Raw genomic sequence first — 112,787 nt, 5'->3', positions numbered from 1 at the left:
TCGACACCATCACGGTGCGTCCGCCGCCGAGCAGCTCCGGCGTGATGTAGAAGCCGAGGCAGAGCACGAACACCATGGTGCAGCCGGCGAGCACGCCCGGCAGCGACAGCGGCAGGAAGACGCGCATGAAGGTCAGCGACGGGCTCGCGCCCAGGCTGGCGCCGGCCTGCATGAGATCGTTCGGGATCTTCTGCATGGTGGCGTAAAGCGGCAGCACCATGAAGGGCAGCAGGATATGCACGGTCGCGACCACCGTGCCGAACGTGTTGTGGACCAGCGCGAGCGGCTCCGAGATCACATCCATATAGCGCAGGAACTGGTTGATCACGCCGGTGCGCTGCAGCAGCGCCAGCCAGGCATAGGCACGGACCAGAACGGACGTCCAGAACGGCAGCACGACCAGCGACAGGATGAGGATGCTCCACCCCTTCGGCACCGAATTGGCGAGATAGGCCACGGGATAGCCGAGCAGCAGCGCGATTCCAGTGACCGCGAGGCTGATCTCGAAGGTCAGCGCAAAGCTGCGCCAGTAGACGTCCTCGGTGAAGACGCGACGATAGTTCTCCAGCGTGAAGCCGTCATCGTAGATCGACTGCCAGGCGAGCCAGCCAACCGGCAGCACGATCAGAGCCAGGATCACCAGCAGCGCCGGCGACACCAATGCCAGCATCAGGCCGTGCTCGCGGCGCTGATGTTTTTGGGAGGGATCTGGCAAGGATGTCGTCAGCATTCGCTCGCTCATCTCGGGTGCTGCACCTCTCCCGCTTGCGGGAGAGGTCGGATCGCGAGAGCGATCCGGGTGAGGGTTCTGTCCTCTTGGGGAGCGATCATTGCGGAGACACCCTCTCCCCAGCCCTCCCCCGCAAGCGGGGGAGGGAGCGCACCGTCAGCTCTGGCACGACTTGCGCTCATCGCGACTCCGCTACTTCTGCATGAACGACGCCCAGCGCTTCTCGGCGGCCTCGCCGGCCGGCGAGGACCACCACGCATAGGACATCAGCGCCTGCTTGGCCGCATTGGCCGGTTCGCTCGGCAATTGCGCGGCGCGCTCGGGCTTGATCACGCCCGTCTCGAACGCCTTGGGATTGCCCGGACCGTAGTCGATGTGCAGCGGCAGATTGGCCTGGTGCACGGGATCGACGGCTTCGTTGAGGAACTTCACCGCGGTTTCGAGATTCGGCGCGCCCTTGAGGATGCACAGCGAGGTGCTCTGCAAAATGCCCTGGTTGTAGGTGAAGGCGACCTTGGCGCCCTCCTTGGCGACCGCGCTGACGCGGCCGTTCCAGGCCATCTCCATGTCGACCTCACCGTCGTTGAGCAGCTGTGCCGACTGCGCACCAGATGTCCACCACACCGTGATGTGCGGCTTGATCTCTTCCAGCTTCCTGAAGGCGCGGTCGACGTCGAGCGGGTAGAGCTTGTCCGGCGCGACGCCGTCGGCCATCAGCGCGGCCTCGAGCGTCGCGAACGGGTGGTTGCGCAGCGCGCGGCGGCCGGGAAATTTCTTCACGTCCCAGAAATCGGCCCAGCTGTTCGGCGCGTCCTTCGGGAAGGTCTTCTGGCTGTAGGACAGCACGCTGGAATAGAACTCGTAGGACACCGAATAGGGACTGCGATAGGCCTCCGGCATCGCCGCGCCGTTTGGAATCTTCGAGAAGTCGAGCTTCTCGATCAGCCCCTGCTCGCCGCCGCGCAGGCAGTTGCCGGTCGGGGTGTCGACGACGTCCCAGATCGGCTTGCCGCTGCCGACCTGCGTCTTGATCGCCGGCCAGGCGTCGGGAATGGAGTCCTGGTTGATGGTGATGCCGAGCTTCTTGGCGGAGGGATCGAGGATCGCCACCGTCTGCGCCTGCTGATAGGCGCCGCCTTGCGAGACGAAGGTGATCTGCTCGGCGGCATCCGCCGCGCTGGTCAATCCAATTGCGCCCAGCAGCGCGCAGCCCAATCCAAATTTCTGCTTCATCGTCATCCTCGCCTCCTCCATCGCCAAAGAGATCTCACTGACCGATCGCATCGAGAAACTGGTACCAGCCGGCGACCATGCGCACGGCGGGCTCACGCAGCGGATAGAACGGAATCGCTTTCATGCGCCGCGCATCGAGCAGGCCGACGTCAGGCGTCTCCCCCCGTACGAAGGCGGCCAGATACCGGCCCATCAGGCTCGACATCGCAACGCCGGCGCCGTTGTAGCCGACCGAGAACAGCGTGCGGTCGTCGAGCCGGCCGATATGCGGCACCGAATCCAGCGTCATCGCGACGAGGCCCGACCATTTGTAGGCGAGCGGGACATCGGCGAGGTCGGGAAAGATGCCGACCATCGCCTTGCGCAAGGCGTCGAACGCGGCCTGCGAATCCTGCTTGCCGAAGGCCCCGCGGCCGCCAAAGATCACGCGGTTGTCGACCATGCGGAACCAGCGCATCATGCGCTTGGTCTCGGTGTGGGTGCGCCCCGTCGGCATCAGCTTTCCCGCAAGATTGCCGGGAAGCCGCTCGGTCGCGACCATGGCGCTGCGGAACGGGATCAGCGTGCGTTGCAGATGTGCGGTCGCGCCGGTCAGATCCGAATAGCTGTTGGTGGCGATGATCGCCTGCTTGGCGCGCACAACGCCTCGCGGCGTCTCGGCGACGATGCCGTCCTTGTCGCGCCGAAGCTTGACGACCGGCGACTCCTGGAAGATCGGAACGCCGCGGCGCGCGACGCCATCGGCAAGGCCGCGCAGATAGTTGAGCGGATGGATGCCGCCGGAGCCGGGATTGAGCACGCCGCCGACGAAGATGTCGGAACCGGTCTCCTCGCGCACGCCGCTCTTGTCGAGGATGCGGACCTCGGCCGAGCCCATCTCGCGCGTCATCCAGTTGGCCTCGTCGATCGCGGCCTTCAGCGTGGTCTCGTTATGCGCGGCCTTGACCTGGCCGGTGCGGGTGAGGTTCGCGCTGGTGATGCCGAACTCGGAGACGAGCTCCTCGACCATGTCGGTCGATTCATGCGCGATCTCGTACATGCGCCGCGCCATGGCGCGGCCGTGCACGGCGTCGATCTCGCGGAACGAGAGGCGGAATTTCGCGGTGATCACGCCACCATTGCGCCCGCTCGCGCCCCAGCCGGGGCGGTTGGCCTCGAGCACGACGGGGCTGAGCCCGCTCTTGGCGATGTGGTGCGCGGCGGAGAGGCCGGTGTAGCCGGCTCCGATGATCACCACATCGGCCTGTTGCTCGCCCGACAGCACGGGATAGTCGCGCGCCGGATCCGCCGTGGCTTCCCACAGCGAATTGACCGATGGCAGCGCGCTCCAGTCCCGTGTCATGCCGCCGCTCATCCGTTACGCCGCCGGGCCGATCGCGGCGTCGGCAAGCGCCTTCAGGGTCGGGAAATGGAAGTCCGGCTTGGTCAGCGTCTCCACCGCCGGCGTGCCGCCGAAACCGGCGATGCCCTGGCGGCGCTCGATCCAGCACACCTTGTAGCCGAGTTTTCGCGCGATCCCGATGTCATGGTACTGGCTCTGCGCGACGTGCAGGATGTCGGACTGCTTGTAACCGAAGGCAGACTGGCGCCCCTTGTTGTAGGCGAAGAATTCCGGGTTCGGTTTTGCAACGCCAGTGTCGTCGGCGCAGACGGTGTCGTCGAAGGGATTGCCGAGCGCATGTGCGTAGCACGACAACGCGACGCGGTCGGCATTGGTCATCGCGACCAGGCGGAATTTCGTACGCAGGCGCTTGAGCGCTTCGACGGAATCGGAGAACGGGCCCCAGCGCAGCACAGCGAGCTGGAACACGTCGCAGGAGGCATCGTCAGCGGGCAGCCCAAGCTCCTGCGCGAGGTAGCGATAGACGTGGAACATGACCTCGCTCGAGCGCTCGTAATGCTTGTCGCGGCCGCGCTTGTAGGATTCGAAAATCTTGTCGTCGCTGAGCTCGGCCGGCGTCTTGCCCGAGATCTTGCGCACCGCGGAGAGCACGCCGGTCTCGAAATCGATCAAGGTGCCGACGACGTCGAAGGTGAGGACCTTGAAATTGCTGAACGCGGCTTGGGTCGACATATCAGTTTCTTCTCTCGGGTTGGATGAGGCTGAAGTTCAGTCCCCCACCCTGGGGACGACAATGGTGTCCTCGGGGTGGAGCGTGACGGTGAGGCTGCCGCCGAGCGGCGGAATGCGGTGATACGCCTGGTGGTAGCTCGGCTGGCGCAGGCTGAGCGCGATGCCATCGGCGAGCGCGAGGAAAATGCGCAGGCTCTCGCCCTGGTAGACGATGTCGGTGACGGTCCCGGTCAGGCGGTTGCAGGCGGCATCCTGCGCGCCGTCGTCGATCAACAGCTTTTCGCTGTGCACGGCCAGCATCAGGGCATCGCCATCGGGAATGGCGCGCGCACTGCGCAGCAAGGCATTGCCGAGCGCGACGCTGGAGGCATCGACCCGGCGGACCGGCAGCATCGTCGCTTCGCCGATGAAGCTGGCGACGAAGGAATCGGCGGGATGATCGTGCAGCCGCGCCGGCTCGTCGATCTGGATCAGCCGGCCGTCCTTCATGACGGCGACGCGGTCGCTCATGGTCAGCGCCTCGCGCTGGTCGTGGGTGACGTAGATGATGGTGGCACCGATGCGCTTGTGCAGCGCGCGCAGCTCGATCTGCATGGATTCGCGGAGCTGCTTGTCGAGCGCGGAGAGCGGCTCGTCCATCAGGATCAGGCGCGGCTCGAAGATCATGGCGCGTGCGAGGGCCACGCGCTGGCGCTGGCCGCCGGAGAGCTGCGCGATGCCGCGCTCCTCATAGCCGGCAAGGCCAACCATAGCGAGCGCCGCGCGCACCTTGTCGGGCCAGCTCGCTTTCGGCAGGCGCCGCGCGCGCAGGGGAAAGGCGACGTTCTCGCCGACGCTCATATGGGGGAACAGCGCGTAGTTCTGGAAGACGACGCCGATGTCGCGCTTGTGCGGCGGCATCCAGGTGACGTCGCGGCCACCGAAGAGAATTGTGCCCGACGTCGGAAGGATGAAGCCGCCCAAAATGCCGAGCAGCGTGGTCTTGCCGGAGCCGGAGGGGCCGAGCAGCGAGACGAATTCACCGGCGCCGACATTGAGCGAAACGTCGTCGAGGGCGCGAACGGCGCCATAGGCCTTGCTGGCGGACCTGATCTCGACGCTTTCCGCTCGCTTGTCCAACGATCGTCCTCGCCATGTCCCTTCGCTGGCATGCCTCACTGCACGCCATAAGCTTGCTTTATAGACAGGGGTCTGGAGCACTCGTGGTTGCAGCGTGCGCTGCAACCAAACTTCTCCGGAAGCCTCTGTGTTTAGGCTGTCATGCCAATGACACCAGACTTGGCAAAACTCGGCAATTGCCAAATTCTCACCGCGCTCATAACATGACGTTATGCCCGAGCTCCGCCGCATGCTGCCGTCCAGCAACGCCCTGTTCGTCTTCGACGCAGCGGCGCGCAATGGCAGCTTCACCGCGGCGGCCGCCGAATTGAACGTGACGCAGCCGGCGGTGAGCCGGATGCTCGGCCAGTTCGAGGAGCATCTCGGCGTTCGCCTGTTCGATCGCAAGGCCGGCCGCGCGGTGCTCACCGAGGAAGGCGAGCTGCTCTATCGCCGCGTGCTCGAAGGCTTCCGCAGCATCGAGAGCGGGCTCGTCGAGATCGAGCGGCGGCGCAAGGGCACAGAGACGGTGACGCTGTCGGTCTCCTCCGCCTTCACCACGCATTGGCTGATGCCGCGCATCGACAAGCTGCAGAAGCAGTTTCCGCAAGTCGATCTACGCTTCCAGCTCATCTCCGGCGCGCTGCGCGGGCCGGTGGAGAATGTCGATCTCGGCATGCGCTTCCGCGATCGCGAAGAGCCGTCGTCCGGCGGCACGCTGATCATGAAGGAAGTGATGCTGCCGATGTGCAGCCCCGGCTATCTCGGCGAAACCGATCCGACCGAGGGCAACACCATCATCCGCCTCGCCGAAACGCCGGGCGATTGGGCCGCGGATTACGCCTCGCTCCTCACCGGGCGCCGCGGCGCGGCCAAGGCGCTCAGCTTCACCGATTATGCCGTCGTGGTGCAGGCCGCCCTACTCGGCCAGGGCATCGCGCTCGGCTGGCTGACGGTCGCCTCGCACTGGCTGCTCACCGGCGCGCTGGTGCCGGCCTCCGACACGCTCACCACCACGCGCCGCATCTGTGAATTCTTGCCGCCGCGCAACCGCTTGATGCGCCCGATCGCCGCCGAGATCCGCGACTGGATCATCGCGCAGATGCACAGCGAGATCGCCGCGATCGACCGGCTCTATCCGAAGCTCGGCGCGATGGAGGCGTGTTACTAAGTGAAGCTGTGGTGCTCCCTCTCCCCGTTCTTACGGGGAGAGGGTCGGGGTGAGGGGCTGCTTCCGCAGTCACGGTGAGAGTTGGACTCGCGGAGAGTCCCCCTCACCCGGAATTCAAGCTGCGCTCGAATTCCGGCCTCTCCCCGCGAGCGGGGAGAGGCGAAGCGCCTCTACCGATGCTCGATCGCCCTGATCGCACCGCGGAGCTCGGCGAGGCCGCGGAGGCGGCCGATCGCGGTGTAGCCGGGATTGGTGCGCTTGGTGGTGGCGAGATCGTCCAGCATGCGGTGGCCGTGATCGGGCCGGAACACGATTCGCTTGTCCTGCGCGCGCCGCGCGTTCTCCTTCAGCAGCGCCTTGAGCACCGCGATCATGTCGACGTCGCCGTCGAGATGATCGGACTCGTAGAACGACAGGCCATCGGCCTCACGCTTGGTCGCACGCAGATGGGCAAACGCGATGCGCGGGCCGAAGCGTTCGGCCATTTCAGGCAGATTGTTTTCGGCACGCACGCCGAGCGAGCCCGTGCACAGGCAGATGCCGTTCGCCTTCGACGGCACGGCATCGAACAGCGCCTGATAGTCGTCGGCGCTGGATGCGATGCGCGGCAGACCGAACAGCGGCCGCGGCGGATCGTCCGGATGCAGCGTCAGGGACACGCCGAGCTGCTCGGCGACCGGCGCGACACGCGCGAGGAACTCGGCGAGGTGTTGCCGCAGGATTTTTGGCGTGATGTCGCGATAGGTTTCCAGCCGGTCGCGGAATTGCGGGATCGTCATCGGCTCGGTGGTCGAGCCCGGCAGCGCGCTGGCGATGACCATGACGAGATAGTCGATGTCGGCCTGGCTCATCTTGTCGAACAGCGCCTTCGCGCGCGCCTGCTGCTCGGGCGAATATTCCTGCGCGGCGGCCGGGCGCTTCAGGATGTGCAGCTCGAACGCGGCAAAGCGGTCCTGGTCGAAACGCATGGCGCGGGCGCCGTTCGGCAGCTCCCATTCGAGGTCGGTGCGGCACCAGTCGACCACAGGCATGAAATTGTAGCAGATGATCTTGATGCCGCTGGCGGCGACGGCCTCCAGGCTGGCGATCCAGGCCTCGATCGACTTCGTCGCCTTTCCGCCCAGACGCTTGACGTCGTCGGGGATCGGAATCGATTCCACCACCGACCAGGTCAGCTTTGAGCGGCCGGGCTGGCCGTTCTCGATGAAATTCTTGCGCTCTTCGACCGCCTTGCGCGTCCAGGCCTCCCCGATCGGCACCTGATGCAGCGCCGAGACGATATCGCTCGCCCCGGCCTGCCTGACGTCATCGAGCGAGACCGGATCATCGGGCCCGTACCAGCGCCATCCCTCGAGCATCATGCGCGTTCTCCAATCAGTTCGCGGTCAGCACGACCTTGACGCTCTGCGAGCGGTCGAGCGCCAGCCGCAGCGCGTCAGGCGCGGTCGACAGCGGCCGCTCGGCGGTCACCAGCGACAGCACGTCGACGCTGCCGTTGCCGATCAGTTCCACCGCGGTCATGAACTCGAAGCCGAAACGGAACGAACCGCGCAGGTCGATCTCCTTGGCCATCACCGCGTTCGACGGCGTCGGGATCTGGCCGCCGGGCAAATTGCCGATCTGCACCACCACACCGCCGCGCCTGACGATGCCGATCGCGCTCGCAAGGCCCGCGGCCGTGCCAGAGACTTCGAAGGCGACGTCATAGGGACGTGCAGCGGCCTGCGCCTTCAAGCCCTCCTCGCCGGCAGCGACATTCTCGACGTGCGAGGCGCCGAGCTTGGTCGCAAAGGCCAGCGGCGCCGGCGCGATGTCGGCGACCGTGACGTCGGCCATGCCGGCGCGGTGTGCGGCGAGCATGGTCAGGAGCCCGATCGGGCCGGCACCGAAGATGATGCCGCGCTTGCCCTCGATGTTGCCGGCGCGTGCGACCGCGTGCAGGCAGACCGCAAGCGGCTCGGCCAGCGCCGCGGCCTGGTACGAGACGTGATCCGGAATCTTCACGCACTGCGCCGGGATCGCGTCGAAGTATTTGGCGAAGCCGCCCTGCATGTGCGGCGTCTTCGAGGCCGAGCCCATGAAGTAGATGTTCTCGCACAGGTTGGGCCGGCCCTCGCGGCAGGCGACGCAATGGCCGCACCAGCGCGACGGGTTGACGGCAACGCGGTCGCCGACCTTCAGATTGGCGGCAGAGCCGGAAATCTCCACGACCTCGCCCGAGATCTCGTGGCCGAGCACCAGCGGCGACTTCACCACGAAATCGCCGGTGCGGGCATGTCGGAAGTAGTGCATGTCCGAGCCGCAGATGCCGCCGGCGCCGAAGCGGATGCGCACCATGCCGTCGGCGAGGTTGTCGAGCGGATGCTCGATCATGCGCAGGTCTTCGGGGCCGAACAGGGTTGCGGCGAGAGCAGTCGAGGTCATTTGGAGAGTCCCATGTATTTAGGCAGCCAGAGGGTCAGTTCGGGAATGTAGGTGATCGCGATCAGCGCGAGCATCAGCGGCACCAGCCAGGGCAGGATCGCCACCGTCGTGCGCTCGACCGAGAGCTTTGCGACGCGGGCGAGCACGAACAGCACCATGCCGAGCGGCGGATGCAACAGACCGATCATCAGGTTCAGCGTCATGATCAGACCGAAATGGATCGGATCGATGCCGAGCTTGAGCACGATCGGCAGCAGGATCGGCACCAGGATGGTGATCGCCGCCGTGGTGTCGATGAAGCAGCCGACGAACAGGATCAGCACGTTGGCGAGCGCCAGGAACACCCATTTGTTATGGGTGATGCTGAGCATCCAGTCTGAGAGCATCTGGGCGGCCTGCGACACCGTCAGCAGCCAGGCGAAGATCGAGGCTGCGGTGACGATGAACAGCACCGAGGCCGTGGTCTCGATGGTATCGAAGGTCGCCTTCGCCACCGTCTTCAGCGTCATGGTGCGGTAACGGATGAGGCCGAGGAACAGCGACCAGATCACGGCCGCGACCGCGGCTTCCGTCGGCGTGAACCAGCCGAGCGTCATGCCGCCGATCAGGATCACCGGCGCCATCAGCGCCATCACCGCGGAGAAGTCGAAGTACCAGTCGATAATGAGCAGCGTGCCGAGACCAATGACGACGGCCATGTTGACCGACATGCCGGCCAGCACCATCAGCCAGATCGCCATCGGGAAAGCGAGCACGATGGCAATCTCGAGGCCGGCCGATCCGAGCTGCGGCCAGGAGAACGGCGTATCGCTGCCCCATTTGTTCTTGTGCGCGAAATAAGTGACGGTCGCCATCATCAGCAGCGTCATGACGATGCCGGGTATGACGCCGCCCAGGAACAGCGCGCCGATCGAGACGTTCGCCATCATGCCGTAGATCACGAAGGGCAGCGACGGCGGGATGATGGGCCCAAGCGTCGCGGAGGCCGCGGTGACGCCGACCGAGAACTCGGTGGAGTAGCCGTGGTCCTTCATCGCCTTGATCTCGATGGTGCCGAGGCCGGCAGCGTCCGCGATCGCGGTGCCGGACATGCCGGAGAAGATCACCGAGCCGATGATGTTGACGTGGCCGAGGCCGCCGCGCATCCAGCCGACCAGCGCGACCGCGAATTTGTAGATGCGCCCGGTCACGCCGGCGATGTTCATGAGGTTACCGGCCAGGATGAAGAACGGTACGGCGAGCAGCGGAAAGCTCTCGACGCCGGCGATCATCCGCTGTGCCAGCGTGACGTCGGGCGTCACGCCGCTGACCAGGATGTAGAGCAGCGACGACGCGGCCATGGCAATCGCCACGGGGACGCCGAGCAGCATCAGGACGAGGAAGCCTCCAAGCAACAGCAGCATGAGATTATCCTTCAAAACCGTCGTAGGCGCCGGGACGCTCGAGGATCGAATAGCCCTGTCGCAGATGTTGCAGCGCGACCTGCAACGAGCGTACGAACATCAGCACGAAGCCGGCCAGCACGGCGTAATAGACGTAATCCTTGGGAAGATTGATCGTGGTCATGGACTCGTCGCCGATGATCTGGATGTAGACCCAGACCAGCTTGATGGCGTAGCCGAAGAAGGCGATCCGGATCAGGTCGATCACTGTAGACAGCGCGCGCGCCACGCGATGCGGCAGATAGCGGTAGATCAGGTCGACCTGGATGTGCCGCGACAGTCGCACGCACATCGAGGAGCCGATGAAGACCACGCCGATCAGACAGTAGGTCGCGATCTCCTCGGTCCAGGCATAGCTGTCGTTGAGGACGTAGCGGGTGAAGAACTGGAGGAAGACGGCGAGCGTCATCACCCAGAAGATCGCCAGCGCCACCCAATCCTCGAAAGCGTAGATGCCGAAATCGACCTTCGGCGCCGCCTCCTCCTCGAAGGTATGGGCGATCTCGTCCGCGGTGATCTGCCGGTGTATTTCGGCGGTCGACATGGGATTACCTCTCTCCAAATCGTCGTTCCGGGGCGACGCGTCAGCGTCGAACCCGGAACCTCGAGATCCCGGGTTCGGTCCTGCGGACCGCCCCGGGATGACCTTCGGTCACTTCACCGCCTGAATCCGTTCCCAATCGGCCTTGCGATAGCCGAAGGTCTCGAACGCGACGTTCTTCAGCACGGTGTCGCGGAACTCGTTCTTGTCGACCTCGGTCACGGTCAGGCCCTTCTCCTTGAAGAAGGCGACCAGCTTGGCTTCGTTCTGCTTGATCTCCGCGGTCGCCTTGGCAGCGGCCTCCTGCGCGACGTCGGTGAAGATCTTCTTGTCCTCGTCGCTGAGCTTCTTCCAGAGCGCGCCCGCCACCACCGTGTTGAGGTGGTCGACGATGTGGCCGGTCAGCACGATGTGCTTCTGCACCTCGTAGAACTTCTTGGCCTCGATCGTGGTCAGCGGATTCTCCTGCGCCTCGACGGTGCCGTTCTGCAGCGCGAGATAGACTTCGGCGAAGGCGATCGGCGCGGTGTTGGCGCCGCAGGCGCGCGGCATTGCGAGATACGCCGGCACGTCGGGCACGCGCATCTTCAGGCCCTTGAGATCGGCGCAGCTCTTGATCGGCTTGTTCGACGAGGTCTGGCGCACGCCGTAATAGGTCACCGCGACGATGTGGTGGCCGCTCTTGTCCTCATAGCCCTTGGCGAGCTCCTTGAAGATGTCGCTCTTGGTGTAGGCGAGCAGATGATCGGCATCGCGGAAGGTGTAGGGATAATAGGTCACGCCGATCGGCGCAAAACTCTTAGCCGCAAAGCTCGAGCCGGAGATGATGATGTCGACGGAACCGAGCGAGAGGCCCTGGTTGATGTCGGCCTCCTTGCCGAGCTGCGAGGCCGGATAGACGTCGACCGTGTAGCGCCCGTTGGTGCGCTTGCCGATCTCCTGCGCAGCCCAGACCGAAGCGGTGTGGAACGGCTCCGAGGTCTCGTAGACATGGGCCCATTTGAGCTTGGTCTGCGCCATGCCGGCATGGGTCGTGGCAAACATCGCCGCGGCGGAGACCGCGAGCATCATCGTCATCTTCTTCAACACTGACTTTTCCTCCATCGTTCAAGTCTGCTTCTTGTTCGCCCGCCCCCTAAACGGATGCGGGCCGCCCAATCTCATCGCCGCCGCGCACTGCCGCTCGCAGCCTGCTTCTTCTTCGAAGCCGGTTTCGGCTTCGATGGCTTTACCGGCGCTCGCACCGTACGGCTGCGACCCGAAATCGGTCCTGCCGCGCTCTCGGCGCCAAAGTTCTGTGCAAAGCGTTCCTGGGACCGCGCCAGATGATCGCGCATCGCCTTGCGTGCGGCGTCCGGATCATGCGCCGCGATGGCGTCGCGCACGGCGCGATGCTCGTCGAGCGCGGTGCGCCACGTGCCCGGGCTCTCGAAATAATGCGCAAGCTTCGCGAAATAGGGATTGAGACGCTGGTCGAACAGCTCGCCGACCACGCGCACCAGAACGGCATTGCCGAGACTTCCGGCGATCGCGACATGGAACGCGCGATCGTGCACCATCGAGGCTTCGCCGGGATGCTCGACATTCTCCATCGCGACAAGCGAGGCGTCGATGCGGGCCAGATCGTCTTTGGTCGCGACGCGCGCGGCCTGCTCGGCGATGGCGCTTTCCAGGAATTCGCGGGCACGCAACAGCTCGAACGGCCCCTCGATGACAGCAGCGGGTGCAGGCGCCGCAACGGCGGCAGGCTCGATCACATAGATGCCGGACCCGACGCGGATGCGGACGCGGCCTTCGACCTCGAGCGCGATCAGGGCTTCGCGCACCGTCGGCCGCGATACCTTGAGCTGCTCGGCGAGCTCGCGCTCGGTCGGCAAGCGGCTGCCGACCGCGTACTCGCCGCTGTCGATCAGGCTTCGCAATTGATCGGCGACCTGGCGATAGAGCCGTCTCGCCTCCACAGCTTCCAGCGGCACGCTGGTCCTCCCCGAAGGGTCGCGGGGGTCGTCCGCCCCGGCCCGCCAATTTTTGGAAAATTGGTCTTACCAATTGACCGGAGCATTGACCGAGGACGGGCGCCATGTCAAGCAGCGGCAAAGCAATGGGGAGACGTCCTATGCGGCTTAATTCAGAGCGTCTTGGCCGCGCCAATCTCGACCGGCTGCCACCTGGCATCCGCCGTCCGGCCTATGACCGTTCGCGCGTCACGCCCGGCATCGTGCATCTCGGCCTCGGGGCCTTTCATCGCGCGCATCAGGCCGTCGTCATCGACGATTGCCTTGCCAGCGGCAGCATGTCCTGGGGCATCATCGGCGCGAGCCTGCGCAGCCCGGATACGCGCGACGCCCTCGCCCCGCAGGATCATCTCTATACTGTTGCCGTACGCGCCGCCGAAGGCACCGAGCACCGCGTCATTGGTGCCCTGCTCGACAGCGTCGTCGCGCGCGAGAAGCCGGCAGCGCTGGTCGAGCGGATGGCCGATCCCGCCATCCGCATCGTCTCGCTCACCGTCACCGAGAAGGGCTATTGCCACACGCCGCAGACCGGCGATCTCGACGAGCGGCATCCCGACGTCGTGCACGACCTCAACAATTTTGACGCGCCGCGCTCGGCGCCCGGCTTCATCGTGGCTGCGCTGGCGCGCCGGCGTGCGCAGGGACTTTCGCCCTTCACCGTGCTGTGCTGCGACAACCTCGCCGCCAACGGCCACACCGTGCAGCGGATCGTGACGCAGTTCGCCGCGCTCCGCTCCAAGGATCTCGGCAAGTGGATCGCGGATGCGGCCGCCTTTCCCTGCACCATGGTCGATCGCATCGTGCCGGAAACGACGGATGCCGACCGCGATGCGGTCTCGAACGCGCTCGGCTTTCGCGACGCCTGGCCGGTCATGACCGAGCCGTTCACGCAATGGGTGGTGGAGGATCGCTTCACCGCGGGCCGGCCCGATCTTGCCGCCGCAGGCGTAGAGCTCGTCACCGACGTCAAGCCGTTCGAGCTGATGAAGCTGCGGCTGCTCAACGCCAGCCATTCCGCGCTCGCCTATCTCGGCTATCTCGGCGGCTACGAGACCATCGCCGACACCATGCGGGATCCGCACTTCGCGCGCCTCGCCGCGCGGGTGATGGAAGAGGCCGCGGTGACGCTGACGATGCCTGCAGGGACGGACCTCGCCGCCTATCGCGCCTCGCTGCTCAAGCGCTTCGCCAACCCGGCGCTGCATCATCGCACCTGGCAGATCGCCATGGACGGCTCGCAAAAGCTGCCGCAGCGCCTGCTCGGTGCGATGCAGGATCGCCTCGCCAGGAACCTGCCGATCGCAACCCACGCGCTCGCGGTCGCCGGATGGATGCGCTACGTCACCGCAACAGACGAGCAGGGCCGCGCCATCGACGTGCGCGATCCCCTTGCCGCCGAGTTCGCAGGCCTGGCGCGCGAGGCCGGTCCCGTGGCCGAACGGCTCGCGCCGGCCCTGCTCGGGGTCGACAAGGTGTTCGGACCGCTGGGCACTGAGCCGCGCCTGCGCGAGGCCGTCACCGCGGCGCTCGGCCGTCTCTATCAGGACGGCGCGCGGCGGGCGGTGGAGACGCTCGTTTCGGCCTGATCACAAAGCAGGCAGCGGCGTCCTCAATGCTGCACTGCGGTCAAAATCGAACGTAAAATCAAACGCAAGTCGCGCTTGATTTTTGCCTGTCATTGCCGCACCCGAGAGGCATGGCAAAGGACAGCAAGGTCATCGCCGCGAACGCGGCCTTCTATGCCGCCTTCTCCAGCGGCGACTTCGCCGGCATGGAACGGATGTGGGCGGACGACGACGGCATTTCCTGCATCCATCCCGGCTGGCCGGCCATCATCGGGCGCGCCACGGTGATCGGAAGCTGGCGCGACATCCTGCAGAACCCGCAGCGGCCGCAGATCGTCTGTGCCGAACCGCAGGCGATCGTCGACGGCGACAGCGCGCGCGTGCTCTGCATCGAGATCGTCGACGGCACCGCTTTGGCCGCTGCCAACCATTTTCGGCGCGTCGGCGACGGCTGGCGCCTGGTGCATCACCAGTCGAGCCCGATCGCCCAGATTGTCGAGCAGGCTGAGGACGATAGAACGAGCCGCCGCGTCCACTGAAGAGGGCGAACACGCGGGCGTGATGTACTGTGCATGGGGTTGTTTTCCGACTTTTTTGTTAGCGGCCTCATCCAAGCCCCGACAGATCCTCCAGCACGACCCGCGCCGCGCTGAAGTCGTCATCCCCAAAGAACATGCTGCGGGTGATGAGAACGGGAACTCCGGCGCGCGAGGCCGCGATCAGCCCGTTGGCGGAATCCTCGATCGCGAGACAGTCGACCGCGTCGAGTTTCAGCCGCGCCAGGATTTCGAGATAGACGTCGGGTGCCGGCTTTTTCTGCCGCACGTCATCGCCGGCAACGATCGCATCGAAATCCGTCACCCAGTGCGTCCCCAGCGCCTGTGACAGCAGCGCATCGATGTTGCCATGCGAAGTGGTGGTCGCGATCGCGAGCTGCTGGCCGCGCGCCTTCGCCGCAGCGAGCAGATCCGCCACGCCCGGCCGCAACGGACAGCAGCCGGTCTCGATCAGCTCGGCATAATGCGCGGTCTTGATGCGGTGAAGCTCGGCGATGTCCACATCCGACAAAGGCGGGGCGCTTCCCAGCCTTGCGTGGTAGGCGCGCATGCGCTCCTTGCCGCCCGTCACACGCAGCAGGTCCTTGTAGACGGCGCGGTCCCAATGCCAGCCGAGACCCTGGCGGACGAAGGCATGATTGAAGGCCTGCCGATGCAGCTCCTCGGTCTCTGCCAGCGTGCCGTCGACATCGAAGATCAGCGCGGCCGCGTGCCGGATCAGCTCCGCGGCACCCGGTGGCGCCAGGGTGACCGCGTCTGCCTGCATGATCCCTCCCTTGACGATGACGGGCGACCATCGCCTGCACTGGCGGCCGAGACAAATCGCAATATCTTTTGCCGGACCCAAAAATCTCTTATGAGCGACTGGCGCGCAGCTGGCGCGACGGGAACTCCGACCTGCACGGGAGACGCATGCGGCTGTTCATCCTCGGCCTCGGCTACAGTGCCCGGCATTTCGCCCGCAAGTTCGGCGGCAGCTTCTCGCATGTCGCCGGCACCGTGCGCGATCCCGGAGAGCGAAACGACCTCGCCGGCATCGAGGTGCACGCCTTTTCCGGCGATGCTCCCACCCGCGAGACGCCCGAACTGGTCCGCAGCGCCGATGTCCTTCTCATATCGATCCCGCCCGGCACCACCAGCGATCCCGCCATCGCGGCGTTCGGCGACGTGCTGGCGGCCGGCCGCCGCAAGGTGGTCGTCTATCTCTCCACCATCGGCGTCTACGGCGATCACGCCGGTGGATGGGTCGACGAGACCACGCCGCCGCAGGCAACGCTCGAGCGCACACGCATGCGGGTCGCAGCCGAACAGGCCTGGACCGACTTGACACACGGCGATGCCGCGATCCTGCGGCTCGCCGGCATCTATGGTCCCGGCCGCAACGCGCTGGTGACGCTGCGAACTGGCACGGCCCGGCGCATCATCAAGCCGGGGCAGGTCTTCAACCGCATCCACGTCGATGACATTGCGAGCGCGATCATGGCCGCCATTCAACACGGGAGCGGCGGCACCTGGAACGTCTGCGACGACGAGCCCGCGCCGCCGCAGGACGTGATCGCCTATGCCGCGCAGCTCATGGGCGTTGCGCCGCCGCCGGAAGAAGCGTTCGAGACCGCCGAGATGTCGGCAATGGCGCGCAGCTTCTATGCCAGCAGCGCCCGTGTCTCCAACGCGAAACTGAAGCGCGAGCTCGGCGTCACGCTGGCTTATCCAACCTATCGCCAGGCCCTGGATGCACTGTGGCGCGCAGGCGAAGGCCGATAGGTTCCGACATCTGCGGCGCCTCCCAGACATGCGCTGCCCGCGCTTGACTTCGCTCCAGCGCGGTCCTGATCTAGCCATCGAGCGAGCCACCGCACAACGAGCTCGCCTGGGAGGATAGAATGAACAAGACGATCGCCATGATCGCGGCGGCGGCTGCCGCCATCACGCTCGGTTCAGCGCGCGCCGCGCCGCTGCCCGAAACCAATCCGGATGACGCCGGTCTCTCGAAGCAGGGTCTTGCGCGGCTCGACAGTTTCTTCGCACGCGAGATCGCGGCCAAGCGCGTCCCCGGCGCGGTCGTTGCGATCGCGCGGGACGGCAAGCTCGTGCACTACAAGGCCTACGGCATGCTCGATCCGGACAAGGGCACGCCGATGCCGGTTGATGCGATCTTCGCACTGGCCTCGATGACCAAGCCGATGGCGGCGGTCGCCGGCCTGACGCTGATGGAAAAGGGCCAGTTGCCGCTTCAGGCTAGGCTGTCCGATTACTATCCCGGCTTTGCCGACATGAAGGTCGGCGTGCCCCAGAGCGACGGCTCGCTCAAGCTCGAGCCGCAGGCCTCGCCGATCTTCATCCACGATCTCTATCGGCATACGTCCGGATTGATGTATGGCGGCCGCCCGGATTCATCGAGCCCGGTGGCGCGGCAATATCCCGATGGCATCGCGCCCGCGATCGAGGGCGACACCCAGGCCTTTATCGACCGCATCGCAAAACTGCCGCTGGCGCATCAGCCCTCGACGGAGTTCGAATACGGTTTTTCGATCGACGTGCTTGGCGCCGTGGTCGAGAAGGTGAGCGAGCAGAAGCTCGGCGACTATCTCGCCGCCAATGTCTGGCAGCCGCTCGGCATGAAGGACGCGACCTTCCACCCGACCAACGCGCAGCGCCCTCGCCTCGCCCGCCCGTTCGCCAACGATCCGCTGACCGGCAAGCCGCAGGCCATCAAGCTGCTCGACACGCCGACAAAATTCGATTGCGGCGGCGCCTGCTCATTCGCGACGGTCGGCGATTACATCCGCTTCGGGCAGATGCTTCTCAACGGCGGCGAGCTCGACGGCCAGCGCATCCTCGGCCCGAAGACCGTGCATCACATGACGACCAATCACCTCGGCCCCGAGATCAAGAACAACGTGGCGAACATCGAGCCGCATCGCGGCGGCTTCGGCTTTGGCCTTTCGGTCGCGGTTCGCACCAGCGAGGGCCTGTCGTCGGTCCCCGGCAATCCCGGCGAGTTCACCTGGAACGGCGCCTACGGGACGCAGTTCTTCTGCGATCCGAAGGAGCGCCTCGTCGTCGTGGTGGGCACGGCCGCGCCGGGAGAGCTCAGGAAATATTATCGCGAGCAGGTCCAGGACATCGTCTACGGCGCGATGACGGAGTGACCGCGTCTCGATAAAGAAGGGGCGGCCACTCGGGCCGCCCTTAAAAGTCGCTGTCAGCTCAACACGCCGTACTTCTTGAACCAGGCCTCGGCCTGCTTCCACGCATCGTCCGCCGCGTCCCTGCGGTAGCTGCCGCGATAGTCGGCGTGGAAGCCGTGCGGCGCATCGGGATAGATCTTGAACTCGGCCGTCTTTTTGTTCTGTTCGAGCGCAGCCTTGAGCTGCTCGACCTGGGCGACGGGAATGCCGGTATCGGCGCCGCCGTAGAGGCCGAGCACCGGCGCCTTCATCTCCGGAGCGAGCTGCATCGGGCTCTTCGGCCACAGCGGATTGGCGGGGTCAACCACCGTCCCGTAGAAGGCGACACCGGCCTTGAGCGTGCCGCTATGGGCGGCATATTCCCAGACGGTGCGCCCGCCGCGGCAGAAGCCGATGATGCCGGGCTTTGCCGTGTCGCCGCCCTGCGATCCCGCCCATGCAGCCACCGCGTCAAGGTCGGACAGCAACTCGGCATCCGGCTTGGAGTTGACGATCGGCAACAGGTCCTTGACCTCGGTGACCCTCGTCAGATCGACGCCTTTGCGGAAGTAATAGTCGGGCGCAATGGCAAAGGCGCCGAGCTTGGCGAGGCGCCGCGTCACGTCCTTGATGTATTCGTGCAGGCCGAAAATCTCCATCGCCACGATGATCACCGGCGCCTTGGTGTTGCCGGCCGGGCGGGCGAAATAGGCAGGCATCTCCTCGGAGCCGACCTTGATCCTGGCATCGCCGGCCTGAAGGCCGCTGGTATCCGTCGTGATGATGTCAGCACGGACCGGACCGGCCGCGAGCGTGTAGCCAGCGGCGACGGCCGCGGTGGCGCTCATGAATCCGCGGCGCGAGAGCGGAGCGACTTTCGTCAGCCCGACGACGTCGGATGTCATGGTGGTTTCAAAGCTCATCGGTCTTTCCCTTCCTACTTCCCATGCTGATGCCCCTGGGGCGCCGCATTCGCCAATAGTTGCCGGACAAACGCAAGTCACCAGCCTGCGAGCACCGGGCCGGCCCCTTCGTCGACGCGAGAACCGCTGAAGGATTAGGCGCCACCCAACCAGATCAGGCCTCCGCCGCGGGCTGATCGTGTGCGGGCTTTAACCGCGTAGCCACACTGCGGCGCAACATCCATTAACCCAAAATTGTTGTTCTCCCGCCCCGCTCCACGCGGTCAGAAGCTGCAGATCCGCCGCCGCTTCACGCAATTCGAAACGCTCCGCCGCAACAAATGGGCTCCACAGTGACGGCAACGACACATCATGTTGCCCGGATGCTGCGCGCCATCGGATTCCGCCGCGTGAAGCACAATCATTTGACTGAAATTTTCCGAAGAGTTGAGCCGTGTGATTCACCCGAACTTTCTTCGTGACGCTCTAGTTCCACGGCCGGAAGTTCCATCTCCGGCAACGGAGAAGCGTCCTCCCAAGGCGCGCTCAGCCGTCCGGCCAGGGACGAAGGATCGCCCGAGAGCTTCATTGTCGTCCACCCAGATTGCGCTCCCCAAAGGCTCAATTGAATAAAGCTTGATCCGATCCGGAATTGAAATGAACTTGGCTCGTGAATCGATTGAACTGGTGGAGCAGGTCGCACGGATCCTGTGGTTCGAAGGCACCAAGCACGGCTTGCGCGATCGCGAGTGGATGGCGCTGCGCTTCCTCTCCCGCGCCAACCGGTTTTCCCGCACACCCTCGGCGCTCGCGAGTTACGTCGGCACCACGCGCGGTACCGCCTCGTTCATCATCGGCGAGCTCGAACGGCTCGGATATATCGAACGAAAGCGCTCGGCCAAGGACAAGCGGTCGGTGATGCTGAGCGTCACGCAGCAGGGCAAGAAGTTCCTGGCGCGCGACCCCGTCAACGTTCTCGTCGACGCAATCGGCGTGCTCGACGATGAGGCCAAGATCCGCTTTCGCGACGCGCTCCGCCACGTGCTGGATCAGTCCGATGCGGCCGAGCAGCGGCACCATACCGACGTCTGCAAGCGCTGCATCTTCCTCCGGGAAGATCGTACCAGCGCGGACGGCAAGACGACGGTCGAGTTCTCCTGCCGCCTGTTTCGCGCACCGATCGCGGAGCCCGAAGTCGATCTGCTCTGCACCAGCTTCGAGCACCACCGCCAGTAGACGGCGAGCGCCGATCAGGGCGTAGCCTTGCGCGACGAATAGATGACGCCGCCGCTGGTTTCCACCACCAGGCGTCCGTTCTCGCTCCGGATCTCCTCGATACGGCCGAGGCCGGGCACCTGCTGTCCCAGCACGGCTTCGATGACGCCGTTCGGACTTTGCAGGATCGCGATCCCCTCATAGGCCTGACGCACCGACCAGCCCTTGACCAGCTTTCGCGGCGCCGCCGTGCGTTCCGAGGCAGGCACCGAACCCGTGAATTCCGGCGCGGCGACCGAAGCCATCATCGGCATCGTCTGCGAGGGCGGCTGCGAAGCGACGGTCGCCGGCGCCGGAGCCTGGGCTTGCGCCTGGGCGAGCTTGTCGAGCTTCACCGTCGAGGACGAGCTCACCCGTTCGATGCGGTCGAGGTTCTCGGCGAACCTGCCGAAGCGGTCATTGGTTGCCTTGCTGGATTGATCGACCGCGGTCCGCAGGCCATCGAGATTTTCGGACACGCCCGACACCTGCTTGCGCAGCTGGGCGACCGTCTCGCGCAGATTCCTGATCTCGGCATTGGCCGCGACATTGTTCTGGGCGGGCTGCGTGGTGAGATAGGCGATCACGCCGGTGCAGGCGCAGACCACCAGGATGGCGGCGACCGCCAATGTCGCAAGCGGCGCCACCCAGGTCGGACGGGGGGGCGGCGGCTTGGCCACGATGACGGCCGGCTTGATCACGGCCGGCGCCGGCTTGGGTATCGCCATCTTGTCGAGGCGCGCCTTGGCGCGAATGCGCTTCAGTCCCTCGAGCGCCTCTTTCGCCAGGGTTTCGTCGTTTGCCGCAGCCGACATGCGCTTTGCACTTGCTGCGGGCCTGGCCGCCTGCGTCGGATTTGGCTTGGGTGCTTCCGGAGCCGGCTTCGCCGCCGCGGCAACATCGGCGGTTGCACCAGGACGAGCTTGTCCATCGGACAACATGTGAAAATGCTCCGTTCGCTTCGATCTATCGAACGCCGAATTTATTCGTCGAAGCTTGCCTGAAACGTGCGCATCGAAAACTTTTCAGCACGCGCGACGCGACGTCGAATGAGTCGAAAGCGTCACGCACGTGGCGAGAGTGCGACTCGAAAGACACACACTCGCCAAGATTTCGCCAAGCTGGAGTCGCCGCGCCACACATGAGTCGAATTGTCGCATGTGGAAACCCGGTGGATAGAGTCAATCCCGGGTTGAAAACCCCTCCATCTGCGTGACCCACAGCACCACCCAAAACAGCTGTGATTATGCAGGGATGCGGAACTATAGACCCAACACGATGCAAAACTAGTTCGGAATCCAAATCAACTGGTGTGATTGGATATATCAAGAAACAACTCGCAACAAACCAACAGCATCAAACACGCATAGCAACCGCTTTGTTACGCGTGCTTGATCGGAAATCGGCAATTGTTACGGTCCTACTCAAGTGATTCTCGCCAGTTGGCGAGGAGATCGGCAAAGTTCAGTAGCGTTCGGACGCAATAGGCAACTTGGCGCAACTGTACTAGGTCGCTGTCTCAATCCGCCCCGCGAGGTGATCCGTAAGACACCCGCCGGGCCTCACGCAGTAAGCGTTCAGTATCGAGTCGAAGTAACAGGCCCGCGGAAAACGCAGGCACTGAATGCGTAGGGCTGCCCGCGAATATCGAAACCATAACAACGGTTCGCGGGATGGAAATATCGTCAAACAGCATGGTCGCCGAGCCGGTGCATCACACACAACCAGCCGGCCGCGACAAGTGCGAAACAGGGGCGAAAGACTGATGTATATTATCGTTGATGATCGCGAGAGCGTCACGAACAGCTACGTTGGAGGGCTCGTTCGCGAAGGCGTATCGTCGATCGGCTTCTCCTCCGGAGAATTCTGGGACTGGCTGCAATCTGCGAGTGAATCGGACCTGGCAGCGGTCGACGCCTTCCTCCTCGGGGATTGCGATGCCCGCGGAAGCCTGCCGCGGGCGATGCGCAAGCGCTCCTCGGCGCCCATCATCGCCATGAGCGGCCAGAAGATGCTCAAGAACACGCTGGAGCTGTTCGAAGCGGGTGTCGACGACGTCGTGCACGTGCCGATTCATCTCCGCGAGATCCTTGCCCGAACGGCCGCAATCGCGCGCCGCCGGGTCGGCGAGCTGCCGAGGCCCTGCGAGACCAGGATCCAGGTCTTCTTCAACGGGCGTGACCCGGAGATCGCGGGCCACGCCCTCACCCTGCCGCGCCGCGAACTGCGCATTCTCGAATATATGGTCAGCAACCACGGCAAGTGGATCACCAAGACGCAGATCTTCAACGCGGTCTACGGCATCTTCGAGTCCACCTTCGACGAGAGCGTGATCGAGAGCCACGTCAGCAAGCTGCGCAAGAAGCTCCGCGACCGCCTCGGCTTCGATGCGATCGTGGCCCGCCGCTACGTCGGATACCGCCTCAACATCCCGGCCGGCGAGACCCTCGACGTGCCGATGCAGGAGCTCGACGAGGTCGCCATTCTCCTCAACAGGGCGCATGCCGCTCCGGCGGCGTATCCGGCCGGAAACTGACGCGGCAGGGCACTGCCACGAAACCGACAACGGCCTCCGCGGAGCCTCTTCGCGGAGGCCGTTGCATTTTCAGGAGCCGAGAGCGCGGAACGGAGGCCTTGCACCGCGGGCGCAGCCGGGCGCAACGAGATGAGAATGGCGCCTCAGGATCTCATGCGGAGTAATGCTTCCGGGAAGCCGCGTCACGCCGGTCCGGTGAAGCCTACGGCTTCGACTGGAATTCTTCCTTGGAGACGTAGTTGAAGTCCTCGACCAGGACGTCCTGGACGACGTCGGCCTGCATCCGCTCGTTGACACGCTGCTTGATGGCCGTCGTGAGGATCGAGAGGTCGTAGCGGGCGAGCTTCCTGAAATCGAGGCGGTCGTCGGCGTAGATCCTGCGGAACGCCTCGTCGACGACGAACGGCTCCGGCGGAACGTTGAGCTGGTGCATGGTCCGCGCCTCCACGGTGTAGACGAAGCGCGCGACGATATAGCCCTGCACATTGCCGTTCTCGACCATGGGCACGCTCAGCGCCCGCGTCTTCTGGTACTGGAGTCCGTCGAGATAGGCGTCCTTTGCCGGCAAAAGGCTGCCATTTTCCTTCCAATAGGCCACGGCATAGCTCGTGCCCGCCGTGAGGATGCAGACCCAGAGCCCGGCCAGCACTACCCTGATCATTTTCCGTCCTGCGCTGTGCGACCGGTATAGGTCCCGTCCGACTCGGCGTCCTTGATGGCCTTGACGATGATCGACGCAACCTCGCGCACCGCATCGTAATGCATCTCGAGGACGGACCGGTTCCGCTCGAGCTTCTCGCGCAAGCGCTGGATCTCCTCGGTGACCTCGACCTCGCTGCCGAGATGCATCCGCGCCCGCATCAGGCGGACGAACTCCAGCATGCTGCGGCTCTTGCGGGCGCTGAAGTCGTCAAAATCGATCTTCTTGCCCGTCGTGAGCGCGACCGTCTCCTCCTCGACGATGTTTTCGAGCCGGCGGATCGCCGCCAGCAGGCCGCGCACCTCGTCCGATCTCGCCGCATCTGTGCCCTCGATCACCGCCTCGCCGCCGACATTGGGCAGCAGCACGGGCAACAGCGCATCGGGAGATGCTGCAGCAATCGTCATCGCCTCGGTGTCCACGACCGGCTGCTCCACCACCAGGGCTGCCGCGCCTTCTTGTGCCTGCATAGGAAATTCACCCCTCAACTTCTGTCACCCATTCCGGATCATCATCCGGCCTTCCCCGTTGCGTCCGGGCCCACCGGATTTGCTGCGGCGAGTTGCTTCGCAATGCCAATGCCCTTGCCCTTCGCGAGCTGGTTGCCGAGTTGCTCCGCAAGCATCGACTTCCAGACGCTGCCCGCGGTCCCCTTGCCGAACAGCTCCTCGGACTCCTTCGGCAGCATCGTTTCGACGAAGGTCTGAAGGATGAAGGCTTCGAACTTCCGGTAGACCTCGCCGGATGCCGGTGCCTTGATCACCTGCACCGGCGCCCCGTTCACCGTCCCCGACTGTGCTTCGGCGACCTTCGCCGCGGATTGATCGGCGGCCGCCGCGGCCTTGCCGACCTCGGCGTCCATCGTGGCGGCGAAATCGGCGTCCGACGATTTCAGCGCGTCGAGCTTCGCCGTCGCCGCGCGCTGCGTCACGGGATCGGCGGCCTCGAGGACGTCGAGGACGAGGTCGGGTGTCGCTGTCACGATCATGTCTTGTTCCGGCTGGCTGGCCGTGGCGTCCACGCGCGCACGGTAAGGCTTGTTCCCGTCATCTCCTCGAGCGATCGCTTTTCGGCGTCGCGAAGCTTCTCCGCGAGCGCCGTCTTGGCAACTTCCTCGAGCTGTTTCACGCGGCGGGTCTCGAGGCGAACCTGGTCGAGCTGCCGCGAGGCCTGCTCCTTCACGGCGCGCGCGCCGACGCTTGTCCTGTTGAGCCGCCGTGCGATCGACTCGCTCGACGATCCCGCCGGCGGCTTGCCCTCGTTCAGCGCGCCGACCAGCCATTCCTGCTCGTCCTGCAGGCTGCGCTCCTGCTGTCGCAGGTGCGCGAGCTGCCATTCGGACAGCCGCAGCTGGAGCTTTACCAGCGAGACCATCCGACCAAGCTTGTCCGCGCGCGACTTCATGTTGTCACTCCGCCAGCCACGAGGAGACGCCGAGAATGAACTGCGTCAAGAGCTCGTCGCTGGTGAGGTAGAGCAGCAGGAAGCCGCCGAACAGCACGAAGGGGACCGAGATGAAATAGACCGGAATCGCCGGGGTCAGCTTGTTGAGCAGGCCGACGGCCAGGTTGACGATGACGGAATAGACGATGAACGGGCTGGCGATCCGCAGCGTCAGCACGAACGCTTCGGAGAGGCGACCGACCAATTGGTCGAGCGCCATGCTGCCGCCGATCCTGCTGCCGGGGTGCCAGACGTCGTAGGAGTTCATCAGCCCGCGCAGCACCTGCCAGTGCTGGTCGGTCATGAAGAACAGCGTCGTGACCGATGCCATGATCAGCGGCACGAGGGCCGGCGCAGGATCGGTGTCGCCGATCGGCGTTCCCGGGATGTTGCTTAGCCCGATCGCGCTCGCCATCACGGTTGCCATGGTCTGGAGCGCGAGGAAGAACACGCGCCCGCCGAGTCCGATGACGCTGCCGACCAGAATCTCCGAGCCGATCAGGAGCGCGAGCGACAGCGGCGCCGCGTTGTCCGTCAGAGGTTTCAGCACCGCGATCAGGATCGGCGTCAGGGCGAACGTCGTGACCAGCGCGATGAACAGCCGGACCTGGGCCGGGACGTTGACGCTGGAATAGCCCGGCACGAACATCAGGCAGGCACCGATGCGGCAGAACACGATGAACGTGACCAGCACGCTGTCGGCGAGGCTGCTGATCACGATATGGCTCCGAGCGCACGGATCTCGGCGCTGCGCGCCACTTCGACATGCGACAGGATCGGCAGCGTCGGGAACACCCGTTCCAGGATCATCCGGACATAGGGACGGGCTTCGGGGGTCACCGCCAGCACCACGCTGGTGCCGTTCTCGGTGAACTTGCGGATCGCGGCGCTGGCTTCCGTCGCGAACTGCTCGATGAGACGCGGATCGGCGTCGAATTCGACGACGTCACCCTTGGCGTCGCGCTTCAGGCTCTGGTGGAAGGCGAGATCCCAGCGATTGCCGAGGCGGACCACGTTGAGCACGCCGTTGTCGGAGAGGTCGCCGCAGATCTGCTGGGCGAGGCGCGTGCGCACATGCTCTGCGACCTGCTCGGAGCGCCGCACATGCGGCGCGATCTCGGCGATCGCCTCGAGGATCAGATGCAGGTTGCGGATCGACACGCGCTCGGCCAGCAGGATCTTCAGGATCGCCAGCAGGCCGGAGTACGAGATCTGCGACGGGCAGAGATCCTCGACCAGGCGCTTGTATTCGGGGTCGAGCCGGTCGAGCAGCCCGCGCATGTCCTTGTAGGACAGGAGCTGGGCGAGGTTCGCCCTGAGCACTTCGCTCAGATGCGTGAGCAGCACCGACAGATTGTCGACCGGCTTGCAGCCCTGCCGCTTGACCTCGTCGGTGAAGGCTTCCGTCACCCACAGCGCCTTCATGCCGAAGGCGGGCTCGATCACCTCTTCGCCGGGCACGTCGGGCTTGCCGTCCTTGTCGACCAGCACCAGCACCTCTCCGAGCCTGAGCTCGCCGTGGGCGACGCGGGTGTCGTGGATGCGGATCTGGTATCCCTTCGGATTGATCGACAGATTGTCGGTGAGCTTGATCTCGGGAATCACGAAGCCGTACTGCTTGGCGAACTTCTTGCGGATCTTGGCGACGCGGTGGCCAAGCTCGGTGCGCGACCCGAGCATATGGACCGAGAGGTGGCCGCCGAGCGCCAGCTCGATCTCGGCCATCTTGAGCGATTCCTTGACCGATTCCTTGGCCTGGGCCTGCGCGCGCTCGTCGGCCTTGCGCGCATCTTCCTTTTGCTTCTCGGCCGCCTGCCGCTTGGGCAAGGTGTAGCCGACGAAGGCCATGACGCCGCCGAGCAGCACGAAAGGCGGCATCGGCAACCCCGGCATCAGCGCGAGCACGAACATCATCAGCGCTGCGGCCGACACCGCGCGGGGATAGCCGCCGAGCTGCCGGAGCACGGCCTGTTCCGCCGAGCCCCTGGTGCCGCCCTTGGAGACCAGCAGGCCCGCGGACAGCGAGACGATCAGCGCCGGCATCTGCGACACCAGACCGTCACCGACGGAGAGCTTGGTGTAGACGTCTGCAGCGCGCGACAGCGTGAGGCCGTGATGAGTGACGCCGATCACGATGCCGCCGAAGATGTTGATCGCGGTAATGAGCAGGCCGGCGATGGCGTCGCCGCGGACGAATTTCGAAGCACCGTCCATGGCGCCGAAGAACGCGCTTTCCTCTTCGAGCTCGCGGCGGCGGCGCTGGGCCTCCTTGTCGTCGATCAGACCCGCGGACAGGTCCGCGTCGATCGCCATCTGCTTGCCGGGGATGGCGTCCAGGGTGAAAACGGGCGCCGACCTCGGCGATACGGGTCGCGCCCTTGGTAATCACGACGAAATTCACCGTGACGAGGATCGCGAAGATGATCAGGCCGATGACGAAGTCGCCACCCATGACGAATTTGGAGAAGCCGGCGACGACATAGCCGGCGGCGTGCTCGCCCTCCCCGCCGCGCGACAGGATGAGGCGCGTGGTCGCGATGTTGAGCGCCAGGCGCAGGATGGTCGCGATCAGCAGCACGGTCGGGAAGGCCGAGAAATCCAGCGGCCGCTGGATCCACAGCGCGACCATCAGGATCAGCGCCGACAGCGCGATCGAGACGGCAAGGCCGAGATCGATCAGGATCGGCGGAATGGGCAGAAACAGGATCGTGAGCATGGTCACGATGCCGGCCGCAAAGAAGGCGTCCGCCCCGAAACGGCGGGGGCTGGGCAGGCTAGCAGCTAACGTATCGGCCATGGGTCACCGGCAGAGGGTCCGCCCCGTAATCTGCCGTGCAAAGCTTACGCGAGGGTGGTGGCCGCCCCGCGGCTCAGAAGCCCCGCTCGATATGCGAATAGACCATCTCGGTGAAGGTCGAGAGATGGGCGCCGATGAAGGAGCCGGAGACGGCGACAACCACGAGAATGACGATGATCTTCGGAACGAAGGTCAGCGTCACCTCCTGGATCTGGGTCAGGGCCTGCATCAGTGCGATGATGGTGCCGACCAGCATTGCCGCGCCGACGGCGGGCCCGGAGGCGACGATGATGGTCCAGATCGCCGCCTGGACGATATCGAGGGCGTCCCGCTCGTTCATGACTGGCTGATCGTGAGGCCGGGCCCGACGGCGACCTTCGTGCCGTCCTCGAGGGTCGCGATGGAACCGTCGCTGTTGATGGAGATCGACTTGACCTTGCCGGAGAAGGTCGCGCCGGTCGAGTCGGTGAAGCTGACGGTCTTTCCGATCAACCCGTCGGCTTGCGACAACGACTGCGAGGACAGCAGCGCATCCAGCTTCGTATTGGTCTGCATCGCCTGCTCGACCGTCGAGAGCTGGGCGAACTGGCTCATATATTCCGAGGTGTCCATCGGATTGGTTGGATCCTGATTCTTCATCTCGGCGACGAGGAGCTGAAGAAAGGTGTTGTAATCGACGCTGTTGCTCGACGTGGTCGTCGTGGAGCTGGTCGAACTGGACGACTTGCTGGTGCTGTCGGTCGCGCTGGTGACGTTCATATGGCCTCTCCGCTGTCAGGCAGCCTCGAATGGGGTTTCAGTGGTGAGGCCGGCCAGGATCGCCTGCTCCACCGGGAACAGCGCCCGGATCCGCTTGAGCGCCTCGAAGTAACGGGTCGCCCCGACCAGTTCGTCGACCGCGGCAAGCCCCTCCAGCATCTCGCGGCTTTCGCACACCGCGACCAGGGCCGCGTGGTGCTGCCCGTAGAGCGCCGAAGCGTCGCGGACGTCGGTCGGGTTCATCAGCATGAGCTGGACGATGAAATAGAGCTGCCGCATCGCCGTGGTGGCATCGGACGCCTGCATGACCTGCCCTTCGAGCAGGAACATCACGTCGTTGACGAGCTCGACGGATACCTTGCGGTCCACGCGCAGCACCGCGCCGTTGATGTAGATCCGTTCACCCGCCCGCAAGGATATCTTCATTAGAGCGCGTCTCGGATCAGGCGGTTGATTTCGATGAGCTGCGTGACGTCGTTCGACTTCTCCTCACGAAGGCGGTCGGCTTCCTTGACCACCCACAAGCCGATCGAGATGATCTCCGCGCGCAGCTTCTCGGGAAGCCCGTTTTCCGGATGCGAGAGATCCTCGATGAAGATCGTCCACAGCCGCCGCACATAGAGCAGGCTCTGGACGTGATCCTCGAAACTGGAGCGCCCCTTCTGGAGCCGCTCGAGGCGATCGATGCCGAGACTGAGCGCCTGCCGCTCGCGGCCTCTCGCCTCATAGCCGCTCTCGTCGACGACCGCTGCATAGGCTTCAAACGTCATCAGGACCACTCTGCGCAGGAAACGGAATAACAAGACAAGGGTCGTGAACCTCGAAAAACGGGCTCTGGTTCAGAGATAGTTGATGAGGCTGATCTTCTGGAGCTGTGAGGTCAGCGCCAGCGCCGTCTGGATCTGGGTCTGCAGGGTGTTGACCCGGACCGAAGCTTCCGTCGGATCGACCTTCTCCATACCGACGATCTGATTGTTTAGAATGTCCTGCTGCGTCTTGAGCTTGTCGGTTGCGGAGGTGATCCGCTGCTGGACCGTGCCGACGCTGCCGCCGAGCGTAGCGAGATCAGTGATTGCGGCACCCACGAGGCCGATGGCCTTGTCGACGACGACCTGGAACGTCTCTTGGCTGAGTTTCGCGTTCCCGAGATCCGCCATCATGGTGTAGGCCTCGGCGAGCTTGCGGAAGCCGGTCTGGTTGGCGCTGACGGACGTATCGGCGACCTCGGTCGTGGAGATGCGGCTTTGCATGACCTGGTCAGTAGCCGATGACCAGTTGTTGTTCCAGGCCGGGCTTGCGAACTCGGCATCGAAGGTGGTGTCGAGGAACGTCTGCATTTGAGCCGGGGTAATGCCGCTCACGCTGGCTGAGGATTGCGAGAAGCCGAAGGTCGCAAGGAAATCGGCGTCGACCTGGTTCTTGCTGGCCGAGCCCGTGGCGTAGGCCGTGATCGGCTGGTTCTGCGTGTTGATGCCCGAGAAGAGATACGAGCCGTTGTAGGAGACGTTCAGCGCGCCGATCAGATCCTGGAGGTTGGCGGACGCAGGCGGCAGGACGATCCGCCCGCCGTTGTCGGTACTGCGGGCCGCGATCAGGTCCTTGAGGAAGTCCGTTGCGGTCGTGCCGAGCTGGGTGATCCGGTTTTGCGTCACGTCGAGGCGTCCCGAGACGAGCTCGTTGGTATCGACGAGCTGATCGGCGAAGCTCCAGTCCGCCCGCAGGGTGAGGTCGCTTCCCGTCGCGGCACCAAGCTCGAGACCGACATCGTAGAAGCGGCCGGTGGTCGCCTCCGTCGACGCCTTGCTGAGCGCAGCCTGGTTGTTCGTGATCGAGGTCCTCAACGACGAAGACAGCATCAGGGTCGAGATGTAGTTCGCGCTCATCATGGCTTAGTTCCCCACGGCAGCCAGCAGGCTCTGCAACATTTCGTCGACGGTCGAGATGATCTTCGACGAGGCCGAATAGGTGCGCTCGACCTGAAGCATCAAGGACATCTCGTCGTCCATGTTGACGCCGCTGACGTTCGACAGCGCCGCGGTGCTGCGGTCGAGCAGCGTTTTCTGGTAGGTGACGTTCGAGTCCGCGGTCTTGCGCTGGTTTTCGATCCAGCTGGTCGACGACGACGCGAAGTCGATCAAGCTGCCGCTCGGCTTGCCTTGCGTGGTTGCATCGAACGGCTGCGACGCATCCATGCCACCGATGAGCTGCTGCAGCCGGGCCGAGTAGCCGCCGTTGCCGGCGGTGTTGTATCGATATGCAACGTTGCCGCTGATCGCGCCGTCGCGCAGCAGGTTCGGGTTGCCGCCCTGGGCCGGATCGACCGATGCCGCGACACTGATCAGGCCGGCAAGGCCGACCGAGACGGTGGCGCTCGCCGGCATCGCCGGCGCGCCGGGATAGGTGAAGAGACCGGGAACGTCGGGCAGCGCCGCGGCAGTCTGATCGCTCTCCCTGAAGGTGTTGATCAGGCCGCGCGCGATTTCGTCGAGCTGGCTCTGATAAGTGACGGTGTCCTGGTCACGCAGCTGAGCGAGACCCGCGAGCTTGCCCGACTTCAGCGGCATCACCGAATTGGCACCGGTTACCGGCACGCCGTCGATATAGACCGCATTGCCCGTGGTGCCGGGCGTATAGATGTTGGTCGCCGCGAAGCTGACCGTTCGCGCCGTCTTGTCGAACAGCACGACGCCGCTGTCGGTGTAGAGCGCAGCATCACCGTTGGCGCGGATCGACATCGAGACGCCGACCTCCTCCGAGAGCTTCGAGACGATGCTGTCGCGCTGGTCGAGATAGTCGGTGACGTCGTCACCGGCAATCGTTCCCCTTACGATCGCATTGTTGACCTTGTCGAACTGGGTCAGGAGCTGGTTGATGTTGGCGACCGAGGTCGCCATGTCGGCATCCGCGCCCTCGCGAACCGACTGCACGGTCTGGGTCGCCTGATTGAGCGCAGTCGCCATGTCCTTGGCGGACGTGACCGCCGCCTGCGCCAGCGTGGTGTTGTCCGGCGCGTTGGCATATTGCTGCAGCGCCTTCTTCAGCGCATTGAGCTGCGCCGTCGGCGACTGGTCGAGCTCCGTATCGTCGACCGTGGCAGTTGCGATCTTCTGAAGACCGTCATAGATCGCGCCCTGCTTGGCCGACGACGAGGTCGCGGTCAAGACGTTGTTGTAGAGACCCGAGCTGGCGGCGCGCTGGATCGCCGCCACATAGACGCCGGCTCCGGGAAGATTGTCCAGCACCGCGATCTTGCGCGAATAGCCGGCGGTGCTGGCACCGGCGATGTTGCGCGAGATCGTCGAGGACTGGATGCCCGACGCCATGAGTGAGGCGCGGGCGGAGTCGAGAGCGGCGGTAAGGGACATGATTTGCTCTTGCCCGGAACGGGCGCTGAAGAATTCAGCGCTTCAGGTTGACGACGACGTCGAGCAGGTCGGCGCCGGTCTGGAACGATTTCGAGTTGGCGGTGAAACCGCGCTGGGCCTCGATCATGCCGGTGAGCTCGTCCGCGAGGTCGACGTTGGAGTCTTCCAGGGCGCCGGACTGGATCGTGCCGAGGCCACCGGTGCCGGCATTCCCGGCCTGCGCGTTGCCGGAATTCATGTTGGTCGAATAGACGTTGCCTGGCTCGGGCGTCAGATTGTCGGGGCTCGCAACGTCGGCCAACATGATGGTGTAGAGCGTCATCTGCTGCCCGTTCTTGAGCACGGCTGTCACGTACCCGTTCTCGTCGACGTCGACCTTGTCGATGGCCGATGGAGCGCTGCCATTGACGGTCGCCTTGAAGCTAAAGTCGGTTCCGGTCTGCGTCATGTTCGACAGGTCCAGGGTCGTCGCCGCACCGCCGGGGACGGTGAAGGAGAGAGTCGTCGGGCTCGCCGCGGCCAGCGCGCCTTTGCCGGTTGCGGTCGTATCGAAGGTGAAAGTGGTGGCGGCGCCGACCGACGCACCTGTCGCGGAGTTGTAAGCCTGAATCTGCCAGGTGTCCGAGCCGGCGGCCGTCGCCGTGTGGGACATGTAGACGTCGAGCGTAACGGCCTGGCCGATATTGTTGTAGGCCACGATCGAGCTCTTCGACGAATATGACGCCGGTCCGGGCGGACCGGCGATCACAGCCGCTTTCGGATCCAGATTGCCGGTCGTGAGTGTCCCCGCCGTCGTCGGCACGGGCACTTGCGAAACCTGGGCAATGTTGACGATCTGCATGCCGGACAGGCTGTTCTGCGAGAAATTGGTCACCTTACCGGGCTGACCCAGAAGGTAGTAGCCGGCCGCGTTGACCAGATTGCCCTGGGCGTCCGGCACGAACGAGCCGGCGCGCGTCAGATATTGCTGCGTGTTGTTGGCGTTCGACACCACGAAGAAGCCGTTGCCCTGCACGGCCAGGTCCGTGGTCGACGTGGTGAACTGCGTATGTCCCGCGTCGCTGATGGCGTAGCGCACCGTCGTCTCGACGGCGCCGGAATCGTAATTGCCCGAACCGCTCTTCAGGATCAGCGAGGAGAATTCGGTCGAAGCCCGCTTGTAGCCGGTCGTGTTGACGTTCGCGATGTTGTCCGAGACCGTCGACAGCTTGTTGGACTGCGCAGACATGCCGGAAACGCCGGTGCGCATAACACCATACAGGCTCATGAATTGGGCTCCTTTGGTAGGTTGCAGCTACAATGAGGGTTCTTGCTTGCGCGGGGCTGATGGTCGGGAACCATGCACAACTTCCTGTTGTCAGGTCGTTTTCGGCTGACAGAACGAGCGCGCCTTGTCGGTCCAGGCCCCGAAGCCGCTCGAGACGAGATGAGCGACGATGTGACAGACATAGCGCTTCTGCGCCGGCTGGTTGTTGGGGCCCGCATTGTAGCGGGCGACCGCCATGGTCCAGCTGCCCTCGCGCTGCTTCAGCTCTTTCAGGAAGCGCGCGGCGTAGTCGACATTCCGGGCGGGATCGAACATCGCCCTCACCGACGTGAACTTGTCACCGTGGTAGTAGTGGTTGATCTGCATGCAGCCGAGGTCGATCAGCTTGATGCCCTTGGCTCGCATCGCCTCGAAATTCGCGATTGCGTCCTCCATGTCCTTGGCGAACACGGTCTGGCCGTCGGCGCCCAGCGCATAAGGATAGAGCGCGCCGCGCCGTCCGGTCTCGGTGAGCCCGACGGCGTAGAGAATGCCGAGCGGAATGCCGTGCTGCTGGGCTGCACGCGCCATCTCGCGCTCGCAGGGGCGCGCGCTGTCGGCGGCGGCCTGGGCAGCCCCGGCGTTACAGATAAACAGGGCCGCGACGAATCTGCGGCGCCACGTCCTGGTCATGACGCGTCTCCTGGTTGGACTGGCGCTCCTGCCGGGCCTGTCTCGTATCGCCGTCCGATTGTCCCGACGACGTGCTGGCGCCGTCGAACGTGCCTTGCGACTGTGAGGATGACTGCTGCTGGCCCGAGAGCTGCGGCTGCGACTGGGACTGGCCGGAGCCGCTCTGAAAACCATCGAGCGAGCCGTGCTGGACCGGAGCGACGTCGGCGACGTAACCGGCCGACTGCATCAGATCGCGGATCGAGTCGCGTTGCTGGTCCAGCATCTGGCTCGTGGCCTTGCGCTCGGCCGCGAGGTGGATCGAGACCTCCGAGCCGACCAGGCGGAGGCGCACGGTGACATTGCCGAGCGCCGGCGGCTCCAGGTTGACGGTCAGGATCTTGAGCGGCTGGTCCGGCGCATTGGTCTGGGACGTTGCGAGATCAGGGACTGCGGACGACGCCGTCGGCGCCGCGGATTCCTTCAGTTCCGCGACCACCGCATTGGCGACCTGTTGTGGTGCGTTGAACTGCGCCGGAGGCAGATGGGTCTCCTGCTGGACCACGGTGACCTTGGTGGCCTCGGGCAGTGTGTCCCGGGCCGAGGCCTTGACGGCGCGTTCGACATTGGCCGTGACGGGCTCGAAGCCTGACGGTGCGGGCAATGCCTTTGACGGAGCCTCGTTGTCCTGCTGCGCGGCTACTGCCACCTGCGAACGCACGCTGCTCGGGGCGGCAGCGGTCGGCGCGGGATCAGCGGCGGCGATCTTCGCCGTGCCCGTAGCCTGAACCTCGCGCTTCGACGTGGAGGAGCGCTCGTCGCGCGCGGACGCGTCCTTCCCGTCACCCGCCTGCGATTGCACCTGTGATTTCACGGCCGGCACGGCGGCGAGCTCCTGTCCGACGATCGCGGGCATGCTCGACCGGTCCGAAACATCCGCCTTCGCGGCAGCGTCGACCGGACTCTGCGTTTCCGACGATCGATCGGTCTTCTGGTCGGACGATTTGTGGCTGGACTTGACCTCGTCGGCGGCCTCGGTGCGATCGTCGACCGTGTCGTCCTTCCCGGTCGGATGCGCCAGGCGTGCGCGCAGCGTGCCAGCTTTCACGGTCGTGTCGCTGACCTCGTCGTTGAGTGCCCGCTTCGCCAGGTTCGAGACGGTGTGAAGCAGATCGTTGAACGACGAATCCGCCTGCGATTTGGTCCCCGCCGCTTTCGCCGAGCGCGACGTACCGCGCATGTTGAGGCTCTCGGCGAGACCCGAGAAGAGCTGTCCGGAGGTTCCGCTGAGTTTGGTCATGGGCGGCGGTCCTTGGCGAGGAGTTCGAGTTCGCCGAGCTGCTTCTGCGCGCGCGCGAGCGTCGCGGTCGATGATGCGAGATCGAGGCGCGCCGGCGCAGCCGGAGGCTTGTCGGCGGTGGCAGCGGGGCCGCTCGCGAATGGTTTGCGAATGTCGAGCGCGAGCTGCAACGTTGCATTCAGGAGCGCAACGTCGCGCTCGGGCAGCTTCGACCGGTCGAGCGCCTTCAGCTCGGCGAGACCGCCGTCATATTCGTCGGTGAGCGCCCGCGAGGCGCCGCGGAAGAAATGCGCACGCTCGCGCTCCACTGATGCATCGGCGCTGAGCGCCAGCGCGCGCTCGCCGGCCAGCCGGGTCACGGTCATCCGTCCACGCAGCATCGCGTTGCGCGCGATGACGAGGTAGAGCTTGATGCGGCTGGCGCGGTCGATCTGCTCCAGCAGGGTGACGATCCGTGCAAAGCGGCGCTCGTCGAGCGCCACGCTCGATTGCGTCAGGCCCGAGGAGAAGCGCTGCCAGAAATCGCCGGCATAGATCGAGTTGCGGTAATGGCGGATATAGGCCAGCGTCAGGAACTCGAACTTGTCGAAATCCTCGGCCTGCCCGACCAGCAGGATCTCACGCCGCAGCGCCGCCTCTTCCACCAGCGTGCCGGGCAGGAGCAGACGCGCATCGTCCAGCCGCTCGATCGCGAGCGATGCCTCGGTGCGAGCGAACAGCGCGCCCTGCACCAGCGCGACCTGTCCGCCCAGGCCCGACGGGAGCGTTCGCGGCTTGACGTCCTTGAGCAGCTCGCGCGCTTCGTCCTGACGACCCTCGACATAGGCGAGCGCGCCATCGAACAGCCGACCGTCGACGTTCATCTTGTCGCGCGGCAGCTTGCGGACCAGTTGCGGGGCGCCGCCGCTAAGCAGGTAGATGACGACGGCCTGGCCATTCTGCGGATTGCTCCACACATTCGCATCGGCGGCGAGAAACTTCTCGCCGATCTGCCGGATCAGCGCGATGTGGCTGCCATGCGCCGCGGTGTCGCCGTTGGCGATACCGTCCTGCACCGCCTGCAAGGCACGCACGAGTTCATACGGTTCGCTTGACGTCGAGGCAGGGACCGGCGCCGGATCGGCAAGCGCGGGCGCCGCCGTGGCCGGCAACACCATCAACAAGGCAGCGCAGAGAAGCGGCCTGATCACGTGCGCTTCTCCCGGATCAGGATCTCGATCCGGCGATTCTGCGCGGCTGCCGGGTCGCTGGGAAGCTTCGGCCGCCGGTCGGCATAACCTTCGACATGCTCGATTCGCAGTGCATCGACGCCGGAGCGGACCAGCATGTAATAGGCCATCTGCGCACGGGCGGTCGACAACCGCCAATTGTCGTAATTCTCCGACTTGTACGGCCGATTGTCGGTGTGGCCGCGGACGATGATCATGCCGGGGCGCTTCGCCAGCAGCGGCCCGATCTTGTCGATCACCCGGATGAGCTCGGGCCGCGGCTCGGCCGAGCCGACCGCGAACATGCCGAAGCTCGCATCGTCGGTCAGGCTGACCAGCAGGCCTTCCTCGACCTGACGCACCTCGGCGACCGGTCCCGCACCGGCCTTGATGTCCGACAGCGCATCCGCGATCGCGGACTGCAGCTGCTTGACGGTCGGCTGCTGTGTTTGCGCGGCATCGCGCGGTTCGGAATCCTTCTTCGCGTCGCTGGGGCGCGCCTGCGCGCCAGGCTGCGCGTTCGCCTGGACGCTGCCTTCGCGGGAGGACTGCGACGGCGCGGGCCCCGGCGGCAGCAGGGGCGACAGGCTCGCCGACGACGCATCCGCGTTCGGAGCGATGCTTCCGCCAGCATCATCCGCCTTGGCGCGGCGCGCCTGCGGCTCGCCCTGCCCCGCGCCGGACGCGTTGTCGCGCGCGGACGGATTGGGCTTCGGCTCGCTCTCGATGATGCGATCCGCGTCCTTCGATGCCTGCGGCGCCAGCTTCCAATAGCCGGGATCGAAGGGATCGCGGTAGGCGTCGCCGCCCTTGAGCCCGTCCTCTTCGGCTGACGTCAGCGAGCCGGCGCGGCGCTGGCCCGATGCCTCGTTCGCGTTGTTGGCGATCTCGGCAAGCGTCGCATAGGGATCGCGGAACAGGACCTTCTCCTCGTAGAACGGCGGCTTCTCGGCCGTCGGAGAGTCACCGCGGCGCTCCTCGCTCGGCCCACCCGGCTGACGCCGGCCCTCCTGGCCGTCGAACGTGGTCGGCTCCTTCTTGGTGAGATCCTTCAGACCTTTCGGCGCCGGCGCGTTCTCGGCGAGCTTGATCGGGTTGAAGTAGCTCGCGACCACCTGCTTCTGGTCCTGGTTGAGCGCGTTGAGCAGCCACATGACCAGGAAGAACGCCATCATCGCGGTCATGAAGTCCGCATAGGCAATCTTCCAGACGCCGCCATGATGCGCCTCCTCGGCGAAGGCGCTGCGCCGGCGGACGATCACGAGCTCCTGCTTGACCTCTTCCACCATGGCTGCTACCGGCGCGCTTCCTTCAGGCGCTCGCCCCAGGCTGTGATCTGCGTCTCGATCACGGTCTGGTCGGCGACGACGCGGACCTCGGAAGTCTCGGCGACCTCGTACTCAACTCCCGTGCGCCTGCTAGCCTCGAGCTGGGTCCTCACGAGGTCGAGCAGTTCGCTCGGGCCGGTGACTTTGAATACCGGCACCGGCGAATTGCCGGTCAGCGCCGCGATCTGCTCGACCAGCGATCCCACCGCCTTGTCGCGGACTGCATCGGCGAGGAAAGGCAGCAGGATGCGCGCGACGGAGCTCGCGATGTTGGTTTCGATCTCGCGGCAGGCCGCCTCGAAGCCGCCGATGATCGCGACCGCCTGCTGGTCGGACCACTTGGCCCGCTCCTCGCCGAGCCGGATCGCGCTGCGGACGCGCTCCTCGGCGACCCTGGCATCGCCCTCGGCAACGCCGGCGGCATGGCCGCGACGATAGGCATCGTCGAGAAGATTGACCGGCGGCGCTTCCGCCTCGGGCGCCGGAGGCGCCGGCTGAAACTGCGGCTGCGATTGAGGCTGACGCTGCGGCTGGGCCTGCGGTTGCAGCTCGCGCCGCGCCTCCTTCGGCCTCGTCAGCACGTCCTGGATCTTGGGTGGCGGAGGCGGCGGCGGCGACTTGATCCGGCCATTCGCGTCGAACTGCGTCAGGAGTTTTCCGATTGCCGCGTTCATGCCGCCTCCTCGCGTCGCATCCAGTCTTTAAGGATCGCTGCCGCTTGCGCCTGATCGAGCCTGACGATCTGCTCGAGCCGCTTCTGCGGTGTTCGCTGCATCTTGCCTTCGAGATCCTCGACGAGGTTGAGCTCGGGATCCTGGCTCTCGGTCAATGCAAGTGCCGCGGCGGCTTCGAGCTCGGCAGCCTCAGCCGCCTCGGTCTGCTCCTGCGCCGCACGATGGGTCAGAATGCCGTTGACCGCGGGCCGAAGCCCGAACCAGACCAGCATCGAAGCGACTGCCAGGATCGTCACCGCGTTGATGACGCTGCCGAGCTGCTTGTTGATCATCTCGACGAAGCTCATCGGCGGCACCGGCGCGAGATCGCGCGAACCCTCGATGAAGTCGACGGCCGTGACCTGGATCTGGTCGCCGCGGGCCTTGTCCAGCCCGCCGGCCGTCGCCGCGAGCTGGCTGATCTCGGCGAGCTTGCTGTCGATGACGGCCTGGTTGCTCTTGTCGCCGAGATCGGCGACCAGACGCGCGCGGTTGACCAGCACGGCGATGAAGAGCTTCTTGACCAGATAGCCGTCGCTCACGGTCGTCGTGGTCTTGGACGACACCTCGAAATTGGTGACGTCCTCGCGGCGGGTCTTGTCCTCGCTGGAGTTCTTGGTGCCGCCGGCGTTCACCTGCTGATCGGGCAGGTTCTGCTGCACCGTGGTCGGCTGCGAACGGTCGGCGTTCTGCGACGATTCCTTCTCGCGCACGTTCCGCACCGAACGCTCGGCGCGGCCCTCCGGATCGTAGACGGTCTCGTTGGTCTGCCGCTTGTCGGTGGAGAGCTGCGGAGCGACGCTGACCTCGAAATTGTCCAGGCCCAGATACGGCGTCAGCGCCTTGCGGATGTTCTCCTGCACCATCCCGCCGACCGTCTTCTGCAGGCTCGCCATCTTGGTCGGCGCGGCACTCGCCTCGTCCTCCTCGGCGAGCAGCATCGAGCCGTCGGCATCCAGCACCGTCACCTTGTCGCGGCTCATGCCGGGGATGGCCGCCGCGACCAGATGACGGATCGACTGTGCCGTGCGCGCCTCGATCGCGCCGTCGGTGCGCAGCACGACCGATGCCGAGGGCGGCTGCTGCGTCGCGCGGAACGAGCCGCGCACCGGCAGCACGATGTGCACCCGCGCCGCCTTCACGCCCTTCATCAGCTGGACGGTGCGCGCGATCTCGCCCTCAAGCGCGCGCAGCTTCGTCACTTCCTGCATGAACGAGGTCAGGCCGAGCGAGCCGATCTTGTCGAACAGCTCGTAACCGGAATTGGCGCTGGTCGGCAGCCCCTTCTCGGCGAGCAGCATCCGCGCCTGCATGGTCTGGCTCGGACGCACCGAGACGGCGTCACCGGCGGTATTGACGTCGAAGGCGATGTTCTGCTCGCGCAGCGCTGCGCCCATGCGCGTCACGTCTTCACGGGTGAGGCCGGTATAGAGCGTCTCGAACTCGGGCCGGCTCAGATAGTACGCGCCACCGACGACGGTGACGAGAACGGCAAAGCCGATCAACCCCAGGGCCATCAGCCGTCGTGGCCCAAGCTCCAGCAGATTGTTGAGCAGTTGCTGTATCTGCGCACGACTGAACAGCATGTGACCTCGTACCAATGCGAACGTAGAGGACACTCCGCTGCCAACCTTGTCTGAAGGTTGCGCGAGACAACGAATGTGTCGGTTCGCGGGTGAGGCGTGGTAAATTTACAAGAAATCGAGTGACGCTGCCGCGTGTATCGGCAACAGGCGCACAGCCGGACATATCGCGGCGCGATCGGCTGCGGCGCGTTGCTCGATAAACTGGCGTCAGGGGAGCGATTGCGGGCACATCTTGTGCCGTCATATCCGCCGGTCATGGCGGAGACCGTGCTCCCGAGGGAGCACGGTCGTTTTCGACGCCGCGGCTTAGCGGAACAGCGACAGGATGCTCTGGCTGTTCTGGTTGGCGATCGAGAGCGCCTGAACGCCGAGCTGCTGCTGGGTCTGAAGCGCCTGCAGGCGCGTCGATTCCGCGTTCATGTCGGCGTCGACGAGCTGGCCGATACCACGATCCACGGAGTCGATCAGGTTCTTGACGAATTCCGTGTTGGTCGCGATGCGGTTCTTGACGGCACCGAGATTGGCGGCGGCCGAGGCCACCGAGTTGATCGCAGCAGTGACCTGGTTGATGTAGCCGTCGAGCTTGGTCTGGTCAGTCGCCGAGTCGGTCAGCGTGCCGATGTTGATCGAGGCGACCGACGCGCCGGTCGAGCCGCCGACCACCGTATCCAGGATGCCGGTGGTGGATGAGCCGCCGGTGGTGTAGAGCGCGTAGGTGGCGGTCGTCACCGTGATGGAGCCGATGGTGGGCGTACCGCCGACACGCGAGTACGACGACACGAGGTTGAAGCTCGTCGGCGTGGCCGTGGACGACGAGGGCGTGATGTCGATGCTCAGCCAGTTGATGCCGTTGATCGTTGCCGAGCTGGCCTTGAGCTTCATATCCTGCTGGATCTGGGTGACTTCCGACTGGATCTTGGTCCGGTCGATACCGGCAGTCTTGGCTTCGACCAGCAGCGCCTGGAGCTTGGTCAGGCCGGAGTCCTTGTCGCCGATGACCGTGTTCAGAGCGGTGTATTCGGTGTCCACCATCGCGGCCGACAGACCGAGCGAGTCGGAGACCGCGGAGAGCGCGGCGTTGTCGGAGCGCATCGACGTCGCGATCGACCAATAGGCCGAGTTATCCGCGGCGGTCGAGACGCGCTGGCCGGTCGAGATCCGGTTCTGCGTGGTCGCGAGCTGCGAGCTGACGTTGCGGAGGGTCTGCAGCGCGGTCATTGCAGACGAGTTGGTAAGGAGGCTAGAACCCATTTTTGATGTCCCTTTGACGATTGAATTGAGTTTGGGGACATACCGGACTTGCACCGGTACGACAGGGCGGCGTCATGCCTTTGGGTCACGGAAATGCGTGTGAAGGACCCAACCTGTCGTAGCGGTGAGGCTACCTGCCGAAGCTTGTGCGAGGCTTGTGGCTCTGTGACTCGGTTACAACACCGAGCCCGAATCATGGCGTGGACGCAGCGTCACGCCAGACAAGAAAGGGCCGCGCTTCGCGAGAAGCGCGGCCCTCCTCCAGATGATCTGAAGTTTAGCGGAACAGCGACAGGATGCTCTGGCTGCTGTTGTTGGCGATCGAGAGCGCCTGCACGCCGAGCTGCTGCTGGACCTGGAGAGCCGCAAGGCGGGTGGACTCCTGGTTCATGTCGGCGTCTACGAGCTGGCCGATACCGCGATCCACGGAGTCCATCAGGGACTTGACGAATTCCGTGTTGGTCGCGATGCGGTTCTTGACGGCACCGAGATTGGCGGCGGCCGAGGCCACCGAGCCGATCGCAGCGGTGACCTGCGCAATATAGCCATCGAGCTTGGTCTGGTCAGCCGCCGAGTCGGTCAGCGTGCCGATGTTGATCGTGGCGATTGACGCGCCGGTCGAGCCACCGACCACCGTATCCAGGATGCCGGTGGTGGATGAGCCGCCGGTGGTGTAGAGCGCGTAGGTGGCGGTCGTCACCGTGATGGAGCCGATGGTGGGCGTACTTCCGACACGCGAGTACGACGACACGAGGCTGAAGCTCGTCGGCGTGGCCGTGGACGACGAGGGCGTGACGTCGATGCTCAGCCAGTTGATGCCGTTGATCGTTGCCGATTTGGCCGTCGACTGCATCTGCTGCTGGATCTGGGTGACGTCTGCCTGGATCTTGGAGCGGTCGATACCGGCGGTCTTGGCTTCGACCAGCAGCGCCTGGAGCTTGGTCAGGCCGGAGTCCTTGTCGCCGATGACCGTGTTCAGAGCGGTGTATTCGGTGTCGACGGTTGCGGCCGACAGACCGAGCGAGTCGGAGACCGCGGAGAGCGCCGCGTTGTCGGAGCGCATCGACGTCGCGATCGACCAGTAGGCAGCGTTGTCCGAAGCGGTCGACACGCGCTGGCCGGTGGAGATGCGGGTCTGCGTGGAGGCGAGCTGCGAGCTGACAGACCGCAGGGTCTGGAGCGCGGTCATGGCAGTCGAGTTCGTAAGCAGGCTTGACATTGCGAATGTCCCTTTATGTACGCGTTACATTTTCACGAGGGGACATACCGGACTTTCACCGGTACGGAGGGGCGGCATCATGCCTTTGGACTGATGTGGGTGGGGTCCAACCCGCCGTGCCGCATTGCTAGCACGCCGAATCTTGCGCCGAGATTAAGATCGGCTTGAATTTAGTAGCAATATCATATGGTTACCATTACCCTCCAGTAACCATAAGCCGGTACTTCTCGCTAACCATAACCCGCCCGCCGGCCGACGGTCGTTACGAGAACGACCGCACCAGGCCGGAGGCGAGCAGGTTCCAGCCGTCGATCAGCACGAAGAACAGCATCTTGAACGGCAGCGCGAGGATCGTCGGCGGCATCATCATCATGCCCATGGACATGGTCAGCGTCGCCACGATCATGTCGATCACGAGGAACGGCAGCATGATGAGGAAGCCGATCTCGAACGAGCGCCGGAGCTCGGAGATCATGAAGGCCGGAATGATCACGCGCAGATCGATGCGCTTGTCGTCGAACTTCTTGCGGAAGCTTTCGGCGGCGAGCGACTCGAAGGTCTGCAGATCCTTGTCGCGAACATGAGCCAGCATGAACTCGCGGAACGGATCGGTGATCTTAAGGTAGGCCTCTTCTTCCGAGATCTCGTTCTTCATGAGCGGCTGGACGCCGTTCTCCCAGGCGCGGTCGAAGGTCGGCGCCATCACGTAGAACGTCATGAACAGCGCGAGGCTGACCATCACCAGATTGGCCGGCGTGGTCTGAAGGCCGAGACCGGAGCGCAGGAACGACAGCGCCACCGCAAATCGCGTGAAGCTCGTCACCATGATGAGCAGCCCCGGCGCCACTGACAGCACCGTGATCAGCGCCATCAGCTGGATGATGCGCCCGCTGGTCGAGCCGTTGCCGGGCGGCAGCAGCGAGTTGAGGTCCGGGATCTGGGCGAGCGCCACTTCGGGCAGCACGGCCAGAAGCAACGCGAGCAGCAGGACTTTCACTCTCACTGGATCACCAACGTCTCTATGATCAATTCGCGGACCTTGCCGGACGAGCGGATATTGGCGCGCTCGGTCAGGTCGTCGCGCAGATGCTGGAGCCCGCGCGATCCCTCGAATTGCGTGACCGACGACGACCGCAGATAGGTCACGATGTCCTCGCTGATATGGGCGGCCAGGATGCCCGCATCCTCGTCGCTCATGCTCTCGGTCACCATGGAAGCTTCGACGCGAGCCCAGTTGTTGGCCGGCGCGGCGAGATTGGTCACGATCGGGGACAGTTTGCGAAGCCGGGCGCTGCCGGCGTAGCTCGACGCGATCGGCGGCTGCGTGGCGTTCTTCTTCGCGTCAGCGACGCGCTCGGCGGCCGCAAGCAGATGCAGGCCGGCAAGCGCGCCGGCACCGATCGCGACCAGGGTCAGCGCCAGGATGGCCGCAATCAGGCGCATGGCGTCCCCAGTCCTCGCGGCGCGGTCATGCCGCCACGAACCTCAGAACGGTGCCACGGTGTCATAGATCCGATGCCCCCATCCAGGCTGCTGCACGTCAGACAGGTTTCCGCGACCACCATAGGACACGCGCGCTTCCGCGATCTTGTCGTAGGAGATCGTGTTGGTCCGTGAAATATCGCGCGGACGCACGATGCCGCCGACATTGAGCACGCGCATCTCGGTGTTGACGCGGAATTCCTGCGAGCCGCTGATCATCATATTGCCGTTCGGCAACACGTCGGTGACGATGGCGGCGATGGACAGCTTGATGTCCTCGGTGCGATCGATCTGGCCGTTGCCCTTGATCTGTGTGTTGGTGCTGAGGTTGGCGCTGGTGGAGCCCTTGTCGCTCCATCCCGCGACGTCCATCAGCCAGTCCAGCCCGAACTTGATCTGCGAATCGCGCGAGCGGTCGGTCTTGTTGTCGAGCTTGGCCTTGTCCTGCATCGAGATGATCACCGTCACGACGTCGCCGGTGCGCCGCGCGCGGGGATCGCGATAGAGGTCGGTGCCGTCGTCCCAGGTCGAGCGGTAGCTGACGGGCGTGCGCACGCGTGGCGTCACCGGGATCGGCTCGGCCTGCGTCCTCAGGCCGCTGCCGACCGGCGACAATCGCGGACCGGTCAGGACCTCGGCCGGGTCGTTGACGCATCCGGCAAGCATCAAGAGCGACAGGATGAGGATCAGATTCTTCATCTATTTGGTCTTTCCGTCATCCACGCGGCGCATTCCGCCGAGCACGTCGGCAAGGTGCGCGGCGCGCGCCGTATCCATCTCGTTGAAAATTGCGCTCGAGCTCCTCGGGCTGAGCTTGGCAAGCACGGCTGCAGCGGTCTCGTCCGACATGCCGGCGATCTGGGTGGCGGCGGCATCCGGCTTCATCCGCGAATAGATCTCGACGACCTGCGCCTCGGCCTTCTTCAGGAAGTCGTCGCGCAGCGCCATCCACTTCTCGTATTCGGCGCGCTTGGCCTCGACCTCGGCGATCCGCTCGCGAAGCTGGGTCTCGGCCTTCTCCAGTTCCTTGATCTGCCAGGCGAGCCTCGCATCGACGGCGGGATCAGTCACGTTGCTGCAGAACAGGGCGACCTCGTTGTCGGCGGACACGGCGGCCTGCGGCGGCGCCGGCTTCGGCGGTGCCGTGACGCTGCCGGGCTTGGCCGGACGTGCGGGCGCAGGGGCTGGTGCGGGCGCCGGTACAGGCGTCTCCGAAGCCGGCACAGCGCCGGTGATGGCGGGCCCGCCATCCTCCGCCGCCCACGCCGTCGCCCGCATCGACGCATTGTCACCCGGGATCGGCATATGCGGCTTCTGCGGTCCGGGAGCGCGCGCGCGGGCGAAGGACAGCAGGTTGAGCGGCTTCGACGCCTTGGCTTCATCCAGTGCAAGCACGGGCGAAGTGCCCGCGAGCGCCACGGCCGCGACCAGCAGAAGGAGTTTGGCTTTGTGATCCAGCTTCAGCATCGGGCCGCGTGCGATTCTCGGTCGAGACTTGAGCATTGAGCGACCAAGCTTGCACGACGCTTATGCATCATTGGACGATGACGTCGGCCTGCAGCGCGCCGGCCGTCTTGATCGCCTGGAGAATGGCGATGATGCCCGATGGCTTGAGGCCGATCTGGTTCAATCCGCGAACCAGGCGCTGGAGGTCGACGCCGCTCAGGATGGCCACCTGCGATCCGGCCTCGTTGGCCTCGACCACGGTCTGGGGGACGACCACCGTCTGGCCCCGCGAGAACGGTGCCGGCTGCGACACCACGGGCATCTCCGTGACGCGGACCGTCAGATTGCCGTGCGTCACCGCAACCGTCGATATCCGCACATCCCTTCCGATCACCACCGTGCCGGTGCGCTCGTTGATCACCACCCGCGCCGGGGTATCAGGCTCGACGGTCAGCTCGCCGATCTCGGCGAGGAAGCGGACCGGACCGATGTAGCGCGGCTTCGACAAGACGATGGTGCGGTAGTCGCGCTCGAAGGCGATCTGCGCGCGATAGCGGCCGCCGGCATAGCGGTTGATGGCATCGAGGATGCGCGTTGCGGTGACGAAATCCGGGTTCTTGAGCTCCAGCACCAGGAATTCCATTTCATGGAGGCTTCCCTGCACCTCGCGCTCGACCAGCGCCCCGTTCGGAATGCGCCCGGCGGTCGGCGTGCCCTGGCTGACGTTCTGGGCCTGGCCGCCCACGCTGTAGCCGGCAACCGTGACCGCGCCTTGCGCCACCGCATAGACTGCGCCGTCCGCTGCGCGCAGCGACGTCATCACCAGCGTGCCGCCGAGCAGCGAGGTCGCATCGCCGAGCGACGACACCGTCACGTCCATCCGCTCGCCGGGCCCGATCGAGGGCGGCAGGTCTGCCGTCACCATCACGGCCGCGACGTTGCGCGTGCGTAGCGTGGTCGGGCGGGTCGGATTGGTGGTGCTCGTGGTCTCGTTCCTGACGTTGATGCCCATGTTCTCGAGCATCGATTGCAGGGACTGCTCCGTGAACGGGGCATTGCGGAGCGTGTCGCCGGTGCCGTTCAGGCCGATGACGAGGCCATAGCCGACGATCTGATTCTCACGCAGCCCCTTGATGTCCGCGATGTCCTTGATGCGGACGGCGGCCTGGGCGCTGGCGGCGCAAAGGACGAGGACGAGCGCAAGCAGGACTCTGGTCATGATCCGTCCACGACCTTGACGGTGCCGTCCGGCTGGACGACGCCCCTGATGATCACGCCGGTATCGGTGTTGCGCACCGGGATGAGCGCGCCGGCCGCGCCCGACTGCATTGCCGAGCCGTAAGTGACGATCGACAGGCCGCTGTCCTCGACGACGACCTTGACCATGGCGCCGCGGGCGACGGTCCAGGGATCTTCCACCGCATTGGTCGGGATCGGCTGGCCCGGCAGCAGCGCGCGCCGGGCCATGCGACCGACCAGGACCTGGCGTCCTTCGATGAACATCGCGACGCCGAGCAGGTTCGGCGCGAACGCGCGCTCGGTGATCATGTCGTCCCGGATCAGCTCGCCCGCCCGGATCGAGACCGCCGGCACGGGAAGCCGCTTCTCCTCGGCGACGGCGACGCGCGCCGAGGCGAGAACCAGCAGCACGGCGGCCAACCCGCGCACGATCAGGCCCACCCTGTTCAACATGGACACACCGGGACTAGCGAAGGCCCTTCGATACGGTCGAGGCCATTTCATCCGAGGCCTGGATGACCTTGGCGTTCATTTCATAGGCGCGCTGCGCCGAGATCAGCTCGGTGATTTCCTTGACGGGATCGACGTTGGAAGCCTCGAGATATTTCTGGTTGATCTTGCCGTAGCCGGCATCGCCCGGCAGCCCGACGACCGGCGTACCCGACGCCGTGGTCTCGCGATAGAGATTGCTGCCCAGCGGCTCGAGGCCCGCCTCGTTGGCGAAGTTGGCGAGGTTGAGCTGGCCGATCTGCCGCGGGTTCACTTCCGTGTCCAACTTGGCAAAGACTTGGCCGGTGGCGTTGACCGTGACCTCGACCGTTCCCTGCGGGATGGTGATTGCCGGATCCAGCAGATAGCCGTCGGTGGTGACGAGCTGACTGTTGGCATTGACGTTGAACGAACCCGCGCGGGTGTACTGCACCTCGTTGTTGGGGCCCAGCACCTGGAACCAGCCGCGACCGTTGATCGCAAGGTCGTAAGGGTTTCCGGTCTGCGTCAGCGCGCCCTGGATGTGCAGCTTGCGGATCGCCGCCGACTTGACGCCGAGGCCGAGATTGGCGCCCTCCGGGATCGGCGACGAGCCGTTGACGTTCGAAACGCCCTGCATACGATCCATCTGGTAGAACAGATCGGTGAATTCGGCGCGCGCCCGCTTGTACGACGTCGAATTGATGTTGGCGATGTTGTTCGCGATGACTTCGATATTGGTCTGCTGGGCATTCATGCCCGTGGCCGCAATGGCGAGCGATTTCACTTACGTCACTCCTCAGATCAAATCGACATCCGGACGACTTCCTGGTAGGCCTGCACGACCTTGTCGCGAACCGCGACCGCCGTCTGCAAGGCCTGCTCGGCCGACATCAACGCCTCCACGACCTTCCGCGTCGACTCTTTGCCCTGCATCGCCGAGATCGACGCCGCTTCGCCCGCCTTCAGCGTGCCGATTGCGTCCGTCGTCACCTGCTTCATCACCGACTCGAAGCCGACATCGTCACTGGTCTGGACCGGAGCCGTCGCAGCGGGCGAGATGGCCTGCGCCTCGGTGGCGCGGGACGCCGCCTGGCCTGCGGAAATCGCGGTGGATGAAATCGCCTCAAGCATTGTCAGCTCCTCAGAAGGTCGATGGTCATGCCCAGCATCGACCTCACCTGTTTCACGACCTGGAGATTGGCTTCATAGGATCGGTTGACTTCCCGCATGTCGGCCATCTCGATCATCATGTTGACGTTCGGCAGCTTGACGTAGCCAGCCTTGTCGGCGGCGGGATGCCCTGGATCGTACTCGACGCGGTACGGCGTGGTGTCGACGCCGATTTCCTTGACCTTTGCGAGCTGCGCGCCCGAGGCTCGGTCCATCGCGGCATCGAACGTGATGGTCTTGCGCTGATACGGATCGGCGCCGGCGGTGCGGCCGGTCGAGGTCGCGTTGGCGAGGTTTTCCGAGACGATGCGCATGCGCGTCGACTGCGCCTCGAGCCCGGAGCTCGCAACTGTCAGAGAGGCACTCAGTGCGTCCAGCATGTCAATTCACCTCAGGTCTTCACGCTCGACAGCATCATCCGGTGGAACGAGCGCACGACCGCCGAATTCATCGAGTAGTCGCGATTGACGTCGTTGCCCTTGATCATCTCTTGCTCGAGGCTGACGGAATTGCCGGAGTGCACCACCTCCCAGCTGTCCTTCTTGGCCGTCGCGCGCGTGTCGGTTTCGGCCGCAGACAGCTGCAGGTGTGACGGCGATGTCGTCGCAAGCCTGACCGGCATCGTGTCGAGCACCTTGTTGAACGGCTCGACGTCGCGCGCCTTGAAGCCCGGTGTATTGGCGTTGGCGACGTTGGTCGCGATGGTCGACTGGCGGAGCTCGAGGTACCGCGCCTGCGACGATGCCAGTTCGAAGAGATAAAGCGGTCCCACGACAGCCCCATTCTGGTCCATTCGGGAGAACCCTAGGGCGTTAAGCTTTCGTCAAGCTGTTGCGCGGAGCACCATCCTCGGAAATCTACTGAACCTTCTCGGGTCGCGGTGCCTGCTTCGACTGCAGGAAGTAGATGATCTCGGCGACCGGCCGGAAGAATTCCGCCGGAATCACCTGATCGACCTGAACCGCCTCGTAGAGCGCGCGCGCCAATGCCTTGTTCTCGATCACCGGGATCCGGTTCTGCTCGGCGACCTCGCGAATCTTGAGCGCGATCACGTCCATGCCCTTGGCCACCACCAGCGGCGCCGGGTTTTCTTCGCGCTTGTAGCGCAGTGCGATCGCAAAGTGCGTCGGGTTGGCGATCACCAGCGTCGCGCGCGCAGCGGAGGCGATCATCCGCTGCCGCGAGCGGTCGCGCGCCAGCGAGCGCAGGCGCGCCTTGACCAGCGGATCGCCCTCGGCCTGTTTGTGCTCGTCCTTGATCTCCTGCTTGGTCATGCGCAGCTCGCGCCGCCAGTGGAAGCGCGCCCAGGCGAGATCGATCGCGACCAGGACGATGGTCGCGATGCAGATGGCCGAGACGATCCGCATCGCGATGTTGAGGATCATCTCCGGCAGCGCAACCGGATCGGTGTACATCGCCTCGAAGGCCTTCGCTTCGGACGAGCGCAGCACGAAAGCGACGACGGCGCTCACCGAGCCGAGCTTGAACAGCGACTTGGCGAACTCGACGAGGCCCTGCGTTCCGAACAGCCGGCTCCAGCCGCCGATCGGGGAGATCCGCGACAGGTCGGGCGCGATACGCTGCAGCACCAGGCGCGGCGCATTTTGCAGCAGCGACGCAGCGAGTCCGAACACCACCAGGATGACGAGCAGCGGCACCAGGAATCGAAACGCCTGGAGCCCCACCACGGTGAGGAGGTTCTGAGCGTCGGCACCGGTGCCGAGGGGAAAGCCCTCGGGATCGTCGAGCAGACCCTTCAGCGTCGGCACCAATTGCTGCACGCCCTGGCCGATCAGGAATGCCTGGATCACCATCAGCGCGGCCATCGAGGCGAAGATGGATGCCTCCCGAGAGACCGGAATTTTGCCCTGTTCGAGCGAATCACGGACTTTCTTCTCGGTCGGCTCTTCTGTCTTGCTCTCCTGATCGGATGTTTCTGCCATGCCCGTTCAGCGGTCAGCGGAAGACCAGCTCATCCTCCTGGTCGGGGTTGAGCTCGATTTCACCCTTCTCCGCAAGGTCGAGTGCGAGGTCGGTGATCACGCGGCGCGCCTCCAGCACGTCGCGCTGGTTCGACGGCTCGCCCATCGCGAGCTCGGCTTCGACGACGCGACGGACGCGCGATGCGACCGAGGACAGGATCAGTTCGCGGAAGTGCCTGTCGGTGCCCTTCAGCGCGACCACGATGCGGTCGGTCGGCACCTGGTCGAAGATCATGGTGCGCGCCTTCGGCGCGAGGTTGATGACGTCGTCGAAGGTGAACAGCAGTTCCTTCAGCACCTCGGCCGACTTCGGTCGCTTCTCCGACAGGCTCTTCAGTATGTCCTCGATGTGACCGCGCTCCATCTTGTTGATGATGTCGGCGACACGGGCATAGGTGTCGGCGCCGAGGTTGCGGGCGAAGTTCAGCGTCAGATCTTCGTGCAGCGTCTTCTCGAGGACCTTCATCGCGTCGTCGACGATCGGCTTGAGGCTGAGCACACGCCGCATCAGCTCGTTGCGCAGGCTCGACGGCAGCTGGCTCATCACCTTGGCGGCGCAGGACGGCTTGACTTTGGACAGGATGAGCGCCGCGGTCTGCGGATGCTCCTTGGAGAGGTAGGTCGCCAGCGAATTTTCCGACACCGACGAGACGCGGTCCCACACCGACCGGCTCGAATTGCCGAGCAGGTCCGTCATGATCGCCGAAACCTGGTCGGCCGGAAGCACGTCGCCGAGCACGGCTTCCAGGCCACCGAGGGTGCCGAGAATGTTCGCGCCCATCGAGAACTGCTGGGCGAACTCCTCGACGATTCCCTCGAGCTCCTGCGCGGTGATCGGCCGCAGCTCCGCCGCCGCCTTGGTGACGATGCGGATCTCCTGCGGCTCGAACTGCTGAAGCACGCTCGCGGCCGCCTGCCGGCCCATCGCCAGCAGGAGCGCGGCGACCTTTTCCGTGCCGCCCAGCGTGGTAACGCCTCGCTGCTTGACGGGAGCGATGCCGACCGGTGCCGCCATGGTCAGGTATCACCCTGCCCCAGCGGCCCGACGATCTCCGTGAGCGAGACGCCGAAGCGGGAATTGTCCTCTTCGACCACGACCACCTCGCCGCGGGCGACGATGCGGCCGTTGACGACGACGTCGACGGGCTCCCCGACCCTGTGATCGAGCGGAACCACCGCGCCACGGCCGAGCTTCATCAGGTTCGCCACCGGAATGGTCGCCGAGCCGAGCACCACCTGCATGGTGACGGGAATGCGCAGGATGGCGTCGACATTGGCGAATTTGCCGGTCTCCTCAGCCGTGCGCTGGGCGATCTCCGCCAGCCGCTCCAGCGGGGACGTCTCGGCCTCTCCCGATGCAGATGCAGACTCATAATCGAAGGATTGCGCCATTTGGTATCGCCTTTTGGTATTTCCATTCCCGGAACGCCGCTGCGCTCCGATCGTCGTTGTCCCGCCGGTTCGGGCTTCAGTGCTTGTTCACGTCCGCGCCGCCGGCGGCCGCGGCAGATGCGAGCCCGCTTCTGGCATCGAGCGCCGCGATCGCCTCGTGAGCCTGGTCGATCTTCGCGCTGAGCACGTTGGCGAGCCGTCCGAGATTTGCAGTGGAGTCATGTGCCGCGGTGATGACCGTGTCGAAGGTGCCCGCCGTCTCGTGGACGATGGTCGAGAATTCGCCCTGATAGCTGCGCAACCGCGCCAGCTCGCGGTGCATCTTGGTCACCCGCATGCTGGTGAAGGCGAGCGCAATGAGCAGCACGGCATCAACGAGATAGGATATCATCGACGAACTCCCGCTTCTGATCCACGGGATCTGCCACCTGCATGGCATAATAGCCATCCAGCTGGCCGATCTGACACCAGAACAGCACCTGATTGTTGCTTTCGAGACGAGCCAGCGTGCGCGGCGTGGCTTCGAGCTCGAGCACCTGCCCGACCTGGAACTTCACGACGTCGCCGAGCGTCACCATCTTCTCGTCGAGCACCGCGCTCAACGTCACCTCGGTCCGATGGACCTCGCTCTCCATCTGCTCGCGCCAGCGCGGATCAGTCGCGCGGCCGTCGCTGACGACGACGTGAGCCAGCTTTTGCCGCAGCGGGTTGAGCGCGGAATGCGGGACGATGAGGAACATCTGACCGCCGCGATAGAGCGCCTGCACCATGATGTTCGCGCAGATCGACATGTTGCTACTACGCCCGATCGCCAGCGAGGCCATCGCAGTCTCGACCCGTTCGACTCGGAAGGTGACGTTGGATGTGCCGGCGAAGGCGGATTGCAGAGCCTTGGCGAACCGTTCGAACAGCGCCTGGACCAGCCGGATCTCGATGTTCGAGAAAGTACGCTCGACGTCGAGCGGCGGCTCGGCCCCGTCGGAGCCGAACATCGCCTCGACCATCGTGAACACGAAGTCGCGATCCAGCATGATGATGACACGCGAGTCCCACTGCTCGGCATAGAGCACGGCGGCGACCGCATTGCCCTCGTAGTCCTTGATGATGTCGCCGAGGGGGTCGTTGGTAATGCCGTTGACCGAGAAATAGCAGGGCGTTCCCGCCATCGGCTGGAGGCTGTCCGTGCACGATGCCGCCATGCGATCGAAGATCACATTGAGCATCGGCATGCGTTCGATGGAAATACCCGCCGCATCCAGCAGGTAGTTCGGCAGCTGCTTCCGCTGGTCGACCTCGACGTCTTCCATCGTCATGCGCGGGCCGCCTTCGGTTCAGCGTCGGTCGGGACGGCCTTGGGGCCTGCGATCGTCTCGTTCTCGACGACGTCGATCGAGGGACGTTCGTTGCTGGAGATCATCTTGCGGCCGTGCTCGACCGCGATCTGCGGCATGGCGCCGTTCATGAAGGCCAGCAGCGTCTGCTTGACGATGATGTAGGGCCGGCACCTCTTCTCGCGCGTCATCTTGATCTTGATCGCGAAGGGCGAAATGATGCCGTAAGACAGGAAGATGCCGGCGAAGGTGCCGACCAGGGCCGCACCGATGAAGCCGCCCAGCAGCTTCGGCGACTGGTCGAGCGCGCCCATCGCCTTGATGACGCCGAGCACCGCAGCGACGATGCCGAGGGCCGGCAGCGCCTCGGACACCGTCACCAGCGAATGGTAGGGCGCCAGCTTGCCCTTCACGATGGTGTGGATCTCCTCGTCCATCAGCGCTTCGATCTCGTGCGTGCGCGCGTTGCCCATGATGATGAGACGGACATAATCGCAGATGAACTGGAGCAGCGAGGGGTCGCCGAGCACGCTCGGGAACGCCTTGAAGATCTCGGAGGACGAGGGATCGTCGATGTGCGCTTCCACCTCGTTGCGGCCCTTGCCCCGCAACTCACGCATCAGAGCGTGCAGCGCCCCGAGCAGGTCGAGGTAATAGCGCTGCCCCGGCACCGCGCCGGTGATGGCCTGCATGCAGGCGACCCCGGTGTCGACGACCGTCTTCCACGGATTGGCCACGATGAAGGTGCCGACCGCGGTGCCCATGATGATGACGAATTCCCATGGCTGCATGAGCACGGCCAGATGCCCGCCCATGGCGGCAAATCCGCCCAGCAGCGCCGCCACCGTGATGAAAATCCCCACGAAACTGAGCAACGCGCCACTCCATCGCCGATCCCACCGGGAATATCTAGTCGGCGACGCTTGCGCGAAGCTGGCTTCCCGCATCGCCAGCCTCGCGCAAGCAATCCGCGGCAGCTTGGGACGAAGTCGCAAAAGCGGCCATAGGGGCGCGTGTCATGCTATCCACCATCGCGGATTACACCAGACTGACCACGGACCTGGGCAAGTCGATGACGCAGGTCGCGCAGGAGCCCGACGTCAGCCGCGAGACCGATTATTTTCTCAGCCATATCGGCAATGTGAAGACGATCGACGACTTCCTGAAGGACTATCGCCTCTACAGCTATGCGATGAAGGCCTACGGCCTCAGCGACATGACCTATGCCAAGGCGTTCATGCGCAAGGTGCTGACCGAGGGGGTCTCGGACAAGGACGCCTTCGCCAACAAGCTCACCGACACCCGCTACCGGCAGTTCGCCACCGCCTTCAATTTCGCCGCGCTCGGCGACCAGGCGACCCAGACCACGGCAGCCACGACCGGTACGGCGACCCAATACGTCACGCAGACGATGGAGGAGAAGGCCGGCGACCAGAACGAAGGCCTGCGGCTGGCGCTCTATTTCACCCGCAAGGCCTCCACGATCACCAACGCCTACCAGATCCTCGCCGACAAGGCGCTGACGCAGGTGGTGCAGACCGCGATGGGCTGGCCGTCGACGATCAGCTCGTCCGACATCGACATGCAGGCCAAGATGATCACGGACAAGATCGATCTCACCGATTTCCAGGATCCGACCAAGGTCACCAAATTCGTGCAGCGTTTCGCGGCGATGTGGGATGCGACCCAGGCCCAGGCCGACACCTCGACCAATCCCGCGCTGGTCCTGATCGCCGGCGCCGCGACGTCGATCAGCATGGATACCAACATGCTCACGACGCTTCAGAACATCAAGTTCAACAGGTAAGTCATGCAATCCGCTCTCTATGTGGGATTGTCGGCGCAGGTCGCCCTCGAAAAGCGCCTCCAGACGATCGCCAACAACGTCGCCAACGTCAACACGGCGGCATTCCGCACCGACGTCGTGAAGTTCGAGACCGTGCTGTCCAAGGCCGGCGCGAACCCGGTCGCGTTCTCCTCGCCCGGCGACAACATCATTTCGCGCGAGCAAGGCAACATCACCGAGAGCGGCAATCCGCTCGACGTCGCCGTGGTGGGACAGGGCTGGCTCGCCTTCGCCGGCCCGAACGGCACGGTCTACACGCGTGACGGCCGGCTCCAGATCGCCGCCAACGGCGACCTTCAGACGGTGTCCGGCTTCCCCGTCGTCGACGCCGGCGGCGCGCAGATCACGCTCGACCCGAACGGCGGACCGGTCTCGATCTCGCGCAGCGGCGCGATCACCCAGGACAACAACGAGATCGGCACCATCGGCCTGTTCAACATTCCCGCTGACGCCAATCTCGAGCGTTACGGCAATTCCGGCGTCACGCCCGACCGGCCTGCGACCGCGATCGCCGATTTCTCCCGCGACGGCTTCAAGCAGGGCTACGTCGAGGGGTCCGGCGCCAATCCGATGATGGAATTGACCAAGCTGATGGCCGCCTCGCGCGCCTTCGACGGCACCAATTCGATGATCGAGGGTACCGAGAGCTCGCTCCAGAACGCAATCCGGACGCTGGGCGAGCCGGGCAAATAGACTTGCAAGTAGAGTGCGCCGCGTGCGCAATGAGGGTGGACGGTTTCCTTGAACGCTCTTCGGCAACTCGAGTGGGCGCTGCTGGAGCTTCAGCAGAGCACTCCCCTGGCCAGCGTCAGCGGCGCGATCTCCGAGATCGCGCCGACGCATTTCCGTGTCTCCGGCCTGTCGCGCTTCGTCAGGCTTGGTGAGCTGATCGGCGTCAACTCCGGCGGCAAGCCCCAGATCGGCGAAGTGGTCCGGATCGACAGCGACGGCATCATCGCCAAGCCGTTCGACCGGCAGTTCGGCGGCGGCCTCGGCTCCGTCGCCTACCGGATGCCGCCGCTGTCCTTCGCACCCGATCCGAGCTGGAAGGGCCGCGTCATCAACGCGCTCGGCGCCCCGCTGGACGGACAGGGTCCGCTCACGCCGGGATCGCGCGCCGTCTCGGCGGAGGCCGAGGCACCGTCGGCGATGAAGCGCGCGCGCGTCCACAAGCCGCTGCGCACCGGCGTGCGCGTCATCGACCTGTTTTCCCCGATCTGCGCCGGCCAGCGCGTCGGCATCTTTGCCGGTTCCGGCGTCGGCAAATCGACACTGCTCGCCATGCTCGCCCGCAGCCAGGGCTTCGACACCGTCGTGCTGGCCCTGGTCGGCGAGCGCGGCCGCGAGGTGCGCGAATTCATCGAGGACGTGCTCGGCAATAACCGCAGCCGCGCCGTCACCATCGTATCGACGGGAGATGAAAGCCCGATGATGCGGCGGCTGGCGCCGAAGACGGCCATGGCCGTCGCCGAATATTTCCGGGATCGGGGCGAATCGGTCCTGCTCATGGTCGATTCGATCACCCGCTTCGCCCACGCGGCCCGCGAGGTCGCGCTCGCCGCCGGCGAGCCCGCGGTGGCGCGCGGCTACGCGCCGACGGTCTTCACCGACCTGCCGCGTCTTCTGGAGCGCGCCGGCCCCAGCGAGGAGGGATCCGGCACGATCACCGGCATTTTCTCCGTGCTGGTCGACGGCGACGACCACAACGAGCCGATCGCCGATACTATCCGCAGCACGCTCGACGGACACATCGTGCTCTCCAGGCACATCGCCGACCAGGCCCGCTATCCGGCCGTGGACGTCCTCGCCTCGGTCTCCCGCCTCGCCCACAACGTCTGGGACCCCGAGGAACGCGAATTGGTGAGCAAGCTGCGCACCATGATCGCCAAATACGAGGACACTCGCGACTTGCGCCTGATGGGTGGATACCAGTCCGGACGCGATTCGGGCCTCGACCAGGCGGTCGACATGGTTCCGCGGATCTACAGCGCGATGCGGCAGGACGCTTCGGCGCCGCCGAGCGCCGACCCGTTCCGCGAGCTCCGGGACATGCTCAAGGGCGACTGAAGCGCGATGAGATTCGGATGAATCGTCATTGCGCTCTAGGTTGTTGTTTACACATGATCTTTCCGGGCAACCGCTTCGCACTTTGCACCGACGCCGCCCTCCGGGCCCGGATCATGCCTTAGCAGGCCGGGACGGGGCGCGCGGCGCCCGCGGTTTCGCCTTGCACATCGTGGCTGCCGTCCTTTCTCTCATGAGCGTTTCAACCGTTCGGAGGAGCATGGGCGGCCGCGTGGCAGGCGAAACGAATCGTCGATTCTCCGAATCGCGCCCACAACAACTGCCGCGTGCAATTCCTGCGGGTTCCCTCGGGCAATTCTCCCGCAGATCGCACAAGTTGTGGATGATTCATCGACACACATCGCCTTTGTCATGCACAAGCTTCGATCAACCTGCATCAACGGCAGACATCAACATGCTGTGCAATCAAACCGTCGTATAGTTGCGTGCATGTTGCCCGCGGGACAGTGTATTGCGTTCACCATCATGTGTCCTCGGGAACGAGATTGTCTTGAACGTTACATTCGCCTGCGACGACATCCAGTCTCCGAGAGCGTCTCTACTTGATTTTGTTGAGAAGCTCATTCATCGTTTCGGCGGAAGATAAGAAACGTCTGCGTGTGACTTGAACTTCAGGGGCTTCGGTTGAACAACTCCGATCCATCATCTGCTGGTGACGGCAACTCGGGCTCCCGTGCGACGCGATTGGTGTGCCATCAGCGACGCAGCCTCACGCTCCGGACTGCACCCCGCGCATCGGTCCGTGTCGGACGCGCTGCGATCCGTGCCTTCGAGCCGAGGCCGGGCATGTCATGCTCATCGGACGTCTCCAGAGGTCTGACGTTCCTCGAAGGATTCGCGAGCCAGGGCGCAAGGCGGCTTCGGGACGCCGCAGACGAAGTTCCGGGGGCGAGGTAGGAATCCATGCCATTGGCAAGAGAAGCCGTCGAGCTGCTGGTCCAGGCGGCGAGGGCTTGGTATTTTGAAGGCAATCAGCATGGATTGCGCGATCGGGAATGGATGGCGCTGCGCTTCCTCGGCCGCGCCAACAGGTTTTCGCGCACACCGTCCGCACTCGCAGGCTTCATCGGCGCCACCAGGGCGACGGCGTCGCAGATCGTGAAGACGCTGGAGAGCAAGTCCTTCCTGGTGCGCAAGCCCTCGCATGAGGACAAGCGTTCCGTGGTGCTCCACGTCACCGCGCAGGGCGAGAAGTGCCTGAGCCAGCACGACCCGATCAACCACGTGGTGAATGCGGTCACGGCACTCGGGACCGACGAGTGCGTCCGCTTGCGCGACTCGCTGCGGGAGATCCTCAATCACCTCGACGCCGCGCATCAACGGCTCGATGCCAGCATCTGCCGGGACTGCATGTTTCTCGCCGAACGCGGCCCAAGCATCGGTCCGGCCGCCGCAAAGGGACGGGCAACCGCCGAGTTCATGTGCCGGTTGTATCGCGCCCCTGTTTCGCTCGATGAGACCGAGCTGCTCTGTACCAGTTTCGAGCGCACCCGCGACCGCCCCAAGATCGAGGAGCATCTCGATCGCGCCCGCGTGGCGAGCCAGGGCTGAGGCGCGCAATTTCCGGCGGCTCGCGAGAGCAAGACTTGCGGATAGTTTCACGGGCATTCGTGTAGCCGCCTCTCCGTTATCCTGAGGTGCGAGGCATGGGACGCAACGCGTCCCATGGGGAGCCTCGAAGGATGAGCGGCCCCGATGCAGCCGGGCCGTCGCCCTTCGAGGCTTGCTCTGCAGCGCGTTGCGCAGCAGAGCGCGCACCTCAGGGTGACGGACATGGAGTTCGGCTCGTCTCGCCAGCCTCAGCACTCCTGACATCGGACACGCCTTTGCATCCTCGCGGCCTAATTCGCCCGAGCTTTGCTTCGTCGCTCCGTCCTCTTGTCCAAGAGGGCGCAGGGAAGGCCGGGTGCCGGCGGCACCCGCGGTCCGCTGCGCGAAAAGCACACGCAGAGAAGACCGCACAGCAGCATACAGGTGAAGCCCAACACACGGCCTTCCCTGCGCGATGGTCGGACGGCTTATGCCGTGCTCTCCCGGGAGCCGAATTCCTTCTGGCCTCCCTCACCCCGCGAATTGACGATGCCGTCTACCCGGTTGGGCTCGCGCGCATCTTCGCGAAAGGCTTGACCGTAGCAACGACGGTCAGGACCACACGGTTTTGCCGTACGCGCGTTCGTTGGCGCCACAGGGTTCGATAGCGTTGTGCACGTTGCCATCGAAATGCTGGCGTGACGAACTCACAGCGCCGCTCGTCCGCACGCGGTTACGAGCTCACAGGGACTACCCGCCCTGCCCGCTACCTGTTCGTGCCGACGCTGCCGCGTCCACCGCAAGCCCGGCTCGCGCATCGTGACGATAACATGATCGCCCCTCAAGGATGAGCCGGGATGGGCGATACATACGATAAATCCGAATTTCGGTAAAGTGGAATATTTTTGCGCGGGCGGGTTGACAGGCAGAGCGACACAGCCCGGTCCCGTAGCCCGGATCAGCGACTTTGTCCGCCGTAGCTCGAAGAAGCGAAGGCGGAAGCGACATCCGGGACCTTCGCGAGAGAATTCCCGGGTATCGCTGCGCTCACCCGGGCTACGGGACTTCGGCGCCCCCGGGCCTCAAATGATCCGCACAACAAAAAACACCCGGCGGTTTCCCGCCGGGTGCTCTTTGAGATCTTTCGACAGATCTTACCAGTTGCGCTGAGCGCGGAGGATCATGGCGATCGAGTCCTGATCCTTCAGCTCGTAAGTCGCGGCCGGCTTGGCGGTCGTGCTGGACGGGGCGATGGCAAGCGTTCCGGCGTACTTCTGGTCGAGGTGTGTCCAGGAGAGGTCGGCCGAGAAGGTCAGGTTCTTGACCGGGGTCCAGCGGGTGACGATACCGAGCTGACCGATCGCGAAGTCCGGGTTACACGAGGTGACACCAGCCAGGCCACCGAACACGCCGCCAGCACCACCGGCGCCGCAGATCGTGGTCTTGGCCAGCGTGCCGAACTGGGCCTGAGCGTAGGCACCGTAGAGCGCGCTGTTCCAGTAGGGATCCCAGTTGTGGGTGTAGGCGCCACGGAAGCCCCAGGTCTTGACGGTTTCCTGCTGGCTGCCGGTCACGAAGACCGTGTCCGGAGCATTGGCGAAGCCGACGCTGCCGTAGGCAGTGCTCGAGCTACCGTACAGCGCGTAGCTGCTGCCCGACAGGTTCTGGAAGTTATAACGGGTCGCACCGTCGGTGTAGACGGCCTGGATGTTGATCGTGTCACCCGCGCCGGTCGGGATGTTCTTGATCGACAGAGCGAGCTGAACCGCCCAGCCCCACTTGTCGTCGGGGTGGCCGGTGGTTTCGGTCGCGCCGTAATAGCCCACGTGGTTGTCATGCGCAGCCACCGACGCCTGGAACAGACCCCAGGCCTGGTCGACACGCACCTGACCGACGAGGTTCGGCGAGCGCGAACCGCCGATGGCGTTGGTGCCGTACGAGCCGCCGAGGATGCCGGAGGCGGTCGCGCCGGTCATGTTGAGGTTGCCGGCCTGATAGTACGCGGTCGCATCTTCAGCCGAGAACGACGCCGTCACGCCCTGGCCGAAGTCGGCCGTGTAGGTGAACTGGGTGACGCCGGTCACGGTGCCGCTGCCGCCGACGAGGTTGTCGGTGATGTTGCCGGGATAGTTGGTCCAGGGCGCGTCGAACTGCGACACGGCCTTACCCATCGTGAAGCCGGCGAACTGGATGAAAGCGTAGTACACGCCGAGCGCACCAGCCGAGGTGTTGCCGTCGGTGCCGTTGACGTTGCCGCTGCCCGAGCCGACGAGGCCGGTGCCCGCAGCGTTGAGACCGAGCGTACCGCTGTACTGGGTAGCACCCGTCGCCGAACCGGTGGGCGTATAGTTGCCGGTGGTCCAGGTGAACACGCCGTCGAAGAAGGTACGGACGACGCCGTACTCGGTCGCGGTGCGCGTGTCGATGTTCAGGTCTTCACGAGCGCGGAAGGTGTAGTAGTTCATCAGGCGGTTGCGAGCACCGGCAGTGCCGCTCTGGTTCGGATTGAAGTCCGAGTTGGAGCCCAGCACGGCGTCAGCGCGCAGGTAACCACCGAGCTTGATGCAGGTGTCGGTGCCCGGGATGTAGTAGAAGCCGGCGCCGTAGAGCGAGCAGACCTTCACGTATTCGACGGCCTTGGCCTTCACGGGGAGATCGGCTGCGAACGCACCGGAGACGGCCATCAGGCCGGCTGCCGAGCCGAGAAAGAGCGTCTTCGTCAACTTCATTAGATAAACCTCCAGGTCGATTCAGGGGGCTCGGCTCCTCGGTGGAGGCCGCTTGACCCTCTCAAGTTCCGTTCAATTCAGGTCCGCACTGAAGGTCCGGACTGAAACGACAGCGAGGTGCCCCCCCTCCGTCGTGGCTTCACATATAGTTTATAAAAACAATCGCCTCAATTCATTGATTTAGTGAAGCGCAAGTTCAGAAAGGGATGTTGCCTACGCGCAACAGGAGGCAAATGCCGCGATACAAGTAACTGAAATAAAAGAAAAAGCCCTCAGGGGGCATCCCGAGGGCTTTCTTGGAGGTCTCACATCGCCGGTCATTGACAGTGGTCAAGAGCAGCAAATTCTGAGTGCGAAAAGACGTAACTTAATCAATTGCTTTCTGCAAGCATTAAGTGTCGACACGATTTCCCCAATGAAGGGTTCCGCGCACGATATGCGAGACGGCCTGCCAATATCCCGGTAAAAGGATGATCAAAGCCAAAAACAAAAATGGTCAACGGGGGAAGCCATATGATCGAGAAGAAGCTCGACCGGGCGATTACGGACTTCATCTGGAACATCGTTGAAATCCACTCGCAGCTGGAGGACATCCACGGCAGCTGGGCCGGACTGCTCGGCATCACCGAGCCGCAATGGCTGATCCTGATGGCCATCACCGAGCTGGACGAGGGGCGAGGCGTCGCCGGAATCGACATTGCGAACAAGCTGCGGATCCACCCCGCCTTCGTGACCAACCAGACCAAGAGCCTCGAGAAGAGCGGCTTCCTGTCGCGACGGCCGGCGGCCGACGACGCCCGCTTCGTTCTGATGTCGCTGACGGACAAGGCGACGGCGGACATCGAAAAACTGTCCAAGCGGAAGCTCGCCCTGAATTCGACCATGTTCAACGAGCTCGACGAGAAGGCCCTCGCCGATCTGAATGCCGCGCTCGCGACCATTGCCAAGAATGCCCGGCTCGCTGCACGGCTGCTGGCCATCGACGTCTCGTGATCGGCGGTCTTCCTGACGCAGCATGATCTGCGCCGCGTTCGTCGCGAGAAGAACGCAGCGCATTCTTGGGGATCATGCGCTAGAGGTAGGTTACGGGATCGAGGCGACGGGCAGCTCCGAGTTTGGCCTCGAGCCACTCGAAAATGAAATCGTCCACCGTGACGAAATTCTCGACCTCGCCCAGAGGATACGGGATGCGGTTCGGCACGACGACCGAGCAGTCGGCTCCGGCCTGACGATAGCCGGCTTGCAGCTCGAGGGCCTGCTGTTCGTGCATCATCGAGCGGCTCCCTACCACCATGAGAAGCGGGCAGGCCATTCGGCGTGGCGACGGCAACGGACGCAGCGAGGCTCCGCCCTCGACGACCTGCTCGACGCCTGTCATCCAATGAACCGATGCTTGGCGCGTGACCAACCGCAAAAGACCGCCGTCGCACACGGCGGCGGCTATCCTGCGATCCGAAAGGACAAGGCGGGAGGCATGACTGGCGCCCGCCCCTTCGCCGTAGATCGCTATCCGCTGCGAGTCGACATCCGGACGAGCCTCCAGATAGTCCAGCCAGCATTGGAGGATATGCTCCTGTCTGAGCGGGCCACGAACGGGCGAATTGCCGGCATCGATGAGCAGAAGTGACATGTTGCGGCGAAGCGAGGCGGGCAAGAGCCTGCTCATCATCGAGGCCAGGGTGATGTCCTCGTCGGCGATGCAGATGACCGCGGGCGCAGAAGGCCCGTGACAGAGCGCCGGCAGGAAGAATCCGGTCAACGCTCCCTGATCGAAGCCGTCGATCTCCACGCGCTCGATCGCTTGGGCCGCATCGTCCGCGAAGCTTCTCAGGCTGAAACCGACCCTATCGGCGAAGTCGGTACTCGCGAGATCGTCCGGACCAGACAGGCTTCGCGCGACCTCGAACGCCATCAGCGCGCATATCCACGCTTCGCACGCGACGATCCGGCCGGCACCATCCGCGCGCGCGGATTCGGCGGAGCTCCGATAGTCTTCCGCGACCCTCAACCAGTCTGAAACCCACAGATGCCTGTGCGCCTCACGCGCAAGCTCCGCGACAGACAGGCTTTCGAAAAATTCGGACGCGCGCTTTCGCAAGCGTACCAGGCTTCCACCGGCTCCATCGCAGGAGCCGTGAGGCCAATGATCACCTTCCATTTCTTTCCCCGAACGACGCCGTCAGCGATTGGCCAGGTTTGCCGGCTGCGCTGTCAGCGCAACGCCGTGCTCACCTGCTCGATGCGATCCCAGGCGTACCTGGTCGCGTGCATCGCGCTTGCGTCTGCTGATGCTGTCGGCCTCGTCGATCCGTCTCGCTGCCATTCCGCACAGGGACAGTACACCCCCCTCGCGGAATCGAGCCTTTGGTGAAGCGAGACCCCATCCGAGGTTCATTTCGTCTTCGCTTCGCGCGCGCGAGGGCACTGGACCACACGGTGTGTCGCCCCCATCAGCCGGTCTCAACACAAGTTGCACGCCGGCTCCAACTCAATCGTCACGTCTCAGCTCCGTTGCTGATCTACAGTTACGGCCCCGCCCCACATTGCCATTTTTGCGGTCTTGCGTTTGTAGTTTTTTGTTGCGGCTGACGATTAAAATTTGGATGCCGTTTGATGATGGAAGAGGCATGACCGGTATCGGCCTCTCATGAACGTCTTATGTGCGCATCCGGCGCGCCGCCAATCACCGCAGCAACGAAAGATGCGGCCGATTGCCGCCTCATCGACGAGACAGCTCCTGGGCCCCGCTCATTCGCGCACCGCGTGACGGCGTATGATCGCCTCGCTCTGGCGAGCCGGGTGAGACATGCATTCCGGGACGTCGGGAAATAACTTGTTTCAAGCAACGAGCGGATCTGCAGACCCCTGGCCGGATGGAGATCCGTCACACTTCGCTTGTCGCGGCACGACCGGGGCGTGCCCGACCTTCCGCATCTTGTATGCATTATCCCAGTTGCCATTGCCGGCTACTTCGCTTTACATGCCTGCAAATCGCCCCCCGCGAACGACGGCTGGGGCTCAAAAATCACATGACATTCCAAGGGACGAAACATGGCGCGTAACATTCTGATTCTCGGGGCTTCCTACGGCTCGCTGCTGGGCACGAAGCTGCTGATGGCGGGGCACAATGTGACCCTGGTCTGCCGCGCCAAGACCGCAGAGCTCATCAATCGCGACGGTACCGAGGTGCGCATCAAGTTGCGCGACGAGGCAGTGCACCGGGCAATCTTCTCGCGCGACCTGCCCGGCAAGCTCGACGCGGTGACGCCGGCCGATGTCGACGTCTCCCGTTACGATCTGGTCGGCCTCGCGATGCAGGAGCCGCAATACACCAACCACACGGTGCGCGTCCTCATGGTCAAGATCGCCGCGGCGAAGCTGCCGTGCCTGTCGATCATGAACATGCCGCCGCTGCCCTACCTGAAGCGGATTCCGGCGCTCGCCGACATGGATCTCGAGGAGGCCTACACCAATGCGCAGGTGTGGGAGCGGTTCGAGCCGGGACTGGTGACGCTGTGCTCGCCCGACCCGCAGGCCTTCCGCCCGCCGGAGGAAGCCGCGAACGTGCTTCATGTCGGCCTGCCCACCAACTTCAAGGCGTCGGTCTTCGCGGACGAGAAGCACAACAAGCTGTTGCGCGAGCTCGAAGCCGACATCGACGCGGTGACGCTCGACGGCCACGACGTGCCGGTGAAGCTGAAGGTGTTCGACTCCCTGTTCGTGCCGCTGGCGAAATGGTCGATGCTGCTCACCGGCAATTACCGCTGCATCACGCCCAACGAACCGCAATCGATCCGCGACGCCGTGCATGGCGATCTCGCACGCTCGCAGACGATCTACGACCATGTCGACGCCGTCGCCCGCCGCCTCGGCGCCGATCCGCAGGACCAGGTGCCGTTCGCGAAATATGCCAAGGCCGCGGAGAGCCTGCTCAAGCCGTCGTCGGCCGCGCGCGCGGTGGCGAGCGGCGCGCCCTTCATCGAGCGCGTCGACCTCCTGGTGAAGCTGATCTCGCATCAACTCGGCGTGCCCAACGCCGAGATCGACCGCACAGTGGAGACTGTGGACCAGAAGCTGAACGAGAAGATCGTGCAGGGCGGGTCGGGCGCACAGTAGCGGACCGGCGTCGACACTTGCCGGCGTCGCCGGCGTTCACGCGCTCAGGAAGGATTGAAGCCAGATCAGGCCGGTCACGGCGACGAGCGTGACCGCGCCGGTGCGCGTGATCAGGTCGGGCCGCCCGAGACGACGGGCACCATGGCCGAGCGTTGCGCCCAGTGTCACCCACGCAGCGCCGGCCGTGACGATCAGAAGCGCGATCATACCGAGCCGGGGCAGCAGCTCGAACAGCCCGCCCTGAAGCGGCAGCAGCAGGAAGGCGAACACCATCGCCTTCGGATTCAAGAGCGTTGTGAGCAGCACCTGGCGGAACGTCACCACCGCGCCATGGCGCAGCTCGCGCGCGTTGACGCGCCAGAGCATGACGGCAAGGCCCAGAATGTAGACGGTCACCGCCACGCGGAGCACGACAGCCGCAAGCGGGACGCCGCTCACGACGGGCCCAAGCGCCAGCCGCAGCAGTGCAATCGCCGAAAGATAGCCGCACAGCTCCGCCGCCAGCAGATGAAGCGAGCGCGAGATACCGACCCCCGCCCCCGATGTCGCGAGCAAGGTGTTGGTCGGTCCCGGCATGGCGAGAAGAAAACAGGTCGCCGTGAAGAAGGTCAGGAAGTTCATGCCCTCGGCTAGCAGGCAACGCGCCGACAGGCCTTGATCTGGGTCATGCGATGACGGGACGTCCCTGTCGTCCCACCACGGATTGTTCCTGGTGTGATGCTGCAGCAACGCGGCGCGACGTCCTAAGTCCGCCGCTCCTCATCACGCAAACGTGTCGCCTCACGCGGCGCGGGCGCACGCACCGCAGATATCACGACTGCGTGACGACGATGCGTGTCGCGTCTCCTCTCCTGGCGCTGCGCGACGCCGAAACGGCCGTGCTTGACGGCGAATGGAGCCGGGCCGCGCGCGTTTCACGTTTGCAAGCCACTTCGCAGTCGACCGTGGTCGCCATGCGTGATCCCGCAATTGCGCAAGTGCTGCATGCGTGCATGTCGGGCTCGACTTGTTGTTTGGCAAAACGGAGAAAGATAGCTTTGTGAGTAAGTCATTATCTTCACAACCGGCAACTCGCCGCCATTCCCCGGCACCGGACTGCGATGCCGGCGTCCGGGATCGGACGACAACAACAAGAAAAGACGATGGACCAGGCGATGCTGAGCGTCGTCCGCGCAGTCGAGGCAGGCGCGACGACGATGAAGGGCGTGATCGACGCGACCGGGCTCTCCCGTCTCAAGATCGAACGTGCGCTGACTGCGCTCGAGAGGCAGAAGCTGCTGGTCCGCGACGGCCAGGGCTTTCGTGCGACCGGCCTGCCGAAGGCCGCGACGCCCGCGCGGCAGTGCGGCTCGTGCAATGCCTGCTGCGATATCCTCGAAGTGGCCGGTGTCGACAAGCCGGCCAACCAGCTGTGCCGGCATTGGCAGCAAGGCACCGGATGCACCATCTACGAGCGCCGTCCGCAGATGTGCCGGTCGTTCGTCTGCGGCTGGCTGCAGGGCCATCTCGACGACGACTGGTTCCCGGCGAAGTCGGGCATCGTGGTGCATTTCAGCCAGGATGCCGTCAACGTCACCGTCGACGACGATTGTCCCGATCGCTGGCGCCAGGAGCCCTATTTCAGCAAGCTGGCCGAATGGTCGCTGAACGGGATCAGGCGAATCGGGAATCGCGGATATGCGACCCTGATTGTCTCCGGCACTGAGCGGTTCCTGCTGCTCGGACGCACCGTCGTGCCCGGGCCGACATTGTTCGGAACGGCGTTCCTGCCGCTCACCACAGACACCTTCCGGTTCTGGCGGGCGAGATCGCCCGAGCATTTGCAGCGGCTGCACACGCGCATCGCCGAGATCGAGCGGATCAGGCAGGAGTTCGGCTCCTGCGCGATTCCCGCCAACGAGGACGACGATCCGCAAGCGCCCTACCGACCCGCACTGCTACGGCTCTCGAATCACGCCTGAACGCCGCCGTGGGCAACGCGGCCCGATTCGCGCTGCAGCGCTCGACGCGCCGCGGCGGGATTGATAAGCCCCTGTCCGCGGATGATGGGGACTTGAGTCGGGGACATGACGGTTGCGATCGAGATGGGGCAGACCACGGCAGGCGCCGCGGCCGCCATGGACCTCGAGGAACTCTTGGCGACCCGTCTCCTGGTGCAGGGCAATTCGGGCTCCGGCAAGTCGCATCTGCTCAGGCGCCTGCTGGAGCAAAGCGCGCCCTGGGTGCAGCAGGCCATCATCGATCCCGAAGGCGATTTCGTCACGCTGGCCGAGCGCTTCGGCCATCTCGTGATCGACGCCGAGGACCACACCGAGCGGGGCCTCCAGGTTGCCGGCGAGCGCGCGCGGCTGCATCGCGTCTCCACCGTGCTCAATCTCGAAGGGCTGGATGCCGAGAACCAGATGCGGCGCGCCGCCGCGTTCCTCGGCGGGATGTTCGATGTCGACCGCGACCATTGGTACCCGATGCTGGTGGTGGTCGACGAGGCCCAACTGTTCGCGCCGGCGGTCGCGGGGGAAGTCTCGGACGAGGCGCGAAAGCTCTCGCTCGGCGCGATGACCAATCTGATGTGCCGCGGCCGCAAGCGCGGGCTCGCCGGCATCATCGCGACCCAGCGCCTCGCAAAGCTCGCCAAGAACGTCGCGGCGGAAGCCTCGAACTTCCTGATGGGCCGGACCTTCCTCGACATCGACATGGCCCGCGCCGCCGATTTGCTCGGCATGGAGCGGCGGCAGGCGGAAGCCTTTCGCGATCTCGAGCGCGGCCAGTTCATGGCGCTGGGACCTGCGCTGTCGCGCCGTCCGCTGCGTTTGAACATCGGCCCGACCGACACGAGCCCGCGCAATTCCACGCCGCGGCTGATGCCGCTGCCGGGAGCAATGCTGGAGGATGCGCGCGCCGTGATCCTGGCGGCGCCTCCGCCCGATGCCAGCCGGCCGCAGCGCCGGCCGGCGCCGGATCTGCTCGAGCAGCTTCGCGCTGCGAAGGCCGCAGCCGCGCCGGAAGCGCGCGCGGAGCCGATCGAGGTGCCGGTCAGCGCCGAAGAGCTCGCCGAACGGCGCGAGCGCGTGGATCGTACGCTGCGGGCCGTGCTCGCTGAGCCCGATGCCGGCTTCCGCGCCATCGGCGTGCTGTATCAGGAATTCGTGGTCCGCTGCCGCATCGAAGGGCTCGGCGCGGCGGTGCCTGATCTCAACGAATTCCGCCGCATGCTGACGCATGCGCGCGCCGGCGTCGGCACCGATCTCGCCGAGGACGACGCCTGGCAGGACGTGTCGCTGCGCGCCTCGATCCTGCCCGACGACATGCAGGGCGTGTTCATGATGATCGCGCGCGCGGCCAAGGAAGGCTGGCCCTGCCCCGGCGATGCCGCGATCGCCCGCGCCTATGGCTCGCATTCGCTGCGCCGGGCGCAGCGCCTGCTCAGCTATATGGAGGAGCAGGGTCTCATCGTCGTCCAGCTCGACGGCGGCGGACGCCGGATCGTGACGCTTGTGGAGCTGGCCTGGGCGACCGCGCCCGGCGATCCCAATGGCGACGAGTTGCCGGCCGAGCCGGCGCAGAGCGCGGCTTCGGCCTGAGCGTCAGGCGGCTTCAGAACCGCCGAGATAGGCGTCGCGCACGCGCGGATCGTCCTTCAGCGCGCGCGCCGGGCCTGACAGCACGATCTTGCCGGTCTGCAGTACATAGGCCTCGTGCGCGATCTCCAGCGCGAGGCTGGCGTTCTGCTCGACCATGAAGACCGAGACGCCCTCCTGGTTGATGGTGCGGATCAGCTCCAGCACGCGATCGACATAGAGCGGCGACAGGCCCATGGTCGGCTCGTCCATCACGATCATGCGTGGCCGGCTCATCAGCGCGCGCGCCATCGCCACCATCTGCTGCTCGCCGCCGGACAAGGAGCCGGCGCGCTGCGACAGCCGCTGGCCGAGCTTCGGGAACAACGTCAGCATCCTGTCGAGATCCTGCGCGACAGCATCGCGGTCGTTGCGCACGAAGGCGCCCATCAGGATGTTTTCACGCACGCTCATGTCGGCGAACAGCCGCCGTGCCTCCGGCACCGAGGCGATGCCGCGGCGGACGATCTGCGGCGTGGTCAGTCCCAGCAGCGAGGCACCATCGAAGGTCACATCGCCCGAGCGCGGCTTCACCAGGCCCAGAATGATCTTCATCGTCGTCGACTTGCCGCTGGCGTTGCCGCCGAGCAGGCAGACGATATGGCCGCGCGCGACCGTGATCGACAGGTCGAAATGCACCTGAGCCTGGCCGTAGAAGGTGTTGACGTTGGACAACGCCAGCAGCGGTTCGGGTGCGCTCGTCGTCATGCCGCGCTCTCCTGCTCCGCCGTCCCTGATAGCCCGTGGCCGAGATAGGCCTCGATCACCTTGGGATCGTTGCGGACCTCCTCGCCGGGCCCTTCCGCGATCTTCTTGCCCTCGTCCATGACGATGACGCGGTCGGACAGGCGCATCACCATCTCCAGCTTGTGCTCGATCAGGAGGATGGTCAGCCCTTCGGCTTTCAATTCGGCGACGAGCGCCTGCATCTCCGCGGTCTCGGTCGGGTTCATGCCGGCAGTCGGCTCGTCGAGCAGCAGGAGGCGCGGCTTCAGCGCGAGCGCACGCGCGATCTCGACGCGGCGGCGGTTGGCGTAGGACAGGCTATAGGCGGGCTGGTCGATCCGCGGCAGCAGCCGCTCGCCGAAGCGCGCGAGGATGGCCTTCACCTCTTCGCGCAGCCGTTCCTCTTCCGCCTTGACGCTGGCGGGGCGCAGCAGCGCCAGTCCCAACTCCAGCAGCGGGCCGATCACCGGCACGGCCGGCTTCACGGCGCGCAGCCGCGTGTGGGCGCCGATCAGGACATTGTCCATGACGCTGAGATTGCCGAACACGCGGCCAAGCTGGAAGGTGCGCGCGATGCCTTCGGCCGCAAGCCGTTCCGGCGACAGCCCGGTGACGTCCTGGCCTTCGAAGCGCACAGTGCCAGCGTCGGGTCGATCAAGCCCGGTCACGAGATTGAACAGCGTCGTCTTGCCGGCGCCGTTGGGGCCGATGATGCTGATGAGCTCGCCCTTGGCGAGATCGAGATCGATGGCGTCGACCGCGGTAAGGCCGCCGAAGCGGCGCGTCAGTCCGCGCAGGGACAGCATGGGATGGTGCTGCTCCGCCATCAGATCGTCCCCAGCAGGCCCTGCGGCCTGAACCGCACCAGCAGCAGGAGCACGATGCCGTAGATCAGGATGCGATACTCGGCCGCGATCCGGAAGACTTCGGGCAGGCCGACCAGCGCCACCGACCCGACAACCGCGCCCACGACATTGCCGAGGCCGCCGAGGATGACCACCGTCAGCGCCAGGATCGATTGCTGTGTGTTGAAGGTCTCGTGGTTGATATAGGAATAAAGATGCGCGGCGATGCCGCCGCTGACGCCGGCAGCAAAACCGCCGAAGATGAAGGCGAGCGACTTGTAGCGGTTCAGGCTGAGGCCATAGGCGCGCGCGGCGATGTCGTCGTCTCTGATAGCGCGGAAGCTGCGGCCGAGATGCGAAGTGAGCAGCCGCCCCTGGAGCAGCGCCAGCACGACCATCACGACAAAGCTGAACCAGTAGATCGATGTGGGGCTGATCAGGTCATAGCCGAACAGCGACAGTGGCGGGATGCCGGAGATGCCGATCGGGCCGCGCGTGACGCTCTCCCAGTTCAGGATCACCAGCGACACGATCTCGCCGATCGCGAGTGTCGCGATCGAAACATAGTGCCCGCGCAGGCGGAAGGACGGCGAGATCAGCAGCGTGCCGAGCGCAGCGCTCATCAGGCCGCCGCCGATCACCGCGAGGCCGACCGGGACGTTGAGCGTCAGCGACAGCAGCGCGGAGGTGTAGGCACCAATCGCGAGCAGCGCGGCGTGTCCGAGCGAGACCTGGCCCATCGTGCCCGCGACCAGCGTCAGGCTCAGCGCGAGCATGCCGAGCAGCCAGGCGTTTATCAGGGTCTGGAGCACGTAGAAGGACACCGGGAAGAACGGCAGGACCGCGAAGACCGCGGCTGCGACAGCCAAGGCCCAGCGCGGAATGCGCACCGGGCGGCTCGGCGCGATGAAAGTGCCGGTGAGCGGCTCGGGCGGCGCCTGCCGCGCGCTGGCGAACAATCCGTTCGGCCGCAGCACGAGCACGACGACCAGCAGCAGGAACGCGAACAGATTGCGGTAGCTGGTGCCGAACACGGCGACGCCGTAGCTCTCGACGAGGCCCAGCAGCAGGCTGCCGATCACCGCGCCCGGCACGTTGCCGGCGCCGCCGACGACTTCCGCAACGACGCCCTTCAGCGTCGCCTGCAGGCTCATCGCGGTGTCGATCTGGTTGTAGTACATGCCGACCAGCATGCCGGAGACGCCGCCGAGCGCGGCGGCAATGCCGAACACCGCCTGGTTGACGCGGTTGACGTCGACGCCCATCTGCATCGCCGCGTCGCGGTCTTGCGAGGCGGCACGCACCGCCCAGCCGAGCTTGCTGTAGCGCAGGAACACGAACAACAAGAGCGCACTGGTGAGGCCGACGCCGGCGATGAGCAGATCAAGCGGGCCGATCGTGCCACCGCCGAGCTGGAAGCGAACATCGGGGAGCTGGCTCGGCAGCGCGCGCGGATTGGGCGAGAAGGTCAGCATCACCAGCTGATCGAGCACGAAGCTGATGCCGATGGTCGCGAGCAGCGGCGCGATGCGCACCGAATTCTGCAGCGGCCGCAGGCCGAACCGTTCGATGATCAGGCCGACCACCGCCGCGGCCGCCGCGACCACGATGATGGTGAGGGGCAGCGGCGTGTGCAGCTGCACCACCGCGACCCAGCCGATATAGGCGCCGACCAGATAGATCGAGCCTTGCGCGAAGTTGATCAGCCGGCTGACGCCGAAGATCAGCGCGAGCCCGACCGCGACGAGGGCATAGACATTGCCGACGATCAGCCCGTTGATCGTGTAGTCGAGCCAGGAAGACAAACGTTGGTCCCCGCGTAAGAAGGAAAGTGGCCGGAGCGGTGCGCTCCGGCCATCAGGTCAGGTCGGCTTGCCGTCCCAGAGCGCGAACTGGCCCTTGCGCACGACGAGCTCGGCGTTCATGGCGCCCTTGACGCGGCGGCTCTCGACGTCGAACGTCGCCGAGCCGAAGATGACGCTCGAGACATCCTTCACCTTGGTGAAGGCGTCGCGGATGGCGCGGCGGTCGGTGCCGCCGATCTTGACGACGGCGGCCGCCATGTTCATCGCGTCATAGGCATAGGCGTTGAAGGCGTCGGGCTCCTGCCCGTTGTACTTGGCCTTGAACCCGGTGATGAATTTCTTCACCTCGGGCCTGGGATCCTCGGGGAAATAGCGCGTGCCGAGATGGACGTCCTCGACCGCCTCGCCGCCGAGCTCCAGGAATTTCGGCGAGTAGACCGAGCTTGCGGCGCAGATGGTCTGCTTCAGACCGACCTGGCGCGCCTGGCGCGCGATCAGCGCGCCGTCGGAGTAATAGGAGATCAGGATCAGCCCGTCCGGATTGGCATCGCGCACGCGCACCAGCGTCGAGCGGAAATCGCGCTCTTCCGCGATGTAGCCCTCGGTGACCGCGACCTCGGCGCCGTATTCCTTGGCGGCCTTGACGAAATAGTCGCGGCTGGTGCGACCCCAATCGGTGTTGAGATGCAGCACTGCGAGCTTCTTGAGGCCGAGGCGCTTGACGGCATAGGCCGCCAGCAGCGGCTGCTCGTCGGCCTGGCTCACGGACGTGCTCCACATGAACTCGCCGCCCTTGGTGAAGTCGGGGTGCGAATTGGTGAAGCCGAACTGCACGAGGCCGCCGCGCTGGTAGATCGGGGAGGCCGCCATCGATGCGGGACTCGAGAAATCGCCGAGCTCCAGCACGATGCGGGGATCGGAGACGAACTTCTGGGCGATCGCCACCGACTGCCGCGGGTCGCTCTGGCTGTCCTCGAATTGATAGGCGAGCTTGCGGCCGTTGATGCCGCCGGCAGCCGTGATCTCGTCGAGCGCGAGGTCAAAGCCCTGCTTCCACTGCGTGCCATATTGCGCATTCGGTCCCGTCAGGGGGCCGCTGACGCCGAGCAGGATCGGCTCGGAGGATTGCGCAAACGCGCTACGCGAGAAGGCCGCGCCCGCCATCATGACGGCAAGCGAGCCTTTGACCAGGGTACGACGATCGATGTTGCTCATGCACGGCTCCATCCACTTTAGTTGATACAAGCAGCAATTTCCATGCCGGTGAGATTGCCTATTTCGAGGGCTCGCCAAGCGACAGCATCAGCCGGTTCGCCCAGTTGAAGAACGAAGCGCCGTTGATGACGTCGACGATCTCGGCGTCGTCGAGCCCGGCGCGGCGCAGCTCCGCGATATTGTCGGGCCCGAATGCGATCGGCGTCTCGGCCAGTGCCACTGAGGCTTTAACGACGGCGTTCCAGCGTTCGCCGAGATCGGCACCGACACCTTCGTCGAGCAGGCGCTGCACGTCGTCGCGACGCTTGGAATAGGTGCTGGCAAACCGCGCATGCACGGAGGCGCAATAGATGCAGCCGTTGTAGCGCGAGGTCGCAGCCGCTGCGAGCTCGCGCTCGGCGCGCGGCAGGCCGTCGGCGACATTGTAGAAGATGTCCTTGTCGGTCTTGGTGCGGGCTTCCAGCACCTCGGGATCGCGCACCAAGAGACGAAAGTATTCCGACTTGGCGCGGGCGCGATCGACAAGGCCGGCAAAGTGTCGCTCGGTCAGCTCAGCCTCGGGCAAGGGATCGATCCACGACACCCAGCCGAGCTCGTCCTGGGTGAAGACGACGGGCGGATTGACGGTGCTCATGATGCAACCTCCTACGCGCTTGCTGCGGCGAGCGTGCGCAAACCGCTGACGACGCGCACCTGGAACGACAGGAACGCAACGAGCTGAGAGAACGTGACGATGCCGGTGTCCGACCAGCCGGCGGCCAGCAACGCCTTCATGTCGGCCGCGGCGGCATCGCGCGGACGGAACACCAGCAGATGCGCATGTTCGAGCGCGGCAACCAGCCGGGCGCCGAACTCGGGCTTGCGCTCGGCACTCACGCGGTAGATCAAGCCAGCCTTGTTCTCGACCGACAGCGGTCCGGCCGCAAAGGCGCCATAGGGACCCGACGTCTTGCCGCGCTCGATTTCGATCTGGATCGGCTCGACCAGCGCCGCTCCGTCCGCATTCGCTGCGAGCTTGTCGCGATAGAAGGCGGCTACGGGAGACTCGCCATGAAGTCCCGTCACGAAGGTCGCGATCGCGGCGCGCTCAAAAAGCGAGAAATCGCCGGCGTCGATCGGCTCGAACAGCGAGAGATAGCTCTTCTGCGCGTTATCGCGCGCCTGCAGCCGCCGTGCGCGGATCGCGTCGAGGGTGGAGCCGGGCTCGATGCCGGCGAGCGTGTCGATGATATCCTTCGGTGCCATCATTCAGCCTCGTGCAACGCGATCACATTCATCCCGGCTAGCCTGCGAGAGCAACGTCTTTGGCCACCGTCCGGCTCCAGCCCAGTGCCGGCGCGACCTTGTCGGCGACGAGCTCGATCGAGCGCAGGACATAGGGATGCGGCGCATCGACCGAATGCACCTGGAAGACGAGATCGGTCACCCGCCCCAGCGTGGCATCGGTGCGGAGCGAGGCGATCACCTCGTCGGCGGCGCCGACATGGGTGTCGAACGCCTCGATCATCTCCTCCAGCGTCTCGCCCGGGGGAAGGTGACCGCCCTTCATGAATTGCGGCAGTGCGCGGCGCAGTCCGATATCGGCAAGCCGCATCGCCTCGCGATGGTCATCGGCGACGAAGACGCTGCGCGAGGCCATGATGCGCGGCTCGCAGCCCGGCGGCAGTGCTTCGAGATAGGCGTCGATGATCGGGTTCTGGATCTCGGCGAGCGTCGCCTTCGGCGCGTCCTTGGATCGCGGCTGGGTGCGCGAGAGCAGGAGGCCATCACCGGCCTTGCCGGCGCGGGCGCCGCCGGCGACGGAGAACGTCGCCTGCCAGATGCGCTTGTCCAGTTGCGGCCGCTGCGGATAGAGCGTGTCGCCGCCGTCGAGCGGCTTTCCGGTCAGTGCCATGCGGACGATTTCCAGATTGCGGGCAAAGATCTCGTTGCGCTGGGCGCCGTCGAGGCCGAAGGCGGCGAAGGCCGACGGATTGCCGCCGGTGCCGACGCCAAGCTCGAAGCGGCCGTTGCAGAGGAGATCGAGCACGGCGGCATCCTCCGCCACCCGCACCGCGCTCTCCAGCGGCAGCGTGACGATGCCGGTGCCGAGGCGGATGCGCGAGGTTTGAGCTGCGACATGGCCGAGGAAGGTGAAGGGCGACGGCAGGCCGCCCTCGCGCTCATGAAAATGATGCTGCGCGATCCACGCGGAATCGAGCCCGGCCTTCTCGGCGCGCACGATCTGCTCGGCCGCGAAGCGATAGCGGTCCGCCGGCGGCGCCTCGTCGAGCAGCCGCGTGAAGAAGCCCAGGCGTTTCAGGTTTGCAAAGCGTTTCATACGATCCCTGTCGGGCGAGGATGGGCCCCGATGATGTCGGTTGCCGCAGCTCCAGACAAGCGGGCATTGCGCAAGGCTGCCCGCCGGATCATCCCTCCTGCGCTGGACTCTGGCTGGGCAGATTGCCTACCAGCTCGGCAGCACCGCGCCCTTGAACTTGGTGAGGACGAAGTCCTTGACCTCAGGCGTGTGATAGCTGTCCACGAGGATCTTGACCCAGGGCTTGTCCTTGTCGGCGGTGCGCACCGCGATCAGATTGACATAGGGCCCCTTCGGGTCTTCGCGCAGGATCGGGTCCTTGACCGGATCGAGGCCCGCCTGGGTTGCATAATTGGTGTTGATCGCGGCGGCATCGACGTCGTCGAGCGCGCGCGGGGCCTGCGCCGCATCGACCTCGATGAACTTCAGCTTCTTGGGGTTCTCGGTGATGTCGAGCACCGTCGGCTTGAAGCCGGTGCCGTCCTTCAGCTTGATCACGCCCTTGTCGCGCAGCAGCAGCAGCACGCGTCCGCCATTGGTCGGATCGTTCGGGATCGAGACCTTGCCGCCCTCGGGGATATCGGTGAAGGCCTTGTGCTTCTTCGAATAGACGCCGATCGGGAAATTCACGGTGAGGCCGACGGACTCGATCTTGTAGCCGCGGTCGGCCTTCTGGTTGTCGAGATAGGGCTGGTTCTGGAACGAATTGGCCTGGATCTCGCCGGCATCGAGCGCGGCGTTCGGCACCACGTAGTCGGAGAATTCGAGCAGCTGGATGTCGAGGCCCTGCTTGGCGGCGATCGGCTTCACCGCTTCAAGGATCTGCGCATGCGGCCCCGGCGTCACGCCGATCTTGATGGTCTCGGCCGCGGCTGCGGCCGACCATGCGGCGAGCACGGCCGAGAGGATCAGGGGGAGGCGAAACGACATCTTGGTCTCCGGAGTCTGCGGCAATGATTGGAACCGTATTCGCTTCTCCGCGTGGCGAAATCAATGAAATGGAAATCCAAATTGGCGGCCTGCGTGGGCAGCCTTTCTCCATTCGGCACGAAACAGGAAACGATTTCGCGGCGACGACAACGTCTTGCGCTGTCAGCCTCGGATGAGACGGACTTGGCGAACGGATGTGTCCGCCGCCGCTATTTCGCCGTTCCGCTCCTGCTGCCGGCGGCATCCGATCGTCGATCGCCGGCAAGGCCGAGCACCATGTCCGAGAACCGCTCGCCTTGCACCAGCACGTGGTCGTGAAGCCGCGTCGCGGCGAGTTGCTCGTCACCGGCACGGATCGCTTCGAGAATCCCGGCATGCTCCTGGAGCGATTGCAGCAGACGATTGCGCGCGCGAAGCTGGATGCGGCGATAGGCGCTCAGCCGCTTGTGCAGGGCGAAGGCCTGGTCGGCCAGGAAGCTGTTGCGGCTGGCGCGATAGATCGCTTCGTGAAAATTGCGATTGTCCGCGTAGTACTGCTCGCTGTCGCCTTCGCGCGCCGCAATCTCGCAGGCCCGGTGAGCGGTCTCCATCGCCGCGTCATTGTCCGGCGTCAGTCGACGCGCGGCCAACCGTCCGCAGGCGCTTTCGATCTCGGCCATGGTCTCGAACATCTCGAACAGCCGGGTCGGTGACGGAACGCTGACGATGGCGCCGCGGCGCGGGCGGACATCGATGAAGCCTTCGGCGCCGAGCTGAAGCAGCGCCTCCCGAATCGGGGTGCGCGACACCCCGAATCGCTCCGCGAGCGAGGCCTCGTCCAGGCGATCGCCCGGCAGGAATTCCCCTGCAATCACAGCGTCTTCGATCGACTGCTTCAGTCTGAAGGCCTGGCTCATTGTATACACCTGATCCTGCAGTTCCATACCACAGACTTGACAAAACATACAGCATGCAGTTCATATATGAATTGTATGCAAGATTAGAAATAAAAAATGCAATCTAGCAACGGGAGGTATGGAATGAGGATTTCAAGACGCCAAGCCCTGGCGCTGGGGATCGCAGCCCCGGCACTGCTCCACTTCGGAGAGGCGCGTGCGGCCACGGCCCTAAAGATCTCGCACCAGTTTCCGGGAGGCACCGCGACCGAGGGCGATTTCCGTGACCGGCTCTGCCGGCGCTTCGCGGCCCTGATCCAGGAGCGCAGCAAGGGCGCGATGACCGCCGAGATCTATCCGGGCTCGTCGCTGATGAAGACCAACGCGCAGGTCTCGGCGATGCGCAAAGGCGCGCTCGACATGAGCCTCATTCCGATCTCCTACGCCGGCGGCGATCTTCCCGAACTCAACATCGGCCTGATGCCGGGCCTCGTCACCGGCTACGACGAAGGCCTCGGCTGGAAGAACAAGCCGATCGGCCAGGAGTTCAGCAAGTTTCTCGCCGCCAAGGGCCTCGTCATCGTCACCTGGATCTGGCAGGCCGGCGGCGTCGCCAGCCGCGCGCGTCCGCTGGTCGAGGTCGGCGATGCCAAGGGCATGAAGGTCCGCGGCGGCTCGCGCGAGATGGATCTCGTGCTGCAGGCGGCCGGCGCCTCGGTGCTGTCGCTTCCCTCCAACGAACTCTACGCGGCGATGCAGACCGGCGCGTGCGATGCCGCCCTCACCTCGTCCACCAGCCTGACCTCGTTCCGTCTGGAAGAGCTCGCCAAGCATCTGACGACCGGGCGCGCCAAGAGCTACTGGTTCATGCTCGAGCCGCTCGTGATGTCAAAGGCGGTGTTCGACCGGCTTTCGAGCGAGGAGCGCGACATCATCGTCTCGGTCGGCGCCGAGCTCGAAGCGTTCGGCCGCACTGCTGCGGTGGAGGACGACGTTCGCGTGGCCAAGGTCTACCAGGCCGCCGGCGCAACGGTGCACGATCTCGACGACAAGACGGTTCAGGCGTGGCGGGAGCTTGCACGCGACACGGCCTGGAAGGACTACGCCAACAAGAACGAGAACTGCGCCCGCCTGATCAAGCTTGCCATGGAGGCCGGCTCATGAGCGCGCACGGCATCGATCTCGGCCATTCAGCCACAGTGACGGCGGCACGGCCCGGCTCCCCGGTGGGACGGATCGCCCGCGCGATGACCCTGCTCAACAGGACGATCGTCGTGCTCTGCTCGATCGCGCTCATCGTCGCGAGCACGATCCTGAGCTACAGCGTCGCCGCGCGCTACTTCTTCAATGCGGCGACCTACTGGCAGGACGAGGCCGCGGTGTTCCTGCTGGTCGGCGCCACGTTCCTGTCCACCGCGTTCGTGCAGGCCGGGCGCGGCCATATCGGCATCGAGGCTCTCACCGGCTATCTGTCGAAGCGTGGCAATGCGATCCGCATGCTCGCGGTCGACACGGCGAGCCTGCTGTTCTGCTGCTTCTTCGCCTGGAAATCCTGGACGCTGTTCCACGAAGCCTGGGTGGACGGACAGGTGTCCGGATCGACCTGGGCGCCGCCACTGTGGATTCCCTACAGCATGATGTCGCTGGGCATGACGCTGATGACGCTGCAGATCGCGCTTCAGCTCGCCGCGAGCGTCGACGCATGGAGGAGCAAATGAGCACGCTTGCCGTCGGACTGATGTATGGTGGTGCGACCCTCGCCGTCATGGCCTCGGGCATGCCGATCGCGCTGGCGCTCGGCGCGGTCGCCGTCGTCTTCATGTATTACTTCATGCCCGCCGCATCGCTCGATACGGTAACGCAGAACGTCTACGAGGAGATGGCCTCGATCACGCTGCTGGCGATTCCGCTCTTCATCCTGAAGGGCGCCGCGATCGGCAAGTCGAAGGCGGGACAGGACCTCTACAGCGCGCTGCATGTCTGGATGGGCCGCATTCCCGGCGGTCTCGGCATCGCCAACGTCTTCGCCTGCGCGCTGTTCGCCGCGATGGCGGGATCGTCTCCGGCCACCTGCTCGGCGATCGGCTCGGCCGGCATCCCGGAGATGCGCAAACGCGGCTATTCCGGCGGCTTTGCTGCGGGCGTGATCGCCTCCGGCGGCACGCTGGGCATCCTGCTGCCGCCCTCGATCACCATGATCCTCTACGCGGTCGCCGCGGAGCAGTCGCTCGGCCGTCTCTTCCTTGCCGGCATCGGGCCGGGCCTTCTCCTGGTGCTGCTGTTCGCAACCTATGCGGTGCTGAGGTTCAAGGCCGAATACAAAGCGGCACAGCGCGCCTATGCGGCCGATCCGGCGCAGCATCCGATCCTGTCGAACGAACGCTTCACCATGGCGATGCGGTTCGGCGCGCTGCCGCGCGTGCTGCCCTTCGTGGTGCTGCTCAGCGGCGTCATGATCGCGCTCTATGGCGGCTACGCCACGCCGTCGGAAACCGCCGGCCTCGGCGGCATCCTGGCGCTGGTCCTGATCGCCTCGATCTACGGCGTGTGGCGCCCGCGGGATCTCGGCCCGATCCTGGAATCGACGCTGAAGGAATCGACCATGCTGATGCTGATCATCGGCATGTCGCTGCTCTACTCCTACGTGATGAGCTATCTCCACATCAGCCAGGGGGCGGCGCAGGCGATCGTCGCGATGCAGCTGTCGCGATGGGTGCTGCTGGGCGCGATCCTGGTGCTGGTGGTCGTGCTCGGCTTCTTCCTGCCGCCGGTCTCGATCATCCTGATGACCGCCCCGATCATCCTGCCGCCGCTCAAGGACGCAGGCTTCGACCTGATCTGGTTCGGCGTGGTGATGACGATCGTGATGGAGATGGGCCTCATCCATCCGCCGGTCGGCCTCAACATCTTCGTCATCAGGAACATCGCGCCCGACATCCCGTTGCGGGACGTGATCTGGGGAACGCTGCCTTTCGTCCTGCTGATGGCGCTCGCGGTCGTCCTGCTGTGCCTGGTGCCGTCGATCTCGACCTTTCTGCCCAACCTCGTGATGGGTCCGCCATCGCGATAACCCGAGGAGGCACGAACCATGCTGAACGACATCCGATCCGGACGCATTGCGCCGCCCGAATTCCTGCAAGGGCTGATCGATACGTTGACACAACGCGGCCGCGCGGTTCTCGGCATCAAGCCGGATCGCGAGGCGAGCGAGGATCGCGACCTCGCGCTTCTGGGCGAGGCGCTGCTGTCGCGGCGCGGCGAGGCCTCCGGCGTTGCGATCGCGCAATCGCTGCTTGCGGCGTTCGAAGCCGCGGCCGAGCCGCAGCGGCTCAAATTTCTATCCTCCCTCGCCGACCGGTTCGGGCCGGACCGTCGCGCGATCGAGCTCGCGATCGCCGCCTACCAGCGCAAGGAGGGCGGCGACGGCAGCAAGCTCGAGGCGCTCCATGCCGCCGCGGAGCCGCGCCGGCAGGAGCTGATCCGGCGCCTCAACCTCGCGCCCGGCGGAACGTCATCCCTCGTGCGGATGCGTGAGGTGCTGCTCTCGCTGCTGCGCGAGCATCCCGAGCTCCAGGCCGTCGACGACGATTTCGTCCATCTGTTCTCGTCCTGGTTCAACCGGGGTTTTCTCGTGCTGCGACCGATCGACTGGACCACCTCGGCGAACATCCTGGAGAAGATCATCAGGTATGAGGCCGTCCACGCCATCCAGGACTGGGACGATTTGCGCAACCGGCTCGAGCCGCCGGACCGCCGCTGCTACGCGTTCTTTCACCCGCAGCTGGTCGACGAGCCGCTGATCTTCGTCGAGGTCGCACTCACAAAAGAGATTCCCGGCGCGATCGGACCGCTGCTGGACAAGTCGCGCCAGGCGATCGCCGCGCGCGAGGCGACCACCGCCGTGTTCTACTCGATCTCGAACACGCAAAAGGGCCTTGCCGGCGTCTCCTTCGGCAATTTCCTGATCAAGCAGGTGGTGCAGGATCTCGCCCGCGAGCTGCCGAACCTGAAGACCTTCGTCACCCTGTCGCCGGTGCCCGGCTTTGCCGGCTGGGTCCGGCGCGAGCTCAAGTCCGAGGCGTCCAGCGCAATCGACGAGGACACAAGGCGCGCGCTGGCCGCGCTCGATGACGGCGGCGACATTACGCAGACAAAGGAGCCGATCACTGCGCTCGCGGCCTATTACTTCCTCAAGGCGAAGCTGCCGTCGGGCAAGCCGGTCGATCCGGTCGCCCGCTTCCACCTCGGCAACGGCGCGCGCCTGGAGCGGCTGAATTTCCTGGGCGACGGCTCCGCCAAGGGCATGAAGCAGTCGTACGGGCTGATGGTGAACTATCTCTACGCGCTCGAGCACATCGAGGCGAACCACGAAGCCTTTGCGGAAGCCGGCACCGTGGTGGCGTCCGACAAGGTGAAGAAGGCACTTCGCGCGAAATTGTCGTCGCGCGACCTCGTTCCCAGTCCTCACACCAACTCGCAACGGAAGATCTCGTCATGACCTCGAACCTGTACGATCGCCTGCTCGCCGGCGCGGAGTCCGACCGGTCCATCTGCATCGAGAAGGACGACGGCGCGGCGTTGAGCTATGCTGACCTTGCTGCGCTAAGCGGCAGGTTCGCGAACTTCCTCGCGGGGATCGGCATCGGCCCGAACCACCGTGTCGCGGCCAAGGTGGAGAAATCCGTTGAGGCCGTCGCGCTCTATCTTGCGACGCTGCGCGCCGGCGCGGTCTATCTGCCGCTCAACACCGCCTATACGCCGACTGAGACCGAGTATTTCATCCGCGACGCGCAGCCGACATTGATCGTATGCGATCCCAAAGAAGAAGCCGATCTGCGCGCCATCGCCGCCAAGGCAGGCGGCCGGGTCGAGACACTCGATCACCGCGGCAAGGGTTCGCTCGCGGATGCCGCGGCAGACTTCCCGGCTGGATTTGACACCGTCGCCAGGACGAACGACGACCTCGCAGCCATTCTCTACACGTCGGGCACGACCGGCCGCTCGAAGGGGGCCATGCTGACGCACGGCAACCTTTCTTCGAACGCCCTGACGCTCGTCCAGGAGTGGCGCTATTCGAGCAAGGACGTGCTGATCCATGCCCTGCCGATCTATCACGTTCACGGGCTCTTCGTGGCCTGCAACGTCACCTTCGCCGCACGGGCGCGCATCCTGTTCATGCAGAAGTTCGACGCCGAACGCATTCTGGCGACGATGGCGCGCAGCACCGTTCTGATGGGTGTGCCGACCTTCTATGTCCGCCTGCTCGAGAGCACTGACCTGAACGAGCGCACCACCGCCAACATGAGGCTGTTCGTCGCCGGCTCGGCGCCGCTTCTGGCCGAGACTCACCGGGCCTGGAAGGCGCGGACCGCGCACGCGATCCTGGAACGCTACGGCATGACCGAGACCGGAATGATCGCCTCCAATCCCTATGAGGGGGCTCGCATTGCCGGCTCGGTCGGCCGGCCGCTTCCCGCCGTCGAGGTTCGCGTCACCGATCCCGAGACGGGCGCGATCCTCCCCGTCGGCGACGTCGGCATGATCGAGGTGAAGGGGCCCAATGTATTTGCCGGCTACTGGAACATGCCGGACAAGACGGCCGCCGAATTCCGTAGCGACGGCTTCTTCATCACAGGCGATCTCGGCAAGCTCGACACGCAGGGCTATCTGTACATCGTCGGCCGCGGCAAGGATCTCATCATCACCGGCGGCTTCAACGTCTATCCGAAGGAGATCGAGACCGAGATCGACGCCATTGACGGGGTGTCGGAAAGCGCCGTCGTCGGCGTGCCGCACGCCGATTTCGGCGAAGGCGTCACCGCCGCCGTGGTTCGGTCGCCCAATTCGTCGGTGGACGAGCGCGCCATTCTCGACGCGCTGTCGGGGCGGCTCGCCAAATTCAAGCAGCCCAAGCGCGTCATCTTCGTGGAGACCTTGCCGCGCAACACCATGGGCAAGGTGCAGAAGAATCTGCTGCGCGAGCGCTTCGCCACGATTTACACGACCAAGGCCGGCTAGATCGAGCAGCGCCGGGAGCAGCAGGCTGCGTGCTGCAAGTGTGGCCATTTCCGGGCCGCGGCAACGAATCTGTCGCCGGAGCAACACTACGAAACTTGATGCGTTTGCACGGGACGGGTTAGCGTTGCCTCGCGGCCTTAGAACTTCCCCAAGTTCCTCTAGATCGCACTGGACCGCCGCCTGAACGTTTCAGCCGGCGGTCCAGTCCAGCCGCATCAGCTAGATGATGCCGCTCTGCCGAAGTGCTTCGATCGCAGCCGTGTCGTAGCCGAGCTCGGCGAGGACGCGATCGGTATGCTCACCGAGCGTGGGCGGGCGCGACGCGATCTCTCCCGGTGTCTCCGACAGCCGCACGGCGGCGCGCATCACCGGCGCGGGTTTCGGCAAGCCCGGATAGTCAACATCCTGCATGAAGCCGGCGGCGCGGATGTGCGGATGATCGAGCGCCTGTTGCGGGCTCAGCACGGGCCCGGTCGGGATCATCGCCTTGCCCAGCGTGTCGACGGCCTCCTGCGTGGTGCGCTCGGCGCACCAGCGCGCCATCCGCTCGCTGATGATCGGACCATTGTTGCCGCGGCTGATGTCGTCGGCAAAACGCGGATCGTTCAGCCATTGCTCCTCCTCGCCCATCAGCTTCGCCCAGCGCTTGAACAGCGGATGGCCCGTGACCTGGCACAGCACCCAGCCGTCCTTGGTGCGATAGATGTCGGCGGGCGCGGCGGTCTGGCCGAGATTTCCGGTCGGAACGCGGTTGACGCTGATGACGGCCTGCTCGATCAGCGTGGCATTGGTGAAGGACAGCGCGGTTGCCAGCAGCGCGCCCTCGACGATCTGCCCGCGGCCGGACTTGCCGCGCTCGAGCAGCGCCGCGAGCGTCCCGAACGCGCAATGCAGCGCGGTTCCGAAATCGACCCAGTTCACCGCGGCGCGGTAGGGCGGATCGCCGGTCCCGGTCATGTACACCGAGCCCGACATGACTTGGCCGACACCGTCGAAGCCGACGCGGTCGGACCATGGTCCCGGTCCGCCGAACGCCGTTGCCGTCGTCAGGATGATGTCCGGCTTGATCGCCTTCAGCGAGTCGTAATCGAGCTTCATCGCGCGCAGGGTCTGCGGCGGCAAGTTGGCGACGACGACGTCGGCGGTCGCGATCAGGCGGCGCATCACCTCCTGCCCTTCCGGCGTCATCGGATCGAGCGTGATGCACTTCTTGTTGCGATTGATCTGGAGGAACAGCGCACCTTCGCCGCCCTCACCGACCGGCGCGACGAAGCGGTCCTCGCTGCCGTCGCGCTTCTCCACGCGAATGACCTCGGCCCCGAATTCGGCCAGCAGGGTCGCGCAATACGGCCCCGCGATATAGCGCCCGAAATCGAGGACGCGAACGCCCGCCAAAACTCCTCCCATCGGTCCCTTCCTTACTCTTATGTTCGCGCCAGATTACAGGGGCTGGCTGCCACGGCAAGGCGGCGACGGGCATGGTGCGCTGCCCCGCAAGATGTGATCGGAGACAGTTTCGGCTGGCGGAAATTCTGCTCTAATATGGTCTACCCGCCCCAACGAGAAACACACAGCCATGCCGCAACAATTCGATCGATCCGCAGAAGATCTCGGCAACGCGATTCATTTCGAGCATGTCAACATCCAGGTCCCGGACCAGCGTCTGGCGACATTATTCTACGTCACGGGACTGGGGCTCACCCGCGATCCCTATCTGATGGTGTCCGACACCAACATGTGGATCAACGCCGGACAGAGCCAGTTCCACCTGCCGAGCGGCAGGCCGCAGGTGCTGCGCGGCCATACCGGCCTCGTCATCGAGGGACGCGAGGCGCTGCTGGCGCGTCTGGCGTCGGTTGCGAAGAAGCTCGAAGGCACCGCCTTCGCCTTCACCGAGCACAACGATCATGTCGAGGCCGTCTGCCCGTGGGGCAACCGCATGCGCGTTCATGAGCCGGACGCGGCGCGGTTCGGCCGCATCACGCTCGGCATTCCCTATGTCGAATTCGACGTGCCGATCGGAACGGCGCCGGCGATCCGCGCCTTCTATCCGGAGGTCATGGGCATGCCCGCATCCTTGCGCAATGGCGACGGCACGGTTGCGGCGGTGAAGACCGGCCGCGACCAGCACCTCTTGTTCCGCGAGACCGACCGGCCGCAGGGCGACTATGATGGGCACCACGTTCAGATGTACATTACCGACTTCTCCGGCCCGTACCGCAAGCTGCTCGCACGCAACCTGATCTCGCGTGAGGACAACCAGTATCAATATCGCTTCTGCGACATCGTCGATCTCGACAGCGGCAAGAAGCTGTTCACGGTCGAGCACGAGGTGCGAAGCGCGACCCATCCGATGTTCATGCGGCCGATGGTCAATCGCAATCCCGCGGTCAACAACCGCAATTATGCGTACGGCCATGATCAGACGTCGTGGGCGATGGGGCCGGATCAGTACGACGGATAGCGCGTTCAGGCTTCGCGGTAATCGAGCAGCATCAGTCCGACCAGGATGAAGGCGACGGGCCAGATCCAGGCCGCCGCACGGCTGACCCGCCCTTCGAGCCGCAGCTCGAGCCAGCGCGCCCAGCCGGCGGCGACACCGCAGAGCGCAAGCGGGGTGTGGCTCATCTCGATGAGCAGCTGGTCCTTGATGTTGGCGATCGCATGGGAATGCGTGAGCAACAACGCGCCGCCGAGCGCCGTGGTCAGGGGAAACACCAGGGCTGCCCGCCCGGCCTTGCTGCCGCGTAAGCGCACGCGCCATTCGAACAGGCCGAACACGGCAATGAGCAGCACGAAGATGCGATGCTGCGCCACCTCGGGATCGCGCAGCGACTCGAAGAAGCCGGCAGGGCCGAGCGGCCAGGCCTGCTCGTCGGCGCGGAAGAACAGGAAGGCCGCCATCACAAGGAAGAGCAGCGGCCAGTGCCGCGCCCAGCGGCCCCAGCGAAAATGCTCGACGAGCGCCAAGAGCCCGATCAACACCACGAAGACCCCGGCCCAGTGATGGTTGTACTCGGACCACGCGATGTCTTCGGCATTGCGCGGCAGGATCGTGCCCTCGCCGGAAACGTAGGCCGCCTGTGCGTTGGCGCGCCCGGCATCGGCGAGCGTGATCTTCGCCTGGAGCTGCGCGACCGTGAGCTTGTCGTAATCCGGGCTGGTCAGGCGCGGCGGCCATTGCGGCGTGGCGCGCTCGACGATCTCATGCCAGGCGAGGCGATCGTGGGGGAGATCCGCCCCCGGCGGCAATGAGGTCAGGGACGCGGCGGCAAGCAGCACGGTGAGGCCGATGCCGATCTCGACCTCGGCGAAACGCTTCAGGCGCAGGATCGGCGTCGTGGGGTCGCGGCGCAGACGTTCGACCAGGAAGTAGTTGCCCGCGCCGAGCGCCAGCAGCATCAAGAGCAGGCCGAGCTTGGCCAGGGTCATGACGCCATAGGCGGTGCCGTAGATCGCCGCGACCGAGCCGATATAGCTCGCCGCCATGACGAGGCCGCCGCAGATGATCGCGGCGACCGCGGCCATCGACATCAGCGAATAGCGGCGCGCGATCAGGCGCCAGTCGCCGGCGTCCTTGCAGCCATTCAGCGCGATCAGGAAATAAGGCAAACCGCCGATCCAGACCGCCGCCCCCGCCATGTGGCCGGCGTCGGACAGCAGCAGCGGCCAGCGCACGTCCGGCCGGCTGGCCGCATGCGTGAGCCGGGTCTGCATCGCCAGCGCCAGCACCGACAAAGCGAGAAGCGCGGCCGACCGCAGCCGGTGCGCGGGACCGTTGGCCAGGACGGCGATGCCGACTGCGCAAGCCGCGATCACGAGATCAGCACGGCCGAAATCGGCACCGACCGCCTCGCTCCAGGGCACCTGGAGCGTCCCGACCAGCGCGGCCGCGTTGAGCGCCAGCGAGGCGACGGTGAGGAGCGCCCATGCGGCGGCGCTGAACCGCAGGAACGTACGGCATCGCTCCTCGATCGTGAGGCCACAGACTGAGAGCTGCGGCTGCAACGGGCCCCACAGCAACAGCTGAAATGCGAGACCGCCGAGGGTGAAGGACTGGGCGATCAGGATCAGGCCCCGCAGGACCACCGACAGATAGCCGAAAATGTCGAGGAGCAGGTACACGTCAGTGGACGGTGAACGGAATGTCGCCGCGGGTGATGTGGCCGTCGACGCTCAACACCTGCCAGCGCAGGTGCCATGCCCCCGCCGGCAGCAGCGTCGCATCGGCATTGAGCTCGTCGGCGGGCGCAATCGGGCGCCGGCGTCAGGACGCGCGGTGCGCCGTCCGGCGCCAGCAGCGTCAGTTTGGAGCGTGCGCGATCGATCCGGCTGTTGAAGTGCAGGCGGATCGCGACGGTGTCGCCGGATATTGTTGCGCCGCTTGCCGGCGAGGACGAGACGATGATGGCGTGGGCCTGGGATGCGTTCGGATGAGCAAGAAACCACAGGGCAGATAGAACGAACGCGATTCGGAAGAACGCGCGCATGATGCTCACTCGCTGTCGACAGCCGTCTGTTTCACCCGCCCCCTGGCGCGTGATCTTTACCGGACGCTATGTTGGCGCGAGTTGGCTGTTCGCAAGGGCGCGAGGAATTCTGATCTGATCACGGATCGCGGAAAGCCGCCGATTGTTGCCGTTGCGACACACCGAGGTGCGATCACCCCGGCGCGGCGTCCCTGCTCAGCTCGTCAGGACCAACCATTTGCCGCCGGTCGCCCGGAGCCATACGGCGATAGAGCATGACGGAGACGAGCCATGCGATCGCGAACAGCGCGATCACGGCAAAGCCGACATTGGCGAGCGAATCGTTGAGGGCCTCGACCAGCGACCATGGCCCGCCCGACAGGCCGAGCCGGTCCGCGACCAGGCCGAGCGCCTCGATGCCGCCGATGAACAGCGCGACCGCGACGGAGGCGCCGGTGATGGTGAGGTTGTACCAGAGCTTGCGCTGGGGATCGACGAAGGCCCAGCGATAGGCGCTCACCATCAGTGCGGAGTCGGCGGTGTCGACCAGCGCCATGCCGGCGGCGAACAGCGCGGGGAAGACCAGCACATGCGCGAGCGAGACACCGCGCGCGGCTTCGGTGGCGGAGATGCCGAGCAGGCCGATCTCGGTCGCGGTGTCGAAGCCAAGTCCGAACAGCAGCCCGAGCGGATACATGTGCCAGGGTTTTGTGACGAGGCGGAACATCGGGGCGAGCAGCCGCGCCAGGAAGCCGCGCGACGCGAGCAGCGCCTCGAGCTGCGCGGCGTCGTGGACGCCCTGCTCGCGCACCTCGCGCAGGATCCGCCACAGCCCGGTGAAGATGGCAAGATTGATTGCCGCGATCACCAGCAGGAATAGCGCCGACACCGAGGTGCCGATCAGGCCGCCGATCTCCTTGAGCAGGCTGTCGCCGCCGAGGCTCACGACACCGAGCGCGAGCAGCATGGTCGCGACCAGGACGACGGTGGAATGGCCGAGCGCAAAATACAGACCGGCGCTGCGCGGCGTATCGCCCGCCTGCATCAGCTTGCGCACGACGTTGTCGATCGCGGCGATGTGGTCGGCATCGACGGCATGGCGCAGGCCGAACACCCAAGCCAGCAGCGCGGTCGCCATCACGGTCGGCCGGTCGCCGAACGCTACGAAGGCGAAGGCCCATGCGGCGACGTTGGCGGCAATCAGCCCGCCGAACAGCACGCCGGGCTCGAACGCCTGCCTTACGACACCACCTGACCGAACCACGCCACCTCCAAGTATGATGTTTATATCAATCCATCATACTGGCCGGCAAGAGCCCTCGCCATGTTCGCCTCACGTAGCCGATCGCCCGGAAACGCGCATCTCGTGGACACTTCGGATGCCAGCTCCCCCTCGCCGGCAGGGCCATCGCATATGAAGAAGAGTGGCGGATAGCTCGCCCACGGTGCATCCTTCGAGACGCCCGCCGATGGCGGGCCCTCAGGATGAGGGCGGAGTGCGCGGCAGCAATTTCAAGGGGCCAATGCTGCTTAGCCTCATCCTGAGGGCCCGCTGGAAGCGGTCGTCTCGAAGGACGAGGCGCTTGCTCAGGCCGCCACCAAGACGCCATCTGCGATAGCCCTACTCTCGCCTGCAGCAACGAGGGCCGGAACCACAATCCGACACAGGCGCGTTCGTCATTTCGCCGCAGGGTATCCCTTTGACTCCACGGCATCAGGCGTCCCAAGCTAGGGTGCACGTAACTTGCATGCCGGTGACGACTTTTTCTTTGTGACGGTGGAGGTCATCTGATGAACGAAAACGACATCCGGGGTCTGATCGCGGAGGTGAAGCAAGGCACGCTGTCGCGACGCTCGTTCATCCGGACCATGGCTGCGGTCGGGATCGCAGCGCCGGTCGCAAGCCAGATCCTGCTCTGGAACGACGTGGCGATGGCGGATGCGACGCTCGAGTACAAGCCGACCAAGGCCGGCGGCGGCGGCGCGCTGAAGATCCTGCTCTGGCAGGCGCCCACCCTGCTCAATCCGCATTTCGCGCTCGGCACCAAGGACCAGATCGCCGCGCGCATCTTCTTCGAGCCGCTCGCCGGCTGGGACAAGGACGGCAATCTCGTCCCCTGCCTTGCCGCAGAGGTTCCGACCAAGGCGAACGGCGGCCTTGCGGCCGACGGCCTGAGCGTGATCTGGAAGCTGAAGCAGGGCGTCAAATGGCATGATGGCAAGCCCTTCACCGCCGACGACGTCGTCTTCACCTGGCAATACGCGGCGGATCTCGCAACCGCGGCCTACACCACGGGCTCCTACAAGGACATCAAGGTCGAGAAGATCGACGACCACGCCGTCAAGGTGATCTACAAGGCGCCGACGCCGTTCTGGGCCGATCCGTTCGTCGGCGGCCAGGTCGGTCAGATCCTGCCGAAGCATCATTTCGGCGATTATATCGGCGCAAAGTCACGCGAGGCTCCCGGCAATCTGAAGCCGATCGGCACCGGCCCATACAAATTCGTCGAGTTCAAGCCGGGCGACCTGATCCGCGCCGAACGCAATCCCGACTATCACATCAAGAACCAGCCGCATTTCGACACGCTCGAAGTCAAGGGCGGCGGCGACGCGGTCTCTGCGGCGCGCGCCGTGCTGCAGACCGGCGAATACGACTTCGCCTGGAACATGCAGGTGGAGGAGGAAGTCCTCAAGCGCATGGAGGCGGGCGGCAAAGGCAAGCTCGACATCACGCCTTCCGGCAATGTCGAGTTCATCATCCTCAACACGACGGACCCCTGGACCGAGGTCGACGGCGAGCGTTCGAGCGTCAAGACCAAGCACCCGACGCTGTCCGATCCCGCCGTTCGCCGCGCGATCAATCTCTTGATCGACCGCGATTCGATCCAGAAATTCATCTACGGACGCGGCGCCATCGCAACCGCAAGCTTCGTCAACGCGCCCAAGCAGTTCAAGTCCCCCAAGCTGAAATACGAGTTCGACATCGACAAGGCCAACAAGATCCTCGACGAGGCCGGCTGGACCAGGGGCGCGGATGGCATCCGCGAGAAGGACGGCAAGAAGCTCAAATACGTGTTCCAGACCTCGACCAACTCCCCGCGGCAGAAGACGCAGGCCATCATCAAGCAGGCCTGCCAGAAGGCCGGCATCGAGATCGAGGTCAAGGCAGTCACCGCATCGGTGTTCTTCTCCTCCGATGTCGGCAATCCCGACACCTATTCGAAATTCTACGCCGACATGGAGATGTACAACACGACGCAGCCGCAGCCCGATCCGGAGCGCTTGCTGAACCAGTGCGTCTCCTGGGAGATTGCCACCAAGGACAACAAATGGCTCGGCCGCAACAATTCGCGCTATTCCGATCCCGAAGCCGACAAGGCCTACAAGGCCGCGCAGAACGAGCTCGACCCGGTCAAGCGCGCCGCGCTGCTGATGAAGGTCGACGAAATCTTCTGCGAGGCCCACGTGTTCCTGCCGCTGCTCTCGCGCCATATCGTCAACGCCAGCGTCAACAGCCTGATGATCGACATCTCGGGCTGGGACACCATCACGTGGAATCTGGCGAGCTGGTATCGGAGCTCGTAGCCCGCTATGAATGCGTTTGTCGTCGCGCTTCGAAATTCAGCGCGGATGGCTGAACAGGTCCGTCGTGGCGTCATCGACTGCGATATCGACCAGCGCGGGACCGTTTGAAGCCAGCGCTTCCGCCAGGATGCGGTCGACATCGCCGGCATCGGTGACGCGCTGGCCAGCGCAACCCATTCCCCTGGCGAGCGCGACGAAGTCGAGCCCGGGCAGGTCGATCCCGGGCGGGCGATGTGCCTGCATGAGCCGGCTGAAAGCACGCATCGCGCCATAGCCTGAATTGTTCATGATCACGAAGGTGATCGGCAGCTGGCGTTGCGTGGCGGTCCAGATCGCCTGGATGCAGTACATCGCCGACCCGTCGCCGATCAGGGCGACGATGCGGCGGCCGGGCCGTGCCAGTGCGACGCCGACGGAGGCCGGCAGGCTGTAACCAAGTCCGCCGCTCGCCATGGTGTAGAAACTATCCGCGCCGCGCATAGGCAGGAATTGCTGGATCGCGGGGCGATGCGACGGCGCCTCCTCGGCCACAATGGCATCACGTGGCATCAGCGCCGACAAGCGGCTCAGCGCATAGGCCGGCGGAATCGGATTTTGCGCCGCAGGCGCGGCAGGCCGCGCCGGCGCGGCCGGCACCTCGCGCCCTGCGATGTCGGGCAGCGCCGACTGAAGCGCGACGAGCGCCTTCGGAAGCGTGCTGATGATGGTGTCGCCGACGGCCGCAGACGCGGCCTCGGTCGGATCGTCGGTGATCTGCCAGACCGGCGTTCCGTCATCGAGCAATTCGCATTGCCCTTCGACGTGAAAGGTGAACACGGGCGCACCGACCACGACGATCAGATCGGCGCCGCGCAAGGCACGGGCGAGCCCTCCCGGCGCGGCCGGAAGGAAGCCTGCAAATTGCGGATGCAGCTCCGGAAAGCTCGAGCGGCTCGACATCGGGCTTGCCCAGACGGCCGCCCGCGCCCGCTCGGCGACCGCAACCATTGCGTCGACACAGCCATTGCGATCGATCTCGGGGCCAACAACGAAGACAGGTCGCTTGGCCGCTCCGATCGCTGCGCCGAGCCGAACAATCGCCGCCGGATCGGGGGCGAACTCCGTCGCGATGTGGCGCACCGGCGGCGCGACTGCAGGCCGTGCCCAATCGTCCGACGGCACCGACACGAAGGTCGGACCGCGCGGATGCTGCATGGCCGTCAGGAAAGCCTGTGCAATGGCCGCCGGAACATCCTCAGGCCGCGCCGGCTCCGCACTCCATTTCACATAGGGCTTTGGAAACTGCTCGGCATCCTCGGCGAAGAGATAAGGCCGCATCCGCAGCAGACTGCGCGCCTGCTGTCCTGACGTCACGACCATCGGCGTCTTGTTGCGAAACGCCGTGAAGAGATTGCCGAGGGCGTGGCCGAGCCCGGCTGCCGAGTGCAGATTGACGAAGGCCGGCCGCCCCGTCGCCTGCGCATAGCCGTCGGCCATGCCGACGACGCAGCCTTCCTGCAGGCCCAACACGTAGTCAATGTCGTCGGGCCAGTCGCCGAGGAAAGCGAGCTCCGTGGAGCCCGGATTGCCGAAGACACGATCGACGCCGAAGGAGCGAAGCACACCGAGGGTCGCTTCCCGAACCGTGAGAACTTTCGAATTCATGAACAGACGTCCTGGTGGGCTTCGCTTGCGGCGTGGTTAGAAAGGATAGTGCTGCGGCTGCGTCTCGATCGTGATCCAGCGCAGATCGGTGAACTCGGCGATCCCGGCCTGGCCGCCGAAGCGGCCGTAGCCCGATCCCTTCACGCCACCGAACGGCATCTGCGCCTCGTCATGCACGGTCGGGCCGTTGACGTGGCAGATGCCGCTTTCGATGCGCTGCGCCACCGTCAGCGCACGCGCGACGTCGCGGCCGAACACCGCCGCCGAGAGGCCATACTCGGTGTCGTTGGCGAGCCGCACGGCCTCGTCGACGCCGTGGGCACGGATCACGGAGACGACCGGACCAAAACTCTCCTCGGTATAGATGCGCATGCCTGATACGACGCGGTCGAGCACGGTCGCCGGAACGACCGTGCCGGCGCGGTCTCCGCCGGCGAGCTTGACGGCGCCCTTGGCGACGGCGTCGTCGATCAGCGCGACGACGTGCTTGGCGGGAGCTTCATCATTCATCGAGCCGACGACCACCGGGCCCGAGCGCGGGTCACCGGCCGGAAGCGCGCTCGCCTTCTTCGCGAGCTTCTCGACAAAGGACGCGGCCACGGCCTCGTCGACGATCACGCGCTCTGTCGACATGCAGACCTGGCCTTGGTTGATGAAGGCGCCGAACGCCACGGCCGCGACGGCGGCATCGAGATCGGCATCGTCGAGCACGACCAGCGGCGCCTTACCGCCGAGTTCGAGCAGCACCGGCTTGAGGTGGCGCCCGGCGAGCTCGGCGATGACGCGGCCGACCCGGGTCGAGCCGGTGAAGTTGATGCGCCGCACGGCGGGATTGGCGATGAGACGTTCGACAACAGCCGGCGCATCGGCCGGCGCATTGGTGACGACGTTGACGACGCCGGGCGGGAAGCCCGCGTCCTTGAACACCTCGCCGACCAGCCGGTGCGTCCCCGGGCAGATCTCGGACGCCTTGAGCACCACCGTGTTGCCGCAGGCGAGCGGCGTCGCCACGGCGCGGACGCCGAGAATGATCGGCGCGTTCCACGGCGCGATGCCGAGGCACACGCCGGCCGGCTGGCGAACGGACATCGCGATGCAGCCCGGCTTGTCGGACGGGATCACCTCGCCCGCGATCTGCGTGGTCAGCGATGCCGCCTCGCGCAGCATGCCGGATGCGAGCTTGACGTTGAAGGCCGACCAGACCTCCGTCGTGCCGATCTCGGCCATCATGATCTTGATGAAGGCGTCGCGCTTGGCATCGAGCGCATCTGCCGCCTTCAGCAGCAGCGCGCGCCTCGCGTTCGGGCCGAGCGCCGACCATGCAGGCAATGCGGCGAAAGCCGCCGCGACCGCAGCGTCCGCATCCGATGTCGTCGCGGCGGCGGCCCGGCTCGCGACCTCCTGCGACAGCGGATTGCGCCGCTCGAACATCTTGCCGGAAGAAGCGGCCTGATCCTTGCCGTTGATGAGAAGACTGACGTCCATGAGAACCTCCCTGATGTCTTGCTGATGTCTTGGCAGGGCTGGGCTCAGCCGAGCAGCCGCGATTTGCTGGTTTCGTGCGCGAAGCCGAGTGCGATCATCGCCGCTAGCGCGAGCGCGACGTAATATCCCGTGATCGCGTAAGTGGAGCCCGTTTGCGCGAATAGGCTGGTGGCGACGAGCGGCGCGATACCGCCGCCGAGCACCGTGCCGAGCTGCTTGCCGATCGACACGCCGGTGAAGCGGATGCGGGTCGGAAACAGCTCGGGGAAATAGCTTCCTTCGGTGCTGAACATCAGCGGATGGATGATGCCCGCCGCCAGGATCACCGCACCCGTCACCAGCAGCGTGTCGCGGCTTGCGACCACGCCGTAGAACGCAAACATCGAGGCGGCCGCGAGCACGACGCCGGCGAGGAACAGGCGCTTGCGTCCGATCCGGTCGGACCATGCGCCGATCAGCGGCATGGCCACGAGCCCGACGAGATTGGCGAACAGCACGGCTTGCGTGATCACGTCCTTCTGGACACCGAGCTGGCGCGTCGCAAACGAAATGGTGAAGATGGCCGTCAGGTAGAAATAGGACGTCTGCGCCATCTCGGCGAAGAACACGATGAGAATCGGCCGCCAGTGTCCTCTGATTGCCTCGACGACCGGCACCGATTCGGACTCTTCAGCCTCGCGGAACGTCGTGCTCTCCTCGATGCGCCAGCGCATGTAGACGCCGAGCGCAACCAGCACCGCGCTGATCAGGAACGGAACGCGCCAGCCCCATGACAAAAGGTCCGCTTCCGGCAGCCGCGAGATCGCCAGCGCCGCAAACGAGGCAAGCACGACGCCGACCGGACCCGCGGCCTGGATCACCGCGGCCGAGAAGCCGCGCCGGTGGCCGGGCGCGGTCTCGATCGCCATGAGGATCGCCGCGGTGGACTCGCCGCCGAGCGCAAAGCCCTGAAGGAAGCGCAGCACGACGAGCGCGACGGTCGCGCCCAAACCCGCGCTGGCATAGGTCGGCAACAATCCGATCGACATGGTCGCAAGCCCCATCAGGAGCAGCGTGGACAACAGGACGGATTTGCGTCCCAGGCGATCGCCGAAATGACCGAACACGAGACCGCCGAGCGGACGCGCCAGAAATCCGACGGCGAACGTCGCGAAAACCGCGATGGTCGCCGTGAGCTGGTCGAACTTCGGAAAGAATAGTTGGTCGAACACCAGCGGCGCGATCAGGCCGTAGATGAAGAAATCGTACCATTCGATCGCGGTGCCGATGGTGCCGGCGATCAGGATGCGCCGGCGGCTGCTCGCGGTGTGCTCGGCGCCGACGGTGGCGGCATGATCGTCGTAGTCCTCGAATGCTCGTGTGGTCATGTCTCCTCCTCCGGTGTCTTGTCGTCTTGTTGTTATTGGCCGCACTGCCGCATTGGTGCGGCGGCGGAAATTGCTCAGCTTGCCAGCCGCGCGTCGTCGCTCGCGCCGTGCCCGAGCGCGCGAGCAAGGACACGCCCGATGTTTCCGGCCTGCGACGCGGCACCGCGCCATGCCACGATCTGGTCGGGACGTATCAAAGCGAGGTCCGCCTCATAGAGGTCGCGCAAGGATGCCGGCAGCGTGACGAGCTTCACGTCGACGCCAAGCTTGCGGGCGGCCTCCGCGACCGCAGCGCGAGCCGGCGCGACCTCGCCGAACTGGAGCAGCGTCCATTCGAACCCGAACAGGTCGTACAGGGACACGCTGTCCTCCAGCCAGGCATGCGGTGCGCGGCCGCCCGGACAGGCGCTCGGGATGTAGACGTTCGCAGCATCCGGTGGCGGCTGGCTGCCATCGGAGACGATGACCGGCGAGCCGTCGTAGCGCCCGCCGAAGGTGACGCCGGGGATATTGAACTCGGCACGGGCATGCTGTTCGAGATAGACGCCCGCGATCCGCCGCGCCTCGCCGCCGGCGTCCGTGGCGTCCTCGATCTCCGGTGCGGGCGCGAACAGACCGAGAGAGTCGGCAAAGCGCCGTGCATAATCGGTGTTGCGGAGCGCCACCGGTCGCCGCTCGACCTCGTAGCTGTCGAGCAGCGTCGCCGGGCTCACGCCATTGACGACGCTGGCAAGCTTCCAGCCGAGATTGACTGCATCCTCGATCGCCGTGTTGTAGCCGAGCCCGCCGGTCGGCGTGAACAGATGCGCCGCATCACCGCCGAGGAAGACCCTGCCCCGCTGCATCCCATTCGCGACCAGCGCGTGACCGGCGGTCCAGGTCAGGAACGACAGCACCTCGCATGCGATCGGCGCGCCGCAGGCACGCTGGAATGCGGCCGTGGCCTCGTTGACCGTGATCGCGCCCTCGTCTTCGCCCGGCCGAAGCTGCGTGTGAAACGCGAATTCGTCGCGCCCGTTCACCGATGCCATGAAAGCGCGGCGGTCGCCGTTGAAGCAATTGTACATCCACGCCTTGGCGTGCGGGATGCTGACGTAGAACTCCGGCGAACGAAGATAGACCGCCAGCATCCGCCCGCCCATGAAATCGCGCTGCGTCCCGGTCTCGCCGCCGTAAGCAATCCCGAGCGATTGCCGGACCATCGAGCGCGGCCCGTCGGCACCGACCAGGAAATCGGCCCGGACCTGGAAGCGGCTGCCATCGTCGAGACATTCGATGTCGCCGACGATGCCGTCGTTGTTTTCGACGTAGCCGATCAGCCGGTGACCGTAGTTGAGCTTGATGCCGGGGAGCCGTTCGGCATGGCGGCGCAGCACCGCCTCGACATATTTCTGCGAGACCCGATGCGGCAGCTCCGCCGCGCTCCAGGAGCCCGACATGCCCTTGATCAGCTCGCCCGCGCGCGACGATGACGGCAATGCAAAGCGCGCCAGCTCGTAACCGTTATAGCGCGTGAAGTAGGCAACGTCGGTCGGATAGTCCGCGGGCAGACCTTCGCGCCTGATCTCGTCGGCGAAGCCCAGGCGCCGATAATGCTCCATCGAGCGCGCCTGCGTCGCATTGGCTTGCGGATTGAATGCCGTGCCCGGCTTTTCATCGACCAGGATCGCGGACACGCCGCGGCGGCCAAGCTCGTTGGCCAGCATCAGCCCGCAAGGGCCCCCGCCCACGATGAGCACCGCGGCCGTCAGACGTGTTTCCAAGACGCTTCTCCCTACCAGCATTATCTTGCATGGTAAGGTAGCCTGACGATATCGTCAAGTAGCCTGACTAATCGGGATCGTCGAGCGTGTCGAACTTCGCGCCATAGACCGCCAGCCCCTTCAGGATCGCATCCATCGCGGCCTTGCCGAGCTCGGCGCGCATTTCCTGCTCGGCGATGTCGACTGCGTCCCGAAACGCATCCAGCCATTTGCGCCCCGCGGGCGTGAACATGACGATGCGCGCGCGCCGGTCGGTCGGGTCCGCGATGCGATCGACGAGGCCGAGCTCGGCACATTGGTCGACCAGTTCGCCCATCGCCTGCTTGCTCATGGAGGCGCGGCGGGCGAGCTCGGTGAGCCGCGTCCCCTCCACGTCGAGATTGCGGGTCAGGCTGACATGCGCGATGCGCGTCTCGTCGTGTCCGCGCTCGCTCATCAATTCGAGCACGCGGCCTTCGAAGCGCCGCACGGCGTTGTTGAGCAGGCGACCGATATTGGCATGCCGCCACGCGGTGCCGGATGTCCTGGATTTCACTGAATGCTTCCGAATCGACCGATCGAGATCGCGCGAGGCTAACACAACAGCCAGCCCGCGGGCGGCGTCGATCGAAACGCCGCCCGTCATCTCGTGTTCGGGCTTCCCGGGAGGAAAACGCCGTCTTACTGCGAGCGATCCGAGGTCCAGCCCTTGTACTCGGCGATGTTGTCCCTGGTCACGAGCTTGGACGGCAGGAGCTCGACGGTCGAGGCCGGCTTCTGGCCATTGAGAATGCCGACGCCGACCTGCACGGCCCGCCGCGCCATGAAGAACGGGTCCTGCGAAGCCGAGGCCTGGATCTGCGGCGACTGCGGATCCTTCAGCGCCGCCTCGATATCGGGCGCGCCGTCCACCGCGGTGATGACGATGCCCGTGCGGTTCTGCTGGCGCGCGGCAAGGTCGGTGCCGATCGCCTGCGGATCGTTGATGGCGAAGATGGCGTCGATCTTGGGGAAGCGCGTCAGATAACCCTGCGCGACGGTAAGACCGCCCTCGCGCGAGCCCTTGCCGTCCTGATCGCTGGACAGCACCTTGATGCCGGGATTCTTCGCGAAGACGTTCTTGCAGCCGACGACGCGGTCGATCACCGCGGAGACCTGCGGCCCGTTCTCGATGACCACGTCGCCCTTGCCGCCCAGCTTGTCGACGATGTACTGGCAGGAGATCTCGCCGGCCTGCACGTTGTTCGTGGTCACGGTGGCATCGGCACCTTCGGCCGCGGTGTCGACGGCGACGACGACGATGCCCGCCGCCTGCGCCTTCTTGATCGCCGGCCCGATCGCCTTGGGATCGCCGGGGTTGAGCAGGATCAGGTCGACGCCGGCGGCGATGAAATTGTCGATCTGGGTGACCTGCTTGCCGAGATCGTATTCGAAGCCGACCGCCGTGATCTTCACATTGGGATTGGTCTTCTTCGCCTCGAACTCGGCGCCCTTCGACAAGGCGACGAAGAACGGATTGCCCATCGACCCCAGCGAGACGCCGATCGACTTGAGCTCCTTGGCAAAGGACGGTGCGGTGGTCAGGGCGAGCGCCATCGCGGCGCCGGCAAGCATGATCGTCTTCAACATGGACTTCCTCCCTGGTCTGTCTTCGTCCCCGACGCGGCAGACCAGTTGCCGCAACGGAACTCGCATCAAGCCATCCGCCCTCGGGTGCGCCGCGGACCTTCAGGTTCTGGCGGAGCCTTGCAGCCGGTAGCGATCCAGCGCCACGGCGCCGATGATCACCAGGCCTTTGATCACATATTGCCAGATGTCGGAGACACCGATGAGGATGAGGCCGTTCGAGAGCACGGCGATGATCAACGCGCCGACCAGCGTGCCCCAGATCGAGCCGATGCCGCCGACGAACGAGGTGCCGCCGAGGATCACGGCGGTGATCGCATCGAGCTCGTAGGACTGACCGAGCTGGAGGCCGTTGGCCGCATAGAGCCGCGCCGCCTGCATGGCGCCGCCGAGCCCTGCGAAAAGTCCGGAGACGCCGTAGACGAAGATCAGCACGGCCCAGACCTTGATGCCGGCAAGCCGCGCCGCGCTTTCATTGCCGCCCACCGCATAGATGTGCACGCCGAGCACAGTCCGGCGCAACACCAGCCATGAAACGAAGATGACGAGCAAGGCAATCACCGAGAGCCACGGGATCGACGCGACGCCGGGAACGAGCGTTAGCGAGCCGTTGCCGATGAAGGCATAGGGAATGGACGGATTGAACACGGTGGTGTCGGCGCCGAGCAGCCGCGCCAGGCCGCGCACCGCGGTGAGCGAGCCGAGCGTGACGATGAAGGGCGGCAAGCGGAGCAGCGCAATCAGCGCGCCGTTGACGACCCCGAAGCCAAGGCCCGTGAGCAGCGCAGCCGGCAGCCACAGCATCCCGAGCTCCGGCAGCTTGGACAGCGTCAATCCGGCCATCGCGGAGGCCGCCAGGATCGAGCCGACCGAGAGGTCGATGCCGCCGGTGAGGATGACGAAGGTCATGCCGGCGGCGAGCACGGTGTTCACTGCCGCCTGCTGCAACACGATGCCGAGATTTTGCCCGGTGAAGAAACGGCCCTCGGACAGCACGTGGAAGCCGATGCAGAGGATCAGCAGCACCGGCAGCATGCCGAGTGCGCTGATCAGCATCCGCATCCGCTGGCGCCTTGTCTCTGCGGCAGCGCCGTTGGTCGTCGTCGGGGCGGCCTTGGCCTCCGAAGCACCATTGTCAGGCATCAAGATGCTCCATCCCCGTGGCAAACGCCATGATGTCTTCCTGCGTCAGCGGCGAATCCGGGCCGCGGGTGACCTCACCGGCGATGTGCCCGCTACGCATCACGACGACGCGGTCGCAGATGCCGATGATCTCGGGCAGATCGGACGAGATGACGAGGATCGCGGTGCCGGCCTTGGCCAGATTGTCGATGATCGAATAGATCTCGGACTTGGCGCCGACGTCGACGCCGCGCGTCGGCTCGTCGAGGATCAGGACCTTGGGCGCGATGGCGAGAAGCCGCGACAGCAGCACTTTCTGCTGGTTGCCGCCGGACAGGCCGCCGGCGGGCACGCCAACATTGGCGGCGCGGATGCTGAGCCCTGTGAAGGCCCGGTCGGCGCGCTCGCGCGCCTTATCGCGATCCAGGATCCACCCGAGCTTCGCATCGCGCCCGAGCACGGCGAGATTGATGTTGTCGAGGCACGACATGTCGAGAAACAGGCCGAGCGCCTTCCTGTCCTCGGTCAGATAGGCGATCCCGGCCTCCAACGCCTCGCCCGGCGTGCGGATCTCGACCGGGCGTCCCTCCAGCTCGAGCCGGCCGGAGGTTTTCGACGCCGCGCCGATGATGAGATGCGCAAGCTCGGTGCGTCCGGCGCCGATCAGGCCGGCGAGGCCGACCACCTCGCCCGCATGCACGGTGAGCGAGCAACCCTTGACGCGCTGGCCGTCGGCCATGTCGATCGCTGAGAGCACGGGATGTCCCCGCCCCGCCTCCGGATCATGATCCTTCTTGTAGAACGAGGAGACGTCACGCCCGACCATCAGCCGCACGATGGTGTCGGCGCGGATGTCCTGCTTGTCGAGCGACCCGACCAGCCGGCCGTCGCGCAGCACGGTGACGCGGTCACCGAGCGCGTAGACCTCGTCCATGCGATGCGAGATGTAGATGATGGCAAGCCCCTCGGAGCGAAGCTGGCGGACCAGCGCGAACAGCCGCTCGCTTTCGGCGGCCGACAACGAGGTGGTTGGCTCGTCCATGATCAGGATCTTTGATCTGGCATGCAGCGCTCGGGCGATCTCGACCAATTGCCGCTGGCCCATCGACAGATGCGCCACCAGCGTCGACGGCAGGAAGTCTGCGCCCAGCCGTTTCAGAATGGGGCCGACGCCCTCGCGCATGGCGCCGCGCGCCAGCAAACCTGAACGCGACATCTCCCGGCCGAGATAAATATTCTCGGCAACGCTGAGATTGGGAGCCAGCGACAGCTCCTGGTAGATGATGGAGATGCCCGCGGCGCGCCCGCCGAGTGGACCTTCGATCCGCACCGGACTGCCCTCGATGCGGATCTCGCCGCCGGGATCGGGCCTGTAGGCGCCGGACAGGATCTTCATCAGCGTCGATTTGCCGGCGCCGTTCTCACCCATCAGCGCATGAATTTCCCCGGCATAGACGGTGAGATCGACGGCACGCAGCGCCTTGATGCCAAAGAAGGTCTTTGAGACCCCGCGCATCTCGAGGATCGGATCGTTCATCGTGCCTCCCGGCGCACAATGCGTTTCCCACCCGCGTCTCAATCATTCTTGTCCGCGCGGTTCACGCATTAAACAAAAGGCCGCAAGCCAGGGCAATACCGAACACACGGGAATGCAGCATCAAGGCGAGGCTAGTGGCGCGGCCGATACAGTTCTCGCCAGGCGGGAAGCCGCGCGGCATAGGCATCGGCCAGTCCAGCGTCGGGTTCAAACGTCTCGATGCGCTGCGGCCGCGTGCACACGGCGGCGATTGCCTCACCCGTGACAGCAAGCCGCCCCAATCTTGCCGCACCGAACGCCGCGCCGGTCTCGCCTCCGGCGAAGCGATGGATCGGAATGTTCAGCACGTTGGCCAGCACCGCGAGCCAGAACGGGGACCGCGAACCGCCGCCAATGACATCGGCTTCCGCAATCACGATGCCGGCATCCGTGAGCGCGTCGCGGCAATCGGCAAGTGCGAAGGCAACGCCCTCGAGCACCGCCTGAACGATCGTGCCGCGATCGGTGCCGTGGCTCAGACCATCGAGCATGCCCCGCACGGCGGGATCGTCGTGGGGCGTCCGCTCACCCGCGAGATACGGCAGAAAGCTCACCGGCGACGGCGCCTGCGGGCGCGCTCCAAGCGGCGCCAGCAACTCGGCTTCGGTGACGCCGAACAGGCGAGCGGCCCAGGCGAGGCAGGAGGCGGCCGAGAGGATCGCGCCGGCTTGAATCCACATGCCGGGAATGGCGTGGCAGAACGTGTGCACGACGCGATCGGGGTTGGCGGCTATCCTGTTGGTCGGCGCCAGCAAGGCACCGGAGGTTCCCAGCGATACGAATGCGGTTCCCGGCTCGATCGCGCCGATACCGACGGCGCCAGCCGGATTGTCGCCGGCGCCGCCCGCGATGATCGGCGGTCTGGCCATGCCCCAGCGCCGCGCGAGCTCTCTGCGCAGCATCGTTGCCGGCGCGCATCCCTCGACCAGACGCAGCATGTGATCGCGCGACAGGCCGGTCGCTGTGAGCGCTGCGTCCGACCAGTCCCGGCGCGCGGCGTCGAGCCACAGCGATCCCGATGCGTCCGAGACATCCTCGATGGCCTCACCTGATAGCACCAGGCGCAAATAGGCCTTCGGAAGCAGAACGAGTTTCGTCGCCGCAAAGATCTCCGGCTCGTGCGTCGCGATCCAGAGCAGCTTCGGCGCGGTGAATCCAGCCATCGCCTTGTTGCCCGTCACCGCACGCAAGGCGGGCCAGCGCTGCTCCAGGATACGGCACTCAGTGGCAGAGCGGCCGTCGTTCCAGAGGATGCAAGGCCGCAAGGGTCTCGAGCTCGCATCGAGCAGCGTAGCGCCGTGCATCTGGCCGGACAGTCCGATGCCCCGGACCGCCGCCAGCGCCTCGGCGTGCGACGCCTTCAGGGCGTCCAGTGTGGCAAAGGTCGCATCGATCCACTGCGCGGGGTCCTGCTCGTAATAGCCCGATTGCGGCGAGGCAGTCGCGAGCGGCCGGCTCTCGCTTGCAATCACGCGCTGCGTATCGTCGACGAGAACGGTCTTGACCGCCGAGGTACCGAGATCGATGCCGAGATACATGGATGCTTCCCGTCTACTTCGTCGCGTCGATCCATATCCCCGGCTCTGAATGCTCGCGGATATAGGTGACCAGGAAGTCGGAAAAGACCCTGATCTTGGCGGGCAGCCGGACGCGGTTTTGATAGGCGATGTTCATGGTGAGCAGCGGCAGCTCCCAGTCTCTCAGGACAGGCACCAGCCGGCCTGCCGCGATGTCGCTCTGCACGATGTAGAGCGGCTGGATCAGGATGCCGAGCCCGGCGCGCGCGGCGCCGCAGATGATCTGGCCGTCATTGCTGTCGAGCGTCGGTGCGATCCGGATGGTCTGCGTCGTGCTGCCCTTGCTCAGCCGCAGCGAATAAGGATCGTTGGCAAGGTTGTAGATCAGCATGTTGTGGTGGGCGAGATCGGCGGGGTGCTCCGGCAGGCCGTGCTTCTCCAGATATGACGGGGCAGCCGCCAGCACGCGGTGCATCTGGCCGATGCGGCGGACGATGATGTTGGAATCCGGCTCGTGCTCGCGCGTGCGGATCGCGACGTCGATGCCAGCCTCGATGAAGTCCAGATAGCGGTTCGCGCTGATGATCTGCACGCTGAGATCAGGATAGAGCGCGCGGAAGGGCGGGCAGCATCGGCGCGAGATAGATCATCGCGAAAGACAGCGATGACGTCACGCGCAGCATCCCCTTCGGCGACAGCGCGCGGTCTGAGACGGCGTCTTCGGCCTCGGCGAGCTCGTTCAGCAGCGTGCTGCAGCGCTGCAGCAGCTCCTGTCCGGCCTCGGTCAGCCATTGCCGGCGCGTGTTGCGCTCGATCAACCGGACCGCAAGGCGCTCCTCCAGCGCACTGAGATGGCGGCTGGCGGCCGCGTTCGACATCCGCAGCATTTCGGCGGCCTTGGACAGGCTGCCGAGCTCGGCGGTTTTGGAGAAGACTTCGAGTTGGAGCAGCCGGTCCATTTTTGCGGAAACAGGAAAAGAGACTTACAAATTTTGACCTTTAATTCCGATTTCTGCAAGGCAAAATGACGCCAACAAAGTACAATGGCAGGCGAGGAAATCAGGAAATGTCGGGCCCGATCAGGCACATCGTGATGTGGCGGCTGCGTGGGGAGACCCCCGAGGAGCGGTCCGCCGCCCGGATCAAGGTCAAGTCCCTGTTCGAGGGCCTCAAGGGCCGGATCGACGGCCTCACCCATATCGAGGTCGGCATGGACGTCAGCGCCGTCGACTACGCCTGCGACGTGGTGCTGTTCTCCGAGTTCACCGACCAGGCCGCACTGGCGGCCTATGCCAATCACCCCGAACATTTGCGCGTGCGCGAGGCGCTCGGCGACTTGCGGATCGGACGTTTCCAGGTCGATTATCCCATCAAAGAGACCGGCGCATGATCGGTTCGTTCACCTTTGAAAACCTACCCTGCCGCGTCGTGTTCGGCAGCGGAACCTTGGCTAGCGCGAAAGCCGAGGTCGAACGGCTTGGCGGCCAGCGCGCGCTGGTGCTGACGACGCCGCAGCAGGAGGCCCAGGGCAAGAGCCTGGGCGCAGCGCTCGGCCCGCTCTATGCCGGCATCTTTCCCGGCGCCACCATGCACACGCCGGTCGATGTCACGGAGCGCGCGCTCGCGGCGATGAAGGCGTGCGAGGCCGACTGCGTCGTCTCACTCGGCGGAGGATCGACCACCGGCCTCGGCAAGGCGCTGGCCTTGCGCACCGGCGTCAACCAGCTCTGCATCCCCACCACCTATGCCGGCTCGGAGATGACGCCGATCGTCGGCCAGACCGAGAACGGCCTGAAGACCACGGTGCGCGACGCGGCGATACTGCCGGAGACCGTCATCTACGACGTCGACCTCACCCTGACGCTGCCTGCAAGTCTCGCCGCGACATCGGGCATCAACGCGATCGCCCATGCGGTGGAAGCGCTCTACGCGCGCGATGCCAATCCCGTGACGTCGCTGATGGCGGAAGAAGGCATCCGCGCGTTGGCGCGCGCCCTCCCCGCCATCGCCGCCAAGAGCGACGACCGCGAGGCGCGGACCGAAGCCCTTTACGGCGCCTGGTTGTGCGGCGTCTGCCTCGGCACCGTCGGCATGGCGCTGCATCACAAGCTCTGTCATACGCTCGGCGGCACTTTTGACCTGCCGCACGCGGAAACCCACACCATCGTGCTGCCGCATGCGCTCGCCTACAACGCACCGGCCGTGCCCGATGCGATGACGCGCATCTCGCGCGCGATCGGCGCTGCCGATGCATCGCAAGGACTTTTCGAGCTTGCAAAACGGCTGGGCGCGAAGCTCGCGCTGCGCGATATCGGCATGCCCGAAAGCGGCATCGACAAGGCGGCCGATCTTGCCGTCACCAACGCCTATTGGAATCCGCGTCCGCTCGAGCGGGACGCCATCCGCGACCTGATTGCGCGCGCCTGGGCCGGCGAGCCGCCGGGCGCCGTCAAAGCGGCGGCCTGAGGCGATGCGGCGCACGCTGATCAGATCGGCCACCGTCATCAGCATGGATGACGCGATCGGCGACCTCGGCACCGGCGACGTGCTGGTCGAGGGCAGCCGGATCGCCGATGTGCGGCCGTCGATCGACGTCGCGGCCGACACGGAGATCGTCGACGGCACGGGCCGCATCGTCATCCCCGGTCTGATCAACGCGCATATGCACACCTGGCAGACGGGCCTGCGCGGCTTTGCCGCGAACTGGACGCTGCTGGAATATTTCCGCCGCATGCATGCCGGTCTCGCGACCGTGTTCCGGCCCGAAGACATCCATATCGCGACGCTCGTCGGCGCGCTGAACCAGATCAACCACGGCGTCACCACGCTGGTCGACTGGTGTCACAACAATCCGACGCCTGCGCACACCGACGCCGCCGTGCGCGGTCTGATCGAGAGCGGCATTCGCGCCGCCTTCTTCCACGGCTCGCCCAAACCGGAGCCGAAACCGGGCGAGCCGCATTTCTCGGAAGTGCCGCATCCGCGCCGCGAGGTCGAGCGGCTGCTGGCGGGTCCCCTCGCCGACCGCGACGGCCTCGTCACGCTCGGGCTCGCCATTCTCGGCCCGCATTATTCGACGCTCGACGTCGCCATGCACGATTTCCGCCTGGCGCGGGAGCTGAACCTGATCGCCTCCATGCATCAGGGCGGCGGACCGGCCAAGACGCCCGGCGGCTGGGAGAGGCTGATCGAGGCGGGCCTCGTCGGAGCGGGCATCAACATCGTCCATGGCAACGACCTGCCGGACGAACTGCTGGATCGGATGATCGACCTCGGCGTGTCCTTCTCGGTCACGCCGGAGAACGAGATGATCCAGGGCCATGGCTTTCCGATCACCGGACGGCTGCTCAAGCGCGGCGTGCGGCCGACCATCGGCATCGATCTCGAATCGGTGCTGGCCGGTGATCTCCTTTCCGTCGCGCGCGTTGCGCTGTCGATGCAGCGGGCGCTCGACAATGCGGAGTCGCGCAAAGTGAGCGGCACCATTCCGGCAACGACCACGATCCCCGTGCGCGAGGCGCTGCGTTGGATCACGACGGAAGGCGCCCGCATGCTCGGCCGCGAACACCAGATCGGATCGCTGACACCGGGCAAGCTTGCCGACCTCGTCGTCATCAACGCCTCCGATCTCAATCTCTTCCCGGTGCACGATCCGGTCGCGACCGTGGTGATGCAGACGAGTCTCGCCAATATCGAGTCCGTCATGATCGGCGGCGCCTGGAAGAAACGGAACGGCCGGCTGCTGATCGAGGGGCTGGAGGCGAAGAAGGAGCTGTTGGCGCAATCCGGCCGGCGGCTGGTGCAGGATATCGAACGACAAGGACGCGCCGCCTGAAGGCGCCAACGGACAACAACAATGACAGATGCTTCGAAGAACGTCGCTTTCATCGGGATCGGCAAGATGGGCCTGCCGATGTCCTTGCTCGTCGCCAAGGCTGGCTACGCCGTCACCGCGTTCGACCAGAGCGCGGCGCGAACCAGCGAGGCGCGCGCGCAGGGAATTGCGATCGCCGCCTCGCCCGCCGAGGCCGTGAGCGGCAAGGCCGCGGTGATCACGTCGCTGCCCGATGACGCAGCCTTGCGCGGTGCGTTGCTCGGCCCGACCGGCCTCATTGCCGCGATGACGACCGGAGCCGTCCTGATCGAGACCAGCACCGTGAGCGTCGAGGCGTCCACCGAAGTTTCGGCCGCAGCACAGGCGCGCGGCATCGACTATCTCCGTGCGCCGGTCTCCGGCAATGCCAGCATCGTTCATACCGGCGCCTTGACCTGCTTCGTGTCAGGACCGAAGGATGCCTTCGAGAACACAAAGCCGCTGTTCGCCGCCTTCACCCGTGCCCAGACCTATCTCGGGCCCGCCGAGGAGGCCCGCTACGCAAAACTCTCGGTCAATCTGATGATCGCGGTGTCGGCCGCGATGATGGCGGAGAGCCTGGCGCTGGCGCGCAAGGGCGGCATCGCCTGGCAGGATATCTTGAAGGTGCTCGACGACAGCGCGGTGGCTTCCCCCATGGTCAAGTACAAGACTGCACCGCTCCGTACGCGCGACTTCGAGTCGACCTTCTCCTGCAAGCAGATGGCCAAAGACCTCGACCTGATCCTGGGCGCCGGCCACGCCGTCGGCGTGCCGCTGCAGCTCGCAGCCCAGGTGCGCGAGACCTATGGCGCGCTGGTCGCACAGGGCGACGGCGACACCGACTTCATTGCGACCGTCAAGCATCTCGAGCGGCTGTCCGGCCTCGGCGAGCCGAAGCTGTGATCAACGGAGACACTCATGCGTAACTTCAACGAGAACACGATCACGGACGCGGTGCTGGAGCGGATCGCGGGCGCAACCGATCCACGCATCAAAGAGGTCAGCGAGGCGCTGGTGCGGCACTTGCACGCCTTCGTCCGCGAGGTCCGGCCGACGCAGAAGGAATGGGAGTTTGGCATCGACTTCCTGACCCGTACCGGGCACATGTGCGACGACAAGCGCCAGGAGTTCATCCTGCTGTCGGACACGCTCGGTGTCTCCATGCTGGTCGACGCCATCAACCATCCGGTGCCGGAAGGCGCGACCGAGACCACGGTACTCGGGCCGTTCTTCGTCCAAGCCGCGCCGGAGAAGGACAGCGGCGCCGATATCTCCGGCCCGATGGAAGGCGATCCGATGCTGGTCACCGGCTCGGTCTCGACCGTGGACGGAAAGCCACTCGCAGGCGCCATCGTCGACGTCTGGCACTCCGACGATGACGGCTATTACGACGTGCAGCAGCTCGACCAGATCGGCGATCTCGCGATGCGCGCGCGTTTCCATACCGACAGCAACGGCCGCTTCCATTTCTGGTCGATCAAGCCGGCCGCCTATCCGATCCCGCATGACGGCCCGGTCGGCGAGATGCTGGAGGTGCAGGGGCGCCATCCCTGGCGACCGGCACATGTGCATTTCATGATCTCTGCGCCCGGCTTCGAGCAGCTCGTCACGCACGTGTTCGTTGCCGGCGACCAGTATCTCGACTCTGACGTGGTGTTCGGCGTCAAGGACAGCCTGATCCGCGAGTTCACGAAGCATCCCGCTGGCCGTGCGCCGGATGGTCGCATGGTGGACAGCGACTATTTTCATCTCAACTACGATTTCGGGCTGAAGCAGCTCGCGAGCAACGCAAGGGCCGCCTAGGCTAAACGAAGGACCAACAAGAGTCCGGCAACAGGGAGCAGACGGGGAAACAAGGATGGGACCGCGGGTCAATACGGCAACATTGGCCGATCGCCTCACCGGCATGATCGGCCCGCGCGCGAGCGTTGCGCGCGGCGTGCTCGATCAGCATGGGCAGAGCGAGTCGCACTATCGCAATTTGCCGCCTGACATCGTCGTCTTTCCTGAAACCACGCAGGAGGTGGCCGATATCGTGAAGCTGTGCGCGAGCGCAGGAATGCCGATCGTCCCGTTCGGCGCCGGGACCTCGCTCGAAGGCAATGCTGCGGCGGTCGCGGGTGGCGTCTGCTTCGATTTCGCGCGCATGAACAAGGTGCTGGCGGTGCACGACAGCGACATGGATGTCGTGGTGCAGCCTGGCATCACCCGCAAGCAGCTCAATGCCGAACTGCGCAATACCGGCCTGTTCTTTCCGATCGATCCCGGCGCCGACGCCTCGATCGGCGGCATGACGTCGACGCGCGCCTCCGGCACCATGGCCGTGCGCTACGGCACCATGAAGGACAATGTCATGGCGCTGGAGGTGGTGCTGGCCGACGGCCGCGTCATCCGGACCGCCAAGCGCGCACGGAAGTCGGCCGCCGGCTATGATTTGACACGCATGTTCGTCGGTGCGGAAGGCACGCTCGGCGTCATCACCGAGATCACGTTGAAGGTGCACCCCGTGCCGCAGGCGATCTCGGCGGCCGTCTGCAGCTTCGACACCCTGCACGATGCCGTCGACACCGCGATCTCCGTGATCCAGTCCGCGATCCCCGTGGCGCGCATCGAGCTGCTCGACGATGTCATGATGCGCGGCATCAACGCCTACGCCAAGCTTGGCTATCGCGAGGCTCCCACTCTTTTCTTCGAGTTCCATGGCTCGGAAGCCTCCGTCGCCGAACAGGCCGAGGCCGCGCAGGCGATCGCCGCCGACCATGGCGGACACGGCTTTGCCTGGGCCAAGGCGCCGGAAGACCGCAGCCGGCTCTGGCACGCCCGCGACAACACGCTCTATGCCGGCCTCGGCCTGCGGCCCGGCGCACGCGCGGTGATTACTGACGTCTGCGTGCCGATCTCGCGGCTGGCGGAATGCCTGACCGAAACGCGGCGCGACGCGGACGAGCACGGCTTCACCGCGCCGATCGTCGGCCATGTCGGCGACGGCAATTTCCACATGCTGATCCTGATCGACCCGGCGAAGGCCGAGGAGGCCGAAGGCGCCAAGGCGCTGCAGGCTCGCATGGTCGCCCGCGCCATTGCCATGGACGGCACCTGCACCGGTGAACACGGCATCGGGCTCGGCAAGATCGACTATCTCGCCGATGAGCTCGGCGAAGCCGTCGACGTGATGCGGCAGATCAAGACCGCGCTCGACCCTGATGGACTGATGAACCCCGGAAAGATCTTTGCGAGCGGAGCCAAGGCATGAGCGACGCGCTCCCGATCGAAGTCACCTCGCCTGTCGCGCTCCTGGAGCTGCGCGGCATCAGCAAGGAGTTTCCCGGCGTCAAGGCGCTGGATGACGTGTCCTTTGCCGTCTACCCCGGCGAAGTCCATATGCTGCTGGGCGAGAACGGCGCCGGCAAGTCGAGCCTGATGAAGGTGCTGTGCGGCGCCTATCGCGCCGATGCCGGCGAGTTCTTCTACAAAGGCGAGAAGGTCGCGATCTCCTCGACCGCGGATGCGCAGAAGCTCGGCATTGCCGTGATCTTCCAGGAATTCTCACTGGTCCCCTATCTCGACATCGCCCAGAACATCTTCCTCGGGCGCGAGCCGAAGGGCCGCATTCCCGGCACCATCGACCGCCGCCGGATCCTGGCCGATGCCAGGCGCGTGCTCGACACGATCGGCTTCGACATCGATCCCTCCACCACCGTCGACAAGCTCGGCGTCGCCCAGCAGCAGATGGTCGAGATCGCAAAAGCCATCAGCCAGAATGCCCGCATCCTCGTCATGGACGAGCCGACCGCGGCGCTATCCGACCGCGAGACCGAGCTGCTGTTCGCGCTGATCGCGCGACTGAAGGCGGACGGCGTCTCGATCGTCTACATCTCGCACCGCATGGCCGAGGTGTTCGCGCTCGGCGACCGTATCACGGTGCTGCGCGACGGACGGCGCATCGACGGCGTCAAGCCCGCCGACGTCACGCCGGACCAGCTCGTCCGCATGATGGTCGGCCGCAACGTCGACATGACCTATCCCCGGAATTTCGCCGACAAGCCGGGCGAATTGCTGCTCGAGGTCAAAGGCCTCTCCGCCGCGACCGGCATCGCCGACATCAACATCGAGGTGCGCCGGGGTGAGATCGTCGGCCTGTGCGGCCTAGTCGGCTCCGGCCGCAGCGAGGTTGCGCGCGCCATCTTCGGCGCCGATCCCGTGACATCAGGCGAGATCATCTTCGACGGCAAGACCATCTCGGGCGAGCCGGATCTGGCCGCCCGCCGCGGCATCGCGCTGATCCCGGAGAACCGCAAGAGCGAGGGCCTCGCTCTGCTTCGTTCCGTAAGCGACAACCTCGTGGTGTCGGCATTGCGAAAGCTGTTCCCGAGCGGCCTGTTCGACCAGCGCAGCGCGCAACGCACCTCCGATGGCCTGATCCGGCAGCTGCGCATCGCGACGCCCAGCGCGCGGCAGACTGTCGGCCTGCTCTCGGGCGGCAATCAGCAGAAGGTCGTGATCGGCAAGTGGCTCGCTGCCGGCTCAAAACTCTTCATCTTCGACGAGCCAACCCGCGGCATCGACATCGGCGCCAAGTCGGAGATTTTTGCCCTGATCGACCGCCTGGTGGCGGAAGGCGCGGCGGCCCTGATGATCTCGTCCGAGCAGGTCGAGATCTGCCATGTCTGCGACCGCGCTTATGTGATGCGCGAGGGGCGCATCGCCGGGCACCTGACACGCAACGAACTGACCGAGGAGAACATCGTGCGACTGGGGATGCATCATGCGTGAAGCCGCGGTCGTCTCAGAGCCCAATCCGCTGCAACGGATTCCCGGCGTTGCCATCGTACTGGTGTTGCTGATCGCGCTGTTCAGCGCGATCGCGCCCGGTTTCCTGTCGGTCGCCAATCTCTCCAACGTGCTGGTGCAGTCGACCATCCTGACCATGCTCGCGCTGCCGATGACATTGATCATCATGACCGAGGGGCTCGATTTGTCGATGGGCGCGGTGCTGACGCTGACGTCGCTGTGCGTCGCCATCGTCTCGCTCGCGACCAAGTCGATGCTGCTCGGCCTTGGCGCTGGCCTTCTGGTCGGCGCCGCTTTCGGCGTCGCCAATGGCTGGCTGGTCGCAATCCTCGGCATCCCGCCCTTCGTCGCGACGCTCGGCACGCTCGGCATGGCACAGGGCCTGTCGCTGATCGTCAGCGACGGCCAGAGCGTGGTCGGCATCCCCCACAGCGTGCGCGACATCTATTCGGCGACGCTGCTCGGCGTGCCCGTGCCGATCGTGATGGCGCTGGTGACCTATGCGGCGTTCCACGGCCTGCTCTATCACACCCGCTTCGGCACCTACATCTTTGCGCTC

Annotated in this window: 105 protein-coding genes and 3 pseudogenes (2 of these 108 cut by a window edge); 31 read left to right on the top strand and 77 right to left on the bottom strand. The window is 65.2% G+C overall.

All coding sequences use genetic code 11. The features are described from left to right. The 5 genes from ACVJ19_RS17450 to ACVJ19_RS17430 all read right to left on the bottom strand — a co-directional run. On the bottom strand, positions 1-730 hold the 5' portion of the coding sequence (locus ACVJ19_RS17450) for an ABC transporter permease (RefSeq protein WP_453950275.1). Its footprint begins 143 nt before the window's first position; only the first 730 of its 873 coding nucleotides appear in the window; it begins with the start codon at positions 728-730; the stop codon falls past the left edge of the window. 192 nt (positions 731-922) lie between these two features. Continuing rightward, positions 923-1,969 carry an ABC transporter substrate-binding protein gene (locus ACVJ19_RS17445; protein ID WP_453950274.1) on the bottom strand — a complete coding sequence of 349 codons (1,047 nt, stop codon included), beginning with the start codon at positions 1,967-1,969 and terminating at the stop codon, positions 923-925. A 28-nt stretch (positions 1,970-1,997) separates the two neighbouring features. After that, positions 1,998-3,305 (bottom strand): NAD(P)/FAD-dependent oxidoreductase, encoded by a 1,308-nt coding sequence (locus ACVJ19_RS17440; RefSeq protein ID WP_453950273.1) that lies wholly within the window; start codon positions 3,303-3,305, stop codon positions 1,998-2,000. Between the two features lie 15 nt (positions 3,306-3,320). Beyond that, a complete protein-coding gene (locus ACVJ19_RS17435; RefSeq protein ID WP_453950272.1) occupies positions 3,321-4,037 on the bottom strand; it encodes an HAD family hydrolase in 717 nt (238 codons plus the stop codon). Positions 4,038-4,073: 36 nt separating this feature from the next. Then, on the bottom strand, positions 4,074-5,156 hold the full coding sequence (locus ACVJ19_RS17430; protein ID WP_453950271.1) for an ABC transporter ATP-binding protein: 1,083 nt from the start codon (positions 5,154-5,156) through the stop codon (positions 4,074-4,076). 211 nt (positions 5,157-5,367) lie between these two features. Between ACVJ19_RS17430 and ACVJ19_RS17425 the strand changes: the two genes are divergently transcribed. Beyond that, positions 5,368-6,306, top strand: coding sequence for a LysR family transcriptional regulator (locus ACVJ19_RS17425; protein ID WP_453950270.1), 939 nt, complete (start codon positions 5,368-5,370; stop codon positions 6,304-6,306). Between the two features lie 170 nt (positions 6,307-6,476). Here the strand turns inward: ACVJ19_RS17425 and uxuA are convergent, their stop codons facing one another. From uxuA to ACVJ19_RS17395, 6 genes are all read right to left on the bottom strand, one after another. Then, complete coding sequence (gene uxuA / locus ACVJ19_RS17420) at positions 6,477-7,667, bottom strand: mannonate dehydratase (protein ID WP_453950269.1); 1,191 nt, start codon at positions 7,665-7,667, stop codon at positions 6,477-6,479. Positions 7,668-7,680: 13 nt separating this feature from the next. Further along, positions 7,681-8,730: an L-idonate 5-dehydrogenase gene (locus ACVJ19_RS17415; RefSeq protein ID WP_453950268.1), complete on the bottom strand. Its 1,050-nt coding sequence runs from the start codon at positions 8,728-8,730 to the stop codon at positions 7,681-7,683. Beyond that, a complete protein-coding gene (locus tag ACVJ19_RS17410) occupies positions 8,727-10,133 on the bottom strand; it encodes a TRAP transporter large permease (RefSeq protein ID WP_453950267.1) in 1,407 nt (468 codons plus the stop codon). The genes ACVJ19_RS17415 and ACVJ19_RS17410 overlap by 4 nt, the downstream gene beginning before the upstream one ends. A 4-nt stretch (positions 10,134-10,137) precedes the next feature. After that, positions 10,138-10,716, bottom strand: coding sequence for a TRAP transporter small permease (locus ACVJ19_RS17405; RefSeq protein ID WP_453950266.1), 579 nt, complete (start codon positions 10,714-10,716; stop codon positions 10,138-10,140). Between the two features lie 108 nt (positions 10,717-10,824). Further along, on the bottom strand, positions 10,825-11,784 hold the full coding sequence (locus ACVJ19_RS17400; protein ID WP_453955152.1) for a sialic acid TRAP transporter substrate-binding protein SiaP: 960 nt from the start codon (positions 11,782-11,784) through the stop codon (positions 10,825-10,827). Positions 11,785-11,873: 89 nt separating this feature from the next. Beyond that, on the bottom strand, positions 11,874-12,689 hold the full coding sequence (locus ACVJ19_RS17395) for a FadR/GntR family transcriptional regulator (RefSeq protein ID WP_453950265.1): 816 nt from the start codon (positions 12,687-12,689) through the stop codon (positions 11,874-11,876). A 140-nt stretch (positions 12,690-12,829) separates the two neighbouring features. Between ACVJ19_RS17395 and ACVJ19_RS17390 the strand changes: the two genes are divergently transcribed. Beyond that, a complete protein-coding gene (locus tag ACVJ19_RS17390; protein WP_453950264.1) occupies positions 12,830-14,314 on the top strand; it encodes a mannitol dehydrogenase family protein in 1,485 nt (494 codons plus the stop codon). Positions 14,315-14,424: 110 nt separating this feature from the next. Next, on the top strand, positions 14,425-14,832 hold the full coding sequence (locus ACVJ19_RS17385) for a nuclear transport factor 2 family protein (RefSeq protein WP_271585539.1): 408 nt from the start codon (positions 14,425-14,427) through the stop codon (positions 14,830-14,832). A 67-nt stretch (positions 14,833-14,899) separates the two neighbouring features. Here the strand turns inward: ACVJ19_RS17385 and ACVJ19_RS17380 are convergent, their stop codons facing one another. Next, positions 14,900-15,616, bottom strand: a complete 717-nt coding sequence (locus tag ACVJ19_RS17380; protein WP_453950263.1) for an HAD family hydrolase — start codon at positions 15,614-15,616, stop codon at positions 14,900-14,902. Between the two features lie 146 nt (positions 15,617-15,762). Between ACVJ19_RS17380 and ACVJ19_RS17375 the strand changes: the two genes are divergently transcribed. Both ACVJ19_RS17375 and ACVJ19_RS17370 read left to right on the top strand, forming a co-directional pair. Beyond that, the gene (locus ACVJ19_RS17375) at positions 15,763-16,614 is read left to right on the top strand and encodes an SDR family oxidoreductase (protein WP_453950262.1); all 852 of its coding nucleotides are present in this window, start codon (positions 15,763-15,765) and stop codon (positions 16,612-16,614) included. A 119-nt stretch (positions 16,615-16,733) separates the two neighbouring features. Then, complete coding sequence (locus ACVJ19_RS17370; protein ID WP_453950261.1) at positions 16,734-18,002, top strand: serine hydrolase domain-containing protein; 1,269 nt, start codon at positions 16,734-16,736, stop codon at positions 18,000-18,002. Positions 18,003-18,055: 53 nt separating this feature from the next. Here the strand turns inward: ACVJ19_RS17370 and ACVJ19_RS17365 are convergent, their stop codons facing one another. After that, on the bottom strand, positions 18,056-18,943 hold the full coding sequence (locus ACVJ19_RS17365; protein ID WP_453950260.1) for a dienelactone hydrolase family protein: 888 nt from the start codon (positions 18,941-18,943) through the stop codon (positions 18,056-18,058). A 636-nt stretch (positions 18,944-19,579) separates the two neighbouring features. Between ACVJ19_RS17365 and ACVJ19_RS17360 the strand changes: the two genes are divergently transcribed. After that, positions 19,580-20,158, top strand: coding sequence for a MarR family winged helix-turn-helix transcriptional regulator (locus ACVJ19_RS17360; protein ID WP_453950259.1), 579 nt, complete (start codon positions 19,580-19,582; stop codon positions 20,156-20,158). Positions 20,159-20,172: 14 nt separating this feature from the next. Here the strand turns inward: ACVJ19_RS17360 and ACVJ19_RS17355 are convergent, their stop codons facing one another. Continuing rightward, complete coding sequence (locus ACVJ19_RS17355) at positions 20,173-21,117, bottom strand: hypothetical protein (protein ID WP_453950258.1); 945 nt, start codon at positions 21,115-21,117, stop codon at positions 20,173-20,175. Between the two features lie 824 nt (positions 21,118-21,941). Between ACVJ19_RS17355 and ACVJ19_RS17350 the strand changes: the two genes are divergently transcribed. Next, a complete protein-coding gene (locus ACVJ19_RS17350; RefSeq protein WP_453950257.1) occupies positions 21,942-22,712 on the top strand; it encodes a response regulator transcription factor in 771 nt (256 codons plus the stop codon). A gap of 202 nt (positions 22,713-22,914) precedes the next feature. On the opposite strand, the gene ACVJ19_RS17345 is transcribed toward ACVJ19_RS17350, so the two are convergent. The 37 genes and pseudogenes from ACVJ19_RS17345 to motA form a co-directional block, all read right to left on the bottom strand. Next, on the bottom strand, positions 22,915-23,373 hold the full coding sequence (locus ACVJ19_RS17345) for a hypothetical protein (RefSeq protein ID WP_283024476.1): 459 nt from the start codon (positions 23,371-23,373) through the stop codon (positions 22,915-22,917). Further along, positions 23,370-23,882: a flagellar biosynthesis protein FlgN gene (locus ACVJ19_RS17340; RefSeq protein ID WP_453950256.1), complete on the bottom strand. Its 513-nt coding sequence runs from the start codon at positions 23,880-23,882 to the stop codon at positions 23,370-23,372. Before ACVJ19_RS17340 ends, ACVJ19_RS17345 begins: the two co-directional genes overlap by 4 nt. 41 nt (positions 23,883-23,923) lie before the next feature. Continuing rightward, positions 23,924-24,400 carry a rod-binding protein gene (locus ACVJ19_RS17335; RefSeq protein ID WP_453950255.1) on the bottom strand — a complete coding sequence of 159 codons (477 nt, stop codon included), beginning with the start codon at positions 24,398-24,400 and terminating at the stop codon, positions 23,924-23,926. After that, positions 24,397-24,816: a hypothetical protein gene (locus tag ACVJ19_RS17330; RefSeq protein WP_453950254.1), complete on the bottom strand. Its 420-nt coding sequence runs from the start codon at positions 24,814-24,816 to the stop codon at positions 24,397-24,399. Before ACVJ19_RS17330 ends, ACVJ19_RS17335 begins: the two co-directional genes overlap by 4 nt. Positions 24,817-24,820: 4 nt before the next feature. Then, positions 24,821-25,573, bottom strand: coding sequence for a flagellar biosynthesis protein FliR (gene fliR / locus ACVJ19_RS17325; RefSeq protein ID WP_453950253.1), 753 nt, complete (start codon positions 25,571-25,573; stop codon positions 24,821-24,823). After that, positions 25,570-27,652 (bottom strand): annotated as a pseudogene (gene flhA, locus ACVJ19_RS17320) (flagellar biosynthesis protein FlhA). The gene fliR and the pseudogene flhA overlap by 4 nt, the downstream one beginning before the upstream one ends. Before the next feature lie 73 nt (positions 27,653-27,725). Next, positions 27,726-27,992: a flagellar biosynthesis protein FliQ gene (gene fliQ, locus ACVJ19_RS17315; protein WP_018641238.1), complete on the bottom strand. Its 267-nt coding sequence runs from the start codon at positions 27,990-27,992 to the stop codon at positions 27,726-27,728. Beyond that, the gene (gene flgD / locus ACVJ19_RS17310) at positions 27,989-28,411 is read right to left on the bottom strand and encodes a flagellar hook assembly protein FlgD (RefSeq protein ID WP_453950251.1); all 423 of its coding nucleotides are present in this window, start codon (positions 28,409-28,411) and stop codon (positions 27,989-27,991) included. Before flgD ends, fliQ begins: the two co-directional genes overlap by 4 nt. A gap of 15 nt (positions 28,412-28,426) precedes the next feature. Beyond that, complete coding sequence (flbT, locus tag ACVJ19_RS17305) at positions 28,427-28,837, bottom strand: flagellar biosynthesis repressor FlbT (RefSeq protein WP_453950250.1); 411 nt, start codon at positions 28,835-28,837, stop codon at positions 28,427-28,429. Next, positions 28,837-29,181, bottom strand: a complete 345-nt coding sequence (gene flaF, locus ACVJ19_RS17300) for a flagellar biosynthesis regulator FlaF (protein WP_453950249.1) — start codon at positions 29,179-29,181, stop codon at positions 28,837-28,839. The genes flbT and flaF overlap by 1 nt, the downstream gene beginning before the upstream one ends. 69 nt (positions 29,182-29,250) lie before the next feature. Further along, positions 29,251-30,297 (bottom strand): flagellar hook-associated family protein, encoded by a 1,047-nt coding sequence (locus ACVJ19_RS17295; RefSeq protein WP_453950248.1) that lies wholly within the window; start codon positions 30,295-30,297, stop codon positions 29,251-29,253. 3 nt (positions 30,298-30,300) lie between these two features. Then, positions 30,301-31,776 (bottom strand): flagellar hook-associated protein FlgK, encoded by a 1,476-nt coding sequence (flgK, locus tag ACVJ19_RS17290; RefSeq protein ID WP_453950247.1) that lies wholly within the window; start codon positions 31,774-31,776, stop codon positions 30,301-30,303. Positions 31,777-31,810: 34 nt separating this feature from the next. Continuing rightward, positions 31,811-33,043, bottom strand: a complete 1,233-nt coding sequence (locus ACVJ19_RS17285) for a flagellar hook protein FlgE (protein WP_018641244.1) — start codon at positions 33,041-33,043, stop codon at positions 31,811-31,813. A 90-nt stretch (positions 33,044-33,133) separates the two neighbouring features. Then, positions 33,134-33,715, bottom strand: a complete 582-nt coding sequence (locus ACVJ19_RS17280) for a lytic transglycosylase domain-containing protein (RefSeq protein WP_453950246.1) — start codon at positions 33,713-33,715, stop codon at positions 33,134-33,136. Beyond that, the gene (locus tag ACVJ19_RS17275; protein WP_453950245.1) at positions 33,666-34,994 is read right to left on the bottom strand and encodes a flagellar hook-length control protein FliK; all 1,329 of its coding nucleotides are present in this window, start codon (positions 34,992-34,994) and stop codon (positions 33,666-33,668) included. Before ACVJ19_RS17275 ends, ACVJ19_RS17280 begins: the two co-directional genes overlap by 50 nt. After that, positions 34,991-36,184: a chemotaxis protein gene (locus ACVJ19_RS17270; RefSeq protein WP_453950244.1), complete on the bottom strand. Its 1,194-nt coding sequence runs from the start codon at positions 36,182-36,184 to the stop codon at positions 34,991-34,993. The genes ACVJ19_RS17275 and ACVJ19_RS17270 overlap by 4 nt, the downstream gene beginning before the upstream one ends. Next, entirely contained in the window at positions 36,181-37,488 is a 1,308-nt protein-coding gene (locus tag ACVJ19_RS17265) for a MotB family protein (protein ID WP_453955151.1), read from the bottom strand. The genes ACVJ19_RS17270 and ACVJ19_RS17265 overlap by 4 nt, the downstream gene beginning before the upstream one ends. 8 nt (positions 37,489-37,496) lie before the next feature. Further along, positions 37,497-38,204, bottom strand: coding sequence for a hypothetical protein (locus ACVJ19_RS17260; RefSeq protein ID WP_453950243.1), 708 nt, complete (start codon positions 38,202-38,204; stop codon positions 37,497-37,499). Further along, a complete protein-coding gene (gene fliF / locus ACVJ19_RS17255) occupies positions 38,201-39,829 on the bottom strand; it encodes a flagellar basal-body MS-ring/collar protein FliF (protein ID WP_453950242.1) in 1,629 nt (542 codons plus the stop codon). Before fliF ends, ACVJ19_RS17260 begins: the two co-directional genes overlap by 4 nt. Positions 39,830-40,135: 306 nt before the next feature. After that, entirely contained in the window at positions 40,136-41,080 is a 945-nt protein-coding gene (locus tag ACVJ19_RS17250) for a flagellin (RefSeq protein WP_453950241.1), read from the bottom strand. Between the two features lie 277 nt (positions 41,081-41,357). Then, a complete protein-coding gene (locus ACVJ19_RS17245; protein ID WP_453950240.1) occupies positions 41,358-42,299 on the bottom strand; it encodes a flagellin N-terminal helical domain-containing protein in 942 nt (313 codons plus the stop codon). Positions 42,300-42,561: 262 nt separating this feature from the next. Further along, entirely contained in the window at positions 42,562-43,302 is a 741-nt protein-coding gene (gene fliP / locus ACVJ19_RS17240; RefSeq protein ID WP_453950239.1) for a flagellar type III secretion system pore protein FliP, read from the bottom strand. Further along, the gene (locus tag ACVJ19_RS17235; protein ID WP_453950238.1) at positions 43,299-43,742 is read right to left on the bottom strand and encodes a flagellar basal body-associated FliL family protein; all 444 of its coding nucleotides are present in this window, start codon (positions 43,740-43,742) and stop codon (positions 43,299-43,301) included. The genes fliP and ACVJ19_RS17235 overlap by 4 nt, the downstream gene beginning before the upstream one ends. Positions 43,743-43,784: 42 nt before the next feature. Next, the gene (gene flgH / locus ACVJ19_RS17230) at positions 43,785-44,480 is read right to left on the bottom strand and encodes a flagellar basal body L-ring protein FlgH (RefSeq protein WP_453950237.1); all 696 of its coding nucleotides are present in this window, start codon (positions 44,478-44,480) and stop codon (positions 43,785-43,787) included. Then, positions 44,481-45,248, bottom strand: a complete 768-nt coding sequence (locus ACVJ19_RS17225; RefSeq protein WP_453950236.1) for a MotE family protein — start codon at positions 45,246-45,248, stop codon at positions 44,481-44,483. A 67-nt stretch (positions 45,249-45,315) separates the two neighbouring features. Further along, complete coding sequence (flgI, locus tag ACVJ19_RS17220; protein ID WP_453950235.1) at positions 45,316-46,446, bottom strand: flagellar basal body P-ring protein FlgI; 1,131 nt, start codon at positions 46,444-46,446, stop codon at positions 45,316-45,318. Continuing rightward, a complete protein-coding gene (gene flgA, locus ACVJ19_RS17215; RefSeq protein WP_453950234.1) occupies positions 46,443-46,919 on the bottom strand; it encodes a flagellar basal body P-ring formation chaperone FlgA in 477 nt (158 codons plus the stop codon). The genes flgI and flgA overlap by 4 nt, the downstream gene beginning before the upstream one ends. Before the next feature lie 13 nt (positions 46,920-46,932). Then, positions 46,933-47,721, bottom strand: a complete 789-nt coding sequence (flgG, locus tag ACVJ19_RS17210; RefSeq protein WP_080135281.1) for a flagellar basal-body rod protein FlgG — start codon at positions 47,719-47,721, stop codon at positions 46,933-46,935. A 17-nt stretch (positions 47,722-47,738) separates the two neighbouring features. After that, positions 47,739-48,068 carry a flagellar hook-basal body complex protein FliE gene (locus ACVJ19_RS17205; protein ID WP_453950233.1) on the bottom strand — a complete coding sequence of 110 codons (330 nt, stop codon included), beginning with the start codon at positions 48,066-48,068 and terminating at the stop codon, positions 47,739-47,741. A gap of 2 nt (positions 48,069-48,070) precedes the next feature. Further along, on the bottom strand, positions 48,071-48,487 hold the full coding sequence (flgC, locus tag ACVJ19_RS17200) for a flagellar basal body rod protein FlgC (RefSeq protein ID WP_212348702.1): 417 nt from the start codon (positions 48,485-48,487) through the stop codon (positions 48,071-48,073). An 11-nt stretch (positions 48,488-48,498) separates the two neighbouring features. Continuing rightward, positions 48,499-48,900, bottom strand: coding sequence for a flagellar basal body rod protein FlgB (flgB, locus tag ACVJ19_RS17195; protein ID WP_453950232.1), 402 nt, complete (start codon positions 48,898-48,900; stop codon positions 48,499-48,501). A gap of 64 nt (positions 48,901-48,964) precedes the next feature. Continuing rightward, positions 48,965-50,050: a flagellar biosynthesis protein FlhB gene (flhB, locus tag ACVJ19_RS17190; protein ID WP_453950231.1), complete on the bottom strand. Its 1,086-nt coding sequence runs from the start codon at positions 50,048-50,050 to the stop codon at positions 48,965-48,967. 13 nt (positions 50,051-50,063) lie between these two features. Then, positions 50,064-51,104 (bottom strand): flagellar motor switch protein FliG, encoded by a 1,041-nt coding sequence (locus ACVJ19_RS17185; protein WP_453950230.1) that lies wholly within the window; start codon positions 51,102-51,104, stop codon positions 50,064-50,066. 2 nt (positions 51,105-51,106) lie between these two features. After that, the gene (gene fliN, locus ACVJ19_RS17180) at positions 51,107-51,481 is read right to left on the bottom strand and encodes a flagellar motor switch protein FliN (RefSeq protein WP_453950229.1); all 375 of its coding nucleotides are present in this window, start codon (positions 51,479-51,481) and stop codon (positions 51,107-51,109) included. Positions 51,482-51,557: 76 nt separating this feature from the next. Beyond that, a complete protein-coding gene (locus tag ACVJ19_RS17175; protein WP_453950228.1) occupies positions 51,558-51,872 on the bottom strand; it encodes a hypothetical protein in 315 nt (104 codons plus the stop codon). Then, a complete protein-coding gene (locus ACVJ19_RS17170) occupies positions 51,853-52,794 on the bottom strand; it encodes a flagellar motor switch protein FliM (protein ID WP_453950227.1) in 942 nt (313 codons plus the stop codon). Before ACVJ19_RS17170 ends, ACVJ19_RS17175 begins: the two co-directional genes overlap by 20 nt. Next, complete coding sequence (gene motA / locus ACVJ19_RS17165) at positions 52,791-53,687, bottom strand: flagellar motor stator protein MotA (RefSeq protein ID WP_453950226.1); 897 nt, start codon at positions 53,685-53,687, stop codon at positions 52,791-52,793. The genes ACVJ19_RS17170 and motA overlap by 4 nt, the downstream gene beginning before the upstream one ends. A gap of 197 nt (positions 53,688-53,884) precedes the next feature. On the opposite strand from motA, the gene ACVJ19_RS17160 reads away from it, so the two are divergent. From ACVJ19_RS17160 to ACVJ19_RS17145, 4 genes are all read left to right on the top strand, one after another. Continuing rightward, complete coding sequence (locus tag ACVJ19_RS17160; RefSeq protein ID WP_456739526.1) at positions 53,885-54,619, top strand: DUF1217 domain-containing protein; 735 nt, start codon at positions 53,885-53,887, stop codon at positions 54,617-54,619. A gap of 3 nt (positions 54,620-54,622) precedes the next feature. After that, positions 54,623-55,351, top strand: coding sequence for a flagellar basal-body rod protein FlgF (gene flgF / locus ACVJ19_RS17155; RefSeq protein WP_018641270.1), 729 nt, complete (start codon positions 54,623-54,625; stop codon positions 55,349-55,351). Positions 55,352-55,399: 48 nt separating this feature from the next. Then, complete coding sequence (gene fliI, locus ACVJ19_RS17150) at positions 55,400-56,725, top strand: flagellar protein export ATPase FliI (RefSeq protein WP_453950225.1); 1,326 nt, start codon at positions 55,400-55,402, stop codon at positions 56,723-56,725. A 921-nt stretch (positions 56,726-57,646) separates the two neighbouring features. Further along, positions 57,647-58,294, top strand: coding sequence for a MarR family winged helix-turn-helix transcriptional regulator (locus ACVJ19_RS17145; RefSeq protein WP_453950224.1), 648 nt, complete (start codon positions 57,647-57,649; stop codon positions 58,292-58,294). A 1,133-nt stretch (positions 58,295-59,427) separates the two neighbouring features. On the opposite strand, the gene ACVJ19_RS17140 is transcribed toward ACVJ19_RS17145, so the two are convergent. After that, positions 59,428-61,002, bottom strand: a complete 1,575-nt coding sequence (locus ACVJ19_RS17140) for a porin (RefSeq protein WP_456739404.1) — start codon at positions 61,000-61,002, stop codon at positions 59,428-59,430. A 513-nt stretch (positions 61,003-61,515) separates the two neighbouring features. Between ACVJ19_RS17140 and ACVJ19_RS17135 the strand changes: the two genes are divergently transcribed. Next, on the top strand, positions 61,516-61,995 hold the full coding sequence (locus tag ACVJ19_RS17135) for a MarR family winged helix-turn-helix transcriptional regulator (protein ID WP_453950223.1): 480 nt from the start codon (positions 61,516-61,518) through the stop codon (positions 61,993-61,995). A gap of 79 nt (positions 61,996-62,074) precedes the next feature. Here the strand turns inward: ACVJ19_RS17135 and ACVJ19_RS17130 are convergent, their stop codons facing one another. Continuing rightward, positions 62,075-63,160 (bottom strand): alpha/beta hydrolase, encoded by a 1,086-nt coding sequence (locus ACVJ19_RS17130; RefSeq protein ID WP_453950222.1) that lies wholly within the window; start codon positions 63,158-63,160, stop codon positions 62,075-62,077. Between ACVJ19_RS17130 and ACVJ19_RS17125 the strand changes: the two genes are divergently transcribed. After that, positions 63,146-63,373 carry a hypothetical protein gene (locus tag ACVJ19_RS17125; RefSeq protein WP_453955323.1) on the top strand — a complete coding sequence of 76 codons (228 nt, stop codon included), beginning with the start codon at positions 63,146-63,148 and terminating at the stop codon, positions 63,371-63,373. The genes ACVJ19_RS17130 and ACVJ19_RS17125 overlap by 15 nt on opposite strands. 680 nt (positions 63,374-64,053) lie before the next feature. Next, on the top strand, positions 64,054-65,118 hold the full coding sequence (locus ACVJ19_RS17120; RefSeq protein WP_453950221.1) for a ketopantoate reductase family protein: 1,065 nt from the start codon (positions 64,054-64,056) through the stop codon (positions 65,116-65,118). 36 nt (positions 65,119-65,154) lie between these two features. Here ACVJ19_RS17120 and ACVJ19_RS17115 read toward each other — a convergent pair whose 3' ends face one another. Then, positions 65,155-65,847: a LysE family translocator gene (locus tag ACVJ19_RS17115; protein WP_456739403.1), complete on the bottom strand. Its 693-nt coding sequence runs from the start codon at positions 65,845-65,847 to the stop codon at positions 65,155-65,157. A 413-nt stretch (positions 65,848-66,260) separates the two neighbouring features. On the opposite strand from ACVJ19_RS17115, the gene ACVJ19_RS17110 reads away from it, so the two are divergent. Both ACVJ19_RS17110 and ACVJ19_RS17105 read left to right on the top strand, forming a co-directional pair. Next, the gene (locus tag ACVJ19_RS17110; RefSeq protein WP_453950219.1) at positions 66,261-67,079 is read left to right on the top strand and encodes a YkgJ family cysteine cluster protein; all 819 of its coding nucleotides are present in this window, start codon (positions 66,261-66,263) and stop codon (positions 67,077-67,079) included. 105 nt (positions 67,080-67,184) lie between these two features. Next, the gene (locus ACVJ19_RS17105) at positions 67,185-68,699 is read left to right on the top strand and encodes a helicase HerA domain-containing protein (RefSeq protein ID WP_453950218.1); all 1,515 of its coding nucleotides are present in this window, start codon (positions 67,185-67,187) and stop codon (positions 68,697-68,699) included. Between the two features lie 3 nt (positions 68,700-68,702). Here ACVJ19_RS17105 and ACVJ19_RS17100 read toward each other — a convergent pair whose 3' ends face one another. The 9 genes from ACVJ19_RS17100 to ACVJ19_RS17060 all read right to left on the bottom strand — a co-directional run bounded on the left by ACVJ19_RS17100 (position 68,703) and on the right by ACVJ19_RS17060 (position 77,451). Beyond that, positions 68,703-69,443, bottom strand: coding sequence for an ABC transporter ATP-binding protein (locus ACVJ19_RS17100; RefSeq protein WP_453950217.1), 741 nt, complete (start codon positions 69,441-69,443; stop codon positions 68,703-68,705). Further along, a complete protein-coding gene (locus tag ACVJ19_RS17095; RefSeq protein ID WP_453950216.1) occupies positions 69,440-70,288 on the bottom strand; it encodes an ABC transporter ATP-binding protein in 849 nt (282 codons plus the stop codon). The genes ACVJ19_RS17100 and ACVJ19_RS17095 overlap by 4 nt, the downstream gene beginning before the upstream one ends. Then, complete coding sequence (locus ACVJ19_RS17090) at positions 70,288-72,111, bottom strand: ABC transporter permease (protein WP_453950215.1); 1,824 nt, start codon at positions 72,109-72,111, stop codon at positions 70,288-70,290. Before ACVJ19_RS17090 ends, ACVJ19_RS17095 begins: the two co-directional genes overlap by 1 nt. A 57-nt stretch (positions 72,112-72,168) precedes the next feature. After that, on the bottom strand, positions 72,169-73,326 hold the full coding sequence (locus ACVJ19_RS17085; protein WP_453950214.1) for an ABC transporter substrate-binding protein: 1,158 nt from the start codon (positions 73,324-73,326) through the stop codon (positions 72,169-72,171). A gap of 58 nt (positions 73,327-73,384) precedes the next feature. Further along, a complete protein-coding gene (locus tag ACVJ19_RS17080; protein WP_122401784.1) occupies positions 73,385-73,960 on the bottom strand; it encodes an alkylhydroperoxidase domain protein in 576 nt (191 codons plus the stop codon). An 11-nt stretch (positions 73,961-73,971) separates the two neighbouring features. Continuing rightward, positions 73,972-74,571, bottom strand: a complete 600-nt coding sequence (locus ACVJ19_RS17075) for a CMD domain protein (RefSeq protein ID WP_453955150.1) — start codon at positions 74,569-74,571, stop codon at positions 73,972-73,974. A 37-nt stretch (positions 74,572-74,608) separates the two neighbouring features. Beyond that, complete coding sequence (locus ACVJ19_RS17070; protein WP_453950213.1) at positions 74,609-75,646, bottom strand: putative FMN-dependent luciferase-like monooxygenase; 1,038 nt, start codon at positions 75,644-75,646, stop codon at positions 74,609-74,611. Positions 75,647-75,772: 126 nt separating this feature from the next. Then, the gene (locus ACVJ19_RS17065; RefSeq protein WP_453950212.1) at positions 75,773-76,555 is read right to left on the bottom strand and encodes a MetQ/NlpA family ABC transporter substrate-binding protein; all 783 of its coding nucleotides are present in this window, start codon (positions 76,553-76,555) and stop codon (positions 75,773-75,775) included. A gap of 209 nt (positions 76,556-76,764) precedes the next feature. Then, positions 76,765-77,451, bottom strand: coding sequence for a GntR family transcriptional regulator (locus ACVJ19_RS17060; protein ID WP_456739402.1), 687 nt, complete (start codon positions 77,449-77,451; stop codon positions 76,765-76,767). Between the two features lie 123 nt (positions 77,452-77,574). On the opposite strand from ACVJ19_RS17060, the gene dctP reads away from it, so the two are divergent. Genes dctP through ACVJ19_RS17035 form a run of 5 tightly spaced genes read left to right on the top strand, consistent with a single transcriptional unit; the run spans position 77,575 to position 83,448 of the window. After that, a complete protein-coding gene (dctP, locus tag ACVJ19_RS17055; RefSeq protein ID WP_453950211.1) occupies positions 77,575-78,594 on the top strand; it encodes a TRAP transporter substrate-binding protein DctP in 1,020 nt (339 codons plus the stop codon). Further along, positions 78,591-79,148 (top strand): TRAP transporter small permease, encoded by a 558-nt coding sequence (locus tag ACVJ19_RS17050; RefSeq protein WP_453950210.1) that lies wholly within the window; start codon positions 78,591-78,593, stop codon positions 79,146-79,148. The genes dctP and ACVJ19_RS17050 overlap by 4 nt, the downstream gene beginning before the upstream one ends. Beyond that, positions 79,145-80,500, top strand: coding sequence for a TRAP transporter large permease (locus ACVJ19_RS17045; protein WP_453950209.1), 1,356 nt, complete (start codon positions 79,145-79,147; stop codon positions 80,498-80,500). Before ACVJ19_RS17050 ends, ACVJ19_RS17045 begins: the two co-directional genes overlap by 4 nt. 18 nt (positions 80,501-80,518) lie before the next feature. After that, on the top strand, positions 80,519-81,928 hold the full coding sequence (locus ACVJ19_RS17040; protein WP_453950208.1) for a malonyl-CoA decarboxylase: 1,410 nt from the start codon (positions 80,519-80,521) through the stop codon (positions 81,926-81,928). After that, entirely contained in the window at positions 81,925-83,448 is a 1,524-nt protein-coding gene (locus tag ACVJ19_RS17035) for a malonate--CoA ligase (protein ID WP_453950207.1), read from the top strand. The genes ACVJ19_RS17040 and ACVJ19_RS17035 overlap by 4 nt, the downstream gene beginning before the upstream one ends. Before the next feature lie 219 nt (positions 83,449-83,667). Here ACVJ19_RS17035 and ACVJ19_RS17030 read toward each other — a convergent pair whose 3' ends face one another. Then, positions 83,668-84,855 (bottom strand): CaiB/BaiF CoA transferase family protein, encoded by a 1,188-nt coding sequence (locus ACVJ19_RS17030; protein WP_453950206.1) that lies wholly within the window; start codon positions 84,853-84,855, stop codon positions 83,668-83,670. A 169-nt stretch (positions 84,856-85,024) separates the two neighbouring features. Here ACVJ19_RS17030 and ACVJ19_RS17025 point away from each other — a divergent pair, with 169 nt between their 5' ends. Then, positions 85,025-85,912: a VOC family protein gene (locus tag ACVJ19_RS17025; protein WP_453950205.1), complete on the top strand. Its 888-nt coding sequence runs from the start codon at positions 85,025-85,027 to the stop codon at positions 85,910-85,912. Positions 85,913-85,917: 5 nt separating this feature from the next. Here ACVJ19_RS17025 and ACVJ19_RS17020 read toward each other — a convergent pair whose 3' ends face one another. From ACVJ19_RS17020 to ACVJ19_RS17010, 3 genes and pseudogenes are all read right to left on the bottom strand, one after another. Next, complete coding sequence (locus ACVJ19_RS17020) at positions 85,918-87,573, bottom strand: copper resistance D family protein (protein ID WP_453950203.1); 1,656 nt, start codon at positions 87,571-87,573, stop codon at positions 85,918-85,920. Position 87,574: 1 nt separating this feature from the next. Then, positions 87,575-87,938: pseudogene (locus ACVJ19_RS17015) on the bottom strand (copper resistance CopC family protein). Positions 87,939-88,110: 172 nt separating this feature from the next. Next, positions 88,111-89,181 carry a HoxN/HupN/NixA family nickel/cobalt transporter gene (locus tag ACVJ19_RS17010; protein ID WP_453950200.1) on the bottom strand — a complete coding sequence of 357 codons (1,071 nt, stop codon included), beginning with the start codon at positions 89,179-89,181 and terminating at the stop codon, positions 88,111-88,113. A gap of 527 nt (positions 89,182-89,708) precedes the next feature. Between ACVJ19_RS17010 and ACVJ19_RS17005 the strand changes: the two genes are divergently transcribed. Beyond that, complete coding sequence (locus ACVJ19_RS17005) at positions 89,709-91,502, top strand: peptide ABC transporter substrate-binding protein (protein ID WP_453950199.1); 1,794 nt, start codon at positions 89,709-89,711, stop codon at positions 91,500-91,502. 36 nt (positions 91,503-91,538) lie between these two features. Here the strand turns inward: ACVJ19_RS17005 and mdlC are convergent, their stop codons facing one another. The 10 genes and pseudogenes from mdlC to ACVJ19_RS16955 form a co-directional block, all read right to left on the bottom strand. After that, entirely contained in the window at positions 91,539-93,146 is a 1,608-nt protein-coding gene (mdlC, locus tag ACVJ19_RS17000) for a benzoylformate decarboxylase (protein ID WP_453950198.1), read from the bottom strand. Between the two features lie 36 nt (positions 93,147-93,182). Further along, positions 93,183-94,631, bottom strand: coding sequence for an aldehyde dehydrogenase (locus tag ACVJ19_RS16995; RefSeq protein ID WP_453950197.1), 1,449 nt, complete (start codon positions 94,629-94,631; stop codon positions 93,183-93,185). Between the two features lie 44 nt (positions 94,632-94,675). Further along, on the bottom strand, positions 94,676-95,998 hold the full coding sequence (locus tag ACVJ19_RS16990; protein ID WP_453950196.1) for an MFS transporter: 1,323 nt from the start codon (positions 95,996-95,998) through the stop codon (positions 94,676-94,678). 74 nt (positions 95,999-96,072) lie between these two features. Beyond that, the gene (locus ACVJ19_RS16985) at positions 96,073-97,782 is read right to left on the bottom strand and encodes an FAD-dependent oxidoreductase (protein ID WP_453950195.1); all 1,710 of its coding nucleotides are present in this window, start codon (positions 97,780-97,782) and stop codon (positions 96,073-96,075) included. 46 nt (positions 97,783-97,828) lie between these two features. Next, positions 97,829-98,296, bottom strand: coding sequence for a MarR family winged helix-turn-helix transcriptional regulator (locus ACVJ19_RS16980; RefSeq protein WP_211405049.1), 468 nt, complete (start codon positions 98,294-98,296; stop codon positions 97,829-97,831). A 125-nt stretch (positions 98,297-98,421) separates the two neighbouring features. Next, positions 98,422-99,369, bottom strand: coding sequence for an ABC transporter substrate-binding protein (locus ACVJ19_RS16975; RefSeq protein WP_453950194.1), 948 nt, complete (start codon positions 99,367-99,369; stop codon positions 98,422-98,424). A 99-nt stretch (positions 99,370-99,468) separates the two neighbouring features. Beyond that, positions 99,469-100,509, bottom strand: a complete 1,041-nt coding sequence (locus ACVJ19_RS16970; protein WP_453950193.1) for an ABC transporter permease subunit — start codon at positions 100,507-100,509, stop codon at positions 99,469-99,471. After that, positions 100,502-102,025, bottom strand: coding sequence for a sugar ABC transporter ATP-binding protein (locus ACVJ19_RS16965; RefSeq protein WP_453950192.1), 1,524 nt, complete (start codon positions 102,023-102,025; stop codon positions 100,502-100,504). The genes ACVJ19_RS16970 and ACVJ19_RS16965 overlap by 8 nt, the downstream gene beginning before the upstream one ends. 131 nt (positions 102,026-102,156) lie before the next feature. Beyond that, positions 102,157-103,602 carry a xylulokinase gene (gene xylB, locus ACVJ19_RS16960; RefSeq protein ID WP_453950191.1) on the bottom strand — a complete coding sequence of 482 codons (1,446 nt, stop codon included), beginning with the start codon at positions 103,600-103,602 and terminating at the stop codon, positions 102,157-102,159. 13 nt (positions 103,603-103,615) lie between these two features. Further along, a pseudogene (locus ACVJ19_RS16955) lies at positions 103,616-104,540 on the bottom strand (LysR family transcriptional regulator). Between the two features lie 107 nt (positions 104,541-104,647). Here ACVJ19_RS16955 and ACVJ19_RS16950 point away from each other — a divergent pair. The 8 genes in view from ACVJ19_RS16950 to ACVJ19_RS16915 are tightly spaced (at most 55 nt apart) and all read left to right on the top strand, a layout consistent with a single transcriptional unit that may run on beyond the window. Further along, positions 104,648-104,971, top strand: coding sequence for a Dabb family protein (locus ACVJ19_RS16950; protein ID WP_453950189.1), 324 nt, complete (start codon positions 104,648-104,650; stop codon positions 104,969-104,971). Then, positions 104,968-106,047, top strand: coding sequence for a maleylacetate reductase (locus ACVJ19_RS16945; RefSeq protein ID WP_453950188.1), 1,080 nt, complete (start codon positions 104,968-104,970; stop codon positions 106,045-106,047). Before ACVJ19_RS16950 ends, ACVJ19_RS16945 begins: the two co-directional genes overlap by 4 nt. A gap of 4 nt (positions 106,048-106,051) precedes the next feature. Further along, positions 106,052-107,416, top strand: coding sequence for an amidohydrolase family protein (locus tag ACVJ19_RS16940; protein ID WP_453950187.1), 1,365 nt, complete (start codon positions 106,052-106,054; stop codon positions 107,414-107,416). A 21-nt stretch (positions 107,417-107,437) separates the two neighbouring features. Next, positions 107,438-108,340, top strand: coding sequence for an NAD(P)-dependent oxidoreductase (locus ACVJ19_RS16935; protein WP_453950186.1), 903 nt, complete (start codon positions 107,438-107,440; stop codon positions 108,338-108,340). A gap of 15 nt (positions 108,341-108,355) precedes the next feature. Further along, the gene (locus tag ACVJ19_RS16930; protein ID WP_453950185.1) at positions 108,356-109,240 is read left to right on the top strand and encodes an intradiol ring-cleavage dioxygenase; all 885 of its coding nucleotides are present in this window, start codon (positions 108,356-108,358) and stop codon (positions 109,238-109,240) included. A 55-nt stretch (positions 109,241-109,295) separates the two neighbouring features. After that, complete coding sequence (locus ACVJ19_RS16925) at positions 109,296-110,690, top strand: FAD-linked oxidase C-terminal domain-containing protein (protein WP_453950184.1); 1,395 nt, start codon at positions 109,296-109,298, stop codon at positions 110,688-110,690. Further along, on the top strand, positions 110,687-112,210 hold the full coding sequence (locus ACVJ19_RS16920) for a sugar ABC transporter ATP-binding protein (protein WP_453950183.1): 1,524 nt from the start codon (positions 110,687-110,689) through the stop codon (positions 112,208-112,210). The genes ACVJ19_RS16925 and ACVJ19_RS16920 overlap by 4 nt, the downstream gene beginning before the upstream one ends. After that, positions 112,203-112,787 carry the 5' portion of an ABC transporter permease gene (locus ACVJ19_RS16915; RefSeq protein ID WP_453950182.1) on the top strand. The gene runs 366 nt beyond the window's last position, so the window shows 585 of its 951 coding nt (coding positions 1-585); the start codon lies at positions 112,203-112,205; its stop codon lies beyond the right edge, outside the window. Before ACVJ19_RS16920 ends, ACVJ19_RS16915 begins: the two co-directional genes overlap by 8 nt.

The sequence above is a fragment of the Bradyrhizobium sp. USDA 376 genome (assembly GCF_054063675.1).
The sequence above is the reverse complement of the archived record's forward strand: the minus strand, read 5'-3'. Positions and strand labels throughout refer to the sequence as shown.

What these genes read in the sequence shown, in the direction of transcription:
- ACVJ19_RS17445 (WP_453950274.1), bottom strand. Translation starts at nt 1,969, where the DNA reads ATGACGATGAAGCAGAAATTTGGATTGGGCTGCGCGCTGCTGGGCGCA.
- ACVJ19_RS17440 (WP_453950273.1), bottom strand. Translation starts at nt 3,305, where the DNA reads ATGACACGGGACTGGAGCGCGCTGCCATCGGTCAATTCGCTGTGGGAA.
- ACVJ19_RS17435 (WP_453950272.1), bottom strand. Translation starts at nt 4,037, where the DNA reads ATGTCGACCCAAGCCGCGTTCAGCAATTTCAAGGTCCTCACCTTCGAC.
- ACVJ19_RS17425 (WP_453950270.1), top strand. Translation starts at nt 5,368, where the DNA reads ATGCCCGAGCTCCGCCGCATGCTGCCGTCCAGCAACGCCCTGTTCGTC.
- uxuA (WP_453950269.1), bottom strand. Translation starts at nt 7,667, where the DNA reads ATGATGCTCGAGGGATGGCGCTGGTACGGGCCCGATGATCCGGTCTCG.
- ACVJ19_RS17415 (WP_453950268.1), bottom strand. Translation starts at nt 8,730, where the DNA reads ATGACCTCGACTGCTCTCGCCGCAACCCTGTTCGGCCCCGAAGACCTG.
- ACVJ19_RS17410 (WP_453950267.1), bottom strand. Translation starts at nt 10,133, where the DNA reads ATGCTGCTGTTGCTTGGAGGCTTCCTCGTCCTGATGCTGCTCGGCGTC.
- ACVJ19_RS17405 (WP_453950266.1), bottom strand. Translation starts at nt 10,716, where the DNA reads ATGTCGACCGCCGAAATACACCGGCAGATCACCGCGGACGAGATCGCC.
- ACVJ19_RS17400 (WP_453955152.1), bottom strand. Translation starts at nt 11,784, where the DNA reads ATGATGCTCGCGGTCTCCGCCGCGGCGATGTTTGCCACGACCCATGCC.
- ACVJ19_RS17390 (WP_453950264.1), top strand. Translation starts at nt 12,830, where the DNA reads ATGCGGCTTAATTCAGAGCGTCTTGGCCGCGCCAATCTCGACCGGCTG.
- ACVJ19_RS17385 (WP_271585539.1), top strand. Translation starts at nt 14,425, where the DNA reads ATGGCAAAGGACAGCAAGGTCATCGCCGCGAACGCGGCCTTCTATGCC.
- ACVJ19_RS17380 (WP_453950263.1), bottom strand. Translation starts at nt 15,616, where the DNA reads ATGCAGGCAGACGCGGTCACCCTGGCGCCACCGGGTGCCGCGGAGCTG.
- ACVJ19_RS17375 (WP_453950262.1), top strand. Translation starts at nt 15,763, where the DNA reads ATGCGGCTGTTCATCCTCGGCCTCGGCTACAGTGCCCGGCATTTCGCC.
- ACVJ19_RS17370 (WP_453950261.1), top strand. Translation starts at nt 16,734, where the DNA reads ATGAACAAGACGATCGCCATGATCGCGGCGGCGGCTGCCGCCATCACG.
- ACVJ19_RS17365 (WP_453950260.1), bottom strand. Translation starts at nt 18,943, where the DNA reads ATGAGCTTTGAAACCACCATGACATCCGACGTCGTCGGGCTGACGAAA.
- ACVJ19_RS17360 (WP_453950259.1), top strand. Translation starts at nt 19,580, where the DNA reads ATGAACTTGGCTCGTGAATCGATTGAACTGGTGGAGCAGGTCGCACGG.
- ACVJ19_RS17355 (WP_453950258.1), bottom strand. Translation starts at nt 21,117, where the DNA reads ATGTTGTCCGATGGACAAGCTCGTCCTGGTGCAACCGCCGATGTTGCC.
- ACVJ19_RS17350 (WP_453950257.1), top strand. Translation starts at nt 21,942, where the DNA reads ATGTATATTATCGTTGATGATCGCGAGAGCGTCACGAACAGCTACGTT.
- ACVJ19_RS17345 (WP_283024476.1), bottom strand. Translation starts at nt 23,373, where the DNA reads ATGATCAGGGTAGTGCTGGCCGGGCTCTGGGTCTGCATCCTCACGGCG.
- ACVJ19_RS17340 (WP_453950256.1), bottom strand. Translation starts at nt 23,882, where the DNA reads ATGCAGGCACAAGAAGGCGCGGCAGCCCTGGTGGTGGAGCAGCCGGTC.
- ACVJ19_RS17335 (WP_453950255.1), bottom strand. Translation starts at nt 24,400, where the DNA reads ATGATCGTGACAGCGACACCCGACCTCGTCCTCGACGTCCTCGAGGCC.
- ACVJ19_RS17330 (WP_453950254.1), bottom strand. Translation starts at nt 24,816, where the DNA reads ATGAAGTCGCGCGCGGACAAGCTTGGTCGGATGGTCTCGCTGGTAAAG.
- fliQ (WP_018641238.1), bottom strand. Translation starts at nt 27,992, where the DNA reads ATGAACGAGCGGGACGCCCTCGATATCGTCCAGGCGGCGATCTGGACC.
- flgD (WP_453950251.1), bottom strand. Translation starts at nt 28,411, where the DNA reads ATGAACGTCACCAGCGCGACCGACAGCACCAGCAAGTCGTCCAGTTCG.
- flbT (WP_453950250.1), bottom strand. Translation starts at nt 28,837, where the DNA reads ATGAAGATATCCTTGCGGGCGGGTGAACGGATCTACATCAACGGCGCG.
- flaF (WP_453950249.1), bottom strand. Translation starts at nt 29,181, where the DNA reads ATGACGTTTGAAGCCTATGCAGCGGTCGTCGACGAGAGCGGCTATGAG.
- ACVJ19_RS17295 (WP_453950248.1), bottom strand. Translation starts at nt 30,297, where the DNA reads ATGATGAGCGCGAACTACATCTCGACCCTGATGCTGTCTTCGTCGTTG.
- flgK (WP_453950247.1), bottom strand. Translation starts at nt 31,776, where the DNA reads ATGTCCCTTACCGCCGCTCTCGACTCCGCCCGCGCCTCACTCATGGCG.
- ACVJ19_RS17285 (WP_018641244.1), bottom strand. Translation starts at nt 33,043, where the DNA reads ATGAGCCTGTATGGTGTTATGCGCACCGGCGTTTCCGGCATGTCTGCG.
- ACVJ19_RS17280 (WP_453950246.1), bottom strand. Translation starts at nt 33,715, where the DNA reads ATGACCAGGACGTGGCGCCGCAGATTCGTCGCGGCCCTGTTTATCTGT.
- ACVJ19_RS17275 (WP_453950245.1), bottom strand. Translation starts at nt 34,994, where the DNA reads ATGACCAAACTCAGCGGAACCTCCGGACAGCTCTTCTCGGGTCTCGCC.
- ACVJ19_RS17260 (WP_453950243.1), bottom strand. Translation starts at nt 38,204, where the DNA reads ATGAACGCGGCAATCGGAAAACTCCTGACGCAGTTCGACGCGAATGGC.
- fliF (WP_453950242.1), bottom strand. Translation starts at nt 39,829, where the DNA reads ATGCTGTTCAGTCGTGCGCAGATACAGCAACTGCTCAACAATCTGCTG.
- ACVJ19_RS17250 (WP_453950241.1), bottom strand. Translation starts at nt 41,080, where the DNA reads ATGGGTTCTAGCCTCCTTACCAACTCGTCTGCAATGACCGCGCTGCAG.
- ACVJ19_RS17245 (WP_453950240.1), bottom strand. Translation starts at nt 42,299, where the DNA reads ATGTCAAGCCTGCTTACGAACTCGACTGCCATGACCGCGCTCCAGACC.
- ACVJ19_RS17235 (WP_453950238.1), bottom strand. Translation starts at nt 43,742, where the DNA reads ATGCGCCTGATTGCGGCCATCCTGGCGCTGACCCTGGTCGCGATCGGT.
- flgH (WP_453950237.1), bottom strand. Translation starts at nt 44,480, where the DNA reads ATGAAGAATCTGATCCTCATCCTGTCGCTCTTGATGCTTGCCGGATGC.
- ACVJ19_RS17225 (WP_453950236.1), bottom strand. Translation starts at nt 45,248, where the DNA reads ATGCTGAAGCTGGATCACAAAGCCAAACTCCTTCTGCTGGTCGCGGCC.
- flgI (WP_453950235.1), bottom strand. Translation starts at nt 46,446, where the DNA reads ATGACCAGAGTCCTGCTTGCGCTCGTCCTCGTCCTTTGCGCCGCCAGC.
- flgA (WP_453950234.1), bottom strand. Translation starts at nt 46,919, where the DNA reads ATGTTGAACAGGGTGGGCCTGATCGTGCGCGGGTTGGCCGCCGTGCTG.
- ACVJ19_RS17205 (WP_453950233.1), bottom strand. Translation starts at nt 48,068, where the DNA reads ATGCTTGAGGCGATTTCATCCACCGCGATTTCCGCAGGCCAGGCGGCG.
- flgC (WP_212348702.1), bottom strand. Translation starts at nt 48,487, where the DNA reads ATGCTGGACGCACTGAGTGCCTCTCTGACAGTTGCGAGCTCCGGGCTC.
- flgB (WP_453950232.1), bottom strand. Translation starts at nt 48,900, where the DNA reads ATGGACCAGAATGGGGCTGTCGTGGGACCGCTTTATCTCTTCGAACTG.
- flhB (WP_453950231.1), bottom strand. Translation starts at nt 50,050, where the DNA reads ATGGCAGAAACATCCGATCAGGAGAGCAAGACAGAAGAGCCGACCGAG.
- ACVJ19_RS17185 (WP_453950230.1), bottom strand. Translation starts at nt 51,104, where the DNA reads ATGGCGGCACCGGTCGGCATCGCTCCCGTCAAGCAGCGAGGCGTTACC.
- fliN (WP_453950229.1), bottom strand. Translation starts at nt 51,481, where the DNA reads ATGGCGCAATCCTTCGATTATGAGTCTGCATCTGCATCGGGAGAGGCC.
- ACVJ19_RS17175 (WP_453950228.1), bottom strand. Translation starts at nt 51,872, where the DNA reads ATGATATCCTATCTCGTTGATGCCGTGCTGCTCATTGCGCTCGCCTTC.
- ACVJ19_RS17170 (WP_453950227.1), bottom strand. Translation starts at nt 52,794, where the DNA reads ATGACGATGGAAGACGTCGAGGTCGACCAGCGGAAGCAGCTGCCGAAC.
- ACVJ19_RS17160 (WP_456739526.1), top strand. Translation starts at nt 53,885, where the DNA reads ATGACGCAGGTCGCGCAGGAGCCCGACGTCAGCCGCGAGACCGATTAT.
- flgF (WP_018641270.1), top strand. Translation starts at nt 54,623, where the DNA reads ATGCAATCCGCTCTCTATGTGGGATTGTCGGCGCAGGTCGCCCTCGAA.
- ACVJ19_RS17145 (WP_453950224.1), top strand. Translation starts at nt 57,647, where the DNA reads ATGCCATTGGCAAGAGAAGCCGTCGAGCTGCTGGTCCAGGCGGCGAGG.
- ACVJ19_RS17140 (WP_456739404.1), bottom strand. Translation starts at nt 61,002, where the DNA reads ATGAAGTTGACGAAGACGCTCTTTCTCGGCTCGGCAGCCGGCCTGATG.
- ACVJ19_RS17135 (WP_453950223.1), top strand. Translation starts at nt 61,516, where the DNA reads ATGATCGAGAAGAAGCTCGACCGGGCGATTACGGACTTCATCTGGAAC.
- ACVJ19_RS17125 (WP_453955323.1), top strand. Translation starts at nt 63,146, where the DNA reads ATGATCACCTTCCATTTCTTTCCCCGAACGACGCCGTCAGCGATTGGC.
- ACVJ19_RS17130 (WP_453950222.1), bottom strand. Translation starts at nt 63,160, where the DNA reads ATGGAAGGTGATCATTGGCCTCACGGCTCCTGCGATGGAGCCGGTGGA.
- ACVJ19_RS17120 (WP_453950221.1), top strand. Translation starts at nt 64,054, where the DNA reads ATGGCGCGTAACATTCTGATTCTCGGGGCTTCCTACGGCTCGCTGCTG.
- ACVJ19_RS17110 (WP_453950219.1), top strand. Translation starts at nt 66,261, where the DNA reads ATGGACCAGGCGATGCTGAGCGTCGTCCGCGCAGTCGAGGCAGGCGCG.
- ACVJ19_RS17105 (WP_453950218.1), top strand. Translation starts at nt 67,185, where the DNA reads ATGACGGTTGCGATCGAGATGGGGCAGACCACGGCAGGCGCCGCGGCC.
- ACVJ19_RS17100 (WP_453950217.1), bottom strand. Translation starts at nt 69,443, where the DNA reads ATGACGACGAGCGCACCCGAACCGCTGCTGGCGTTGTCCAACGTCAAC.
- ACVJ19_RS17095 (WP_453950216.1), bottom strand. Translation starts at nt 70,288, where the DNA reads ATGGCGGAGCAGCACCATCCCATGCTGTCCCTGCGCGGACTGACGCGC.
- ACVJ19_RS17085 (WP_453950214.1), bottom strand. Translation starts at nt 73,326, where the DNA reads ATGAGCAACATCGATCGTCGTACCCTGGTCAAAGGCTCGCTTGCCGTC.
- ACVJ19_RS17080 (WP_122401784.1), bottom strand. Translation starts at nt 73,960, where the DNA reads ATGAGCACCGTCAATCCGCCCGTCGTCTTCACCCAGGACGAGCTCGGC.
- ACVJ19_RS17075 (WP_453955150.1), bottom strand. Translation starts at nt 74,571, where the DNA reads ATGGCACCGAAGGATATCATCGACACGCTCGCCGGCATCGAGCCCGGC.
- ACVJ19_RS17070 (WP_453950213.1), bottom strand. Translation starts at nt 75,646, where the DNA reads ATGAAACGCTTTGCAAACCTGAAACGCCTGGGCTTCTTCACGCGGCTG.
- ACVJ19_RS17065 (WP_453950212.1), bottom strand. Translation starts at nt 76,555, where the DNA reads ATGTCGTTTCGCCTCCCCCTGATCCTCTCGGCCGTGCTCGCCGCATGG.
- ACVJ19_RS17060 (WP_456739402.1), bottom strand. Translation starts at nt 77,451, where the DNA reads ATGAGCCAGGCCTTCAGACTGAAGCAGTCGATCGAAGACGCTGTGATT.
- dctP (WP_453950211.1), top strand. Translation starts at nt 77,575, where the DNA reads ATGAGGATTTCAAGACGCCAAGCCCTGGCGCTGGGGATCGCAGCCCCG.
- ACVJ19_RS17050 (WP_453950210.1), top strand. Translation starts at nt 78,591, where the DNA reads ATGAGCGCGCACGGCATCGATCTCGGCCATTCAGCCACAGTGACGGCG.
- ACVJ19_RS17045 (WP_453950209.1), top strand. Translation starts at nt 79,145, where the DNA reads ATGAGCACGCTTGCCGTCGGACTGATGTATGGTGGTGCGACCCTCGCC.
- ACVJ19_RS17040 (WP_453950208.1), top strand. Translation starts at nt 80,519, where the DNA reads ATGCTGAACGACATCCGATCCGGACGCATTGCGCCGCCCGAATTCCTG.
- ACVJ19_RS17035 (WP_453950207.1), top strand. Translation starts at nt 81,925, where the DNA reads ATGACCTCGAACCTGTACGATCGCCTGCTCGCCGGCGCGGAGTCCGAC.
- ACVJ19_RS17030 (WP_453950206.1), bottom strand. Translation starts at nt 84,855, where the DNA reads ATGGGAGGAGTTTTGGCGGGCGTTCGCGTCCTCGATTTCGGGCGCTAT.
- ACVJ19_RS17025 (WP_453950205.1), top strand. Translation starts at nt 85,025, where the DNA reads ATGCCGCAACAATTCGATCGATCCGCAGAAGATCTCGGCAACGCGATT.
- ACVJ19_RS17005 (WP_453950199.1), top strand. Translation starts at nt 89,709, where the DNA reads ATGAACGAAAACGACATCCGGGGTCTGATCGCGGAGGTGAAGCAAGGC.
- mdlC (WP_453950198.1), bottom strand. Translation starts at nt 93,146, where the DNA reads ATGAATTCGAAAGTTCTCACGGTTCGGGAAGCGACCCTCGGTGTGCTT.
- ACVJ19_RS16995 (WP_453950197.1), bottom strand. Translation starts at nt 94,631, where the DNA reads ATGGACGTCAGTCTTCTCATCAACGGCAAGGATCAGGCCGCTTCTTCC.
- ACVJ19_RS16990 (WP_453950196.1), bottom strand. Translation starts at nt 95,998, where the DNA reads ATGACCACACGAGCATTCGAGGACTACGACGATCATGCCGCCACCGTC.
- ACVJ19_RS16985 (WP_453950195.1), bottom strand. Translation starts at nt 97,782, where the DNA reads ATGCTGGTAGGGAGAAGCGTCTTGGAAACACGTCTGACGGCCGCGGTG.
- ACVJ19_RS16975 (WP_453950194.1), bottom strand. Translation starts at nt 99,369, where the DNA reads ATGTTGAAGACGATCATGCTTGCCGGCGCCGCGATGGCGCTCGCCCTG.
- ACVJ19_RS16970 (WP_453950193.1), bottom strand. Translation starts at nt 100,509, where the DNA reads ATGCCTGACAATGGTGCTTCGGAGGCCAAGGCCGCCCCGACGACGACC.
- ACVJ19_RS16965 (WP_453950192.1), bottom strand. Translation starts at nt 102,025, where the DNA reads ATGAACGATCCGATCCTCGAGATGCGCGGGGTCTCAAAGACCTTCTTT.
- xylB (WP_453950191.1), bottom strand. Translation starts at nt 103,602, where the DNA reads ATGTATCTCGGCATCGATCTCGGTACCTCGGCGGTCAAGACCGTTCTC.
- ACVJ19_RS16950 (WP_453950189.1), top strand. Translation starts at nt 104,648, where the DNA reads ATGTCGGGCCCGATCAGGCACATCGTGATGTGGCGGCTGCGTGGGGAG.
- ACVJ19_RS16945 (WP_453950188.1), top strand. Translation starts at nt 104,968, where the DNA reads ATGATCGGTTCGTTCACCTTTGAAAACCTACCCTGCCGCGTCGTGTTC.
- ACVJ19_RS16940 (WP_453950187.1), top strand. Translation starts at nt 106,052, where the DNA reads ATGCGGCGCACGCTGATCAGATCGGCCACCGTCATCAGCATGGATGAC.
- ACVJ19_RS16935 (WP_453950186.1), top strand. Translation starts at nt 107,438, where the DNA reads ATGACAGATGCTTCGAAGAACGTCGCTTTCATCGGGATCGGCAAGATG.
- ACVJ19_RS16930 (WP_453950185.1), top strand. Translation starts at nt 108,356, where the DNA reads ATGCGTAACTTCAACGAGAACACGATCACGGACGCGGTGCTGGAGCGG.
- ACVJ19_RS16925 (WP_453950184.1), top strand. Translation starts at nt 109,296, where the DNA reads ATGGGACCGCGGGTCAATACGGCAACATTGGCCGATCGCCTCACCGGC.
- ACVJ19_RS16920 (WP_453950183.1), top strand. Translation starts at nt 110,687, where the DNA reads ATGAGCGACGCGCTCCCGATCGAAGTCACCTCGCCTGTCGCGCTCCTG.